Genomic DNA, 113,270 nt, shown 5'->3' with positions numbered 1-113,270 from the left:
GTCGAGATGTCCGTAGATCTCGCCACCCGGAGGAGGCACCATCTTGAAATCGGCACCGATGTTGAGCTGGACCTGCGGCGTGGTGACCGGCGTCGTCTTCTGGATATCCAGCGTCATGCACCATTCCTGTCCGATCTTGTAATAGAGACCGGTCTTGGGGCTGTAGGAGCCGGCGTTCCAGCTGATGCCGCCGCCGATGAACGGACACAGCGGCGGTTCGGTGACCTTGCCGACCGGGAAATCGCGACGGCCGATCAGGGCGCCGGTCTTGGGATCGATGTCCTTGACGAAGTTGATGTTCTCGACCAGCCGCCAGACGTTCTTCACTTTGAGATTGCGGTCGTAGACGAAGACAAAGCCGCCCTTGTTCGGATGGACCACGTATTTCTGGCCATCACGCTCGAGCATCACGAATTCGCCGACCGAGCTGTCGAAGTCCCAGGCATCGTGCGGCAGTTCCTGATGGTAGAATTTCAGCTTGCCGGTATCGATGTCGAGGCCGATCACCGAGCTCGTATAGAGGTTATCGCCGGGACGCGCGCCCTGGGTCTTGTAGTCTGGACCCGACCAATCGTAGAGCGGCGCCGGATTCGCAGTGCCCCACAGGACAGTGTTGGTCTCGGAATCGTAGGTGCCCGGCATCCAGCCGCCACCACCGCCGGTGCGCCAGGACTCGTTGCCCCAGGTCTTCATCGCCTCTTCGGTGCCTGCGACCGTGAGGAACTCCCACTTCTTCTTTCCGGTTGCGGCATCGAGCGCGAAGATCGGGCCGCGGCCCGGCCATTCGCCGCCCTGCGCGCCGATGATCACGCTGCCCTTGGCGTAGAGCGGCGCGCCGGTGAAGCCGACCGTCAGCTTCTGCGAGTCGATCAGCCTGGTCTCCCAGAGAACCTTTCCGGTCTTGGCGTCCAGCCCGAAGACACGGCCATCCATGGTGCCGACGAAGACCTTGCCTTCGCCGAGAGCGACGCCGCGGTTATAGGGCGAGTGGGTCTGGCGGCTGATCAGCGCTTCATCCAGCTCCGGAAAGAACGACCAGATCACCTCGCCGCTGGCGCCGTTCAGCGCGAAGACCCGGCTGTAAGAGCCCGAATAGTACAGCACGCCGTCGGCGACGAGCGGCATCGACTGCAGGCCGCGCGTCGATCGCCCGGGAATGTGCATCCATGCCACGCCCAGATTGCCGACATTGCTCGTATTGATCTGTGTAAGCGGGCTGTAGTGATGGGATTTGTACGAACCGTGATAGGTGAGCCAATCGTTCTGGCCGGCGGCCTCGATCCGGGCCGTATCCACGGACTGAGCCAATGCCGCCGTCGCTGCAAGTGTCGCAACGACAACGACAGCCAAGGCCGAGCTGAGCCACTGTTTCCTCATCTGCACTTCCTCCCGCTCTTGTGTTTGTTGATTGCGTCTCGTGAATGCGGCTTGCGAGGGGTATTTGCAGTTCAGTGTGCGTCGATCGTCCTCCATCGGACCGAATCGTCAACAGACGTCCCCTCTCTCGGCGCATCGCGCCGAGGAGCCACGTTCACCGGAGTGGTTGCTGTTGTACTTCTGCTTGCCGTTACACTGTACGACGGATCACAGGGCGTGCAAATATGGAATGCGCGCCGAAGTCAATTCGATGCAGCGCGACTTGAAACGGCAGCGACGCTGACCGTTTTTGCTTTCGATCCGCCGATCCCGGAACAAGTCGTCTTATCCGTAAAGCACCTTCGGCAGAATCGTGACGATGCCCGGCCACAGCGTCAGCAGCAGCACGAATCCGATCATGATCATGAGGTACGGCATCGTGACGCGGGCGATATAGCCGAGACCGTCGTCGGTCAGCCCCTGGATCACGAACAGGTTGAAGCCGACGGGCGGCGTGATCTGCGCCATCTCCACGGCGAGCACAAGGAAGACGCCGAACCAGACCTCGTCGAAGCCGGCACCCTTCACGATCGGCAGCACGATCGGCAGCGTCATCACGATCATCGAGAAGCCGTCGAGGAAACAGCCGAGCACGAGATAGAAGACGATCAGCGCCACGATCAGCATGAAGGGCGACAGGCCGAGGCTCTTGACGAACGCGGCCACCGCCTGCGGGATGCCGAGGAAGGCCGCGGCATTGCCGAGGATCGAGGCTCCCAGCACGATCAGCGCGATCATCGAACAGGTGACGACCGAGCCGATCAAGACGTCGCGGATCACCTGCTGCGACATTGCGCCTTGCACCCAGGCAACCAGGGCCGCGCCGAGCACGCCGACCGCGGCAGCTTCCGAGGGCGTTGCGAGCCCGCCATACATCGAGCCGAGCACGCATGCGATCAGGAACAGCGCCGGCGCGAGATCCTTCAGTGCTGCAAAGCGCTCGCTCCACGGCACCTGCGAGAGCTTGGCTTCGGTCTCGGGCACCATCGCGGGTTTGAGGGTGGTGTGCAGCATCACCCAGGCCATGAACGTCGCGGCCAGCAGGAAGCCCGGCAGCACGCCGGCGGTGAACAGCTTCAGGATCGAGACGTCGCCGAGCACGCCGTAGATGATCATGATGTTGGAGGGCGGGATCAGGAAGCCCAGCGTGCCGGCGCCGGCGAGCGAGCCGATCGCGATGTCACGGGAATAACCTCGGCGCGTGAGCTCGCTGAGCGACATGCGGCCGATCACCTGCGTCGTCGCGGCCGACGAGCCCGAGATCGCCGCGAAGATGGTGCAGCCGATCACGTTCACATGCAGCAGGCGCCCGGGCAGTAGGCCCGCCCAGGGCGCGAGGCCCTGGAACAGCGAGCGCGACAGGCGGGTGCGAAACAGCAGCTCACCCATCAGGATGAACAGCGGCAGCGCCAGCAGCTCCTGCGTGGTCAGGATGTTCCAGGCGTATTGCGGCAGCAGCTTGTCGAGCGGGACCGAACGGAACATCGCGAGCAGCAGCGTCGCGGTCAGCGCAAGCGTGAGGCCGATCCAGACGCCGCAAGCCAGCAGCACAAACAAGATCGCGAACAGGGCGACGACTTCGATGGTCATGCGATCTTGGATCCGGATGCGGGCAAGGCGGTCATTCGACGGGCGAGGCCTTCATGCGATGGTCCTCCAGCGGCAGGCCGAGCGCGGCCTGGATCGCACGCGCGAGGAACTGCAGCGTCAGCAGCAACATGCCGAAGGTGACGATCGCTTGCGGAAACCACAGCGGCGTGTCGCTCGAGGTCGAGACCTGGCCGCGCACGAAGGCGCTCCAGGCGAATTTCGCCATGGCCATGGTCAGGAACGCCATGAAGGCGAAGCCGGCCGCCGCCGAGAGGATCTCGAGCGCGCGCTGCACCGGCACGGGTGCGTTCTTCAGGAGCAGCACGACGCGGATGTGGCCGCCGACGCGCAGCGTCATGGCGGCACCGAAAGTGAAGGCCGCCGCCATCAGATAGGAGGAATATTCCCACGCGATCGAGATGGTCGGCGGGAAGAACGGTAGGAAGTTCGAGAGGAAGCGGGTTGCGACCTCGCACAGCATCAACAGCGTCAGCATCAGGAGACAGAAGCCGCCGATCCAGCCATCGAGCCGGCCGAGGCGATCGATGCCGTCGAGGACGATGCGCAGCGGCGCAGGCGCCGCCGCGTTGAGGCTTTGCGATGCTTCAGGCGAAAGGCTCACCACGCCTCGCCCTCAGCCGCGCTTAATTTCGGCGAGATAGGCCCGCACCGGCTTGTCGGCCGCCGGCACGCGCTTGAGGAAGGCATCCAACTGCGGCGCGGTCTTGGCCCGGATGTCCTTCATCATGGCGTCCGAGACCGGCACCACCTCCATGCCGCCCTCCTTGAGGCGGTTGAGGCTGTCGACATCGGCCTTGAGCGAATTGGCCCAGAAGCCGGGCTCCATCTTCGCCGCGATGTCAGCGACCAGCTTCTGTTGATCGGCGCCGAGCGCCTTCCAGGCATCGAGATTGACGGTGAGCATCTGCGACGACCAGACATGGTTGGTCGGGTAGACGTATTTCAGGAACTCCCAGAACTTGCCGTCGACGCCGGACACCGACGAGGTGGAGACCCCGGCCACCGCGCCGGAGGCGAGTGCGGGGATCGTTTCGCCCCAGGGGATCATCACCGCCGCCATACCGATGGCATTGAGCATCTCGACCGCATTCTTGTCGGGCACGCGGATCTTGATGTTCTTGAGGCCCTCGACGTCGGCGACCTTCGCCTTCAGATGCAGATATTGCGTCGGCCACGGCACGATGTAGAGTATCTTCTGGTTGTTGCGCGCAGCGATCTTCTCGTATTCAGGCCGCACATATTTGTGCAGCACCTTGAGCTCCTCCACGGAGCCGCAGAGGAAGGGGATGCTCTCGACGCCCATGAAGGGCTCGTCGCCGACCTGCTGGATGTTGAGCACGTCGGCGAGCGGCACCAGGCCGTCGCGCACGGCCCGCAGGTGCTCGGGCCCCTTGAAGCCGAGCTGGCCGCCGGCCTTCACGGTGATGGCGACCGCACCATTGCTTTGCTTCTTCACTTCCTCCGCGAAGGCCATCGCGTTCTGGGTGTGGAAATTGCCGTCGGGCCAGACCGTCGACATATCCCAGCTCGTTGCCGCCCGGGCGCGAGTCGAGATGTGGCCGGCGGCGAGCAGCGTCGCTGCGCCCACAGTGAAGTTCCGTCGCGTAATCATTGCTCCCCTCCGTTTACCGAGCGTGTTGATGCATCAACGCGCGTACCCATAGACCTTGACTGCGTTCTCCGAAGACACGAGACCGCTTGCGACGTCGTCGTTGACGGCCGAGCGATCGCGCTCCCTGGGATCGCCGATGCCGGCACCGCCGGGCGTCAGCACGACCAGCCGGTCGTCCGGCGGCACCTGCTGAAAGCCCTTGCCGCGCAGCTTCTTGCCGGACTTCAAACCGACATAGCCGGCCTCGCCGTTCTGGCCGCCGTCCCGCCCGCGCGGCGGGTGGTCGATGCGGTCGAACGCGGCGAGGATGTCGAACGGCGCATCGACCCCGCTGCCGACTTCGATGATCTGGCCGAGGCCGCCGCGGGTGCGCCCTGCCCCGCCGGAATCCGGACGCAGCTCCTTGCGCCAGAAGATCAGCGGCGTCTGCGTCTCCGCGATCTCGACCGGCGTGCCGCGCACGCCGCTTGGGTAAGCGGTCGCCGACAGCCCGTCCTTGCCGAAGCGCGCACCGGTGCCGCCGTTGGAGGTGACTGCCATCGAGAACCCGTAATTGCCGCCGGCGCCGGAGCGGGTCTGGCCGCGCACGTTGAGATTCCACAGGCAGGAGGTGCCTTCCGCAGGCACGCGCTCGGGAATGATCTGGCGCAGGCAGCCGAACACGACGTCCGGCAGCATCTGGCCGATCACGTGGCGCGACGCCACGGGCGCCGGCTTTGGCGCATTGAGGATGGCACCAGCCGGCGCCGACACCGTCAGCGGCGAGAGCGAGCCGGCATTGTTCGGGATCTGCGAGGCGACGACGCAGCCGAGGCCGAACACGGTGTAGGCGGTGGTGTAGGACAGCGGCACGTTGATGCCGAATTTTGACGCGGCGGACGTGCCGTCGAAATCGACGTGGATGCCGGTATCCGAGATCGTCAGCGTCGCCGCCAGCGTCACCGGCGCATCATAACCATCGACCACCATGGTGTTGCGCCAGCTGCCCTTCGGCAGCTTTGCGATCTCCGCGAGCACGGCCTCGCGCGAGCGGTCGCAGATGTAGTCGCCGAGCTCGTCGAGCGTGTCGATGCCGAACTCACTCATCATCTCGACCAGGCGCTCGCAGCCGACGTCGTTGCAGCCGGCGAGCGAATAGGTGTCGCCCTCGGTGTCGATCGGCAGCCGCGTGTTGGTGCGGATCATCGCCATCAGCGTCCCGTTGACGACGCCCTGGTCGATCAGCTTCAGCATGGGGATGTAGAGCCCCTCCATGAACACGTCGGTGGCGTCGGGCCCGAAGCCGATGCCGCCGATGTCCATGAGATGGCTGGTGCAGGAGAACAGTGCGACGACCTTGCCGTCCTTGAAGCAGGGCGTGGTGACGACGAAATCGTTGAGATGACCGGTCCCCATCCAGGGATCGTTGGTGATGTAGGCATCGCCCTGCTTCATCGTCTCGATCGGGAAGTGAGCGATGAAGTGCTTGACCGATTCCGCCATCGAATTGACGTGGCCGGGTGTGCCGGTCACCGCCTGCGCCAGCATCCGCCCCCTGAGGTCGAACACGCCGGCCGAGAGGTCGCCGCATTCGCGCACGATCGGGCTGAAGGCGGTGCGCAAGAGCACCTGCGCCTGCTCCTCGACCACGGCGATCAGCCGGTGCCACATGATCTGAAGGTCGATCAGGCTCGCGCCATTTGCCTTGCTCATGATCAGGCCGCCTTTCGTTCCATGACGATGCTGCCGGCACCGTCGATATGGGCGTCGAAACTGGTGGAGACGAAGGTCGAGGTTTCGTCTTCCGCGATCACGGCGGGGCCTGCGATGGTCGCCCCTGGCGCCATGTCCTCGCGCCGATAGAGCGGGATCTCGATCACTTCGCCGGCCCGGCCGTCGAAGAATTTTCGGCTGCCGGACGCCTTGGCCGCGGGCTGGCGCGCCACGGAAGCGACGGCGGGCGGATTGCGCGCCTCGGTGGTCGCGAGCACCGACCAGCTCAGCACCTCGATCGCCGCGCCCGGGATCGGTCGCTCGAACATCGCGGAATAGTCGGCCTCGAACTTTTGCCGCAGACCGGCGAGATCGGCCGACGTCAGCGGCCGGTTCGGCAGCTCGACGGTGATCTCGTGGCCCTGGCCGACATAGCGCATGAAGGCCGCGCGGCGCTCGCGCACCGGTGCGCCGGCAGCTCCAGGCTCGACCAGCGCACGCGCTTCGGTCGCCATCTCCTGAAGCAAGTCAGAGACCGCCTCGGTATCGAAATCATCGAGCCGGACGTGACGGCTGCGCACCAATTCATACGCGATGGGAGCCGCCAGAAATCCGACCGCCGAGCCGACGCCGGCGTTCGAGGGCACGATCACGCGGGAGACGCCGATCTTCTCGGCAACGCGCGCCGCATGCAGCGGCGCGGCGCCGCCGAAGGCGATCAGCGTGTGCTGGCCGACCACCGCGCCGCGCTCGACAGCGTGCACGCGCGCGGCGCTCGCCATGTTCTCGCAGACCACCTCGTGCACGGCATAAGCCGCTGTTTCCGCCGACAGGCCGAGCGGCGCACCGACATCGCGCAGCAGCGCCTGTTTCGACAGCTCCGGATCGAGCTTGATCGTGCCGGCCGCAAAGGCGTCAGGATCGATCATTCCGAGCGCAACGTCGGCATCCGTCACCGCGGGGCGCTGACCGCCGCGGCCATAGCAGGCCGGTCCCGGCTCCGACGAGGCGCTCTCCGGGCCGACGGTGACGCGCTTCATCGCGTCGACATGGGCGATCGAGCCGCCGCCGGCGCCGATCTCGACCATTTCGATCACGGGGATGCGCACCGGCAGGCCGGAGCCCTTGAGGAAACGCGCGGCGCGATCGACCTCGAACACGCGCGAGGTCTCGGGCTGGTATTTCTCGATCAGGCAGATTTTTGCGGTGGTGCCGCCCATGTCAAAAGAGAGCACCTTGCTCTCGCCAAGGCGCGCCGCGATCTGCGCCGCGAAGATCGCGCCGCCCGCAGGACCGGATTCGACGAGACGCACTGGAAAGCGCCGCGCCGTCTCGATCGAGGTGACGCCGCCGCCTGAGGTGACGAGGTAGATCGCGCCGCGGAACTGCTCGACCTGCAGGGCGTCAGCCATGCGGGCGAGATAACCGTCGATCAGGGGTTGCACATAGGCGTTCGCGACCGCAGTCGATGTGCGCTCATACTCGCGAATTTCGGGACAGACGGCGGAAGACAATGTGACGGAGATGCCGGGCATCTCCTCGGCCATGATCGCCGCTGCGCGTCGCTCGTGCTCGGGATTGGCGTAGGAGTGCAGGAAGGCGACCGCGACGCTCTCGACGCCGAGTTCACGCAATTTCGGCGCGAGCGCGCGCACGGCCGTCTCGTCGAGCGGGAGGCGGATGGCGCCATGGGCGTCGATGCGCTCGGGAACGGTGAAGCGGAGGTTGCGCGGCGCCAGCGGCTTCGGCTTGTCGATGCTGAGATCGTACTGGTCGTAGCGGCTCTCGGTGCCGATATCGAGCACGTCGCGAAAGCCTTCGGTTGCGATCAGCGCCGTCTTGGCGCCGCGCCGCTCGATGATCGCGTTGGTCGCGAGCGTCGTGCCGTGGATGAAGACGTCGATATCGCTGATATGCGCGCGTGCATCGGCAAGAATGAGCCGCATGCCGTCCAGCACCGCCTGCTCGGGGCGCTGCGGCGTCGTCAGCACCTTGCGGGTTTTGCGGTCTTGTCCCACGTCCAGCACGATATCGGTGAACGTGCCACCGATATCAACGGCAAGCCGCACCTCGGCTCCCTCGAGCATTCCAATTTCTCCGTGCTGATCGTCAAGTTCGGGTCCAAAAGCGCAGCAATTCCCGTGCCATGAGACATGCCTGCAACGCTGTGCCCGGCTATTTTGCGCGGCACCTATGCAATAGGCAAGGCGTGTTCGCGCCTGAGCGATCAGAGCAGGAATGCAAGCGCCGCTTCACAGCGCTCCTCAACCTTCAGCGTCAGGAGATCGTCGGCGCGGGTGCGGCCGAGATTGACCGCGGCGATGGGGATATTGCGCCGCGCGGCGGCTTGGACGAAGCGGAAGCCGGAATAGACCATCAATGATGAGCCGACGATCAGCATGGCATCGGCCTCTGCCAGATGATCCTGCGCCGTGGCGACCACCTCGCGCGGCACGTTCTCACCGAAGAACACCACGTCGGGCTTGAGGATGCCGCCGCAGGCTTCGCAAGGCGGCACCTCGAAGGAAGAAAAATCCTCGTGCTCCAGATCGGCGTCGCCGTCGGGTGCATCGGCGGCATCGAGTGTCAACCATGCCGCATTGGCGCGGCCGAGCGCGTGCTGAAACTCCTCGCGCGGCGTCTTCGCCCCGCAGCCCATGCAGCGGACCAGATCGAGCCGGCCATGCAGGTCGATCACCTGGCGGTGGCCGGCCGACTGATGCAGCCGGTCGACGTTCTGGGTCAGCAGCATCCCGCACCGGCCGTTCGCCTCGAGCCGGGCCAGCGCATGATGCGCATCGTTCGGCCTCGCCCGGCCGAACCGCCGCCAGCCGATCAGGCTGCGCGCCCAATAGCGCCGGCGGGTTGGCTCGTCCGACATGAAGGTCTGGAAATTGACCGGCTGGGTCCGCTTCCAATTGCCTTGGCTATCGCGATAATCGGGAATCCCGGAATTGGTGCTGCAGCCGGCGCCGGTCAGCACGAACAGGCGTTCGTGCCGGCCGATAAAATCCTGGAGCGGAGGTTTTGCCGGAGGGGCATTCGTCATGGCGCATGATGTAGTTCGCGCCGGCCCGTTTTGCCAGATGACGACAATCCCGGCGCATGCATAGCCGCTATCGCGGCGACCGTCGTCCCGTGGGATCGAGCGGACGAGCTTTCTCTTGTCCCGCGATCCGCGCGGCCTGCTGCAGCGTCAGCCTGAACTCGTCCCGCTTCTCGTGCACCGAGGCGATCGCATGCCCGACCGCAACGCCGAGGCCGACCAGTGCGGCTTCGGAGAGCTGCAGGCTCGCCTCGATGGTCTCCGGCACCGCATCGGTTGCGCCGATCGCGTAAAGGTGCCGGGCATGATCGGCGTCCCGCGCACGCGAGACGATCAGCACGTCCGGCCGCACCGCCCGGATCCGCTCGACGACGGCATCGATCGCCGGCCGCGACTGGATGGTGATGATCACGCCGGTCGTCTGCATCAAGCCGCAGGCTTCGAGGAAACCCGGCTCTGTCGCATCGCCAAAATAGACCTTGTGACCGTCGCGGCGGTCGCGCGCCACGTCGACGGCCGCGTGATCGACCGCGATGTAGTTCAGGCCATGGCTGGTCAGCAGGGAGCAGACGACCTTTCCAACACGGCCATAGCCGACCACGATGGCTTGCGCCCGGTCGCCGGGCGGCCGGACCGCGAGCTCGGGATCGGGCGTGCGTTCGCTGCTCAGCTTCGCGGCCAATCGTCGCCCGAGCATGCCCAGAAGCGGCGTCAGGGCCATCGTCACGGCGGTGACGGCGACGGCAAAGCTCGACACGCGGGGCTCGATCATGCCTCCGGCCGCCGCCATTCCGATGCTGACGAAGGCGAATTCGCCGACGGGGCCCAGCAGGAAGCCGATCTCGATCGCCGCGGGCCATGACAGCCTGAAGAGGCGCCCCAGGATGATCAGCACGATCGCCTTGCCGACGAGAATGCCGACGACGGCGGCCAGCAGCCAGCCGGGCTCGCGCAGGAACACACGGACGTCGATCGCCATCCCGACTGTGAAGAAGAAGATGCCCAGCAGCAGGCCCTTGAACGGCTCGACGGTGGCCTCGATGGCCTTGCCATATTCGGTTTCCGCCAGCATCAGTCCTGCAACGAAGGCTCCGAGCGCCATCGACAGGCCAGCCTGGTGGGCGGCAAGGCCTGCGCCGACGATGACGAACAAGGTCGCGGCAACGAACAACTCCGTCGAATGGGTGCCTGCGACCATCTGGAAGAGCGGACGGATCAGCAGCCGTCCGACCAGAGTGAGGAAGGCTACCGCCAGCACAGCCTTCAGGACCGCACTGGAGATGTGCGCCACGACCGAGCCACCGCTTCCCGCGCCGAGCACCGAGACGAAAACCAGAATGGGGACGACTGCGAGGTCTTGAGCCAGCAGCACCGAGAAGCTGGCGCGCCCGGCCGAGGTGGAAAGCCGCCTCTCGGCGGACAGGAGCTCGAGCACGATCGCCGTCGAGGACAGCGCAAGGCTCGCGCCGAGGATCACGGCCGTATCGGAGCTCTGCCCGAAGAGAAGCGCCACGCCGAAAATCATGGCCGACGTCGCGAGGACTTGCAGGCCGCCGAGCCCGAACACCAGACGCCGCATCGTCATGAGCCGTCTGAAAGACAGCTCGAGCCCGATCAGGAATAGCAGGAACACGATGCCGAGATTGGCGATACCCTCGACGTTCTGGGCGTCCGTCACGGTGAACCAGTACAGGACCGGGACGTCCTTGACGAGCGAGCCGAGCCCGAGCGGACCGAGAATGGCGCCGGCCCCGAGATAGCCCAGCACGGGATTGATGCCCCAATGCCGGACCATTGGCACCACCACGCCGGCAGTCCCGAGCACCACCAGCGCGTCACTATAGGCATTGATGTTGATGGTTGTGGTCACGGGCCCTTCACGTGTCGGCGCCCGCCAATAGCGGCAGCGCCATCCACGGTCGATAGCACACGGCGCCGCAGATCCCCAACCGGTCGCGCCCCTCTATCCCACGCGAGGCGCGCGCAACCCCAAGCCGGTTTTCAGCTTGCCCAGTTCTCCCGAAACTCTGGAAACAGCGTCAGGCCCCCGCAGGCATAGATAGTCTGCCCGGTGATGTAGCTGGCGTCGTCCGAGGCGAGGAAGGCGAACACCGCGGCGATCTCTTCCGGCGTGCCGACGCGCCCCATCGGAATGTGGGAGGTGACGACGCCGCGCTTCTCCGGATCGCCGGTCCAGGCCGCATTGATCGGCGTGTCGATCGCGCCGGGACCAACCGCGTTGACGCGGATGCGCTGGCCGGCGAATTCCAGCGCCAGCGTGCGCGTCAGATTGGCCATGCCTCCCTTGCTGATCGAGTAAGCGAGATAGCCGGGTTTGGGGATGATCTGGTGGACGCTGGAGCAGTTGATGATGCTGCCGCCTGCCCCGCGCGCGACGAAATGCGCCAGCGCCTTCTGCGCACACAGCACGGCGCCGTTCAGGTTGACGTCGATGATGCGGCGATAGGTTTCGACGTCGAGCGCCTCGCTCGGCGATTCCCGCTGGAAGCCGGCATTGTTGACGAGACAGTCGAGGCGCTTGAAACGCGCCAGGACCGTCTCGAACATCGCGGCGATGTCCTGCTCATTGCCGATATCGGCCTTGACGACGATATGGTCGAGCCTGCCGTGGCCGCGATCGCTCGATGCGGTTCGTGCGAGCGCGAGCGTCTCGTCCGCCCCCTCGGGACTGCCGAAATAATTGATGGCGACGGTCGCGCCTTCCTGGGCGAGCCGGATGGCGACGGCACGGCCGATGCCTTGTGAGGCGCCGGTCACCAGCGCGTACTGGCCGACGAGGCGCGAGGGAAACGGGGTCGAGCGTTCGGTTTGCGGCATGTGTTTTCTCCGGGATGCATCATCATGGATGGAACCGGCGTTTTGTTCCATCCCTCGCAGATGCCGGGATCTAGTCAGCTCGCTGCGCGCGCGGCGAGGTCAAGATCTGATAGAGGATGATCGCGCCGAAGGTCGCGGTGCCGATGCCGCCGATCGTGAATGCACCGAATTTGAGCGTGAGATCGCCGGCCCCTGCGATCAGCGCCACCGCGACCGTGATGAGGTTCGCAGGATTAGCGAAGTCGACCTTGTTCTCGACCCAGATTCGTCCGGCCATCGCCGCGATCAATCCGAACAGCACGATCGAAAGCCCACCGATGACGGGACCCGGGATGGACAGGATGAGCGCGCCGAATTTCGGCGAGAAGCCGAGTAGGATCGACACCAGGGCTGCGAACGCAAACAGCAGGGTCGAATAGACCTTGGTCGCCGCCATCACGCCGATGTTCTCGGCATAGGTGGTGACGCCGGTACCACCGCCGCACGCCGCCACGATGGTAGCTAAGCTGTCGGCGAACAGGGCGCGGCCAAGATAAGAATCGAGGCTTCGGCCCGTCATGGCGCCCACGGCCTTGATGTGCCCGAGGTTCTCGGCAACGAGAATGACCGCAACCGGCGCGATGAGGAAGATCGCATCGGCATGGAAGCTCGGCGCAGTGAAGTTCGGCAGCCCGAGCCACGGCGCGGCCGACAATTGCGTGAAATCGATCGGCTTGCTGAAACCGAGGCCGTTCGCGAAAAGCAGGTACAAGAGATAGCCGCCGACAGCGCCGAGGATGATCGGCAGGCGGCGCCACAGGCCTGGCGCTGCAACGGCCACCACGCCGATGATCAGCACGGTGGCGAGCCCGATCCAGGTGTCGAAGGCATTGGCGCTCACTGCCTTGACCGCCACCGGCGCGAGATTGAGACCGATCGCGGCGACGACAGCGCCGGTAACGGCCGGCGGCAGCAGCCGCTCGATCCAGCCGACACCGGACCACATCACGACCAGCGAAATCAGGCCATACAGCACTCCGGCGCCGACGATGCCGCCGAGCGCAACCGACAGGTTCGGGTTCGGCCCCTGCCCGGCATAGCCGGTGGCGGCGATGACGACGGCGATGAAGGCGAAGCTCGAGCCGAGATAGCTCGGCACGCGCCCTGCGACGATGACGAAGAAGATCAGCGTGCCGACGCCGGAGAACAGAACTGCAACGTTGGGATCGAACCCCATCAGCAGCGGCGCGATGATCGTCGCACCGGACATCGCGACGCAATGCTGAAGACCCGAGACGATGGTCTGGCCCCAGGACAGCCGCTCCTCCGGCATGATCACGCCCGAGGTCTTGAGCTTCCAACGTGGAAAATAACTCTGCTCGTCCGAGCCTGTTGCGATCGTCATGTTTCCACCCAAGTTCGACGCAACGACCGATGGTCGTGCCAACAGACAAAAATGTGATTGTCGCTTCTGCGGCGCCCATCACATGATGCAAATCATGCACGATCAATCCGTTCCCGAGCCTACATTATGACACAGATTGCGATCCCGTCAGCCATCCAGCGCCGGCACCAGCCCTGGTACAAGATCCTCTACGTCCAGGTGCTGATCGCGATCGCACTCGGCGTGCTCATCGGCTATGTCTATCCCGATCTCGGCAAGGCCTTGAAGCCGCTCGGCGACGGCTTCATCGCGCTGATCAAGATGATGATCGCGCCCGTGATCTTCTGCACCGTGGTGCACGGCATCTCCTCGATGGGCGATCTGAAGCGGGTCGGCCGGGTCGGGCTGAAATCGCTGATCTATTTCGAGACGGTCTCGACCGTGGCCCTCGCGGTCGGCCTTCTGGTCGGCGAGATTCTCCAGCCCGGGCACGGCTTCAACATCGATCCAGCCACGATCGACCCGAATTCGGTGGCGACCTACGTCACCAAGGCCAAGGAAGAGGGCATCGTCGCCCACCTGATGGCGATCATTCCCGACAGCTATCTCGGCGCCATCGCGCGCGGCGACCTCTTGCAGGTCCTGCTGATCTCGATTCTCTCCGGCTTCGCCATCGCCTTTCTCGGCAAGGCTGGCGAGCCCATCGCGGACGCAATCGACAAGGCGGCGAAGATGTTCTTCGGCATCATCCGCATCATCGTGCGCGTCGCGCCGATCGGCGCCTTCGGCGCCATGGCGTTCACCGTCGGCGCCTACGGCCTCGGCTCGCTGCTCAATCTCGCCGCGCTGATCGGCACGTTCTATCTGACCAGTATCCTGTTCGTGCTGATCGTGCTGGGTTCGATCGCCCGGCTCGCCGGCTTCTCGATCCTGCGCTTCATCGCCTATATCAAGGACGAACTCTTGATCGTGCTCGGCACCTCGTCCTCCGAGACCGTGCTGCCGCAGATGATCCAGAAGATGGAGCATCTCGGCGCCTCACGCTCCGTGGTCGGCCTCGTCATCCCGACCGGCTACAGCTTCAACCTCGACGGGACCAACATCTACATGACGCTGGCGACGCTGTTCCTGGCGCAGGCGACCAACACCCATCTGACCATCTGGCAGGAGCTCGGCATTTTGGGCATCGCCATGATCACCTCCAAGGGGGCCTCGGGCGTGACCGGCGCCGGCTTCATCACGCTCGCTGCGACGCTGTCGATCGTGCCTGATATCCCGATCCAGTCGATCGCGATCCTGGTCGGCATCGACAAGTTCATGAGTGAATGCCGCGCGCTCACCAACCTGATCGGCAATGGCGTTGCCTGCGTGGTCATCAGCATCTCCGAAGGCGAGCTCGACCGCGACGCGCTGCACGAGACCATGGCGCATCCGCTGGAGATCGGCGAGGCGCTGGAGCCGGGTGGAGGCGCGGCATCCTAGGCCGCGCAATCGGTGGGCAGACGAAGCCTGGTTCCGATGCGGTAGTTTCCCGGAGTAGAAAATCGATGCGGCCCGCGTCACAACAATGGCGTTGGGATCACGGATTTATACTCATTTTTTTCCGCCCGACGCGCTGGGGGCAGGGCGTCGGGCTTTTGAAAATCACAGCCAGATCCAGAGCGCCAAGCGGGATCAGACGATCCCGCCATCGATGCGCGGCAAATTGGCGGCAAGTTCGATCCGCCGCGTGATCCCGATCGCCTGCAGGAACGCCTCGTCATGGCTGACGACCAGCAGTGCGCCGTCATAGGCCCGCAAGCCGGCCTCGACGGCTTCGATGGACTCGAAGTCGAGATGATTGGTCGGCTCGTCCAGGATCAGCAGCGACGGCGGCGGCTGCCCGCCCAGCACGCAAGCGAGGCCCGCGCGGAAGATTTGCCCGCCGCTCAGGCTCCCGGCGATTTGCAAGGCGGCATCGGCGCGAAACATGAACCGGGCCAGCGCGGCATGGCACTCGTTCGCACCGGCCTTCGGATTGAGACGCCGAAAATTGTCCAGGATGGAGCGCGCCGGGTCGAGCAGGCTGACCTTCTGGTCGAACAACGCGAAATCCGGCCTGAGCCGCACGATGCCCGCAAGCGGACGCAGCTCGCCCACGATGAGCTTCAGCAGCGTCGTCTTGCCGGAGCCATTGGGCCCGACCAGCGCGACGCGCTCCGGCCCGACCACCGCAAATGAGAGGTCGCGCACGACAGGCTGCTCCGGCCAAAAGCCAGCGCTGACACCGTCAAGCCAAAGCACTTCCCTCCCCGCCGGCAGGTCGGTTGCGGGCAATTTGACCGAGAGCGGCTGAAGAACCTCGATGCGCCGGCGCGCCGTGTCGATGGCTTGAAGCGCCTCCGCGCGCTGCCGCTCGGCGATTTGCGCATTCTTGCCGCCGGTGTCCTCGCTGCGATCCTTGCGGGCGCCGGCCAGGATGCGCGGCATGTCGCCCTTGGCGCGCTTCTTTCTGCCGCCGCTGTCCTTGCGCGCTTTCTTCTCCGCGGCCTCCTGCGCCCTCCCGTCGATCTCGGACAGGCGGTTCTCGGCATGCGCGAGATCGTGCCTCACAGCCGCGAGCTCGATGGCCTTCTGCGTTCGAAAGCTGCTCCAATTGCCACCATATCGCGTCGCGCCGAGCGACGTCAGTTCGACGATCGCATCCATGGTGTCGAGCAGTGTCCGGTCGTGGCTGACGATAATCGCGCCGCCGCGCCAGGCAGACAGCAGATCGGTGACGGCCTTGCGTCCGTCCTGGTCGAGATTGTTGGTGGGCTCGTCCAGCAGCAGGAAGTCAGGCGCAGCGAACACCAGCGCGGCGAGACGAACCCGCGTGATCTGGCCACCGGACAGGCACGACAGCGCCGTATCGGGAGACGGATCGAACCCGAGGCGCGCCAACGCGGCCTCAAGCCGCGTCTCGAGCGTCCAGTCGACCGCAGCGACCTCGTCGGCGGAGGCGTCGCCCCGCTCGGCACGGCGCATCAACTCGAGCGCCGGCCGCACGCCGAACAGATCCGCCACGGTCGCGCCGGCAAGAACCTGCACGTCCTGGCGCAACAAGCCGATAGTGCCGTTGATCAGAACGCGTCCCGACTGAGGAACATGTTCGCCGAGCATCGACGCAAGCAGCGTCGTCTTGCCAACGCCGTTACGGCCGACGAGACCAGTTCGCTCGGCGCCGAATGTCAGATCGAGGTTTGAGAAAAGAGAGCGCCCGTCAGGCGTGGACAGCGACAGGTTCGACAGGACGATTGAAGCAGGCATGGAATTCCCCGTGAGCAAGGCGGATGGGCGTTGCGGTCGGGGTGAAATCCATGGCTGCGAAGATCCTGATTGAGGAACTCTCTAACTAGTCCCATCAAAAGGCGAGATCAAGGCGCGGCTCGAGGAGACAACAGCGTGATTGGCGCTGTCGTCCTTCGTCGCCGTGCACCATCAGCCCTTGAGCGCGGTCACCACCACCTCAATTAGCGCACCGCCGCCGAGATCGGCGACGCCGACGGTGGCGCGGGTCGGCAGGTTGTCGCCGAAGAATTCGGTCCAGGCCGCGTCCATCTCTTTCTTCTTGGAGAGATCGGTGACGAAGATCGAGGCGCTGACCACGCGGCTCTTGTCGGTTCCCGCCTCTTTCAGATAGCCGGCGATCTTGCCGAGGATGTTGCGGGTCTGCTCGCCCATCGAGACCGAGGTGTCGTCGGCGATCGTGCCGCCGAGGAAGACGAAGCCATTGGCTTCGACGGCGCGGTGCATGATGGGCGTGCGGATGCTGCGGGTGATGCTCATGATATCCTCTTGTTTAGAGCGTGGAAGGGTGGAAGCGGTCGATGCCGAGTTCGCCGATACGGGTCTGGGTGCCGCCGTTGACGATCAGTTCCGCCATCACGGCGCCGGCGCCAGGGCCGAGCTGGAAACCGTGCAGCGAGAAGCCGAACTGGTGATAGAGGCCCTTGTGACGCGAGCTCGGCCCGAACACGGGAATGTCGTCCTTCATCTTGGCTTCAATGCCGGCCCAGGCACGGACGATGTTGGCGCTGCGCATCACCGGAAACAGCTCGAACACGGTCTGCGCACTGGTCGCAAGGCTCTTCCAGTCCAGCACCGTCTCGTTGCGATCCTGATAGGGCGTCGCCAGATGGCCGCCGCCGATCAGCACGGTGCCGTTCTTGAACTGCTTGAAGGACAGCTTTCGACCACGCAGGATCACGACGGGGTCGATGAAGTGCGGCACGCGCGAGGTGATCATCAGCATCGGCGCCACGGTTTCGACCGGGACGGGCTCGCCGAGATGAGCCGCGATCCTGCCGGCCCAGGCGCCGGCAGCATTCACCAGCACCGGCGCGGCAAAGCTCTCCGACCCGGCATCGACGTGCCAGAGGCCGTCACGGTGCCGGATGCTGCCGGCAGCTACGCCTTCGCGCACAGTTGCGCCCAATTGCTCGGCCTTGCGGCGGAACGCCGTCGTCGTCTGCGCCGGATTGGCCGCACCGTCACGCCGAGAAACCACACCGCCGGGACAGGTCTCGGCCACCGCCGGCACCAGCCGGCGCAGTTCGGCGGCGTCGATCAGCTCCTCGTGGGTGAAGCCCAGCGCATTGAGCTCGGCGACGCGCGCGCGGCAGAGGGCGAGTTCTTCCTCGTTCTCGGCGACCAGCACCTGGCCGTAGCTCTCGAAGCTGCAATCGTCGTCGACGAGATCCGTGATCTTCTCCCAGATGTCCATCGAGCGGATCGACAGCGGAATCTCGGGAATGTGCCGCGCGAGCTGCCGGACGCCGCCGGCATTGACGCCCGAGGCGTGACGGCCGGCATAGTCCTTCTCGATCAGCACCGGCTTCAGGCCGGCGAGACACAGATGCAGCGTGGTCGAGCACCCGTGGATGCCGCCGCCAATGACGATCGCATCCACATTTGTGCTCATCCGCGCACCACAGCCTTGACGTCGGCCTCGCTCTTGGGAACGGCGGCGAGTTCGGCCAGCGTGATCGGCTTCACCGGCGCGCGCAGCCGGTAGTAACCGATCTCCTGCGGGGTCTTGCCGCGCGCCCCCGCCATCAGCTCGGTGACGGTGAGGCCGCAGAGCCGGCCCTGGCACGGGCCCATGCCGGTGCGGCGATAGGCCTTGAGCTGATTCGGCCCGGTCGCGCCGATCGCGACGGAATCGAGAACGTCCTTTGCCGTGACCTCTTCGCAACGACAGACGATGGTATCGCCTGAAGGAATCCGGAACTGCGGCGCGGGGCGGAACAGCGTGTCGAGGAACAGGCGACCACGCTCAGCCTTGGCGAGGTCGGAACGGAGCGTCGCCATTGCGGGAAGTTTTGCGGCAGAAGCGGGCGCCAGTGCTTCGACGGCGGCGCGCGCGGCAATGCGACCGCGCACCACGGCTGCACTCGCGCCGCCGATGCCGGCCCCGTCACCGGCGATCGCGATGCCGGCGACCGACGAATTGCCGCTCGCGTCGAGCACTGGCGACCAGCACAATTGCAGATCATCCCAGCGATGCTCGATGCCGGCTGACATCGCCAGATTGACGTTGGGCACGACGCCCTGATGCAGCAGCAACAGGTCCGCAGCGATGGTCTCGCGCTTGCCGCCGGCGACGTAGCTCACGCTGGCAAGCTGGCCATCACCGGAAGCCGCAAGCTCGGTGACGCCGGAGACGACCTGCACCTTCGCCCTCACCTCGCGCATCATCGACAGGCCCTTGGCGAAATAGGGCGAGGTGAGGAAGGCGAAAGCGTGCGGGAGCGCGGCGAAATAATTGCCGCGCTGGGTGGTGTCGAGGATGCGATCGATGCGGCCGCCAAGCCGCAGTATCTGCGCGGCGAGCAGCCACAGCAGCGGCCCCTGCCCTGCGATCACCGTGCGTCCGTCGGGCACCAGGGCCGAGGACTTCAGCATGGTCTGCGCCGCGCCGGCGGTCATCACGCCCGGCAGCGTCCAGCCGGGAATTGGGAACGGCCGCTCCAGCGCACCGGTCGCGAGAATCACGCGTTTCGCCTTGACGAAGGCCGAGGCGCCGCCGATCGAGACGGCGATATCGAGATTGCGGTCGAGGCTCCAGACGGTGGCGCGGTGAATGACCTCCGCATTGCTCGCGCGCAGCGACTGCACGAGATCGGCCCCGACCCAATAATCGGCGCCGAGCTGATTGCGCTCGGTAACCGGCGTCGAGGCGATGGCGCGAAACACCTGGCCACCGGGGCCGATGTTCTCGTCGAGCAGCAGCGTCGAGAGGCCGGCCTTGGCGGATGTTGCGGCAGCCGCAAGGCCCGCGGGCCCGGCGCCGATCACCACGACGTCATAGTTTTCGCGCTTGGGAGCCACGCTCATTTTCCGATCTCCCGCTTGCCCTTCTGGATTTCGATCTGCATGCCCTCGGCGACGGGCACGAGGCACCCTTGCCGGTTGCCGACGCCGTCGATGGTGACGAGGCAGTCGAAGCAGACGCCCATCATGCAATAAGGCAGACGCGGCGCGCCGCTCACCGCGGTGGAACGCCGTGCGTCAACGCCGGAGGCCAGCAGTGCGGCGGAGACGGTGTCGCCCTGGCGCGCTGCGACCGCGACGCCATCGACGAAGATCTGCACCTGTGGCCGCTTGTCCTGTTCGGATCGCTTGAACATGGGGATGCCTCTTGGCTCCTTCTCAGAATCTCTAGTAGCCGCTGCTGTTCGCAGCACCTGCGCCGCCAAAACGGCTGGCCGAGAACGCGCCGACCAGCTCCGGCTCGAGCGCGCCCTGCGCCACCATGCGCGCGATCTCGAAGGCGTGGTTGGAGGCGAGCGTCACGCCGGAATGGCAGCAGGCGACGAAGGCGCCGGGATGCGTCTCCGACTGGTCGTAGATCGGAAAGCCGTCCTGCGGCATGACGCGAATGCCGGACCAGCTCCTGACCACGTTGAGCCGCGCCAGATGCGGGAACATGCGTTGCGCGCGATCGGCCATGACGCCGCTGATCGACGGCTTCAGCGTGCGATCATCGAGCTCGTCCTCCTTGCTGTCGCCGATCATCACCGTGCCCTCGTCGGTCTGGCGGATCGTGGTCAGCGGATGCGGCAGGAACGGCATGGTGCGCTCGGTCACGACGATCTGGCCGCGAGTCGGGCCCATCGGCGCAAAGAGGCCGACCATCGGCGCCAGCGTCTGGTTGGCGTTGCCGGCGGCGAGCACGATCTTGGCGGCGCGCAGCTCGCCCTGCGGCGTGATCAGCCGAAATTCGCCCCCGCTCTTGCTGATCGCCGAGACCGGACGCTCCGGAAAATAGTCGATGCCGAACGCAATGAAGCCGGTGTGGAAGGCGCGGAAGGTGCGCAGCGAATTGACGTGGCCGTCGAGCGGACAATAGCTGCCGCCGGAGACCTCGGGGCCGATCAGCGGCAGCGCCTCCTTCACCTCGGACGGCCGCAGCATCTCCATCTTGTAGTCGGCCGCGCCGACCTGGTTGTGCATGCGCTTGACGAGCTCGGTGCGCTGGCCGAATTCGTCCTCGCCGAGCGTGAGATGAAAACCGCCGTTCTGCTGCAGGGCGACGTCGAGGCCGGTCTGCTGCTTCAGCTCGGAGGCCAGCCGGCCCCACGCCTGCGAGGCCTGCACGGTCCACCGCGTATAGGCCGGCATGCCGAGCCCTTTGCTCTGCACCCACACCAATGCGAAGTTCGCGCGCGAGGCGCGCTTGGTGATGTCGCCTTCGTCGAGCACGGCGACCTTCTTGCCGAGCCGGCCGAGGCCCCAGGCAATGGCGGAGCCGAGCAGTCCGCCGCCGACGACGGCGACGTCGTAATCTCCTGACATGAGTTCTCCTATCGTCCCGTATCGCCCTTGCCAGCGAGCACACGGTCGAGCCCGTAGAAGCGGTCGAGCAAAATGAGGGCGGCCATGGTGATTGCGATCACGCAGGCCGAGACCGACGTCACGAGCGGATCGATGTTGTCCTGGATGTAAAGGAACATGCGGACCGGCAACGTCTCGGTCCCGGGCGCAGCAAGGAAGACGGTCATGGTGAGATCGTCGAAGGACTGGATGAAGGCGAGCGCCCAACCGCTAATCACGCCGGGCAGGATCAGCGGCAAGGTCACGCGGCGGAACAGCGTCCAGCCGCCGGCGCCGAGCGAGACCGCCGCCATCTCGACCGTGCGGTCCATGCCGGTCGCCGCCGCCAGCGTCAGCCGCAGCGCGAACGGGAACACGATGATGACATGCGCGACGATCAGCGCCGCGAAGCTGCCGCCGAGACCGGCCGAAGTGAAGAAGCGCAGGAAGGCGATGCCGAGCACCACATGTGGGATCATCAGCGGCGACAGGAACATCGCGGCCAGCACATCACGACCACGGAAGCGATAGCGCGCGATCGCCAGCGCCGCCGGCACCGCGAACAGCAGCGCCACGAGGGAGGACAACGCGCCAAGGCCGAGGCTGACCCAGAAGGCGTGAATGAATTCGGGGTAGTTCGCAATGGTCCTGAACCAGCGCAGCGAGAAGCCGTTGGTCGGCAGCGACAGGTATCCCTCAGGCGTGAAGGCGACGAGGCAGACCACCAGGATCGGCGCCACCATGACGATGACGAAGATGGTGTGAAAGATCAGCGCGAGCGGACCGTTCCGGCTCATCGGAACACCTCCGCATAGCGGCGTTCGATCAGTGCGTTGCTGCCGACGACGATCAGCACCAATGAGGCCAGCAGCAGCGTTGCGACCGCAGCGCCCAGCGGCCAGTTCAGCGTGTTGAGGAATTCGTCATAGGCGAGCGTTGCCGCGACCTTGAGCCGGCGGCCGCCGATGATCGCAGGCGTTGCGAAGGCGCTGGCCGAGAGCGAGAACACGATGATGGCGCCCGACAGCACGCCCGGCATGATCTGGGGCATGATGATGCGGCGGATGATGGTCGCAGGGCCCGCGCCGAGCGACATCGCGGCATTCTCGATCTGCGGATCGAGCCGCTGCAGCGCCGCCCACACCGAGAGCACCATGAACGGCATCATCACATGCGCGAGCGCGATCACCACGCCTGTTTCGGTGAACATGAAGGGAATGGGGGAGCCGATCAGCCCGAGCGAGATCAGGAGCTTGTTGACCAGCCCGTTGTTGCCGCCAAACAGCAGGGCCCAGCCCAGCGTGCGCGCCACCACGGAGATGAGAAGCGGCCCGAGAATGACCAGCAGGAAAAAACTCTTCCAGCGGCCGCTCATGCGGTTGAGGATATAGGCTTCGGGTGCCCCGAGTAGCGCGGTGAGCAGTGTGGTCAGGATGGCGATGCGGAACGTCCGCCAGAACATCTCGGCGTAATAGGGATCGGTCGCGATCTCGTGCCAGTTCTTGAGGATGAAGACCGGCTCGATGCCCTTGTACTGGCCCCAATCGTGGAATGACAGCATTACCGTCATCGCCAGCGGAATCAGCAGCACTCCGACGAACAGCATCAAGGCGGGTGCGGTCAGCACCCACGGCGCGCGCAGGCTGCGCTCCTCGGCCGCCATGCTCATGCGCCGGCCCTCACGCGAACGCTCATGTCTTCGGGCCGCCAGGTGAGGCGAACCGCGTCCCCTTCGGCCGGCTGCGCTTTGCCGTCGTTCTGGCGGATCACGATCGCCGGGCCGCATTCACTGTCGCACTGGAACAGCCAGTGATTGCCCTGGAAGATGCGCGTGATGATTTTTGCGCTGAGCCCTGTATCGCCAAAGCCGATTCTTTCGGGGCGAACGCTGACGGTGACGGGACCGCCGAGCCCAGCCGGCGCCGGTGCGCGCCAGGAGCCGGCCACCAACTGCGTCGGCGCGACGGTCCGGTCGATCGTTCCGGCAAAATCGTTGGTCTTGCCGAGGAATTGCGAGACGAAGGCCGAGGCCGGCCTTTCATAGGTCTCTTGTGGCGTGCCGATCTGCTCGATCTTGCCCTGGCTCATGACCACGATGCGATCCGACAGCGACATCGCCTCGTTCTGGTCGTGCGTGACCAGGATCGTGGTGGTGCCAACGGTGCGCTGGATCTGACGCAGCTCGATCTGCATCTCCTCGCGCAGCTTGGCGTCGAGGTTCGACAGCGGCTCGTCGAGCAGCAGCACGCTCGGCTTGATCACCAGCGCACGCGCCAACGCCACGCGCTGCTGCTGGCCGCCGGACATGCGACGGGGGTGACGGTCCTCGTATCCGGCGAGGCCCACCATCGCGAGTGCGGCGCGGACGCGTTCGGACCTTTCAGCGCGCGGCACGCCGCGCATCTCCAGGCCGAAGGCGACGTTCTCCGCCGCGGTCATGTGCGGAAACAGCGCGTAGCTCTGGAACACGATGCCGAGGCCGCGCTTGGCCGGATGGATCGCGGTCAGGTCCTTGCCCTCGAGGCGGATCGCGCCGCGCGTCGGATCGAGGAAGCCCGCGATCATCTGCAGCGTCGTGGTCTTGCCGCAGCCGGACGGGCCGAGGAAGGAGATGAACTCCCCCTTCCCCACCGACAGGCTGAAGTCATCGACCACGGTCTGCGTGCCGAACTGCTTTGCGACCCGATCGAGCTCGAGATAGGCCATGACGCTGTCTCCGAGGCGACCGATCAGCGTTCGACCTCGCGATTCCAGCGCTTGGTCCACTCCTCGCGCTTCTCGTTGATCACGGTCCAGTCCGGATTGTAGAGCTTGGCCGCGCGCTCGCCGATCGGCGCCATCTTGCCGAGCTCGGGCGGGATCACCAGCGATTTCAGCACCGGGCCGTAGCCGTAATCCTTCAGCATCACGAGCTGGGTTTTCGGATCGAGCAGCATCTTGACGAAGCTCGCAGCCAGCGGCGAAGCATTGGGCTTATTGATCGGGCACGCCGTGGTCAGCAGCGTCGCTGCGCCTTCCTTCGGATAGACGAAGTCGACGGGGAAGCCGGTATTGGCGAAGCTCTGCACGCGGCCGGTGCCCCATACCGCGATCACGGCTTGGCCGGACTGGAACAGCTCGGTCATCTTGCCCGGCGACGGCTCATAGGCCAGCACGTTCGGATTGATCTGCTCCTTGAAGATCTTGAAGCCGGACTCGACGTTGGTCTCGCCGCCGCCGTTCATCTTCGACAGCATCACCAGCGCTTCGAGACCGTAGGTGTTGTTGATCGGCGGAATCACGAGCTGTTTTGCGTATTTCGTGTCCTTCAGGTCGTTCCACGAGGTTGGCGGCGCCCAGCCTTTCTCCTTGAACACCTTGGTGTTGTACATCAGCCCGGTGGCGACGATGCCGATCGCAACCGCGCGATCGTCCTTGAAGCGTGCAGTGTCGTAGAGATCGGCGGGCAAGCCGTCGAGCTTGCCGCAGAAGCCGAGCTGGATGGCCTGGTACATCGGACCGTCATCGACGATCGCGACGTCGATCTGCTGGTTGGCCTTCTGCGCCTGGAGCTTGGCGAGCGTGTCGGTGGAATTGCCGGCGACGTATTCGACCTTGACGCCGTTCTCCTTCTCGAAGGCCGGGATCACCTCGTCGCGAATGGTCTTCTCGAACGAGCCGCCATAGCCGGCGACATAGAGCGTTTTCTGCTGGGCCGAGGCGACCGAGGGGGCGGCAATGAGCGCTGCGATGCTGACCGCGGTCAGAAGGCGAAAAGTCTTCATGTGGACCGATCTCCAATACCGGAATGAGGTGACGTGCCGACGAGTCTCGCTGGCTGAAGCGCGTCGCCGCATTTCCGTCCGCGCCAAACCGCTTCCGATCAGGGCTCCGGCCCCCATTCGGCGGGTTTTGGCGCGATCTGGAGGTTTGAACCCCTCCAATCTGCCGAAAAAGCGGGCTGTCTCCAGTCCTGATGAAAAAGATCGCAGACCTATACTTCCATCGTCCAATGAATAATGGCACCCTCTGCATGCCGAAATGTTATGGATGGAGTTGGGATGGCGCGGATCAATTCGCGGCAGGTGGAGGCCTTCCGCGCGATGATGCTGACCGGCAGTGTGACCGAGGCGGCGGCGCTGATGAAGGTGACGCAGCCGGCCGTCAGCCGCTTGCTGCGCGACCTCCAGGCCCTGCTCAAAATGGAGCTGTTCGAACGGCGCGGCACCGGCCTGGTGCCGACCGCCGCGGCGATGGCGCTCTATACCGAAGTCGAGCGCTCCTTCGTCGGGCTGGAACGCATCACTGCGGCGGCGGAAGAAATCCGCGGTCGGCGCACGGGCTCCCTACGCATCGCAGCACTGCCGGCGCTGTCGAACGGCTATCTGCCGCGGCTCACCGGTCACTTCCTGAAGGAGCGGCCAAACCTCAATCTGGCCTTCTTCGGTGTCATCTCGCCGATCGTGGTCGACTGGGTGCTGAACAATCAATGTGACGTCGGCTTTGCCGAGGTGCCGATCGCGCATTCCGGTCTGCCGAGCCAGAGACTGCCGGCGCCGGCGCGCGTCGCAGTGCTGCCGACCGGTCATCGCCTCGCGGAGAAGGAAGTGCTGGAGCCGCGCGACTTCGAGGGCGAGACCTTCATCTCGCTGTCGGCGGGATCGTCGAGCCGGCATCTCGTCGACCAGGTCTTCCACCGCCACGATGTCCGCCGCGTGCTGCGCGTTGAGACCACGCTGTCGGAAATCATGTGCGGCATGGTGTCGTCAGGCCTCGGCGTCGCGATCTGCGATCCCTTCACGGCGCAGGAATTTGCAACGCGCGGCGTCATCGTGCGCCGCTTCCTGCCGCGGATCGACTTCGAATTCTCCGCGGTGTTTCCGGCGCAGCGCAGCCCGTCGCCGGTGGCACTGGACCTGGTCGAGACCATGCGCAAGGCGCTGGTGGAGTTCGAGGACGACGAAGCCGGGGTCAGCCGTTGAACGCGGCCTGCGCCTCCGGCAGATCCCAGATCTTGCCGATCGCGGCGGTGCCGGCCGCCGTAATCGCGGCTTCATCCGCGCCGAGATAGCGCCCCTCATCGACCAGCACGCGGCCATCGACCATGACCTGATCGATATTGGCGCGGTTGGCGAGTGCGATCAGCGCGCGGCGCGGGTCGAACAGCGGCTGCAGATGCGGATGGGTGAGATCGACCACCGTGAGGTCGGCGGTCGCGCCCGGCTCGATGCGGCCGAGATCGGGCCGCTTGATCACGTCGGCGGCCACGGCCGTGTTCGCCTCGATCAGTTCGGGTGAGTTCGCGACGTCAGGGCGCGCCGAAATGATCTTGGAGATCAGCGACGCCGCATTGAGCTCGCCGAGCAGGTCCATGTTGTAGCCGTCGGTGCCGACCACGGTGCGCACGCCGTGCGCGGCGAAGCGGCTGAACGCCGCGGTGATGCCGGCACGCGCGAACACGCGCGGGCAGTTCAAGACGGTCATGCCGCGCGCGGCCATCAGCTTGAGATCGTCGTCGCTCGAGAACATGCAATGCGCCGCCATCAGATCGGGCGCGAGCAGGCCGAGCCAGTCCAGATATTCTGCCGGCGTGCGGCCGCCATAGCGCTTGCCGATGGTCTCGACCTCGGCGCGGCTTTGCGCCATGTGCGTCGTGATGGGAACGCCGAGCTCGCGCGCCCGGCTGGCGCAGGCCTTCAAGAGATCGGGGCCGCAGGTGTCGGTGGCATGCGGGCTCATGGCGAGGCTGATGCGGCCGTCGCCGCGATTATTCCAGCGCTGATAGAGCGCATTCCATGTCGCCATGTCCGCGGCGCCGTCGTCGCCGGTATATTGGACCACACCATCCGGCCCGGCCTTGGCGTCGGAGGTCGAGAACAGATAGGGCGCACCATAGAAGCGGATGCCCATCTCTTCCGCCGCGTCGAACATCTCGGGGATCGAGTTGCGAAACGGCTCCATCACCGTGGTGGCGCCGCCCTTGAGCAGCTGGAGGATGCCGAGCCGCGCCACCGCAAGGCGCTCTTCCGCCGACAGGATGTCGGCGCCGCGCTTGGTCAGCGGCAGCAGCACCGTGTAGACAATGCTCTGGTTGTTCTTGCGGCCGTTGCCGTCCTCGGTGTGGCTGCGCGCCACCGCTTCCGAGAAGCAATGATTGTGCAGGTTGAGCAGGCCCGGCAGGACGAAGCGGCCAGGGCGATCATAGACTTGATCAGCGCGCGGCTTGTCGCGCGTGATCGCTGCAATCTTCTTGCCTTCGACCAGAACCCAGTGGTCGCGCAAGACATCCTGCGCGCCGTCTTTGCGTGACAGCACATAGCTGCCGAAGATTGCTGTGGTGCTCATGCGGGGCGTACGTTCCAGAAAACGGCGGTGCCGTCGAGAATGCCGGTGATGGCCTTGCGGTAGGCCGTCGGCTGCTTGTACAGGCCGATCGGAATATAGGGGATTTCCTCGAACGCCACCCTCTGGACTTCGCGGCAGATGCGCTGCTGTTCGGCGAGTTCGGAGGCCGCCAGCCATTGGCTGCGCAAGGGTCCCATCTTCTCGCTCGCATACCAGCCGGCAACCTTGCCTTCGCCGCGAATGTTGGTGTTGCCGGCCGGGTTGAGCCAGTCGATGCCCTGCCAATTGCCGACCGCGGCGCTCCAGCCGCCCTGCGGCAGCGGATCCTTCTTCAGCTGGCGCTGCAGCACCACGGCGAAATCGAGGCCGGCATATTCGACGTTCATGCCGGCCTTGCGCAACGAATCCACCGCGATCTCGCCGAGCGGCTTCTGCGCCAGCGAGTTGGTCGGAACGAGCAGCACGATCTTCTCGCCGTTATAGCCGGCGGCTTTCAGGTCGGCCTTCACCTTGGCGTAGTCGCGCGGGCCGCGGAACACGTCGAGCCCGACCTCGCTCGCCATCGGCGTGCCGGGCGCGAAATAGCCGATCGGTGAGACCTGGAACGCCGGATCGGTGCCGGCGACAGCGGTCATGAACGCAGACTGGTCGATCGCGCCCAGCAGCGCGCGGCGGATGGCGGGATTGTCGAACGGCGGCTGCAGGTGGTTGAGCCGCAGCATGCAGGCGTAGCCGCGGGGATCGAGGACGCGCGTCTCGATGTCGCCGGCGGTCTTGATCACCGGCAAGAGATCGTGCGGCGTGGTCTCCTGCCAATCCTGCTCGCCGGTCTGCAGCGCGGCGACGCCGGTGCCGGCATCGGGCGTCGTGGTCCAGACCACGCGATCGTAGTGCACGATCTTCGGCCCCGCGGTCCAATCCGGCTTGCCGTCGGTGCGCGGCTGGTAGCGCTCGAATTTGCCATAGGCGTTGCGCGCGCCCTGTACGCGCTCGTCGGCGAGATAGCGGAACGGGCCGCTGCCGATCACCTCGGTGAGCGGCTTGAACGGATCCTGGCTCGCCAGCCGCTCCGGCATCATGAAGCAGGCATTGATCGCGGCCTTGCCGAGCGCCTGCGGCAGCAGCGGAAAAGGACGCTTCAGACGAAAGCGGATGGTGCGGTCGTCGGCAGCCGAGAGCTCGGCGGTCGCCTCCATCAGCTCGCCGCCAAAGCCGTCGCGCGCGGCCCAGCGACGGATGCTGGCGACGCAATCGCGCGCCAGCACGCGTTCGCCATCGTGCCAGAACAGGCCGTCGCGAAGCGTGAGGTCCCACTGCAGCTGGTCGGCGGAGATGGCGTGGCCCGACAGCATCTGCGGCGAGACCTGGAGCGAGGAGCTCATGCCGTACAGCGTGTCGTAGACCATGAAGCCGTGGTTTCGCGACACCTGCGCGGTCGAATAGATGGGATCGACGAAGGCGAGATCGATGACGGGGATGAAGCGCAGCGTGGATTGCGATTCAGCGCGGACGATGCCCGGCAACGACAGCGCCGGCAGCGCCGCGCCAGCCTTGAGGAGCGAACGGCGGGAGATGGACATTATCGGTTACCGGCTTCGTGACGCAGGAAGTTTTTCGCGATGTTCTCGCCGGTGGTGATCCAGACATCCGGGCACGACTTCGCGTAGGTCAGGAACTCGCGCAGCAGCCGCAGCCGCATCGGGCGGCCGCTGCATTGCGGATGCAGCACCGTCGTCACCATCGCGCCCCAGTCGCGGACTTCGTCGAGTTCGTCCTTCCACATCGAGAGCACGTGCTCCTTGGGGAAGACCGAGCGCGGACTGAAGCGCGCCGACAGGCCGTGCATCCAGTCGTCATAGCTCGCGGTGACCGGCAGTTCGATCGTGCCGGACTTGCCGTCGGCGAGGCGATGGCGATAGGGCCTGACGTCGTCGCGGAACGAGGACGTGTAGACGATGCCGTGCCGCACCAGCGCGACGCGCAGCTCCTCCGTGAACTCGCCATAGGGCGCGCGATAGCCGGTCGGCTTGACGCCGAGCCGACGCTTCAAAGCCTCGAAGCCGCGCTCCAGCTCCTCCTCGATCCATGGATCGCCGGGATCGGGCAAGAGATGGTGATAGCCGTGATGGCCGATCTCGTGACCGGCCTTGAGGATGGACTCTGCCATCGCCGGATGCGCGTCGACCGACCACCCCGTGACGAAGAACGTCGCCTTGAGATCGAGCTGGTCGAGCAGCTCCAAAAGCTTCGGCGTGCCGACGCGCACCTCATAGCCGCCATAGCTCATGGTGATGAGCCGCTGCGCATGCACCGCGTCCTTGCTGGTCCAGGCACTCTCGGCGTCCACGTCGAACGACAGGAACATCGCGGATGTGTACGGCTTCGGCCAGGGATAGTCGGGCGCGGGATCCGCGGTGTTGGCCGGAACGAGCGGGATGCTCTGGAGTGCCTTACTGTCCAGCATTGATGGTCGCCTTCTCGATTGCGTTGTCGCTCAATTTCCACTTTGCCAGCAGCGTCTTGTAGGTGCCGTCCGCGATCAGCGCATCGACGGCTTCCAGCATTGCCTGCTGCAATGCCTTCTCCTTCACCGGCAGAGCAATGCCGGTGAATTGCTGTGCGATGGGCTCGCCCACGGTCGCATAGGTGTTGGGCTCGAGGTCCATGATGTAGGGCAGCGTCTCGTTGCCCTGGGCGGCGGCATCGATGCGGCCTTGCCGCAGCTGAGTGCGCGCGTCGGCCGAGCCGTCGGTGCCGACGACCTGGATCGGAGAGCTGCCGCAGTTCTTCTCGCTCCACGCCGCAATCTGGGCCGGGAACATGGTGCGTCGGCTGGCGCCGACCTTCTTGCCGCACAGCGACGTCGCATCCTTGAATTCCGCCTTGCGTGACGCCTGCACGAAGAACTGCGGGCCGCTGCGCAAATAATCGACGAAGGTCGCGACCTCGTGCCGGCTCGCATAGTCGGTGAAACCGGACAGGATCGCATCCACCCGCCCCGTCGAGATCGAGGGCATGAACTCGGCAAAGCTGGTCTCGGTCCATTCGATCTTGACGCCGAGCTTGCGGCCGATCGCCTCGCCAAGATCGACGTCGAAGCCGGAGAGCGCGTTGGTGGCGGGATCGCGGAACTCCATCGGCGGATAGTTCGGCACCACCGCGACCTTGATGCTGCCGCGCTTTGCGATCTCAGGCGGCAGTTCGGCCGCCATTGCCGACACGCTCATGGCGCCCAGGAACGCCGACGCAAGCAAGAATCTCTTCATCGCCATACCCCCAATGTCAGATCACTGCCGAAAGAAATGCCTTGGTGCGCTCCTCGCGCGGCGCGCCCAACACGTCGGAGGCGCGGCCCTGCTCGACGATCGCGCCCTTATCCATGTAGACGACGCGGTCGGCGACCTCGCGGGCGAAGCCGAGCTCGTGCGTCACCACCATCATGGTCATGCCGCTTCGCGCCAGCTCCTTCATGACCGCGAGCACCTCGCCGACCAGCTCGGGATCGAGTGCGCTGGTGGGCTCGTCGAACAACATCAGCATCGGCTTCATGGCGAGCGCCCGCGCGATCGCGACGCGCTGCTGCTGGCCGCCGGAGAGCTGCGCCGGATACCAGTCGGCCTTGGCCGACAATCCGACGCGCCGAAGCAGCTCGGTCGCCTCGGCGCGCACCTCATCCGGCTTGCGCCCCTGCACCTGGGTCGGGCCTTCCGTGATGTTCTCCAGCGCGGTCTTGTGCGGAAACAGGTTGAAGCGCTGGAATACCATGCCGGTCTTGAGCCGCTGCCGCCCGATTTCGCGCTCGCTCAGGCGATGGAGTTTCCCGCCTTGCTCGCGCACTCCGAGCAGTTCGCCGTCGAGCCAGATGCCGCCGGCATCGATCGTGGCGAGCTGATTGATGCAGCGGAGCAGCGTGGTCTTGCCGGAGCCGGAGGCGCCGATCAGGCACATCACCTCGCCGGGCCAGACGTCGAGCGAGACGTTCTTGAGAGCCCGAAACTCTCCAAAGTTCTTGGCTACGGAGCGGATCGCGACGAGCGGCTTTGTCATCGCGCCAGCCGCAATGTGCCGCGTGCAAAGCGGCGTTCGAGCAACATCTGGAGCGGTGTCAGGATCGAGACCGCGAGCAGGTACCAGAGCCCGGCGACGATCAGCAGCTCGATGACGCGGGAGTTGGCGTAGTAAATGTTCTCGGCATTGTGCAGCAGCTCCGGATACTGGATCACGCTGGCGAGCGAGGTCGCCTTCACCATGCCGATGAACTCGTTGCCGAGCGGCGGGATCACCACGCGCATCGCCTGCGGCAGCACGATGCGGCGCAGCGCGCGCAGCCGTCCCATACCGATCGCCTGCGCCGCCTCATATTGCCCGATATCGACCGACAGCATGCCGGCGCGCATCACTTCGGAGGTGTAGGCGCCCTGGTTGATGCCGAGCCCGAGCAGCGCGGCAAGGAACGGCGTCATGACGTCGACGGCGCGCGCGGACCACAGGCCGGGGATGCCGATGGTCGGAAACACCAGCGCGAGATTGAACCACAACAGCAGCTGCAGGATCAGTGGCGTGCCGCGGAACAGCCAGGTGTAGCCGGCGGCGACCGACTTCAGCACCGGATTGGGCGACAGCCGCATGATCGCGACGACGATGCCAAGGAAGATGCCGAGCATCATCGCCAGCACCGCCATCACCATGGTGTTGACGATGCCTTCGAGGATGACCTTTGCGGTCAGGAAGCGGCTGACATAGGACCATTCGATCTGGCCGTTCGCAAAGGCGCGCGCGATCGCCGCCAGCACGAGGACGATCAGGGCCGCGCTGATCCAGCGAAACCAGTGCGGCTCGCGCGCGATCCGCATGCCCGACAGATCGGGAAATCCTTGCGCGAGTGCCGGCGCCTGCTTCATTGCGGCGCCGCGTTCAGCATGGGCTGGGCGACTGCATTGGTCCCCAAGCCCCATTTGTCGAGAATGGCCTTGTACGAGCCGTCAGCGATCATCGCCGCGAGTTTCTCGGTCACGACTTCGCGCAAGGCGGCATCGTCCTTGCGGAACATGATGCCCTGATAGCCCCTGGCAAAGGGCTCGCCGACGATGCGATACTTGCCGGGCTCCTGTTGCTGCGCATAAGGCAACGTCTCGCTACCCTGCACGGCGGCGTCGATGCGGCCCTGCTTGAGCTGGTTGCGGACATCGATGGAATTCTCGCCCGGAACGTACTGGATCGCGAGCTTGCCGGCCGGCTCGCAATTCTGCTTGCTCCACTTCTCGATCTCGACCGGGAAGCTGGTGCTGCGGGTGGTGCCGACCTTCTTGCCGCAGAGATCGGTGGCGTCCTTGACCGCGCTCTCCGCCATCACGAAGAACTGCGGGCCGGTTGCGAGGTAATCGACGAAGTCGGCGGTCTCGCGCCGCGAGGCACGATCGGAGATGCCGGAAATGATGAAGTCGGCCCGCTTGGTCGTGAGCGAAGGGATCAGCTCGGCGAACGGCGTCTCGCTCCAGACGATCTTCAGCCCTCCGAGCCGCTTGGCGAGCTCCTTCGCCAGATCGATGTCGAGCCCGACCAGCTCGTTGGTTGCGGGGTCGCGATATTCCATCGGCGCGTAGGTGGAATTGACCGTGAGCTTCAGCGTACCAGCCTGCTTGATCTCCGCCGGCAGCTCGGCGGCTCGCGCCGACGTCACCGCAGCCAGCGCTGCGCAGGCAAGCAAATACGAGAGGCGTGTCATGTCAGCTCCTTTTGCCAATGCTGCGACCGGCCGTTGATCAATCCGCGTCGAGAACGGCCGGCTCGATGATTCCGGCACGCTCGGTGATCACCCTGTATTGGTCGGGCCGCCGGTGGGCGGCGAAGTTGAACATCTTGTCCTTGCCCTGGCGGCAGAGGTCGAGATCGATGTCGGCGACGATCACCTCGTCGGCCAGCGTCTGCGCCTGCGCGACGATGCGGCCGTTGGGATCAACGATGCAGGAGCCGCCGATCAGGCCGGAGCCGTCCTCCTCGCCCGCCTTCGCCACCGAAATCGCCCAGGTCGCGTTCATGTAGGCGTTGGCCTGGGTCACCAGCGTCGAGTGGAAGGTGCGCAAGGCTCCGTCTTCGGTCGTGCCGCCGTTGGGATCGTAGGCCGCCGAATTGTAGCCGATGCAGACGAGCTCGACTCCTTGCAGACCGAGCACGCGCCAGGATTCCGGCCAGCGACGATCATTGCAGATCATCATGCCCATGATGGCATGGGCCCAGGACGAGCCAGCGCGGAAGGCGGGAAAGCCGAGGTCGCCATATTCGAAGTAGCGCTTCTCGAGTTGCTGGTAGCGCGCGCCCGGACGCGGCTCGACCGAGCCCGGCAGATGCACCTTGCGATAGCGGCCGAGAACCTCGCCGTCGCGATCGACCAGGATGGAGCAATTGTAGCGCCGCCCCTCCGGCGTCAGCTCGGCATAGCCGACATAGAAGCCGACGCGCAGCGCACGTGCGCGATCGAATAGCTTTGCCACCGCGGGGTTCGGCATGCTGCGCTCGAAATACCGGTCGAGGGCCTCGCCTTCGAGCAGCCAGCGCGGGAAGAAGGTGGTGAAGGCGAGCTCCGGAAACACCACAAGACTCGCACCCCGACCGGCCGCCTCCTCCAGCATGTCGAGCATCCGCGACAACGTGTGTTCGCGCGTATCGGCTTTTTGCGTCGGCCCCATCTGAGCGGCTGCGGCGCGAAGGACACGAACCAAGATTGCCTCCAATCTGTGCGCAGTGCTGCCTCAATGGGCGAACGAACCCTTTGATGCGACGTGCAAATCCGCTGCCATTACGGGCGAGCGGTGCTGCAAAATCAATTCGCGTTGCTATGATGTTTTGGCCCTGACTATAATCGGCAGTGATATGAACCTGCGTCAGCTCGAGATCCTTCGCGCCGTGATCCGCCACCGCACCACGGTGGCGGCGGCGGACGAGCTGGCGCTGTCGCAGCCGGCGGTCAGCAACGCGCTGAAGACGATGGAGGCGCAGGCGGGCTTTGCGCTGTTCGAGCGCGTCAACAACCGGCTGTTTCCGACCGCCGAAGCGATGGCGCTCTACAAGGAGAGCGAGGCGATCTTCGCGCTGCACGCCAAGCTCGAGAACCGCATGCGCGATTTGCGCGAGAACCGGTCCGGGCATCTCGCCATCGTGGCGACGCCGCCGCTCGCGTACAGCATCATTCCGTCCGCGCTGTCGGGCTTCCTGCGCCGCCGCCCGGAGACGCGGGTGTTCTTCGATGTACGGCGCTATGAGGGCATCATCGAGGGTGTGCTGAGCCGCGTCGCCGAACTCGGCTTCGCGCTCGGCCTCACGCATCATCCAGGGATCGCGCATGAGGTGGTGCACACCGGCGAGATGGTCTGCGTGCTGCCGCCACAGCATCCACTCGCCGACCGGCCGATGATCTCCGCTTCCGATCTCTCCGGCCTACCCTTCATCGGGCTCGAACGCGGCACGCGGCTCGGCGAAGCCGTGCGCGACAGCTTTGCCCGCGCCGGCGCGCCGTTCCGGCCGACGGTCGAGGTGCGCTACTGCAACACGGCCTGCGTGCTGGCCGCCGCCGGCGTCGGCGCGGCGGTGGTCGATCCTTTCTCGCCGCGGCAGAACGGCGGCAGCGGCCTCGTCGTCCGTCCGTTCACGCCGACGACGCAGGCGGTCGCCTATATGCTATGGTCTGAAGCCGAGCCGCTGTCGCGTCTGGCCAAGGCCTTTCTCAACGAGATCCGCAAGGAGAGCGCTTTGCTCGAGCGCACAGCGCCGCACCAGCAACATGGGGCAGAAAGCGGCTGAGCTTCGCAACCTTTTGACCGGGAGGCCCATGGCACGCATCACCATCATCGAGACCGGAGAGGTGCCGCAAAAATACCGCGAGCGCCACGGTTCGTTTCCGGACATGTTCGCGCGCATGATCCGCGCCGAGGAGCCGGCCGCGACGATCGAGGTCGTCAGCATTCCCAACGGCGATGCGCTGCCCGATCCGAGCAAGCTCGAGGCCATCCTCATTACCGGCGCGGCGGCCGGGGTCTATGACGGGCTCGACTGGATCGCGCCGCTGGAAGATTTCGTGCGGACGGCTTACGCCAACAAGACACCGATGGTCGGTGTCTGCTTCGGCCACCAGCTGATCGCGCAGGCGCTCGGCGGCACCGTGCGCAAATCAGAACAGGGCTGGGGCATCGGCCGGCATGTCTATCAGGTGCTGCCGGAGAACGGCCTCATCGACGGTGAAGCGGTCGCGGTCGCCGCCTCGCATCAGGACCAGGTGATCGAGCCGCCAAGCGAGGCGCTGACGATCCTCTCCTCCGAGTTCACCCCGCATGCCGGCCTGCTCTATGCCAATGGCGCAACGCTGACAGTGCAGCCGCATCCGGAATTCGATGTCGGGTTCGCGCAAGTGTGCTGCGATCTGCGCGATGGCAAGGCACCTGAGGATGTCGTTGCCACGGCGAGGGCGTCGCTGGCGGAGCCGATGGATAATGCGAAGCTCGGCGGGGCGATTACGCGGTTTCTGGCTAAGCGCACCTGACTACGAAGCTCGAGACGCACTCGTCTTCCCTTCTCCCCTTGCGGGAGATGGTGGCGCGAAGCGCCGGATGAGGGGTTCTATCCATTCGCCGGACTGCTCGTGAGGAGAGAGACCCCTCACCCGTCTCGCCGCTATGCGGCGAGCCACCCTCTCCCGCAAGGGGAGAGGGTGAAGCAGCGTTGCTGGCGAAAATATCAGAACGGCTCGCTTCCCAGCCCCGGCACATCGGCCGGCCGCGGGCCCGGCGCCGCCCAGTGAAACCGGCGATCCTTCTCCGCAATGGCGATGTCGTTGATCGAGGCCTCGCGCCGCTTCATCAGGCCGTGCTCGTCGAACTCCCATTGCTCGTTGCCGTAGGAGCGGTACCACTGGCCGCTTGCATCGTGCCATTCGTACTGGAAGCGCACCGCGATGCGGCTGCCGTCGAAGGCCCAGAGGTCCTTGATCAGGCGGTAATCCTGCTCCTTCTCCCATTTGCGGGTGAGGAAGGCGACGATGGCTTCGCGGCCCTGAAAAACTTCCGAACGGTTGCGCCAGCGGCTGTCCTCGGTATAGGCGAGCGAGACCCGCACCGGATCGCGTGAGTTCCAGGCGTCCTCGGCCATGCGGGCCTTTTGCGCGGCGGTCTCGCGGGTGAAGGGTGGAAGCGGCGGGCGCGACATGGTGGCCTCATCGGTTGATCGGGACCGCGAATGTATCGTCGCAATTGGCAGAGTCGATAGGCGATCCGCTATCGAGCGATCACGTAACCAGATCGGCCTTCATCAGCTGGCGGATCGACTTCGGAATCGGCTGGGCCCGGCCGCCGCTGATGAAGGCGACGCGGACCTCGGCTTTCACCAGCACGTCGTCACCGCGCCGCACCTCCTGCGCCAGCATGATTGACGCCCCTTTCACCGCGACCGGCCAGGTCACGACGTCGAGCACGTCGTCCATTCGCGCGGGCTTCAGGAAGTCCAGATGCATCGAGCGCACCACGAAGGCGAAGCCCGCGCCGTCCGTCTCGGTCTGCTCGAACAGCACCTGCTGCTCGGCACCCATCAGCCTGAGATGATTGGTGCGTCCGCGCTCCATGTAGCGCAGGTAATTGGCATGATAGACGATGCCGGAAAAATCCGTGTCCTCGTAATAGACCCGGACCTGCATGTGGTGGCGGCCGTCGCGGATCTCGCCGTCGAGATGAGCTGTCACGTCCGGAGCCTCTTCGCTGGTCGGTAACCGGCACGTTTTGCGCAAAAACAGCCGGACGCGCAAGCGTGTTAGGACACGACCGGTCCTGACCTTCCCAGCGTCACCTCGACGATCTCAGGCGGCACGCCGAAGCGGAGCGGCATGATGCTGCAACCGAGGCCGCCGGACACGATGAGATCGCATTTCAGGCGGAAATGGCCATAGGCGAGACGCAGGCCGTTCCTGGGCGCGACGGCCGGTGACCAGCCGAGCAGGCGGACCTGGCCGCCATGGGTATGGCCGGACAATTGCAGCGCGACGCGCGCGGGCACGAGCGGAGCGACATTGGGCTCGTGCGCGAGCAGAATGACCGGCGCATCGTCGGTGATCTTCGCCAGCGTAGCATTGAGATCGTCGGCACCGAAGTGCGCCATGCTCCGGAAGCGCCGCGCCGGCAGGAAGGCGAGCTGATCGCCGAGGCCGGCAAGCCAGAACGGACGGCCGTCCTTGGTGAGGCGCACAGCATCGTTCTCGTAGACGGGGATGCCGGCCGCCTCCAGCGCCCGATGTGCGATGGTCGGCCCGTGCCCCGCCTGCTGCACTGTTCTGTCATCCCAATAGTCGTGGTTGCCCATGACGGCATGGACGCCGAGGGGCGCCTTCAGGCGCCCCAATACCCTTGCCCATTCGCTCGACGGAATGAAGCGCGTGACATGGTGAAGGCCGGCGACATAGTCGCCGAGCAGCACGATGAGATCGGCGTTGAGCGCGTTGGTCCGGTCGACGATGCCCTCGATGCGCTCCAGCGACATCCAGGGATCGCAGGCATGGATGTCGGCGATGGCGGCAATCTTCAGCGGAAAATCCGCCGGCCACTGCCGCGGCATCGGATGATAGCGCGTGACGCGAAGGCGCAGCACCGGCTCGACACCGACGCCGTAGGCTGCGGTCGAGACGCCGAGGGCGGACAGACCGCCGATGGAACGGATGAGATGACGGCGCGTGATCATGGAAGCCCGATGATGATGCGGCGCCTTGATGATATCCGATTGGAGCGGAATTGGGGTGCGTTCGTGCAGATCGTCTGCACGAGGTTAACGGAAATTCATCAAGCCGGAACAGCGCGAGGTTCGGCAGATCACTCGTCGCTGTCATCCGTGCCGAACAGGCCGAACTGCGCCGCCGCATCGCGCGGGGGCTCGGCGAGACCGAGATGGCGGAAGGCGTGCGAGGTCAGCAGGCGGCCGCGCGGCGTGCGCTGCAGATAGCCGCACTGGATCAGATAGGGCTCGATGATGTCCTCGATGGCGTCGCGCGGCTCCGACAAGGCCGCAGCCATGGTCTCGACGCCGACCGGTCCGCCGCCATAGTTGAGCGCGATGGTCGAGAGATAGCGCCGATCCATCGCGTCCAGCCCTGCGGCATCGACCTCGAGCGCGCTCAGCGCATGGTCGGCAATCTTACGGTCGATCTTGTCGGCATCGGCCGCCGAGGCGAAATCGCGCACGCGGCGGAGCAGGCGGCCGGCGATGCGCGGCGTGCCGCGGGCGCGGCGCGCGATCTCGTTGGCGCCATCGGCGCTCATGCCGACGTTGAGCACGCGCGCGCCGCGGCTGACGATGCTCTCCAACTCCTCGATCGTGTAGAAGTTGAGCCGGACCGGAATGCCAAAGCGGTCGCGCAAGGGATTGGTGAGAAGGCCGGCGCGCGTGGTGGCGCCGACCAGCGTGAATTTCGACAGCTCGATCTTGACCGAGCGCGCCGCCGGGCCCTCGCCGATGATGAGGTCGAGCTGAAAGTCCTCCATCGCGGGATAGAGCACCTCTTCCACCGCCGGGCTGAGGCGATGGATCTCGTCGATGAAGAGCACGTCGCGCTCTTCGAGGTTGGTCAAGAGGGCGGCAAGATCGCCGGCCTTGGCGATCACGGGCCCCGAGGTGGCGCGGAAACCGACTCCGAGCTCCTTCGCCACGATCTGCGCCAGCGTGGTCTTGCCGAGCCCCGGGGGACCTACGAACAGCACGTGGTCCAGCGCCTCGCCGCGCTTGCGCGCCGCTTCGATGAAGATCGAGAGATTCTTGCGCGCCTGCGCCTGGCCGACGAAGTCGGACAGCGATTGCGGCCGCAGCGCGGTGTCGCCGACATCGTCGCTGCGGCGCTCGGGCGAGACCATGCGGGGGGGAGTGGTCATGCGGAAGTCCTGCACAGTCGCTTGTCGATAAGAAGGGCAGCTTGAGCACCTGCAAAGAAGATCAAACTTACCACAAGCAAGACAAATGCCTCAGCCGGTTCACTCAGTGCTCTTCCAACAGAGCCAATCACCAGCGCCGAAAGCAAGCTTGCAACGAGAACGTCCCACCAGACAACGGAGCCTCGGATTTGCAGGAAGATTGCAACCATCAAGGCCACAACGGCCGCAGGCAAGAACAAGCCTTTCACGGCAAACCAGCTGAACCCGATCAGGTCGCGCGAGACCGAAAAGCATCGAATGACACGACTAAGAAAACAACCTGATGCCGAGAACGCCAGCATTGCAAGATACCCGGCAAAAAGTGTTCCGCAGAAGACGACGACGAACATACGGCCGAGGCGCCGCAAATGCTGGCGTGCCGCACCTTGACCCCACTCGGAGAGGCGCTGGCCGTTGTTCACTTGGCCAGTTCCTTCAAACCCAATCGAATCAGCTGCGCCGTCTCGGCGCCCTCACCCGCGCTGCGCGAGGCCGATGCAATCGCCGCGGCGGCCTGCGGCTGGCCGTAGCCGAGATTGACCAGCGCGGAGATCGCATCCGCCACGGGCCGCGGTGCGCGCTGGTCGTCGACGGCGCCGGCAAGATGCACGACAGCGGGATCGACATTGGCGAAGGCCGGCGCCTTGTCCTTCAATTCGGTGACGATGCGCTCGGCGACCTTGGGGCCGACACCGGGCGTTCGCGCCACCGCGGCCTTGTCGCGCAGCGCGATGGCATTGGCGAGATCGGCCGGCGACAGTGTGCCGAGCACGGCCAGCGCGACCTTGGCGCCGACGCCCTGCACGGTCTGGAGCAGGCGAAACCATTCGCGCTCCTGATCGGTGCGGAAGCCGAACAGCTTGATCTGGTCCTCGCGGACATAGGTCTCGATCGACAGCACAGCGGCCTCACCCGGCGAGGGCAGATGCTGCAAGGTGCGCGAGGAGCAATGTACCTGATAGCCGACGCCGCCGACGTCGAGGATGACGAAATCCTCGCCGTAGGAATCGATCAAGCCCTTGAGCTTGCCGATCATATCCCCACCACCTTCAGCCTGAGAGCGGTACTCTGGCGGTGATGGGCGTGGGTGATGGCGATGGCGAGCGCGTCGGCGGCATCCGCCGACGGGGGCTCGGCCTTCGGCAGCAGGATCTTCAGCATCATCGCGATCTGTTGCTTGTCGGCGTGGCCGGCGCCGACCACGGTCTTCTTGACCTGGTTCGGCGCGTATTCGGCGACAGAGATGCCGAACATTGCCGGCGCCAGCATGGCGACGCCGCGGGCCTGGCCGAGCTTCAGCGTCGCAACGCCGTCCTTGTTGACGAAGGTCTGCTCCACCGCCGCTTCCACCGGCCGGTGATCGGACAAGACGGAAGCGAGCCCTTCATGGATCGCGAGCAGCCGGCTCGACAGCGGCAAATCGTCGGGCGGTTCCACCGAGCCGCAGGCGACGTAGATCAGGCGATTGCCCTCGGCCTCGATCACGCCCCAGCCGGTGCGGCGCAGGCCGGGGTCGATGCCGATGATGCGAACGGGGTCACGAATCGGGAGCGCAGTCATGCGCCAGTGATAGCGGCTGGCTGCCCTGGAGGAAACAGAAACAGAACGGAAGTAACAAGGGAAGTAGGGCCGTCGAGCCCTACCCGCCCATCTTCGCAACAAGCGCGTCCGACACCTCGAAATTGGCGTAGACGTTCTGCACGTCGTCGTGCTCGTTGAGCAGGTCCATCAGTTTCAGGAGCTTCTCGCCGGTCTCGTCGTCGACCGCAACCGTGTTCTGCGGCTTCCAGATCAGCGCGGCCTTGCGCGGCTCGCCGAACTTGGCTTCCAGCGCCTTGGCGACGTCGCGATAGCTTTCGGTCGAGGCGTAGATCTCGTGACCGTTCTCGCCCGAGACCACGTCGTCGGCGCCGGCCTCGATCGCGGCGTCCAGCACCGCATCGTCGGAGGCGACGCTGCGGTCATATTCGATGATGCCGGTGCGGTCGAACATGAAGGAGACCGAGCCGGTTTCGCCGAGATTGCCGCCGGACTTGGTGAAGAAGGAGCGGATGTCGGAGGCGGCGCGGTTGCGATTGTCGGTCAGCGCCTCGACGATGACGGCGACCCCGCCGGGGCCGTAGCCCTCGTAGCGGATCTCGTCATAGTTTTCGCCGTCGCTGCCGAGCGCCTTCTTGATGGCGCGCTCGATATTGTCCTTCGGCATGTTCTCCTGGCGCGCAGCGATCACGGCGGCGCGCAGGCGGGGGTTCATGGCGGGGTCGGGGGTGCCCAGCTTGGCGGCGACGGTGATTTCCCGCGCCAGCTTGCCGAACAGTTTCGACTTCTGGGCATCCTGCCGCCCCTTGCGGTGCATGATGTTCTTGAATTGGGAATGTCCGGCCATGCGTGGTCTCTTGAGAAATCGTCAGCCAAAGATGAGCGTGGGAAGCGCGGCCTTATAGGCCGCCAACCCACCGGAATCAAAGGGCTCGGCTGCGCCTGAGGTAGCACTGTAAAGGTAGCCGCCGTAACGGCGCCTGCCTAGATGGGCACCGTTAACCCTGATTTCATTCCGGACTGCGAAAATAGCGCCCGACCGTCCCCCGACAAGAGAGACCCGATGGCGTTCGGATTATTTCGGAAGCGTCTGCCGGACACGGCCGCGCCCGCGGCAGCCCCGGAAGCTGCGCAGCCGGCGGCCCCTGCCGCACCCGCCCCGACCGCCGAAAGTGATTCGGCCCGGGAAATCCTGGAATTGCTGGAACTCGAGCTCGGCGCCATGATCCGCCAGCTCGAGCGCGCCGCCAATTCGGTGGCCGGCGGCGCCGAGGCGACCGCGGCGACCCTCGCTGCCATTCGCGACCGCACCGACGCCCTGACCGGCCGGACCAACGCGGCGCAATCCACCGCCTCCACCTTCGCCCATGCCGCCGACAAGTTCACCCAGTCCGCGCAAGGGATCGGCGCGCAGGTCCGGGAAGCCGGCAAGCTCGCCGACGAGGCCAGCGCCGCCGCGCAGGAAGCCCGCGCCAATGTCGACCGCCTGCGCGAATCCTCCGCCGCCATCGGCAACGTCGTCAATTTGATCGCGCAGATCGCGCGGCAGACCACGCTGCTCGCGCTCAACTCGACGATCGAGGCCGCGCGCGCGGGCGCAGCCGGAAAAGGCTTTGCCGTCGTTGCCACCGAGGTCAAGGCGCTCGCGGTGCAGACCCAGAGTGCGACCGAGGAGATCACGAAGAAGATCGACGCATTGCAGCGCGACGCCGCCGGTTCGGCGGACGCCGTGCACCGCATCTCGCAGGCGATCGAGGCGATCCGTCCGGTGTTCGACACCGTCAACGGCGCGGTCGCCGAGCAGAATGCCACGACCAGCGAAGTCTCCGGCAATGCCGCCAGCGCCTCGGAGTTCATCATCTCGGTCGGCGAGAGCGCGGCCGAGATCGACGCGGCGACCAAGGCGGCCGAGACCCATGGCGAGAGCGTCGCCAGCGCCGGCAAGGCCGTCACCACCTTCGCCCAGAAGCTGAAATCGCGCTGCGCGGTGCTGCTGCGCCAGAGCGAGCACGACGACCGCCGCAAGACCGAGCGGCTGCCCTGCCACCTCGAATTCGAAACCGCGCGCGCCGTGATGCCGGTCTATGAAATCGCGATGGAAGGCGTGCTGATCGGCGGCGCGGACGCAAGCCGGCTGGCAACGCAAGCGACGATCGAAGGCAGCTTAGAGGACATCGGCGCCTGCCGCCTGCGCGTGATCGAGCAATCCAAGGCCGGCGCCCGCGCGCAATTCGTCGGCGCCACCGCCGCTCTCAACGAGAAGATCGAGGACAAGCTCTGGTCGATCCATGAGGAGAACACCGAGTTCGTCACCCGTGCCATGGAAGCCGGCAATGCGCTGACGCAGATATTCGAGAAGGCGGTTGCGCGCGGCGAGGTCAAGCTCGACGACCTCTTCGACACGGACTATTTGGAAATCGCCGGCACCAATCCGCAGCAATACCGCACCAAATATCTCGACTGGGCCGACCGCGCCCTGCCGCCGTTCCAGGAAGCCTTTCTGGCGCGGGAGTCGCGGATGGCGTTCTGCGCCATGGTCGACCGCAACGGCTTTTTGCCGGTGCACAACAAGATCTATTCGCATCCGCAGCGGCCGGGCGACGTCGCCTGGAACACGGCCAACAGCCGCAACCGGCGCATCTTCAACGATCCGGCGGGGTTGGCCGCCGCGCGCAACCTGCGATCCTACCTGGTCCAGAGCTATGCGCGCGACATGGGCAACGGGAACACGGTGATGATGCGGGAGATCGACGTCCCGATCCGCGTGCAGGGCCGGCACTGGGGCGGCTTCCGCACGGCCTACAAGCTGTAGCGCTCCCGCGCGTGCACGCACCTGCACGCACCTGCACTCCTGGGCAAGACGCCGGGCGCGAATCATCCTCTAAGGTCGGACCTGGAATCGGAATGCCGCCAAGGAGCCGATCAACGGCTCCGACTGGAGAGAGCCCGTACATGTCCTCTGCACAACTTGCCGTATTGGACACCGCCTCCAACCGGACGCTCGCCGAACGCCTGATCGACCAGCTCGCCGACCGCATCGGCGGTCTCGGCGTCGAGCTCGCCGACATCGCCGGCAACGTCCAGGACGTCGCCAACCGCGTCGCGAGCCAGTCGGAACGGTTTCACCATTTGCAGAAGACGGCCGAGACGATGGTCTCGGCCAACCACGACATCGCCAATGCCTCGCAGGCGGTGCAAACCACGACGTCGGCCGCGGTCGGCGAGATCGCGCAGTCGCGCGGCGCCGTCGACACCGCGGTCAGCCACATCTCCGAGCTCGTCGCCGCGGTGGAGCGGATCGAGGCGCGCCTGTCCGCGGTCGGCGCGGCGTTGGCGCAGGTGGCGAAGGTCTCCGACTCGATCGAGGCGATCGCCAAGCAGACCAATCTGCTCGCGCTGAACGCCACTATCGAAGCGGCGCGCGCCGGCACTGCCGGCCGCGGCTTCGCGGTGGTCGCAAGCGAGGTGAAGAACCTCGCGGAGGCCACGCGCCAGGCCACACATGAGATCTCCGACACCGTGCGCGATCTCGACGGCCAGATCGAAGGCCTGATCGGCGAGAGCAGCGACGCCTCGCAGCGCGCAAGACCGCCGGCGAAGGCGCGCAAGCGATCTCCGTCATCATCTCGCGGGTCCAGCAGGGCTTCGCCTCGGTCGAAGCCGAGATCGACGGCGTCGCGCGCGCGGCGACCTCCAACCTCGGCCACTGCGACACCGTGATCAGCGAGCTCAACGAGCTCGCCAAGGGCGTCGACCTCTCCTCGCGCGACCTCCGAAGCGCCGACGAGCGGGTAGCAAAGCTGCTCGACGCCTCCGAAGGCCTGATCGCGCTGATCGCCGACAGCGGCGTGGAGACGTCGGACGCGCCGCTGATCCGCATCGTCGTCGACACCGCGAAGCGGATCTCGGCCGAGTTCGAAGCTGCGATCGACCGCGGCGAGATCACGCTCGACCAGCTCATGGACGAGACCTACCGCGAGATATCAGGCACCGATCCGAAGCAGTACCTGACCAACTACGTCGAGTTCACCGACCGCGTGCTGCCCGCGATCCAGGACCCGATCCAGAACTCCGATCCGCGCATCGTGTTCTGCGTCGCCTGGGCCAAAGGCGGCTACCTTCCGACCCACAATCCGAACTACCGCCTGCCGCAGGGCAAGGACCCGGTCTGGAACAACGCCAATTGCCGCAACCGCCGCCTGTTCACCGACCGCGCGGTGAAGAAGGTCGCGGCCAACACAAAACCCTTCCTGCTGCAAACCTATCGCCGCGACATGGGCGGCGGGCAGTTCGTGCTGATGAAGGACCTGTCCTCGCCGATCATGATCCGCGGCAAGCACTGGGGCGCCTTCCGGATGGGATTCCGGCAGGGCTGACGGGCGGCGCTAAGGCCTTTGACTCAAAACCTAAAAAACAACCCCATGCACAGTAGCCGGGGTGTGCGGAATCAATGGCTTACGCCGGCGGGCCCCGGCGCGCGTTGACTCGTCGGGCAAAACAGGGGCAAAATGCTATTATTCCGAAATTGTGAGAGGCGTGCGGTTCTCCCCGCCGTCCGCCGAGCACAAAAGCCGACTGCACTGGTGCGGCGGCCGACGTTGCCGTAGAAATGCCGCCGCGCATCCGCGCGAACCCGAACACAGCAAGCGGGCTTTTCGATGTCCTGTCCACCCGCCCAAATCGGCGCGCCGTTTTCCGAGATCGATACACCGGCGCTGATCATCGACCTCGACGCCTTCGAGCGCAATCTCGACACGATGGCGGCGGCGGTGAGCAAGCTCGGCGTTCGCTTGCGTCCGCATGCGAAGACCCACAAATCACCGATCATTGCGGCCAAGCAGATAGCGCGCGGCGCAATCGGCATCTGCTGCCAGAAGGTCGCCGAGGCCGAGATCCTGGTTGCGGGCGGGGTGAGTGACGTGCTCGTCAGCAATGAGGTGGTGGGCCTGCGGAAGCTGGAACGGCTCGCAGGCCTCGCTCGCCACGCACGCATCAGCGTTTGCGTGGACGATGCGATCATGGTCGAGCAACTGTCGCACGCCGCGGAGCGGGCAGGATCGCAAATCGAAGTCCTGGTCGAAATCGACGTCGGCGCCGGTCGCTGCGGCGTCAGGCCGGGGCCGGCGGCGGCCACCCTGGCGCGGCAGGTGGCGGCTTCACGCTTCCTATCGTTCGGCGGCTTGCAGGCCTATCACGGCTCTGCCCAGCATTTGCGCACGCCGGAAGAGCGGCGCGGTGCCATCGCCGGTGCCGCGAACGCGACCGCGGAGACACTGCGCGTCCTCAAGGACGCGGGCTTTCAGTGCCGGACGATTGGAGGTGCGGGAACCGGCACATTCGAGCTCGAAGGCGCGAGCGGCATCTGGAACGAATTGCAGGCGGGCTCCTATATCTTCATGGACGCCGACTACGCCAAGAACCTCGCCGACGGGGCGCGCAACGCCAATCCGTTCGAGCATGCGCTGTTCGTGATCGCGACGGTGATGAGCACAGGCGCCGGCGAACACGCGGTCATCGATGCCGGCCACAAGGCTCTGTCGAACGACAGCGGATTTCCGGTCGTGCTCGGCCGGCCCGATCTGCGCTATCATCGGCCCTCTGACGAGCATGGCTTGCTCGATTTCGACAGCGCTTCGTCGCGACTGGCGATCGGCGACAAGGTGACGCTGATCCCCGGCCATTGCGACCCGACCGTCAATCTCTACGACTGGTATGTCGGCGTGCGCGGCTTCAACACGCCGGATTCCCGCGTGGAGGCACTTTGGCCAGTCGCGGCGCGGGGCGCGGTCACCTGAGATTGACGCGTGATTGCGCGCGACGCCGTAGCGCCCGGCCACTATCCTGTGCTGCATCTTAGAATGGATGTGGCCGACGCCATCGACGACTTGGAGACGATATCATGAGCGCAGACTCGGAAATCAAATCTGCGGGCGCCAACATTCAGGCAAGCACTATCAGCACCATTGTACTTGGCTTTGCAGCCGATCCGATGGCGCGTTGGGTTTGGCCCGATTCATCCGAATATCTCAGGATTATGCCTCAATTCGTCAAGGCATTTGGCGGACGGGCATTCGAGCATGGCACAGCTTACATCACAGAAGGGGCTCGCGCGGCCGCCCTGTGGCTGCCGCCCGGCGTCGAGCCCGATGAAACGGCCATGGACGCACTCATGGCGCAATCCCTGCGTCCGGAGATCGCCGATGATATTGGACACATGCTCCAGGGAATGGCCGAACATCATCCCCACGAGCCCCATTGGTATCTGCCTCTCATTGCCTCCGATCCGAACTGGATCGGCCAAGGTCTCGGCACATTGTTGATGAAGCACGCTCTTCGGCGATGCGACGAGGAGGGCATCGCCGCCTACCTCGAAAGTTCGAATCCGCGAAACATCTCCCTTTATGAACGCCACGGCTTCAAGATCATCGGCGAGATACAACATGGTTCTTCGCCGACGATGACACCAATGTTGCGGACAGCTTCTTGAACGGAATCCAATCTGTCGAAGAGAAGGGCTCGCAGCCGCCAATGACTGTTGACTTCCGCTTGTGGCCCAAAGCGGAGTTCCCTTGTTGCCCGTCGATGTCCGCTGCTGAGGGCAAAGTTGATATAATCGTCCGGGGACGACACCGGGTGATTTCGCTCGCGCTTCAGCTCAACCAGAATTTCGGCGTCGTCGGCTCCAGCCTTCCACCCACGCGCACCGGCGCGATCTTGAGCGCGAGCCCTGTCGCATCGTCCGTTTCCACGGCGACGCCGCTGAGCGTCGCGGCGCCTGCGGCCGGCTCGAAGCGGCCGGACGGAATTCCTGATGTGAACCTCCGCAGCGGCTCTTCCTTCTGCATGCCGATGATGGAATCGTAATCGCCGGTCATGCCGGCGTCGGTCATGTAGGCGGTCCCGCCCGAGAGGATCTGGTGATCGGCGGTCGGCACATGCGTGTGCGTGCCGACGACGAGGCTGGCGCGGCCGTCGCAGAAGAAGCCGATGCCCTGCTTCTCGCTTGAGGCCTCGCAATGGAAGTCGACGACGATGGCGTCGGCGGCGACGCCGAGCGGACAGGCGCCAAGCTCGCGCTCGAGCGCGGCGAAGGGATCGTCGAACGGGGTCATGAAGACGCGGCCGAGCGCGTTGACGACGAGGGCGTGCTTGCCGTTCTTGGTCTCGACCAAGGCGGCGCCGCGGCCGGGCGTGCCGCGCGGATAGTTGGCGGGGCGCACCAGGCGGTCGGCGCGCTCGATGAACACCAGCGCCTCGCGCTGGTCCCAGGAGTGATTGCCGAGCGTCACCGCGTCGGCGCCGGCCTCGAGAAACTCCTGGTAGATCGCTTCCGTGATGCCGAAGCCACCGGCCGAATTCTCGCCGTTGACGACGACGAGATCGAGCGACCAGTCCTTGACCATGCCGGGCAGATATTCGGAGACGGCCTCGCGTCCGCTACGGCCGACGACGTCACCCACGAAGAGAATGCGCAACTTCAGAACTCCGGAAATCGAACACGTCCGATTCCGTTAGCACATAATCGAGCGCCACGTCGTGGGATAGTGCCGGAACCGCCTCGATCTCCTGCACTGCAAACGCAAGGCCGATGCCGACGATGTGCTTGGATTTGCGCAAATGCGCGAAGGTGAAATCGTAATGCCCGGCGCCATAGCCGATGCGATGGCCGAGGCGGTCGAAGGCGGCGAGCGGCGTCAGCATGATGTCGGGAATGACTTCGGCCGCAGCAGGTGAAGGTTCGGGAATGCCGAGCGGGCCGAGCATCAGGCGGTCGTTCGGATGGAAGAGACGGAAGATCAGCGACTGGCCGCGCGCGGTGACGCAGGGCAGCGCCAGCCTGGCGCCCTCTTCCGCGAGCTTTGCGAGCAGCGGCATCGGATCGATCTCGCTGCGGATCGGCGAATAGCCGGAGACGATGCTGCCGGGCAGCAGCTTGAACGGTAGCCCGCGCTTGGCGAGCTTTGCGGCGGCCGCGATGCGTTTCTTCTCGCTCAGCGCATCGCGCTTGGCGAGGGCTTTGGCACGGAGCTCGGCTTTGGAGTTGGACATGTGCTTTGGTCCCCACGTCATCACCCGCGAATGCGGGTGATCCAGTATTCCAGAGGCGGTGGTGATTCACACAAGGGCCGCGGCGTACTGGATTCCCCGCCTTCGCGGGGAATGACACCTGTTGAATTGGCCGCAGTCGTTTCAACAAGCACAAACGAAGCAAACGAAAGTGCGAAGCCGCGAACGCCGTTGAAGCACTCGATCCCGGAGTTCCCTACGAAAGTAGGTGGGCACCATATGTCCGAGCCCACGGGCCCGGCCAGGGACAGTTCCCTAAAGGATCGATAAGGCCCCGGGGATATATGGCTCCTGACGCACGTCGCAGCCTCGCGCAGGCAATGTAACAACTGTACTGACGAATCGCCAGTGCGACGAGAGTGCGGCTTCCGCTGCGCGCTTTCTTACCCTCCCCTGGAGGGGTCCGGGACGAGCGAAGCTCGCCCGTGGTTCGGCTCACATGGAGCGCAGCGAAATGTGAGACGGGGTGGGGTGATCTCTCCCCACGGGCACTGTTCGTGTGGAGAGATCACCCCACCCCGCTCGCGCTACGCGCGATCGACCCTCCCCCTCCGGGGCCCTCCAGGGGAGGGTAAGGGCACGGCTCCTATCGAGCTTCAGCCGATCGCGATGCCGTTCCCCACCGTCCGGTTCAGGACCTGGGTCGATTTCTCGATGCGCTCGGCGGCGGCGTTCAGCGCGTTGACCACCGCGGTCTGCGTCATCCTGGCGCGCTCGACGGCGGCATTGCGGAAATCCCTGAGCTCGGTCAATTCCTGCTCAAGGGTGCGGACGCGGTTGGTGGTGTCGATCAGCTCATCGCACACGGTGAGCGCAGCCATGACGGTGAGGCGCGCATCGCCGATCTCGCCGAATTTTCCGCGCAGCGACTGGATGCGCGTCTCCAGCGTCTCGGCGAGCTTGAGCAGCCGCACCTCCTGGCCCTCCTCGCAGGCCATGCGATATTGCCGGCCGTTGATGGTGACGTTGATGTGGCTCATCCGTCCTCTCCGGTATCGAGCACCGAGCGTATCGTGACGATCGCGGAATCCAGCCGGTCGGAAATCTCGCGATTGGTGCGCTCGAGCTTGCGTGCCTTCACCAGCGCGCCGTCGAGCTCGTCGGCAAGACGCGAGCGATCCGCGCCGAGCGCCTGGATTCGCGCCGCAAGCTCGTTCTCGTCGCGATCGGCATCGCGACGCCGCTCCACCGCACTTTCGAGCGCATCGAGCGCCGCCATGAGTCTGCGGGTCGCAATCTCGATCTCGACGGCGGACGACTCCGTCATGGCGGAACTGTTGGATACGCGATCGTTCATGCAGTCAGCGGCGGAACCTGGCGGCCTTTGCCCAGTGGCCTTTCCCTGGAGCTTGCCGTCCGGCAAAAGACTCGGTTCGGCAAGCGGTTAGAAGCAGAAATTTACAAAGCAAGCTAGCCAAGCGCAACGCCGCCGCAAAACTATGCACTGTTCAATCGGGACGACGTGTCGCTGCGTCGCTTCCGCCCGGCGCGATCCCGGCGGAAAACCGATGTCCACACAGGCAACTTTTGCGGCCAAACCGGCGTTCGATTGCCTTGGACTCCCGGAACCGAGGTGCTATCCCAGCGCCAACCTTCAGTGGCCGCCAGGCTTCTCCCCGCGCGGGCAACCATCGCCAAGCGCTTCATTTCAGACGGATTTCAGACATGACGCAGGTCGATCACACCCGTATGGCCAACGCGATCCGCGGCCTTTCGATGGACGCTGTCGAGAAGGCGAAATCGGGCCATCCCGGCCTGCCGATGGGCGCCGCCGACATCGCCACCGTGCTGTTCACGCAGTTCCTGAAATTCGATGCCACTGCGCCCGCCTGGCCGGACCGCGACCGCTTCGTGCTCTCGGCCGGCCACGGCTCGATGCTGCTCTATTCGCTGCTGTATTTGACCGGCAATGCCGAGATGACGCTGGACCAGATCAAGCAGTTCCGCCAGGTCGACTCGCTGACCCCCGGCCACCCCGAGAACTTCCGCACCAATGGCATCGAGACCACCACCGGCCCGCTCGGCCAGGGCATTTCGACTGCGGTCGGCATGGCGCTGGCCGAAAAGATGCTCGCCGCCGAATTCGGCAAGAAGATCGTCGACCACCACACCTATGTGCTCGCCTCCGACGGCGACCTGATGGAAGGCGTGTCGCAGGAAGCGATCGCGATGGCCGGCCACTGGAAGCTCAACAAGCTGATCGTGCTCTACGACGACAACGGCATCTCGATCGACGGCCCGACCTCGATCTCCGATTCCGTCGACCAGGTGAAGCGCTTCAAGTCGGCGGGCTGGGCGGCCGAGAAGATCGATGGCCACGACCAGGCCGCGATCGCCGATGCGATCACGCGCGCGAAGAAATCCAGCAAGCCGACGCTGATCGCCTGCCGCACCACGATCGGCTTCGGCGCGCCGCACAAGCAAGGCACCTCGAAGGTGCACGGCGAAGCACTCGGCGCCGACGAGCTCAAGGCTGCCAAGGAAAATCTCGGCATTTCGCTCGAGCCGTTCGCGGTCGCCGACGACGTGCTGAAGGCATGGCGCGCGGCCGGCAGCCGAGGCGCCGCGGCACGCCAGGAATGGGAAGCGCGGCTCGGTGAGCTCGGCAGCCGCAAGCGCGCCGAGTTCGAGCGCCGCCTGCGTCACGAGCGTCCCGCTTCGCTCGCCAAGGCCGTTCGCGCCTACAAGAAGGAGCTGCTGGAAAAGCCGATGACCGCGGCCACCCGCAAGTCGTCGGAAGCGGTGATCGAAGTCATCGCCGGCGCCATGCCGATGGAATTCCTGGCAGGCTCGGCCGACCTCACCGGCTCCAACAACAACAAGGCGAAGTCGGCGACCGCCTTCTCGGCCAAGACGCCGAAGGGCCGCTTCATCCATTACGGCATCCGCGAGCACGGCATGGCGGCCGCGATGAACGGCATTTTCCTGCACGGCGGTTTCGCGCCGAACGGCGCGACCTTCCTCGTCTTCACCGATTATGCGCGTCCGGCGATGCGCCTTGCCGCGCTGATGGGCGCCGGCGTCGTCTACGTCATGACTCATGACTCGATTGGCCTCGGCGAAGACGGCCCGACCCATCAGCCGGTCGAGCATCTCGCAGCGCTCAGAGCCATTCCCAACATGCGCGTGTTCCGTCCCTGCGATGCCATCGAGGTCGCTGAGTGCTGGGAGCTCGCGCTCAACCGCGTCGATGGCCCGACCGTGCTGGCACTGACGCGGCAGAACCTGCCGCAGCTGCGGACCACCGCACCGAACGACAATCCCTGCGCGGCTGGTGCCTACGAGTTGGTCGCCGCCCAGGGCGAAGCCAAGGCGACGCTGTTCGCCTCGGGCTCAGAGGTCGAGATCGCGGTCGCGGCCCAGAAACAATTGGTGGAACGCGGCGTCGCTTCGCGCGTTGTCTCCGTTCCCTCGCTGGAGCTGTTGTTAGCGCAACCAGAGGCCAAGCGCGCCGCCATCATCGGCAACGCGCCGGTGAAGATCGCGATCGAGGCCGCCGTGCGCTGGGGCTGGGACGCCGTGATTGGCCAGGATGGCGAATTCATCGGCATGCATTCGTTCGGCGAAAGCGGCCCTGCCAAGGAGCTTTACAAGCATTTCGGCATTACCGCCGCGGCCGCGGTTAACGCTGTGCTGAAGCGCGTTTCCTGAGAGTTGAGCTTGCCGCAAAAAAGGACTACCTAATCTCCCATATGATCAAGCACCGCCCGGCCGAACCGGGCGTCCGCCCCTAAAAAACCCTCGCAGGCGCGTATAGCGCGTTGTGCGGGATGACAACGGTCATTGAAGGAGACGAAACATGGCAGTCCGCGTCGGAATTAACGGTTTTGGCCGCATCGGCCGCAACATCCTGCGGGCTATCGCCGAGTCCGGCCGCAAGGACATCGAGGTCGTCGGCATCAACGACCTCGGCCCGGTCGAGACCAACGCTCATCTCCTCCGCTTCGACAGCGTCCACGGCCGCTTTCCCGGCACCGTCACCGTCGACGGCGACTGCATCAGCCTCGGCAACGGCAAGATCAAGGTGACCGCCGAGCGCGATCCCTCGAAGCTGCCCTGGAAGGATCTCGGCGTCGACATTGCGATGGAATGCACCGGCATCTTCACCTCGAAGGACAAGGCTAGCGCGCATCTGACCGCTGGCGCCAAGCGCGTGCTGGTCTCCGCGCCCGCCGACGGCGCCGACGCCACCATCGTCTACGGAGTCAACCACGACACGCTGACCAAGGATCACCTCGTCGTCTCCAACGGCAGCTGCACCACCAACTGCCTTGCGCCGGTTGCCAAGGTGCTGAACGATCTCGTCGGCATCGAGACCGGCTTCATGACCACGATCCACGCCTATACCGGCGACCAGCCGACGCTCGACACGATGCACAAGGATCTCTACCGCGGCCGCGCGGCGGCGATGTCGATGATCCCGACCTCGACGGGTGCCGCGAAGGCGATCGGCCTCGTGCTGCCCGAGCTGAAGGGCAAGCTCGACGGCGTCGCGATCCGCGTGCCGACCCCGAACGTCTCGGTCGTCGACCTCAAGATCGTCGCCAAGCGCGCCACCGACGCCAAGGAGATCAACGCGGCGATGAAGCGCGCCAGCGAGCAGCAGCTCAAGGGCATCCTCGGCTACACCAATGCGCCGAACGTCTCGATCGACTTCAACCACGACCCGCACTCCTCGACCTTCCACGAGGACCAGACCAAGGTGCAGAACGGCACGCTGGTGCGCGTGATGTCCTGGTACGACAACGAGTGGGGCTTTTCGAACCGCATGGCGGACACCGCCGCCGCGATGGCGAAGGTGATCTGAGGGAAGCCAAGGTGCTTCCTCACTGGATTGGCATCCCTGGCGTCATACTGTTGATCGCGTTGATCGCGTACGGATTTCGCCGGGGCCTCGCAGTGAAGTCTCCGAAAGACGGTGGAGGGAGCGGCGACCACGGCCATTCGCCTCCCCCCGATTCCGACACTCCGACGCACGGATGATGAACGATGCCCGCTAAATTCCGCACCCTCGACGACGTCGACGTGAAGGGCAAGCGCGTGCTGCTGCGCGTCGACCTCAACGTGCCCATGGAGAGCGGGCGCGTCACCGACGCCACCCGGCTCGAGCGCGTTGCACCGACCATCACCGAGCTCGCCGACAAGGGCGGCAAGGTCATCCTGCTCGCGCATTTCGGCCGGCCGAAGGGACGCGATGCCAAGGACTCGCTCAAGCCCGTCGCGGAGGCGCTGGCGAAGGTGGTGAAGAAGCCCGTCGCGTTTGCCGAGGATTGCATCGGCGAGCCCGCGGCCAAGGCGGTCGCCGGCTTGAAGGATGGCGACATCCTGTGCCTGGAAAACACCCGCTTCCACAAAGAGGAAGAAAAGAACGATCCCGCCTTCGTCGCGGAACTCGCGAAGCTCGGCGACATCTGGGTCAATGACGCGTTCTCGGCCGCGCACCGCGCCCACGCCTCGACCGAAGGTCTCGGCCACAAGCTGCCGGCCTATGCCGGCCGCACCATGCAGGCCGAGCTGGACGCGCTGGAGAAGGCGCTGGGCTCGCCGAGCAAGCCCGTGATCGCCATCATCGGCGGCGCCAAGGTCTCGACCAAGATCGACCTGCTGGAAAACCTCGTCACCAAGGTCGACGCGCTCGTGATCGGCGGCGGCATGGCCAACACGTTCCTGCACGCGCAGGGCGTTGCGGTCGGCAAGTCGCTGGCCGAGAAGGATCTTAGCCCCACCGCGCTGCGCATCATGGAGAAGGCGGAAGCCGCCAATTGCGCCATCATCCTCCCGGTCGATGCCACCGTCGCCTACCATTTCGCCGCCAACGCGCCGTCGCATGCCTATGGGCTCGACGCGATCCCGGCCGACGGCATGATCCTCGACGTCGGCCCGCAATCGATCGCGCGCGTCCATGCCGCGATCGACGATGCGGCGACGCTGGTCTGGAACGGCCCCCTGGGCGCATTCGAGATGCAGCCGTTCGACCGCGGCACGGTCACGGCCGCCAAGCACGCCGCCGAGCGCACCAAGGCCAAGAAGCTGATCTCGATCGCGGGCGGCGGCGACACCGTCGCGGCGCTCAACCAGGCCCATGTGGCCGGAGACTTCACCTATGTGTCGACCGCCGGTGGCGCGTTCCTTGAATGGATGGAAGGCAAGCCCCTGCCCGGCGTTGAAGTTCTGCGTAGCAAGTAATCAAGCGGCCTTTGAGGCCCCAACGGGAGACAAAGACAGATGGCTCGGATCACGTTACGTCAATTGCTCGACCACGCGGCGGAGAACGATTACGGCGTACCGGCCTTCAACATCAACAACATGGAGCAGGCGCTGGCCATCATGGACGCGGCCAACCAGGTCGACGCGCCCGTCATCATCCAGGCCTCGCGCGGCGCGCGCTCCTACGCCAACGACGTCATGCTCAAGCACATGATGGACGCGGTGACCGAGATCTATCCGCACATTCCGGTCTGCGTTCATCTCGACCACGGCAACGAGCCGGCGACCTGCATGACCGCGATCCAGGCCGGCTTCACCTCGGTGATGATGGACGGCTCGCTCAAGGCCGACGGCAAGACCCCCGGCGACTGGGGCTACAATGTCGGCGTCACCAAGACTGTCACCGAGATGGCCCATCTCGGCGGCATCTCGGTCGAGGGCGAGTTAGGGGTGCTCGGCTCGCTCGAAACCGGCATGGGCGACAAGGAAGACGGCCACGGCGCCGAAGGCAAGCTCAGCCACGACCAGCTGCTGACCAATCCGGACGAGGCCGTCAAGTTCGTGCAGGAGACCAAGGTCGACGCGCTCGCGATCGCGATGGGCACCTCGCACGGCGCTTACAAGTTCACCCGCAAGCCCGACGGCGACATCCTCGCCATGAACGTGATCGAGGAGATCCACCGCAAGCTGCCGAACACGCATCTCGTCATGCACGGCTCCTCCTCGGTGCCGCAGGATCTGCAGGACATCATCAACGCCTATGGCGGCAAGATGAAGCCGACCTGGGGCGTGCCGGTGGCCGAGATCCAGCGCGGCATCAAGAACGGCGTGCGCAAGATCAACATCGACACCGACAACCGCATGGCGATGACCGGCCAGATCCGGAAAGTTCTGAAGGACAACCCGGAAGAGTTCGATCCGCGCAAGTACCTGAAGCCGGCGATGGAGGCGATGACCAAGCTGTGCAAGCAGCGCCTGCAGGAGTTCAACACCGCAGGCCAGGCCTCCAAGATCAAGAAGGTGCTGACCACCGCCGAGATGGCCAAGCGCTACGCCAAGGGCGAGCTCGATCCCCGGGTCGCCTAAGGCCTCCGTCACATCCTCCCGTCATTCGGGGACACGCGAAGCGTGGGCCCGGAATCCATAACCACAGCCTGGGGTTATGGATTCCGGGCCTGCGCCTTTCGGCGCATCCCGGAATGACAGAAAGACCCTTTACCCTGCGACGAACGATAACTCGGCAATTGCCCGAGAACGGTCTATTTTCACGGGCAAGGGCAGAATCGTTTTGGGAGGACCTCTCGATGAATCTGACTGAGCTCAACAAGATCGCGACCGCCATGGTGGCGCCCGGCAAGGGCATCCTTGCTGCCGACGAATCCTCCGGCACCATCAAGAAGCGCTTCGACGCCATCGGCGTGGAATCGACCGAGGAGAACCGCCGCGACTATCGCGAGATGCTATTTCGCGCCAAGGACGCCATGAGCCAGTACATCTCCGGCGTGATCCTCTATGACGAGACGATCTGGCAGAATGCCAAGGACGGCACGCCGCTGGTCAAGCTGATCGAGCAGGCCGGCGCCATTCCCGGCATCAAGGTCGACGAAGGCACGCAGGCCTTGCCGTTGTGCCCGGGTGAAACAGTCACGGTCGGGCTCGACAAGCTCGCCGAGCGCCTGAAGAAATATTACGAGTGCGGCGCGCGCTTTGCCAAATGGCGCGCGGTGATCGACATCGGCAGCGGCATTCCCTCGATGACGGCGATCAGCGTCAACGCCCACGCGCTGGCGCGCTATGCCGCGCTGTGCCAGGCCGCGCAGATCGTGCCGATCGTCGAGCCGGAGGTGCTGATGGACGGCGACCACGACATCGAGCGCTGCTATGAGGTGACGCAACGCGTGCTCAACAAGACCTTCCAGGAATTGCGCGTGCAGCGCGTGGCGCTGGAAGGCATGGTGCTGAAGCCGAACATGGCGATATCAGGCAAGAAATGTCCGAAGCAGGCCTCGGTCGAGGAGGTCGCGGAGAAGACGATACGGCTGCTGAAGGCCTGCGTGCCGGCGGCGGTGCCCGGCATCGCCTTTCTGTCCGGCGGCCAGACGGACGAGGAGGCGACCGCGCATCTCAACGCCATGCACAAGCTCGGTCCGCTGCCCTGGGGCCTGACCTTCTCCTACGGCCGCGCGCTGCAGGCCGCGCCGCAGAAGGCCTGGTCGGGCAAGCCTGAGAACGTCGCGGCCGGCCAGCGCGCCTTCAGCCATCGCGCGCGCATGAACGGCCTCGCCTCCAAGGGCGAATGGCAAAGCAGCCTGGAACAGAAGGCAGCCTAGACCTTGTCGAACAAACCGCCTCCGCCGCGCCCCGCGCCGCGCCTCTATCTCGCGACGCCCGTCGTCGACGATACCGCGACGCTGGTCGCCGAGCTGCCGGGGCTGATCGCGTCCGCCGACGTCGCCGCCGTGCTGCTGCGGCTGAAGGAGACCGATCAGCGCACCATGACCTCGCGCGTCAAGGCGTTGGCGCCGCCGGTGCAGAAGGCGGGCGCGGCACTCCTCGTCGACGGCCATCCTGATATCGTCGCGCGCGGCGGCGCCGACGGCGCGCACCTGCCCGGGATCGCCGCGCTGAAGGAGGCCCTGCCGTCGCTCAAGCCGGATCGCATCGCCGGTGTCGGCGGGCTGACGACGCGGCACCATTCCATGGATGCGGGCGAGATGGGCGCGGATTACGTGCTGTTCGGCGAGCCCGATGCGAAAGGCCAGCGGCCGTCGTCGCAGGCGATCGCCGAGCGGCTCGACTGGTGGGCCGAGCTGTTCGAGCCGCCCTGCGTCGGCTTTGCCACCACGCTGGACGAGGCCTACGATTTCGCCGCCAGCGGCGCCGATTTCGTGCTGGTCGGCGACTTCATCTGGGCCGATCCGCGCGGGCCCAAGGCCGCGCTGATCGAGGTCGATGCCGCGATCAAGAAGGCCCATGCGACGGCGCAGGCCGGCCAGGATCCTGCGAGCCAAGATCCTGCGGGCCAGGAGCACGGCTAGCGCCCGACATGAAGCTCCCGTGCATCACCATGCTCGCCACGCTGCTGCTGACAGTGCCCGCGGCCGCGCAGCTGCAGATCACCCCGCCGGCGACGACGCCGAGTGCACCGGCAGAGAAGCAGAAGCCAAAGCCGCCCGCACCTGCCAAGAAGAAGGAGGCGGCGCCGGCGCCGAAGCCTACGGCATCTCCCAAGCCGTCCGCTTCGCCCAAGCCGGCAACCGTGATCCCCGCGCCGCCGTCCGACGATCCCAACGTCGACCTCGTGTTCGGCGCCTATCAGCGCGGCCAGTACAAGACCGCGTTCGAGCTCGCCACCGTGCGCGCACAAGCGGGCGATGCCAAGGCGATGACCATGCTCGGCGAGCTCTATTCCAACGCCATGGGCATCCGGCGCGATTACGCCAAGGCGGCCGAATGGTACAAGCGCGCGGCCGATGCCGGCGATCGCGAGGCGATGTTCGCGCTCGCCATGCTGCGCATCTCCGGCCGCGGCGGCCCGGTCGACAAAAGCGAGGCGGTCAGGCTGATGGCCTCCGCCGCCAAGCTCGGCGAGCCCAAGGCGGCCTATAACCTCGCCCTGCTCTATTTGGACGGCCAGACGCTGCCGCAGGACGTCCGACGTTCGGCGGAACTGCTGCGCCAAGCCGCCGATGCAGGCCTGCCCGAAGCGCAATACGCGCTCGCGACCTTCTACAAGGAAGGCACCGGTGTGCCGAAGGACCCCGAACGCGCGGTGCGGCTGCTGCAGGCCGCCGCGATCGCCGACAATGTCGATGCCGAGGTCGAATATGCCATCGCGATGTTCAACGGCACCGGCACGCCGAAGAACCAGCCGGCCGCCGTCGCCCTGCTGCGCAAGGCCTCCCGCCAGGGCAGCGCGATCGCGCAGAACCGGCTGGCCTGGGTGCTGATCAACGGCGTGGGCACGCCCGTGGACAAGATCGAAGGCTTCAAATGGCACCTGGTGGCCAAGACTGCCGGCAAGGGCGACCCCGAGCTCGACAAGCAGCTCTCCGATCTGCCGGCCGATGACCGCGCCAAGGCCGAGGCCGCTGCCAGGAAGTGGCTCGGGTCCAAATGACTTGACGCGGGGCCCCTCACGGGGCACCCAATCCCTCAAACAGGCGTGTTTCCGCGCCCCTCTCCCCGATCAAGACCAGAAGCATATGCTGTATTCCGCCACTATCAACGTCATGGTCAAGGCGGCGCGCCGCGCCGGCCGCAGCCTCAAGCGCGATCTCGGCGAGATCGAGCATCTCCAGGTCTCGCTGAAGGGACCGGCCAATTTCGTCTCGCTCGCCGACAAGCGCGCCGAGGAGATCCTCTACCAGGACCTCGCCAAGGCCCGGCCCGGCTACGGCTTCATCGGCGAGGAAGGGGGCGCGCGCGAGGGCACCGACAAGAGCCACACCTGGATCGTCGATCCCTTGGACGGCACCACCAACTTCCTGCACGGCATCCCGCAATTTGCGATCTCGATCGGGCTCGCCCGCGAGGGCACCATGATCGCCGGCGTGATCTACAATCCCGCCAATGACGAGCTCTACATCGCCGAGCGCGGCAAGGGCGCCTTCCTCAACGACCAGCGCCTGCGCGTCGCCGGCCGCCGCCAGCTGAGCGAATGCGTGGTGGCCTGCGGCCTGCCCCATATCGGCCGCGGCGACCACGAGGAATTCCGCCGCGAGATGACCGCGATCCAGGACCGCGTCGCCGGCTTGCGCCGTTTCGGCGCTGCCTCGCTCGATCTCGCCTTCGTCGCCGCCGGCCGGCTCGACGGGTATTGGGAGCGCGATTTGCAATCCTGGGACATCGCGGCCGGTATGCTGATGGTGCGCGAAGCCGGCGGCACCATCAGCGATATCGCAACGCCGGGCGACCCGCTGGTCACCGGGCACGTCGTGTGCGGGAATGAGTACGTGCACGGGGAGCTGGTGAAGATCTTGCGGAAGCCGGCTTAAGGCGGCAGCTCGCGCTCCACATTCCCCTGTCATTCCGGGGCGCGCCTCTTGGCGCGAGCCCGGAATCCATTGATCCTCGTCAATGGTGGCCCGCTGGATTCCGGGCTCGTGCTTCGCACGCCCCGGAATGACGGGGGTGCATCAGTGGCCTGTGTGCGCCCGCGCCGGTCGGCCGTGCGCTTCAGCTTCCCGCGCCGCCTTCGGCTCGCGATCACCCGCCAGCACGCGCTGCACCGAGACGAAGAACACCGGCACCATTAACAGCGCCAGGATCACGACCGCGATCATGCCGCCCATCACCACGCTGCCGAGCGCCTGCTGGCTGGCGCCGCCGGCGCCGTGGGCGATGGCCATCGGCAGCACGCCGCAGATGAAGGCAAGGCCGGTCATCAAGATGGGGCGGAAGCGCAGGCGGCAGGCTTCGATGGTGGCTTCGACCAGCGGCTTGCCTTCTTTCCGCAGATCCTTGGCGAACTCGATGATCAGGATCGCGTCCTTTGCGGCGAGGCCAATGATCGTGATCAGGCCGACGGTGAAATAGACGTCGTTGGGCAGGCCGCGCAGCATAGCGGCAGTGACCGCGCCGACGATGCCGAGCGGCACGGTGAGCAGCACCGCGAGCGGAATGGTCCAGCTCTCGTAGAGCGCGGCGAGGCACAAGAACACCACGAACACCGACAGCGCGAGCAGGAACGGCGCCTGCGAGCCCGACAGCTTCTCCTGTAGCGACTGTCCGGTCCATTCATAGCCGAAGCCGCGCGGCAATCGGTCGGCGAGCCGCTCCATCTCGGCGATCGCGTCGCCCGAGGTGAAGCCGGGCCTGGCCTCGCCGGAGATGCGCACCGCCGGATAATAGTTGAAGCCGGCGATCTGCGTCGGGCCGCGCGCCCATTCGATCGTGGTGAAGGACGAGAACGGCACCAGCTGGCCGCGGCTGTTCTTGACGTTGTAATTGAGGATGTCCTCGGCCCGCATGCGGTCGCGCGCGTCCGCCTGCACCACGACGCGCTGCATGCGGCCGCGATTCGGGAAGTCGTTGATGTAGTTCGAGCCGAGATTGGTCGAAATGGTGTTGTTGATGTCCTCGAAGGTGACGCCGAACGCGCCGGCCTTCTCGCGGTCGATCATGAGATTGACCACGCCCGCCTCGGGCAGGCCTTCGATATAGACCTTCTGCAGCACCGGGCTGGCATTGGCCTCCGCGATCAGCTGGTCGGCGGCGCGCATCAATTGCTGATAGCCCTTCTGGCCGCGATCCTGGAGGCGAAACGAGAAGCCGGACGAGTTGCCGAGATTGTCGATCGGCGGCGGCTGCAGCGCCGAGATTTTTGCGTCGCGGATCGACGAGCCCAGGTCGCGGTTGACGTCGTTGACGATCGCGGCAGCGGAGTCCTTCGGCCCGCGCTCCGACCAGTCCTTCAGCGTGATGAAGGCCTGCGCGGTGTTCATGCCCTGGCCGGAGAAGCTGAAGCCGGTGAGGAAGGTGACGTTGTCGACGCCCGGCCGCGCGGCGAGATATTTTTCGACCTTCTCGATCACGGCCTCGGTGCGGGCATAGGACGAATCCGAGGGCGTCTGCACGTCGGTGGTGATGAAGCCCTGGTCGTCGACGGGGAGGAAGCCGCCGGGCAGGTTGACGAAGGCCCAGGACAGGCCGACCAGCAGCGCGGCATAGACCAGCATCAGGCGGCCGGTGCGATTCAGCGAAAAGCCGACGGTGCGTGAATAGCGTTCCTTGACGCCTTCGAGCATGCGGTTGAACCAGCCGAACACGAAGTTGGTCGAATGACCGTGCCCCTTTGCCACAGGCTTCAACAGCGTCGCGCACAGCGCCGGCGTCAACGACAGCGCCAGGAAGGCGGAGAAGCCGATCGCGGCGACCATGGTGACGGAGAACTGGCGGTAGATGATGCCGACCGAGCCCGGGAAGAACGCCATCGGCACGAACACCGCCATCAGCACCAGCGTGATGCCGATGATGGCGCCGGTGATCTGCGACATGGCTTTACGCGTCGCTTCCTTCGGCGGCAGGCCTTCCTCGGCCATGATGCGCTCGACGTTCTCGACCACGACGATGGCGTCGTCGACGAGGATGCCGACCGCCAGCACCATGCCGAACATCGAGAGCATGTTGATGGAATAGCCGGCGAGCAGCAGCGTGGAGCAGGCGCCCAGCAGCGCCACCGGGACCACGATGGTCGGAATGATGGTGTAGCGGATGTTCTGCAGGAACAAGAACATCACCACGAACACCAGCACCACGGCTTCGACCAGCGTCGTCAGCACCTTCTCGATCGAGGCCTCGACCACAGGCGTGATGTTGTAGGGGATCTCGTAGGTGATGTTGGCCGGGAAGAAGCGCGACAGCTCCTTCATCTTCGCTTCGACCGCGCTGGCGGTCGCCAGCGCATTGCCGGTCGGCGACATCAGGACCGACAGGCCCGCCGTCGGCTTGCCGTCGAGGCGCGTGTTGAACTGGTAGCTGAGGCCGCCGACCTCGATGCGCGCGACGTCGCGCAGGCGCACGGTCGAGCCGTCGGCGTTGGCGCGCAGGATGATGGCGCCGAACTCGTCGGGCGAGGAGAGCTGACCTTTGACCAGCACCAGTGCCGAGGTGCGCTGGTTCGAGGTCGACGGCTCGGCGCCGATGCTGCCGGAAGCGACCTGCGCGTTCTGCGCGGTGATGGCCTTGTTGACGTCGTCGGCGGTCAGGCCATAGCCGACCAGCTTGGCCGGATCGACCCAGACACGAAGCGAGCGCTCGGTCGAGTACAGTGTGGCGCGGCCGACGCCGGGAATGCGGCGGATCTCGCCGAGCACGTTGCGGATCATGAAGTCGCCGAGGCCGACTTCATCCAGGCTGCCGTCAGTCGAGTTCAGCGTGATGATCTGCAGCACTGCGCTCGAGGCTTCCTCGATCAGGATGCCCTGCTGCATCACCGCGCGCGGCAGGCGCGCCTCGACGCGCTTGATGCGGTTCTGGACCTCGACCGAGGCGGCACTGGTGTCGGTGCCCGGCTGGAAATTGGCGATGATCTCGACCTGGCCGAGCGAGTCACTGGTCGATTCGAAATTGAGGATGTTGGCGGCGCCGTTGAGCTCCTCCTCGATCAACCGCGTGACGCTATTGTAGAGGTTTTCCGGCGAGGCGCCGGGATAGCTGGTCGAGACCGAGATCGAGGGCGGCGCGATGATCGGATATTGCGCGATCGGCAGCAGCGGCACCGCGATCGCGCCGATCAAGCAGATGAACAGCGCGACCACCCAGGCGAAGATCGGCCTGTCGATGAAGAAACTCGGCATTGGCCGTTTTATCCTCGTTGTTCGGTTAGACCCTCATGGTGAGGAGCGCGGAACGCGCGCTCCGGACGATGCCGCGCATCGCCGCGAGAACCATGAAGGCCCGGCTCTCTCCCGCGGCCATCCTTCGAGACGCCCGCTTGCAGCGGGCTCCTCAGGTTAAGGACGACACTTGCTGCGCGGAGCGTTACCGCGTGAGCTGCTGAGCGTGCCGGTTGTCTGCGGTCGCTTCCGCCTCCGACCAGGATTGCGGCTTGACCTTGTCGCCGGCCGCGAATTTCTGGAAGCCTTCGACCACGACCTTGTCGCCGGACTTCAGGCCTTCGGTGATGAACCAGAGGCCGTCCTGCACCGAGCCGGTGCGCACCGGCTGCACCGCGATGTGATTGTCGTCCTTGACGACGAACACCTCGCTGCCGCCGCCGCCATTGCGCTGGATCGCCTGCTGCGGCACCGCGATCGCATCGGAATCGAGACCCTGGTCGATGCGGACCCGGACATACATGCCCGGGAGCAGCTCGCGCTTGGGATTGGGGAACTCGCCGCGCAACGTCACCTGCCCGGTGTGGGCGTCGACCTTGGCGTCGGAGAACAGCAGCTTGCCGTCGAGCGAATAGATGGTGTTGTCGTCGAGCACGAGGCGCACCTTGGCGGCATCGGCGGCGATGCGATCGAGGTCGCCGGTCTCGAAGGCGCGGCGGAGCTGGTTGAGCTCGGTCACCGACTGGGTAAAGTCGGCATAGATCGGATCGAGCTGCTGGATGGTGGCGAGATTGGTCTCGTTCTGCACGGCGAGCGCGCCCTCGCTGACGAGGGCCGCGCCGACCACGCCGTCGATCGGCGCACGCACGGTGGCGTAGTCGAGATTAAGCCTGGCCCGAGCGAGCTCGGCCTTGCGGCCCTCGACCTCGGCATGGGCCTGGCGTTCGGCCGCAATCGCCTTCTCGTTCTCGGCTTCGGGCGCGGCGCGATCCCTGGTCAGGGTGGCGATACGATGCGCCTGCTGCTTGGCCTGCGCCAATGCCGCTTCGGCCTTCGCCAGCGCGGCCTCGTTGGCCATGACCTCGACCTCGAACGGGCGCGGATCGATGCGGTAGAGCGGATCGCCGGCCCTGACCTCGCTGCCCTGGCGGAACAGGCGCTCTACCACGATGCCGGACACGCGCGGCCGGACTTCGGAGACCCGGGTCGGGGCGATGCGGCCCGGCAGCTCGCGCACCACGGCGCGCGGCTGCGGCTTGACGATAACGATGCTGACGTCAGGGGCAGGCGGCTGGGCGGCGGACACCGCGGAACTGGATTCCTCGCAAGCACCCAGCAGCGGCGCAAGGGCCGCGAGCATCATTGCAACGCATGCCGATCGCGCTCGAATTCCAAACATGAAGTGGGATGCCCCGATTGTTGAAACTGATCATGCTCGCGCGAAGCCCGTTCTGGACCTTTTGCACGCGGCTGATGCCGCCAAAATAGAATGCATCTGCTGCGATGCAACGCATGGCGCGGGCGGCTCATTGTCACACAGCTTATCCCGTTGAAATCAGAAAGCTTTTGCGGTGTAACTTGATTGTGAATCTAAGTTCCACCGGCGCGTGCTGCGGCGGAACACCGCAATTACTCGGCGGCCATCATCCGGTAATGGCTGACGCCCCATTCTGTTCCGTCGGCGTAACCGAACAGGCCCGAGGTCGCGAGCAGGAACCAGCGCCAGCGACGCATCCAGAGAGCGGTCTCCTCGCCGTGGACCCCGTGCAAGGAGGCTTCGATGGCCTCGCGATGGGCATCGAAATTGGCCAGCCAGTCGTTGGCGGTGCGCTGGTAGTGCGTGCCGCTCCAGCACCATTCCTTCTCGATGGCAAAGATATCGTCGAACTGCCTGACGAGGTGATGGCTCGGCATCAGCCCGCCTGTGTAGACGTATTGCGCGATCCAGTCGTCGCGATCGGCCGGGTCAGGCAGATGCGAGCCGGACCGGTGGGTGACGACGTGCATGAAGAACCGTCCCTCCGGCGCGAGCCATGACCGCACGCGCGTCATCAGCTTGCGCCAGTTGCTCATCCGCTCGAACATCTCGACCGAGACGATGCGGTCGAACTGGCCATCGGGCGCGAACACGTTCATGTCGGCCGTGACCACGCGCAGATTCAGCAGCCCGCGCCGCCGCGCCTCCTCCTCGACGGAGGCGCGCTGCGCCTGCGAGGCCGCGACCGCCGTCACCGTCGCGTGCGGAAATTGCCGTGCCATCCACAGCGACAGCGAGCCCCAGCCACAGCCAAGCTCCAGAATGGCCTGGCCGTCGGTCAGGCCGGCATGCTCGACGGTCTGGCGCAGCGCCTCCTCCTCCGCCTCCCGCAAGCTGGTCGCGTCGGTCTTGTAGAAGCAGGAGGAGAATTTGCGGTTGGGGCCGAGCAAGTCGGCGAAGAAGGCCGCGGGCACCTCGTCATGCCCCGCTGCCGCGCCCTCGGCGATCGGCCGCAGCATCATCCGCCCGGCGAAGGCGGCATCGTCGCCGAGGCCCAGCCCGGACAGGCGCGTCGCCATGCGGGAGCACAGGCGCTGGATCGCGGCGCGGATCACCACGTCCGGCAGCGGCACACGCTCGGCAGTCCCGATGATCGCGGAAACGACGCTCATGCGCCCCCCGAATGGCGAACTTCTGCAGAGACCTGCTTATCAAAGCACCGCTTCCGGTCCGGGTTCCCCGAGCTGTCCCCGAAATCGGCGCATCCGGCGCTTTTTTTGGGCCGGCGCTGTGCCATAGTGCGCGCCGCAAGCAAGCTTTACGTAACGGATGATACCGGCATGCGGTCTGGCACTTCCCGATCCACCATGGACATCGAGTACACCAAACTGTCCTCGCCCAGCGTCTTCCTGGTGCGGATGCTGGTCTTCCTGGTGCTGTGCACGCTGGTGAGCGTGGTGCTCTACAAGCAGATCGTCCAGGCCTTCTTCGCCAATCCCGGGCTCAACGCCCTGATCGGAGGGGTGCTGTTCATCGGCATCATCCTGGCCTTCCGCCAGGTCATCCGGCTCTATCCCGAAGTCTCCTGGGTCAACAATTTCCGCGTCGCCGATCCCGGCCTGGCGCCGGCCCGCCACCCCAAGCTGCTGGCGCCGATGGCTGCGATCCTCGGCGGGGAGCGTTCAGGGCGGATGACCATCACCCAGACCACGATGCGGCACCTGCTCGATTCGATCGCGACCCGCCTGGACGAGGCCCGCGACATCTCCCGCTACATGACCGGCCTCTTGGTTTTCCTCGGCCTGCTCGGCACCTTCTGGGGCCTGATCGAGACGGTGGGCTCGGTGGGCAAGGTGATCGACGGGCTCAAGGTCGGGAGCGACTCCGGGGCGCTGTTCGACACGCTGAAGGAAGGTCTCGCCGCCCCGCTCGGCGGCATGGGCATCTCCTTCTCCAGCTCGCTGTTCGGCCTTGCCGGCTCGCTGATCCTCGGCTTCCTCGATCTGCAATCGAGCCAGGCGCAGAACCGCTTCTACACCGATCTCGAAGACTGGCTCGCCACCACAGTGCGCGAGTATGGCAACGGCGAGGCGCCTGTCGCGACCGGCGGCGGCGTCGCCAGCGGCGAGCTTCAGGCCGCGGTCGAACGGCTGCGGTCCGTACTCGAGGAAGGCAGCGCCGGCCGCGGCACCACCGCGGCGATGGCGAGCCTTGCCGAAGCCATCCAGGCGCTGGTCTCGCACATGCGCACCGAGCAGCAGATGATCCGCGAATGGGCCGACGGCCAGGGCGAGCAGAACCGCGAGATCCGCCGCCTGCTGGAGCGGATCGCGCGCCAGCCCGAGAAGAGTTGAGACGGTGTTGTGCCCCGGACGCGACGCAGGATGAAATGATGCATCGCTGAGCCGGGGCCCAGCGTCAGGGACAAGATGGGTCCCGGCTCTGCGCAGCAGCGTTGCACGCTGCACCGCGTCCGGGACACAAGAGTGGAGACGGATGACATGGCCCTTGCCCGCGCCCGCCGCAGCGAAGGCGGTCTCAACTACTGGCCCGGCTTCGTCGACGCGCTGTCGACGCTGGTGCTGTCGATCGTGTTCCTGCTGTCGGTATTCCTCGTGGTGCAGTTCTTCCTGTCGCAGGAGGTCACCGGCAAGGACAAGGCGCTGGAACAGCTCAACGCCAAGATCGCCCAGCTCAACGAGCTGTTGTCGCTGGAGAAGCTCGGCAAGCTCACCCTCGACGACCAGGTCTCGTCGCTGAAAGCCGGGCTCGCCTCGGCCGAGTCCGAGCGCGACCGCATCAAGGGTCTCTATGACGGCTTGGCGGCCGCCGGCAACGATGCGCAAGGCAAGACCGCCGAGCTCGGCAAGGCATTGGACTCGGAGAAGGCGGTTTCGGCGCGGGCGCTGGCGCAGATCGAGGTGCTGAACCAGCAGATCAGCGCGCTGCGCCGGCAATTGGCGGCGCTGGAGGAGGCGCTCGATGCCTCCGAGAAGCGCGACAAGGAATCGCAGAACCGCATCGCCGACCTGGGCTCTCGCCTCAACGTCGCCCTGGCGCAGCGCGTGCAGGAATTGTCGCGCTACCGCTCGGAATTCTTCGGCCGCCTGCGCGCCATCCTCGGCAACCGCCCCGACATCCGCATCGTCGGCGACCGCTTCGTGTTTCAGTCCGAAGTGTTCTTCGACACGGGACAAGCGGTGCTGCTGCCCGAGGGCCGCGCCGAGCTCGACACCTTGGCAGCGGCGCTGATCGAGCTCGACAAGAAGATCCCGAGCGACATCCCCTGGGTGCTGCGCGTCGACGGCCATACCGACGTGCGGCCGGTGAGCGGCGCGAACTTCAGGTCGAACTGGGACCTGTCCGCGGCGCGCTCGATCTCAGTGGTGCAATATCTGGTCTCGCTCGGCGTGCCCGCCCAGCGCCTCGTCGCGGCCGGCTTCGGCGAATTCCAGCCGCTCGATACCGGCAACACCGAGGAGGCCTACAAGCGCAATCGCCGCATCGAGCTGAAGCTGACGGAGCGGTAGTGAGCGCGCTCCACCTCCGCCTTTACCGACCCGAAGACGAAGCCGTCGCGATCGATCTCTGGCATCGCACCTGGCAGCAGGCCTATCCGCAGATCGACTTCGCCGCACGGCTCGAATGGTGGCGCGAGCGCTGGCTGAGGGATCTGGTGCCGAAGGCCCAGATCGTGGTGGCGGAGCAGGGCGGCGCGCTGGTCGGTTTCGTCACCGTCGACGGCGAAGGCTATCTCGACCAGCTCGTCGTCGATCCCGCGCATTGGGGCTCCGACGCGGCAAGGCTGCTGGTCGACGAGGCCAAGCGCCTGTCGCCCTCGGGCGTCACGCTGCTCGTCAACAAGGACAATGCCCGCGCGATCCGCTTCTACGAGCGTAGCGGCTTCGCCCATGCGGGCGACGACGTGAACCCGACCTCGGGGCGGCCGGTGTTGAAGATGGTGTGGAAGGCGTGAGGTCCCCGGTACTTTCCGCCGTGTGAGGCGTCTACGCGCCCTCGAACTGCAGCCGCGCCAGCCGCGCATAGAGCCCGTTCGCCGCGACGAGCTCGGCATGCGTGCCCTGCTCGACGATCCGGCCCTGGTCCATCACCAGGATGCGGTCGCAGGAGAGCACGGTGGCGAGGCGGTGGGCGATGACGAGCGTGGTGCGGTGGCGCATCAGCTCTTCCAGCGCGGTCTGCACCAGCGTCTCGCTTTCGGCGTCGAGCGCGGAGGTGGCTTCGTCCAGCAGCAACAGCGGCGCGTCGCGCAGGATGGCGCGTGCGATCGCAATGCGCTGGCGCTGGCCGCCGGAGAGCGTCACGCCGCGCTCGCCGAGCGCAGTCTCGAAACCTTCAGGCAGGCGGCGGATGAATTCGGCGGCATGGGCGAGCTCGGCGGCGCGCACGACCTCGGCATCGGTCGCATCGGGCCGGCCGAAGCGGATGTTCTCGCGGGCGCTTGCGGCGAACACCACGGATTCCTGCGGCACCAATGCGATGCGCGCGCGGAAATCGCCGGGGTCGGCGGACTTGACCGGCACGCCGTCGAGCAAGATCGTCCCGCTGCGCGGATCGTAGAAGCGCAGCAGCAGATGAAAGATGGTGCTCTTGCCGGCCCCGGAGGGACCGACGATCGCGACCTTCTCGCCGGGGCGCACGGTGAACGACACCGCGTCGAGCACCTTGACGTCGGACCGCGCCGGATAGGCGAAGCTGACCCGATCGAAGCCGACCTCGCCGCGCGCCGGCACCGGCAGCGCAAGCGGCGTCGCAGGCGCGGTGATCTCGGGCTTGACGTGGAGGATCTCGAACAGGCGCTCGGCCGCGCCCGACGCCGCCGAGACCTCGCCCCAGACCTCGCTGAGCTGGCCGAGGCCCGCTGCGGCAAACACCGCATACAGCACGAACTGACCGAGCCGGCCCGGCGTGATCGCACCGGTGAGCACGTCATGCGAGCCGATCCAGAGGATGGCGACCACGCTTGCGAACACGATGAAGATGATGATCGCCGTGAGCACGGCGCGGGCCTGGGTCGAGGTGCGCGCGGCTTCATAGGCCTGCTCGACCTCGCCGCCGAAACGCTTCTCGGCAAATTGCTCGCTGGTATAGGCCTGCACGGTGCGGATCGCGCCGACCAGCTCGCCGGCATAGGCGGAGGCGTCGGCGAGCGTGTCCTGCGCATTGCGCGACAGGCGCCGCACCCAGCGCCCGAACGCCACCAGCGGCAGCACGATCAAAGGGATGGCCAGCAGCACGAAGCCCGACAGCTTCGGGCTCGTGATCACCATCATCGCCGTCGCGCCGAGGAACATCATCAGGTTGCGCAGCGCGATCGAGACGGAGGCACCGACCGCCGATTTCAGCTGGGTGGTGTCGGCAGTGAGGCGCGAGATCAATTCGCCGCTGCGGGCGGAATCGAAGAAGGCGGGAGAGAGCGACAATAGATGGGCGAAGACGTCGCGCCGGAGATCGGCGACGATGCGTTCGCCGATCGTCATCACAAGGTAGTAGCGCGCGGCACTGGCGATCGCGAGCACGGCGACGACCGCGAGCATCACCGAGAAGTAGCTGTTGATCAGCTCGATGCCCTCGGGCGTCAGGCCGAAATCGATCATCCGGCGCACCGCGACCGGCACCAGCAGCGTGGTCAACGCTGCGATCGTCAGCGCAACGAAGGCCAGCGCCGCCCGGCCGCGATAGCGGATCACATAGGGCGCGAGCGCGAGCAGCGGCCGCAGCTTGGCGCGGCCCTTGGCCGGCGCTTCGATCAGCTCGGCCTCGATCGAGGGAGTGTCTGCGGCGTTCATTGCGGGCCGTTCGACATCGTGGTCATCCAGCCGTTCCACTGCGCTCATGAGATCCGACCCGTTGCATTGATCTGCTCCCAATAGGCCGGTGCAGGAGTAGTGGCAAATCCGGGAAGTCCCTTAGGGGCAAACCCGGTCCAGCGCGCGGGCATGGCTTGTTTTGCGGGGTTTCGTGAGGTATAGAGCCGCCCAAATCCGTCATTCGCGAGCCACCCAAGAAGGCGCCGGAGCGCCGAGGAATTGCCATGAAAGCCGAAATTCACCCGAATTATCATACGATTAAGGTCGTCATGACCGACGGAACCGAGTACCTGACCCGCTCGACCTGGGGCAAGGAAGGCGACACGCTGAACCTCGACATCGACCCGAAGTCGCACCCGGCCTGGACCGGCGGCTCCGCCCAGATCATGGACCGCGGCGGCCGCGTCTCGCGCTTCCAGAAGAAGTTTTCGGGCTTTCTCAAGAAGGATTGAGCCGGCCGCAAGGCTGGAGATGAAAACGCCCCCGGGGAGACCGGGGGCGTTTTTGTTTTGGGGCTGTCATTCCGGGGCGCGACGAAGTCGCGAGCTACGATGCGCAATTGCGCATCTGAGAATCCATAACCTCGATCGGGAGTATGGATTCCGGGCCCGCGCCAAGAGGCGCGTCCCGGAATTACGATTGTTGATAGACCCTACCGCTCGAACGCGGCCTTCAGCGCGTTGAGGTGCGGCACCAGCGGGTTGCCGATCGTGGCCTGCTCGGCCGGCGGGGTGTGGATCGTGCTGTCGAGGCGGCGGACGCGGGTCTGCAGGCTCATCGAGCGATGGATCAGGTCCTGAAGCTGCGCGGGCAGCTTCTCGATGGTGTCGGCGGGACCGGGATCGGCGGCGGTGAGCTTGACCTTGGTCTTCTCGCGATTGGCCTGGCTTAGCGTCATCTCGCCTTCCTTGACCGCGCGGTGCAGCAGCAGCCAGGAGGCGAGCTGCATCAGGCGCGTCGTGAGGCGCATGCTCTCGGTCGCATAGGTGAGGCTGACGGCGCGGTCGAGCGCCTTGGCCTCAACGCGGCCGGCGCCGTCGAGATAGGCGGCGGTCTCCTCGACGAGGTCCATGCCCTCACGGAACAAATTGCCGAACGCCGCAGAATTGGTGAATCGCTCACTGAGCTGAACGAGCGCGCCGTCGGCCTGCAAACGTTCCATGGTTAACGCCTCTTACGCAACTGTTTGACTGCCCGGCTTTGCCGCCGGCTTATGATGAACAAATCATTGCGCGGGCGGGACGCGGAGTCCAGTGACAAGCGCGGATATGGTTTCCGCGGGTCAATTCTTTCGAATGCAACCGGGATGAGAGGTGCAAACCGAGCAGTGAACGCAAAAAAAGAGCCGCCGGAGACCGGCGGCTTTGAAAGTTGATAACAGGGAGGCGTCAAACAGAGTGGACAGGAGCCACTCGGTGTCCAAACGAGGACAGTTCCAGTCATAAACCCGAAAGCTTAATCTGAAGTAAACGAGCTAATTTTTTCAGAGTTCATTAGTCATGTGAGCCAGTGGCCGAGTGTGCTGCGGGAACAGACTCTCCGTCGTCATTCCGGGGCGCGACGAAGTCGCGAGCCCGGAATGACGAGGCGGGGAAAGTTCGGCCCACGCGTCCGGGACGACAGTCGCTGTGTGGCGACCACTAAGACTTGAAAATACTGTTCGCCGCATCGCGCGAGGCGCGCTTTTTGGTGGCGGCTTCTTCCAGTCTTGCGATCTCGGTCTTGAGCAGCGCCACGCGCTCGGTCAGTTCCTCCACTGACAAAAGTGAGAGGTCCTGCCCAATTTCATGACTGATCTTCTTGCGTGGGCGATCGTCGTCTTCGATCGGCATCGTCGTTGCTCCTCTCGTCCGCGGACCGGACCACACGGCCTAAGGCGGTTGCCAGCCTGCACCGCGCTGGCTAAGCAAGGGCCTCGTTTCCTCCCGCACTTTTGCTCAAGGACACATCATGGACAAGCTGCCCGCGCAAATGACCGTGGTCGCCATCTCCAAGCCCGGTGGGCCGGAGGTGCTGGTGCCGGAGCAACGCAGTGTTCCGCAGCCCGGTCCCGACGAGATCCTGGTCAAGGTCGAAGCTGCCGGCGTCAACCGGCCCGACGTGGCGCAGCGCTCCGGCGCCTATCCGCCGCCGCCCGGCGCCAGCGACCTGCCCGGCCTCGAGATATCAGGCGAAGTCGTCGCGGTCGGCAGCAACGCCAAGCGGCACAAGGTCGGCGACAAGGTGATGTCGCTGGTCGCCGGCGGCGGCTATGCGCAGTACTGCATCGCCCAGGACGCCCAGGCGATGAAAGTGCCGCCGGCGCTGTCGATGAAGGAAGCCGGCGCGCTGCCGGAAACACTGATGACGGTCTGGCACAATGTGTTCGAACGCGGCGGCCTCAAGGCCGGCGAGACGCTGCTGATCCATGGCGGCTCGTCCGGCATCGGCACTATGGCCATTCAGCTTGCCAAAGCCTTCGGTGCGAAAGTGTTCGTCACCGTGGGATCGCAGGACAAGATCGACGCCTGCCTCAAACTGGGGGCCGACCGCGCCATCAACTACAAGACCGAAGACTTCGTCGCCGTGGTGAAGGCGGAGACCAACAACGTTGGCATCAACCTGATCCTCGACATGGTCGCCGGCGACTATGTCGACCGCAACTATGATGCCGCCGCGGTCGACGGCCGCATCGTCCAGATCGCGACCCTCAACGGCCCCAAGGTCAGCGTCAACATCGCCAAGGTGATGGTCAAGCGCCTGACCCATACCGGCTCGACCTTGCGCCCCCGTAGTAATGCGGACAAGGCGGCGATGGTGGCCGCGATCGAGCAGAAAGTGATGCCGCTTTTGCGCGAAGGCCGCGTCAAGCCGGTGATGGACAGCACTTTCCCGCTGGAAAAGGCGGCAGACGCCCACCGGCGCATGGAAACGAGCGCACATATTGGCAAAATTGTGTTGGAGGCCTAGGCCGCTGGCCGACAGGGCAAGCCGGAAACCCTTTGATTTTCCTCGCTTTCGTGGCATCTATCGCGACGCACCGAACCGCATCGGTCCGGTCAGAAATCGCCTTCTAGATTTGCCTTGCACTGACGAGTTTGCGTCGAACGCGGAGAACTGACCTTGCGTCTGATCAGGTGCCTCGCGCCCATCGCGCTGGGCCTCATGATTCTTGTCGCCGCGTATCCTGCGCGCGCGCTCGACGCCGTCAGCGTCCGTAGCGACGCGCCCGCGATCGACCTCACCGGCGTGCTCGAGCATCAGCGCAGCGATGCCGATCGTATCCAGGTCTCCACCGCACCCGGCACCGACGGCATCGTCCGCCGCATCGAGGTGCGCGCCCGCGAGGGCGGACAGAACTGGGTGGTGTTCGCGCTCGCCAACAACACCGACGACCAGCTCGATCGCCTGATCGTCGCTCCGCACTATCGCATCGTCTCCTCGGGATTGCTGTGGCCCGACCTCGGCCTGTCGCGCATCGCGACCATCACGCCCTCGATCGGCGACCGCCCGGAACGGCAGGAAAGCGCCACCGCGGACGTGTTCCGCATCACGCTCGACCCCGGCGCCGTCGTCACCTTCGTTGCGGAGCTGCGCACCGACAAGCTGCCGCAGCTCTACCTGTGGGAGCCGGAAGCCTACAAGGACAAGGTCAACTCCTTCACGCTGTACCAGGGCATCGTGATCGGCATCTCCGGCTTGCTTGCCTTGGTGCTGACCATCCTGTTCGTGGTGAAGGGCAGCATCATGTTCCCGGCCGCGGCGGCGCTGGCCTGGGCGGTGCTGGTCTATATCGGCGTCGACTTCGGCTTCTGGGGCAAGGTGCTCGACATGTCGAACAACGCCGAGCGCATCTGGCGCGCGGCGGGCGAAGCGATCCTGGCGGCGACACTCCTGGTGTTCCTGTTCGCCTATCTCAATCTCAGCCGCTGGCACGTGCGCTATTCGCACATCACGGTCGGCTGGCTCGCGTTCCTCGGCTCGCTGGTGGCGCTCGCGCTGTTCGACCCGGCGGTGGCCTCCGGCATCGCCCGCATCTCGCTGGTGCTGATCGCCTTCGCCGGCTTCGCGCTGATCGTCTATCTCTCCACCCACGGCTTCGACCGCGCCGTGCTCTTGATCCCGACCTGGTTCCTCCTCGTGGTCTGGGTGGTCGCGGCCGGCATGACGGTGGCGGGCTCGGTCACCAACGACATCGTCGGCCCGGCCCTGCTCGGCGGCCTCGTGCTGATCGTGATGCTGATCGGCTTTACGGTGATGCAGCACGCCTTTGCCGGCGGCGGCGCCAGCACGGGCGTCGTCTCCGACATCGAGCGGCGCGCCTTGGCGCTGGCCGGCTCCGGCGACCTGATCTGGGACTGGGACGTCTCCGCCGACAAGGTGTTCACCAGTCCCGAGACCGAAGCCCTGCTCGGGCTGAAGCGCGGGACGCTGGAAGGCCCGGCCGCCTCCTGGTTAGAAGTACTGCATCCGCTCGACCAGGACCGTTTCCGCGCCGCGCTCGACAGCGTGCTCGACCAGCGCCGCGGCCGCCTGGTGCAGGATTTCCGTCTGCGCACGCCGGACGGCCACTTCATGTGGTTCGCGCTCAAGGCGCGCCCGGTGGTCGGCTCGGACGGCGAGGTCTCGCGCGTGGTCGGCACGCTCACTGACGTCACCGAGCTGCGCAACGCCGAGGAGCGCCTGCTGCACGATTCCGTGCATGACAATCTCACCGGCCTGCCCAACCGAAAACTGTTCATGGACCGGCTGGGCGCGGTCGCGCATTTCGCCAAGACCATGCCGACGCTGCGGCCGACGCTGATGGTGATCGACCTCGACCGCTTCAAGCAGGTCAACGATTCCGTCGGGATCGCGGTCGGCGATTCCATCCTGCTCACGCTGGCGCGCCGCCTCACCCGCATCCTGAAGCCGCAGGACACGCTGGCGCGGATGGCCGGCGACCAATTCGGCCTGATCCTGCTGTCGGAGCAGGACCCGGCCCGCATCACCGCTTTCGCCGAGACCATCCGCAAGACCATCCGCGCGCCGATCGCCTTCAACGACCGCGAGATCTTCCTCACCGCGTCGATCGGCCTCGCGCTGTCCGATCCGCAAACCCAGCTCACGGACGAGATCATCAAGGACGCCGAGCTGGCGATGTATCACTCCAAGCGGATCGGCGGCGACCGCATCGACGTCTACAAGCCGGCGATGCGGGCGCGCAAGACCGACCGCCTGACGCTGGAGAGCGAGTTGCGCCGTGCCATCGAGCGCCAAGAGATCACGATCCTGTACCAGCCGATCGTGCGGCTGGAGGATCGCTCCATCGCCGGTTTCGAGGCCCTGGCGCGCTGGGACCACCCGAAGCTCGGACGCATGGCGCCCTCCGAGTTCATCACCATCGCCGAGGAGACCGGGTTGATCGTCGACCTCGGCATGTTCGTGCTCGACCAGACCGCCAAGCAGCTTTCGGTGTGGCAGCGGGCGATGCGCTCGCGCGAGCCGATCTTCGCTTCCGTCAACGTCTCCTCGCGGCAGCTGCTGCGCCACGATTTGATTCACGATGTCCGTACCGTGCTGTCGCGCTCCTCGGTGGCGCGCGGCACGCTCAAGCTCGAGCTGACGGAATCGCTGGTGATGGAGAATCCGGAGCACGCAGCCCAGATGTTGACCCGGATCCGCGAGCTCGGCACCGGGCTGTCGCTCGACGATTTCGGCACAGGCCACTCCTCGCTGGCCTATCTGCAGCGCTTCCCGTTCGACACTATCAAGATCGACCAATCGTTCGTACGCACCACCAGCCGCGGCACCCGCCCCGTGATCCTGAAGTCGATCATCGCGCTCGCGCATGACCTCGGCATGGACGTCGTCGCCGAAGGCGCCGAGACCGATTCGGACGCCGTCGAGCTCTACCAGATGGGCTGCGAATACGCGCAAGGTTTTGCCTTCGGCGAGCCGATGGACGCGGACGCGGCGATGCGGCTGCTCACGGAAGTGCGGCTGGAAGCTGCGAGCTGATCTTCCCCTCTCCCCTTGCGGGAGAGGGTCCGCTCGCAAGCGAGCGGGGGTGAGGGGTATCTCTCCCCACGTCCAAATCCATCTGAATGCGCGGAGACATACCCCTCATCCGGCGCTTCGCGCCACCTTCTCCCGCAAGGGGAGAAGGGAAGTCACGCACTATCGCCGCCGCTCACCCTTCTGCTTCCTGAACCGTACGCTCTGGCCGTCCGGCATGCGCGTTGCCACGAAGCCGGCGGCGAGGCAGGCTTCGCGTTGCGGCATCTGGATGTCGGGGCTGCGCAGGCTGTCCCACCATGAGGCGCGCTGGGCCGCGCGCGGCAGCGCCGCGCCGATGATCTCCTCGATCTGCTCGAAGCTCAGCACGAACTCCTCCTGCTTCTGCCGCAGCAGATAATCGCGCAACGCGTCGTAGTCGTTCACACTCGTCCTCTCGTCCTGGGCGAAGGTCAGGCTGCTCAAAACCGTCAGCCGCATAAACCGATTCTTAACTCATTGCGGCAGCGCCGTCGCGGCTTAAACACTACGCAAGCTTTCGGGCGCATCCACTATGGACAGGAGCGAACAATGTTCTCTGGATGGCGCGACGTTGCGGCCCGCCGGCCGTGGCGGATTTCGGCGAAGCTGCTGATCATCTCGTCCGTGGTGACGGTGATCGGCTTTTCCGCCATTTGCGTCAACGTCATGCTCGACATGCGCCGCGGCGAGGAGGCACTCGCCCGCCAGACGCTGGAGAACCTCGCGACCACGATCGAGTCCGACGTCAGCCGCAACGTCGAGATCTACGATTTGTCGCTGAAGGCGGTGGCCAGCAACATGCTGCTGCCCGAGTTGGCGACGGTCTCAAAGACGATCCGTCACCTGATCCTGTTCGACCACGCGACCACCGCCAAGCATTTCGGCGCCATCCAGGTGTTCGACGCCGAGGGCCGGCTGACCATCGATGCCTCCACGCTCGATCCCCTGCCCGAGGACCGCAGCGAGGAGGACTACTTCAAGGTCCACCGGGATAATCCCGGCACGGAGCTGTTCATCAGCCGTCCCATGCTGTTTCGCGGCGCCTACTCGATCGTGCTGAGCCGGCGCATCAGTGACGCTGACGGCGGCTTCATGGGCGTCGTCGCCGGCTCGATCCGCTTCAGCTATTTCCACGAGCTGTTCGATCGGCTCAACCTCGACCCTGAGGACACCATCACCGTGCTCAAGCGCGACCGCACCATCATCATGCGGCGACCGTTCGATCTCGACATCATCGGCACGAACCTGAACGACCGTCAGAACTGGAAGGCCGACAATCTCAGGGTCGGCGCCGCCTATTCGGGACAGGGCCCGGTCGATGCGACGCCGCGGCTCTATGTCCGCAGCAAGAACAATGGTCCGCTGTTCGTGGTCGCCGGCAAGCCTTTGGCCGCGGTGTTCGCACTCTGGCAAAGGGAGGCGCTCCGCATCGGCACCGTGGTGCTGGCGCTCATCCTGTTCGTGCTGGGATCGACCCTCGTGCTCGCGCGCGAGATCGGCCGGCGCGCCGAGGCCGAGCGCAAGCTCGAGGAGTTGGCGACGACCGACGCGCTCACGGGCTTGAAAAACCGCCGCAAATTCGATTCCGTAATCGACGTCGAATGGCGGCGCGCCATGCGCCAGAAGGCGCCGATCGCGCTGCTCATGATCGATACCGATCACTTCAAGGCCTACAACGACACGTTCGGCCATCAGGCCGGCGATCAGGTGCTGGTCGGCATCGCCATCTGCATTTCCGATTCGGTGAGCCGCGCCGGCGATTGCGCGGCGCGCTATGGCGGCGAGGAATTCGCCGTGCTGCTGCCGAACACCTCCGCCGCCGAGGCCTTCAAGGTGGCGGAGACGATCCGCCGCAAGGTGCAGGGCTGGTCCCACGAGCAGGCGATGTCGACCGTGTCCTGCGGCATCGCCAGCCTGGTCCCGAATGCCGGCATGGATTGGCCGATGCTGGTTGCCGCCGCCGACAAGGCGCTCTACGCCGCCAAGGCCGGCGGGCGCAACCAGTCGGTGGTGGCGAGCCTGCCGCAGCTGTCGTTGGTGGCGTGAGGCGGTCTCTCGCTCTCGTCATTGCGAGGAGCTCTTGCGACGAAGCAATCCAGACTTCCTCAGCGGAAGGATTCTGGATTGCTTCGCTTCGCTCGCAATGACGAGCGGCTCGCTACTGCCCCAGATACTTCTTCATCTCCGCGACCAGCCCGTCGCGCAATTCCGGGCGCTTCAAGCCATAGGCGATGTTGGCGCGCAGGAAGCCGGGCTTGGAGCCGCAATCATGGCGCTCGCCCTCGAACTCGACGCCGTAGAATTTCTGCGTCTTGGCAAGCCCGATCATGGCGTCGGTGAGCTGGATCTCGCCGCCGGCGCCGCGCTCCTGGGTCTCCAGGATCTTGAAGATCTCCGGCTGCAGGATGTAGCGGCCGGTGATCGAAAGGTTGGAGGGCGCGGTGCCCTTGGCCGGCTTCTCGACCATGCCGTCGACCTCGAACATCTTGCCGTTGCGCTTGCCTACGCCGCAGATGCCGTATTGATGGGTCAGGTGATCGGGCACCGCCTCGACCGCGATCAGATTGGATTTCTCGCCGAGCGAGGACGCCATTTCGATCATCTGCTTCAGGCAGCCGGGCGTGTTGAGCACGAGCTCGTCCGGCAGCACCACGGCGAACGGCTCGTTGCCGACGATGTCGCGCGCGCACCAGACCGCGTGGCCGAGGCCGAGCGGCGCCTGCTGGCGGGTGAAGCTGACCGCGCCGGCCTCGGGCTGGTTCTGCGCCAGGATGTCCTGCTCGGCTTTCTTGCCGCGCGCGGCCAGCGTCGTGTCGAGCTCGAACATCCGGTCGAAATGATCCTCGATGACATTTTTGTTGCGGCCGGTGACGAAGACGAAGTGCTCGATGCCGGCTTCCTTCGCCTCGTCATAGACGTATTGGATCAGCGGCTTGTCGACGATGGTCAGCATTTCCTTCGGCATCGCCTTGGTGGCAGGCAAAACGCGGGTGCCGAGGCCGGCGACGGGGAATACGGCTTTGCGAATCTTCATGGGATCGATCGAATACCTTGGGGCACATGGGACGGGAGCAATGGCATCCTTGCTAGCCTGTTTGCAGCCGCCAACAAAGGCGGATGTGGGGCCTCGCCCCGACGGAGTTAAGAAAAAGGCCGCCACCAAAATTTCACCTTTGTTAAGCTATTGGCAACGCTAACCAGGCCTCCTGTGGCGGGTTTTTCAGGCCGACGGGTGGAACATGATGCAATCAATGGCGGGACTGGCGACACGGGCTGGCGGCGCGGTCGTTGCGGCCGCTTTGCTGCTGCCGGCCGGCGCACACGCCCAGGCGCAGAACGGCCTGTCCAACCTGTTCGGCGGCATCTTCTCGGGATCGAACCCGGCACCGGCGCAACCCACACCTGGCCCGAGCGGCGCGCCGACGGGTCCATTGCCGTGGAGCGGCGAGGACGGCGCCTCCGGCCATCCCTTGATGACGGCCGCCGCGATCCGCGAGGCTGCCGGCAATTTCAACAATTGCGTCGCTGCGATGTGGCCCGATGCCGCACGACGCGGCGTCACGCAGGAGAACTTTCAGCGCTTCACCGCCGGGCTCTCACCCGACCTGCGCATCATGGACCTCATGGATTCGCAGCCGGAATTCACCAAGTCGATCTGGGCCTATCTCGACATCCTGGTGAACGACAACCGCCTCGCCAAGGGCCGCGAGGTCCTCGCCAAATACAAGACGCAGTTCGACGCCACCGAAAAGGCCACCGGTGTCGACCGCTACATCATCGCCTCGATCTGGGGCATCGAGTCCAATTACTCGACGCAGATCGGCGATCGCAGCGTGCTGCAATCGACCGCGACGCTCGCCTGCATCGGCCGCCGCCAAGCCTATTTCAAGGACGAATTCCTCTCCGCGCTGGAGATCCTCAACCGCGGCGATTTGCGTCCGGAGCAGCTGCGCGGCTCCTGGGCCGGCGCCTTCGGCCCGACCCAGTTCATGCCGACCGCGTTCAAGCGCTTCGCGGTGGACGGCGACGGCGACGGCCGGCGCGACGTCGTCGACAATCCGACCGACCTGATCGCGTCGACCGCCAACAATCTGAAGAAGGACGGCTGGCAGCCCGGCCAGACCTGGGGCTACGAGGTCGTGGTGCCGCAAGGCTTCAACTACATGCTGGCCGACCGCGCCAAGGCGATGCCGATCGCGCAATGGGAGAAGCTCGGGCTCAAGCGTCCGAACAACCAGGCCTTCCCGCATCCTGCGGACAAGGCCTACCTGCTGGCACCCGCCGGCGCGCAGGGACCGGGCTTTTTGATGCTGCAGAATTACCGCGTCATCATGAAGTACAACCCGGCGGAAGCCTATGCGCTGGCGATCGGCCATTTCGCCGACCGCCTGCGCGGGGGACAGCCTTTCGTGCAGCCCTGGCCGCGGCAGGAGCGCGAGCTGTCCCGCACCGAACGGCTGGAGCTGCAGCAGCTGCTGGCTCAGCGCGGCTACTACAAGGGCACCCCGGACGGCCAATTCGGCGGCCTGACCAGGGAGGCTCTGCGTAATTTCCAGGCCTCGATCGGGGTCCCCGCCGACGGTTTTGCCTCCTCCGACGTGCTGGACCGGCTGCGCGGGCAGTAAAATCGCGCCTGAAGTAACCTTGAAGGGGGATTTTGGCTGACAGCCTTGACCGGGACTGGTGTTCCCCGGTCTATGGACAAGAATCTGCGATGGAATTTGCCCGTTTGGCGCCTGATTCCGTTATTATATTGAGCTAACTTCGATCCCCCATTGCACGTGCCCGAGATCGCATGTCGAAGAAGTCCCTGTTCAAGGCGCTGACCGAGACCGGCCCGTTGATCGCGCTGGGGACGGCGCTTGCGATCCTGGTGTCGGTGGCGGCACCCGCTTCGGCGCAGTTCTTCAACTTCCCTGGCTTCGGCGGTCCGCCGCAGCGTTCGGCCCCACCACCGCCACCACGGGGCGGCGGAGGTGGCGGATGGTTCGGCGGCGACTTCTTCGCACCCTTCCAGCCGCCGCCGCAGGCGCCGCGCCAGGATTTTTCGCGTGCGCCGGCACCGGCCAAGCGCGACACGATTCCTGAGAAGAACGTGCTGGTGATCGGCGATGCCATGGCCGACTGGCTCGCCTATGGCCTCGAAGACGCCTACGCCGAGCAGCCCGACATGGGCGTGATCCGCAAGCACAAGACCACGTCCGGCCTGATCAGGTACCAGCCCAAGGGCGAGCCCGCGGACTGGGCCGCGGCGGCCAAGGGAATTCTCGAGACCGAAAAGCCCGACGTGATCGTCGTCATGCTCGGCCTCAACGACCGCGTCGCGATCCGCGAGCCGGCCGCCGACAAACCCGACAAGCCGGCCGCGGAGAAGGACAAAGATAAGAAGAACGACAAGGGTGCGCGCGCAAAGCCGCAAGGCAAGCCCAGCGACGCCAAGCCCGGCGACGCCAAGCCCGGCGACAGCGCCGCCAAGCCGGACGATAAGCCTGCCGACGCCGACCTGCCGCAGGACGACGCCGACAATGCCGACACGCCGGCAGCCGCGCCGGAAAAGACCGCGCGCAATCCGAACGGCCTCTACGAATTCCGTGACGAGCGCTGGGTCGAGCTCTACGGCAAGAAGATCGAGGAGCTCGCGGCCGTCCTCAAAACCAAGGGCGTGCCGGTGCTCTGGGTCGGCCTGCCCGCGGTCCGCGGACCGAAGGGCACCGCGGACACGCTGTTCCTGGATTCGCTGTACCGTGAGGGCGCGGCCAAGGCCGGCATCACCTATGTCGACGTATGGGACGGCTTCGTCGACGAAGCCGGCCGCTTCCTGCAGAAGGGCCCGGACTTCGAAGGCCAGATCCGCCAGCTTCGCAGCTCCGACGGCATCTATTTCACCAAGGCCGGCGCGCGCAAGCTCGCGCATTATGTCGAGCGCGAGATCACGCGTCTGCTTGCCGGACGCTCCGGCCCGATCGCGCTGCCGAGCGAGCCCGCGACGCCCGACACCAGCGCCGAGCCGGGCAAGCCCGCGCCGCGGCCGTTGGCCGGACCGATCGTGCCGCTGGTTGCAGCCTCGATCTCGACCGATCAATTGCTGGGCGGACCGGGCACGCGTCCCGCCGCCGTCGATGCGCTCGCCGCCAAGACCATGGTAAAGGGTGAACCGCTGGCAGCCCCGGCCGGCCGCGCCGACGATTATGCCTGGCCGCGCCGGGAAGTCGGCCGCGAGCAGGCCAAGGGCGATACGCCGATGGCGGCAACGACGCCGGACGGCGGGGCGGCTCAGGGCGCACCGGGCGCCGCCGCCGCGATCGCACCGCCAAAGCTCGCGCCGAAGAAGCCGCAGGTCGCCCCGCAACTGCCGGCCCAGGCAACGCCCACATTCCGTGATTTCTTCGGCTTCGGCTCGCCGCAGCCCCCGCCGCCGCGCCAAATGGCGCCGCCGCCCGGGCCGCGCAATCCGAATCCCAATCCTGGGATCCCGCGTCCGCCGGCTAACGTCGGCCGTTCCGCCGAGATGTTCCGGTAAGGTAAGATCTCGTGTCCCGGACGCGACGCTGCACCTTCTGGTGATGCGGCGCAGAGTCGGGACCCAATTCGCGCGGCATTCAGAAAAGATGGCCCCGGCTCAGCGATGCAGCGTCTCACGCTGCATCGCTGAGCCGGGGCACGCGTGACAGGCGTTTCGGCAACTAGCCGTAATAGCGCCAGCGTGACGGCGGGCGGCGGGCGGGACGCGACATCAGCAGCGCCAGCGCGAAGCCGATGCCGCCGGCAACCAGCAGCGCGCCGAGCGGATTGTCCTGCACCTTCTGCGCAATGGCCTTCGAGCCGTCGCGGAAAGTCTCACCACTGTTCTCGTAGGCGTCCTTGGCATAGCCCGCGGCGGTGTCCGTGGCGTCGCGCACGGCATCCTTGGCCTGGCCGTAGAGATTCTGCACCGTGCCCGCGGCTTCCCGCGCCTTGCCCGACGCCTGCGTCTTGGCATCGCCTGCCATGTCTCCGATCGCGCCTTCCGCGCGTCCGGCATATTCCTTCGCCGATCCAACAATCCGATCCGTGTCCATGATGATCCTCCTCGGTGGTCAGCCGAAGTAACCGATCAGACGCAGCGCGGTTCCTTAGGCTCTCCTATAGAATCAGGCCGCCATCGACGACCAGCGTCTGGCCGATGATGTAGGACGACAGCGGCGAGGCCAGGAACAGCGCCGCGCCCGCCATGTCGGCCGGCGTACCCAATCGCCGCAGCGGGATGCGTGCGAGCGCGCCTTCGAGCCGCTTCGGATTGTCGGTCGTCACCTTCGTCATCTTGGTGTCGACGAGACCTGGCGCGATGCCGTTGACGCGGATGCCGTCCTCGGCCCAGGCCTCGCCCAGCGTCCGCGTCAATCCGACCGCACCGGTCTTCGAGGCATTGTAGGCGGGATTGCCCATGGTGGAATGATAGGCCGCGGTCGAGGACACGATGATCAGCGCGCCCTTCGCGTCCCGCAACATGGAATGAAAGCGCGTCGCGCAGGCCATCAGGCTCATCAGATTGATCTCGACGACCTTGCGGAAGCCCGCCATCTCGAATTCGCCGCGGCGGTAGATCACCGCGCCCTGCGCGAGCACCAGGATGTCGAGACGGTCGAACGACGGCTTGAATGCTTCGATCGCACCGGAATTGCCGACATCGAGCTGCGCGTAAGCAAGACCTTCGAGATCGGAGCCTTCGTCGGCTGAATATTCCGTTGCGCGAGCACGCGTGCCGCAGACGGCAACAGCTGCGCCCTTGGCGCGAAAGGCCTGCGCGATGCCGTTGCCGATGCCGCTGGAACCGCCGACCACCAGCACCTGCTTGCCTGAGTAATCGAGCTCATTTGCCATTGTCGGCCTCCCCTTTTGTTCTCTGCTTGTTTGACCTGTCTGCGGATCGATGCCAGCCTTGTCAATCACAACAAGAACCAGCTCGGCGCGAGGGAACAGCATGTCCGACGTCAGGGAGCTCAGCCGGTCCGTGAAGGGGCTCACCGTGCTCGTCACTGGCGCAGCCAGCGGCATGGGGCGCGCCACAGCGCGCGTGTTCGGAAACGAAGGTGCGAACGTCGCCGTCACCGATTTCGACGAGCAAGGCGCGCAGGACGTCGCCAGGGAGATTGCGGCAAGCGGAGGCGCGGCAAGGGCGTGGAAGCTCGACGTCGCCGACGGCGGCGAAATCAAACGTGTGGTCGGCGATGTCGCCGCGCATTTCGGCGCCCTCGACATCGTCGTCAACAATGCCGGCATCTCCGTGCGCGTCGCGATCGACGATGAGGGCTACGAGGACGCCTGGGCGAAGGGCATCGCCGTGATGCTGACGGCGCACCCACGCATCATCCGCGCCGCGCTGCCGCACTTGCGCAAGTCGAAGAGTCCCCGCATCGTCAACATCGCCTCGACCGAGGCGCTCGGCGCCACCGCATTGCACAGCCCGTATTCGGCCGCGAAGGGCGGCGTCGTGAGCCTCACCCGCTCGCTGGCGGTGGAGCTCGGCCGCGAGGGCATCACCGTCAACTGCATCTGCCCCGGACCGATCCGCACAAAAATCACCGACCGCATCCCGGAGGAGCACAAGACCATCTACGCCAAGCGCCGCACCGCACTCGGCCGCTACGGCGACCCTGAAGAGGTCGCGCATATGACGCTGAGCCTGTGCCTTCCGGCGGCGTCCTTCCTCACCGGCGCGGTGATCCCGGTCGATGGCGGGCTGATGGCGCGGAACGCGTGAGAGCCATGCGCGCGGCGCGTTGACATCGCCGGATGCGGGAGTCATTTTTTCCACAAACAGAGCGGGGAAACCGCTCGTAGATGCGGGAGGAACGCAATGACCATCGCCATCCGGCAGCTTCAGAAACATTTCGTCGGCGAGGTGTCCGGCCTCGACTTGCGCAAGCCGCTCACGCCGGATCAGGCGCGCGAGATCGAGGCCGCCATGGACAAGTACGCGGTGCTCGTCTTCCACGACCAGGACATCACCGACGAGCAGCAGATGGCATTCGCGCTGAATTTTGGCCAGCGCGAGGAGGCGCGCGGCGGCAACATCACCAAGGCGGATGAACACCGCCTCACCTCAGGCCTGAACGACGTCTCCAACCTCGGCAAGGACGGCAAGCCGCTGCCCAAGGACAGCCGCGCCAATCTGTTCAACCTCGGCAATTGCCTGTGGCACTCGGACAGCTCGTTCCGTCCGATCCCCGCAAAATTCTCGCTGCTATCGGCGCGCGTGGTGAACCCGAAGGGCGGCAACACCGAGTTCGCCGACATGCGCGCGGCCTATGACGCGCTCGACGACGAGACCAAGGCGGAGATCGAGGATCTCGTCTGCGAGCATTCGCTGATGTATTCGCGGGGATCGCTCGGCTTCACCGAATACACCGACGAAGAGAAGGAGATGTTCAAGCCGGTGCTGCAACGGCTGGTGCGCACGCACCCCGTGCATCGCCGCAAGTCGCTGTATCTGTCATCGCATGCCGGCAAGGTCGTCGGCATGAGCATGCCCGAGGGGCGGCTATTGCTGCGCGATCTGACCGAGCACGCCACGCAACCCGAGTTCGTCTACGTGCACAAATGGAAGCTGCATGACCTCGTGATGTGGGACAACCGCCAGACCATGCACCGCGTCCGCCGCTACGACCAGTCCCAGCCCCGCGACATGCGCCGCGCGACGGTGGCGGGGACGGAGCCGACGGTGCAGCAGCAGGCGGCGGAGTAGGCCGGGTCGGAGTAGCCACAAATTCGGTCGTCGTCCCGGACAAGCGGAGCGCTGGGCAACGCGTAGCGTTGTCCGGCGCGAAGCGCCGATCCGGGACCCATAACCACAGGGAGTGGTTTGGCGAAGACTCGTGGTGACCAGCCTGCCTCGAACTGCTCCCTTGGGTTATGGGTCCCGGACTGCGCGCGCTTGGCGCGCTTGTCCGGGACGACAGCTGAGAGTGTTGCAGCACCAGCTACGCGTGCCCGGCCTCGTTCGAGAGCATGCCGGGGTCGATGCCGATCTTCTGCAAAGCGCGGTTGTACTTGTCGTCGACGTCGTCGCCGAAAATCAGATCCGCGTCCGCGTCGCAATGCAGCCAGCCGTTGCTCTGGATCTCCGTCTCGAGCTGGCCCGGCGCCCAGCCGGCATAGCCGAGCGCGAGGATGGCGTGCTTGGGGCCGGAGCCGTTGGCGATGGCGCGCAGAATGTCGACCGTCGCGGTCAGGCAGACGCCGTCATCGATCCGCAGCGTGGCGTTCTCGATGTAGAAGTCGCTGGAATGCAGCACGAAGCCGCGCCCGGTGTCGACCGGCCCGCCCCGCAGCACCTTCATACTTTCGGCATTCTCCGGCAGCTTGATGTGCTCGCCCTTCTTGATGATGCCGAGCTGCTGCAAGAGCTCGGGGAAATCGATGCTGCCGGCGGGGTGGTTCACGATGATGCCCATCGCCCCCTCCGCCGAATGGGCGCAAAGATAGATCACCGAGCGCTCGAAGCGGGAATCGCCCATCACGGGCATTGCGATCAGGAGCCGGCCGTCGAGATAGCCGCCGGAACTGGGCAGCGCGGCGCCCGAGCTGCGGGTGCTTTCGCCCGTCCTCTTGCCTGTGGGAGCCATCGCTCGAGCACTCCGGTTTCAATTCCTATCCTGATGTCGGGCCGGGCGGCTGTCAAATCAAGGCTTGCGGCGAGTTGATTCGAGTGCATCCATCACAAGCAATTCAATGGTTTGGCCCTGGGTGACCCTGTAAAGACGTGCCATGTCCAGCATTGTTCCCCTGCGTGCGGCGATTGGCGTCGCGACAACCCTGCTCGCGTCGTCGTTGGCTATCGCGGCCCGTGCCGATGACGCATCGCCTTGGCAGCGCGATGGACATTCCGCGGTGCGGCTCCTGGCGGGCTCGCGCAGCGGCGCGGTGCTGCTCGGCGGTATCGCCTTCCAGCTGCAGCCCGGCTGGAAGACCTACTGGCGGTCGCCCGGCGATTCCGGCGTTCCACCCCGGTTCGACTTCTCCAAGTCCGACAATGTCGAGGCGGTGACGGTGATGTGGCCGGCGCCGCTGAAGTTCGACGACGGCGCGGGCGGCCATTCCATCGGCTATCGCGACCAAGTCGTGCTGCCCCTGCGCATCGTCGCCAAGGCTGCAGACAAGCCGGTGACCTTGAGGGCCGAGATCAACTACGCGGTGTGCGAGAAGCTCTGCATTCCCGTAGAGGCCAGCGCCGAGCTCGGCTTCAACAGCGTCGCCTCGACCGAGGACGCGAACTTGCGTGCCGCGCTCGACACCGTGCCGAAGCCCGCCAATATCGGCGACCCCAATCCGCTCACCATTCGCGACGTCAAGCGGGACGGGCCCAAGAACGTAGTGGTCGATGTGGTGGCGCCGGACAGCCGCAAGGTCAATCTGTTCGTGGAAGGCCCGACACCCGATTGGGCGCTGCCGATTCCGGCGCCGGTGCAGCCCAGCCCGCCCGGGGTCGTGCGCTTCTCGTTCGAGCTCGACGGATTGCCGCCGGGCGCCAAGCCCGAGGGCGCCGCGCTGAAGTTCACGCTGGTCGGGCCGGAGAAGGCGTACGAGTTCAACACGAATTTGAACTAGCGTCCGCCCAACCGAATCTTAACGAATGGTTGCTAATCCCTCGCCTGCCGCTGCAGGTCGCTGGGGATTGTTCGAATTGGCCGTGATGGATGCACCACCCGCAACGACCGGACCGGCCGGGCTGATCGCGCGGCTGCGCGCCAGGCTCGCGGGCGGATCGAGCGAGGCGTCGCTGACGCGCCGGCTCGCCGGCACCATCTTCATCATCCGCGTCATCAGCGCCGGCCTCGCTTATGTCTCGCAGGTGCTGCTGGCGCGCTGGATGGGCACGTCCGATTACGGCATCTACGTCTATGTCTGGACCTGGGTGCTGCTGCTCGGCAGCATGATGGATTTCGGCATCTCGGCCTCCGCGCAGAAAATCATTCCGGAGTACCGCGCCAACGGCGCGCACGCGCTGCTGCGCGGCTTCCTGTCCGGCAGCCGCTGGCTGACCTTTGCCGTGTCCACGCTGACGTCGCTCGGCCTTGCTGGCATCGTCAAATTGCTGTCGCCCTGGATCGATCCCGCCGAGGTGCTGCCGCTCTATATCGGCTGCATGACGCTGCCCGCTTTCGTGGTCGCCAACACCCAGGACGGCATCGCGCGCTCGCACGACTGGATGCAGCTCGGCCTGATGCCGCAATTCATCATCCGCCAGGCGCTGATCATCGGCATCACGGCGCTCGCTTTCCTGCTCGGCTATCACCTCGGCGCCGTCGCCGCGATGGTGGCGAGCCTTTGCGCGGTATGGATCGCGATGGCCGGGCAGATGGTGGTGCTGAACCGCAAGCTCGCCGATCACATCACACCGGGACCGAAGGCCTATGACGTCAAGGGCTGGCTCGCCGTCTCGCTACCGATCCTGCTGGTCGAGAGCTTCTACCTGCTCCTGTCCTACACCGACGTGCTGGTGCTGCAGCAATTCCGTCCCTCGGACGAGGTCGGCGTCTATTTCGCCGTGGTGAAGACGCTGGCGCTGGTCTCGTTCATCCACTACGCGATGTCAGCTACGACGGCACACCGCTTCGCCGAATACAATGCCAGCGGCGACAAGGCGCGCCTGTCGGCCTACGTCGCGCATGCCATCACCTGGACGTTCTGGCCGTCGCTGGCCGCGACCATCGTGCTGCTCGCGCTCGGCAAGCCGCTGCTCTGGCTGTTCGGGCCGCAATTCACCGTCGGCTACGACATCATGTTCGTCGCCGCGATCGGGCTCGTGGTCCGCTCTGCGATCGGGCCGGTCGAGCGCCTGCTCAACATGCTCGGCCAGCAGAAGATCTGCGCGCTCGCCTATGCGCTAGCCTTCATGATGAACCTCGTGCTCTGCATCGCGCTGGTGCCGCGCTACGGCGGCCATGGCGCGGCGGCCGCGACCTCGATCTCCCTCACCTTCGAGACGGTGCTGTTGTTCTGGATCGTGCGGCAGCGGCTCGGGCTGCACGTGCTGGCGTTCGGCAAATAGACGACGATCGAAAACGCCGATCCACTCTCGCTGTCATCGCCCGGCTTGACCGGGCGATCCAGTACTCCGAGGCGGCTGTGATTAACCGAGAGGCCGCGGTGTACTGGATGCCCCGCCTTCGCGGGGCATGACCGAGAGTTGTCAGGTCGGCACGAATTACTCCGCGGTCCAGCCGCCGTCGATCGAGAGGTTGGTGCCGGTGATCTGGGCGGCGTCGTCGCTGCACAGGAACAGCGCGAGCGCGGCGACCTGCTCGGAGGTGACGAACTCCTTGGTCGGCTGCGCATCGAGCAGCACATCGTTGATGACCTGCTCGCGCGTCAGATTGCGCGCCCTCATCGTGTCGGGGATCTGCTTCTCGACCAGCGGGGTCCAGACGTAGCCGGGGCTGATGCAGTTGCAGGTGATCTTGTGGGTCGCGACTTCCAGCGCCACGGTCTTGGTGAGGCCGGCGATGCCGTGCTTGGCCGAGACGTAGGCCGACTTGAATGGCGAGGCCACCAGCGAGTGCGCCGACGCCGTGTTGATGATGCGGCCCCAGCCCTTCTTCTTCATGCCGGGCACCGCGGCGCGGATGGCGTGGAAGGCCGAGGACAGATTGATCGCGATGATCTGGTCCCATTTCTCCGGCGGGAATTCCTCGATCGGCGAGACGAACTGGATGCCGGCATTGTTGACGAGGATGTCGACCGAGCCGAACGTCTTCTCGCCAAGCGCGATCATGCCGGCGACCTCGGCGGGCTTGGTCATGTCGGCGGGCGAGTAGACCGCCTTGACGCCGAAATCGGATTCGATCTTGGCGCGCTCCTTCTCGATTTCCTCCGGCGAGCCGAAACCGTTGATGACGACGTTGGCACCGGCGCCGGCGAAGGCGCGCGCGTAAGCGAGCCCGATGCCGCTGGTCGATCCGGTCACGACGGCGTTCTTGCCTGACAGAGTACCCATTCTATTCGCTCCTTTTTGCCGGGGGCGCGGTGACGTCCCCCGTGAGATCGTAGGTCACCATGGTCTCGCCGGACTGCGGCCGCTCCAGCCAGTCCTTGTGGCGCATCGACAGGTGCACGTCACGCACGCCGGCCTCCCAATGCTCGACCATGGCAATGTGCGAGAAATCGTAATCCTTGGACGAGGATTCGTAGTTCTTGCTGCGGTAGATCAGATGCACCACGGTGACGGTGCTTTCGCGCGACACTTTCGCCAGGAATTCGACGGAAGGATCGTTCTTGAGATAGTCCGGCAATTTGCCGATCAGATCGCGCACGGCCCTGCGGGCGTTGTGCAGCTGCTTGTTCTTGTCGGTGTTCATCCGCGTGCGGCTGGAATAGCGGATGTCCTTCTCGCGCTCGGCCGCCTCCAGCAGCGAGTTCGGCAGGTCGCCGCGCGCGGAAAACAAATCGACCTGAAAGATCAGCATGTCGCGTTCGACCTCGGCATCGAGCACGTAGTCGAGCGGAGTGTTGGAGGCGATGCCGCCGTCCCAATAATGCTCGCCGTCGATGACGACGGAGGGAAAGCCCGGCGGCAGCGCGCCGGAGGCCATGATGTGCTCGGGGCCGATCTTCTTGCCGAGCTTCTTGAACGCGTAATTGTCGAAATATCTGAAATTGCCCGAGGTGACGCCGACCGCGCCGACCGACAGGCGTGTCTTCAGATCGTTGATGCGGTCGAAATCGACGAGTCGCTCCAGCGTCCTCTTCAGCGGCGAGGTATCGTAATAGCTTTCGGCCTCGCGATGCCCCGGCGGCCACAGCGGCGCCGGCGGAATGCGTGGCGTGAAGAAGCCGGGCACGCCGAACGTCGCAATCAGCGCGGCACTGGTGGAATTGAACAGCTCGCGGCTGCGGTCGCTCTTGCCGACCGGCTTCCACGGCACCGGGGCCGACACCATTTCCCAGAATTCCTTGAGCCGCTCGACGCGGGTGTGCCCCTCGTTGCCGGCGATGATGGCGGCATTGACCGCGCCGATCGAGATGCCGGCGACCCATTCCGGATCGAAGCCGTAGCCACACAGCGCCTGGAAGGCGCCAGCCTGGTACGAGCCGAGCGCGCCGCCGCCCTGGAGGACCAGGACGCGTTGCGCATTCGTGGGGATTGTTGCGGTTTCCGGACTATGATCGGTCATGCGGGAACAATAGCAAAAGGCTGGCCACCGTGGCGACACTCCGCCGCGACGTCAATGCATCCCCGGGATCAAGTCTGGCTTATCGAGGCTCGGTGGAGGCCAGGATCATGGTCCAGAACACCTTGTATTTGGTGCCTGGAGCATAGCTCGCCGCGATGCCCAATTTTGTGACACCGCTCTTGAGCATGTTCGCGCGGTGCGGAGGCGAGTCGCGCCAGCCGGAAAACGCTTCCGCCAGCGTATGATAGCCGGCCGAAATGTTCTCGACCGCCACGGTGGCAGGATAACCGCCAGAGGCCAGACGCTTGGCGAGCGGCGCGCGGACGTCGTGGTCCATCTTGTTGGCCGCCGCCATCGCGCCCGATTGGGATTCGGCGAGCCGAGTCAAATCCGGGTCGACCACGACCGTACCGAGCCCGTTGTTCTGGCGGTATTGCGAGATCATGATCGCAGCTGCCTGGACGTCGAGCTTGGAGCCCGGGACCGCCATGTCGGCATACATCGACGGCTGCTGGACCGGCGCTTCGTTGCCGGCACAGCCGGCGAGCAGCAACATGATCAGAATTGCGGCCGCAGCGCGCATGAATCGGGGCCCCCAAATGAGGGGCTGTTGTTGCATACCAACAATGGCTGAAAGGTGAATTTTGAAGAGAATTTGAGCCGTCATTCCGCGGCGGAATGACGGCGGGGCTTAGCCCGCAAAAATCCGGTAGCGACGCGGATTGAGGCCGATGGTGTCGCCGGCGCGCAGTTCCTTGTCGCGGGGGGCGTCGATTTCGATGGTCTCGCCGCCGGACAGGGCTACTTCCGCCCGCTGCACCGGACCGAAATTGCGGACGTGCTGGACCGCGCCCTCGAAGGCGCCGCTGCCGGGCGGGCCGACCAGCATGTCATGTCGCCGCACGAACAGCTTCGACGCGCCAGGCGCAAGCCCATCGGCCGCCAGATCGAGCTGCCGGTCGCCGAGCCGGATCGCACCATCGCCGATCTGGATCGGCAGCACGATGGATTCGCCAATGAAGCCGTGCACGAACGCAGTCGCCGGATTGTCGTAGACGTCGTCGGGCGAGCCGATCTGCTCGATCCGTCCCTTGTCCATCACCACGACGCGGTTGGCGACTTCCAGCGCCTCCTCCTGATCGTGCGTGACGAAGATCGAGGTGACGTGGATCTCGTGATGCAGCGAGCGCAGCCATTTGCGCAGCTCCTTGCGCACCTTGGCGTCGAGCGCGCCGAAGGGTTCATCGAGCAGGAGGATGCGCGGCTCGATCGCAAGCGCACGGGCGAGCGCGATGCGCTGACGCTGGCCGCCGGAGAGCTGGCTTGGATAGCGGTCGGCGAGCCAGTCGAGCTGCACCAGATCGAGCAGCTCCTTGACGCGCGAGCGTATCGCAGCCTCATCCTTTCGGACCGCGCGCGGCTGCACGCGGAGGCCAAAGGCAACGTTCTCGAACACCGTCATGTGGCGGAACAACGCATAGTGCTGGAACACGAAGCCGACGTGGCGCTCGCGGGCTCCTTGCGCCAGCGCGTCCTCACCGTTGAAGGAGACTTCGCCCGAGTCCGGCCAGTCGAGGCCGGCGATGATCCGCAGCAAGGTGGTCTTGCCGGAGCCGGACGGGCCGAGCAGCGCCAGCAGCTCACCGTCATTGACCTTGAGATCGACGCCGTCGAGGGCTGCAAAACTGCCGAATTTCTTGACGAGATTCTTGACTTCAATGGTCACTGGCGTCTTGTCCTTCGTCGAGATGACGTTCGAGAACGGTTTTTGCGATCAGCGTGATCAGCGCCAGCATTGCGAGCAGCGAGGCGATCGCGAAAGCGGCGACGAACTGGTATTCGTTGTAGAGGATCTCGACCAAGAGCGGCATGGTGTTGGTCTCGCCGCGGATGTGGCCGGAGACGACGGAGACCGCACCGAACTCGCCCATCGCGCGCGCGTTGCAGAGCAGGACGCCGTAGAGCACGCCCCATTTGATGTTGGGCAGGGTGACGCGGAAGAAGGTCTGCAGGCCGGAGGCGCCGAGCGAGATCGCGGCCTCCTCCTCCTGCGTGCCCTGCTCCTGCATCAGGGGGATCAGCGCGCGCGCCACGAAGGGGAAGGTCACGAAGGTGGTGGCGAGCGCGATGCCGGGGACCGCGAACAGGATCTGGATGTCGTGCTCGCGCAGCCAGCTGCCGAAATAGCCTTGCGCGCCGAACAATAGCACGAAGACGAGGCCCGAGATCACCGGGCTGACCGAGAACGGCAGGTCGATCAGCGTGATCAGGAAGGTCTTGCCCGGAAACTCGAATTTTGCAATCGCCCAGGCGGCGACGAGGCCGAACACCAGATTGAGCCCGACCGAGATCGCCGCGACGATCAACGTCAGCTTGATCGCCGCCATCGCCTCCGGCTCGGCGAGCGCGGCGAAATAGGCGAGGATGCCGCGCGAAAATGCCTGCGCGAACACGACGACCAGCGGCAGCACGACGAAGACGGTGAGAAACAGCAACGCCAGCGTGATGATGACGATGCGGACAGCGCGCGGCTCGGTGCGCAAATTGTTCCGCGCCGCCGCCGCGTGCGCGCGTGCCTGCGAGTCGGAGGCCGAGAGCGACACGGAATCTGCGATCTGCATCGTCATGGTCCGCCCTCAGCGCGCCGGGATCCGGCTCTGCGCCCAGCGCTGGAGCCGATTGACCGCGAAGATGATGACGAAGGAGACGACCAGCATGACCACCGCAATCGCGGTCGCATCGGCGTAACGGAATTCGGACAGGCGTATCACGATCAAGAGCGGCGCGATCTCGGAGACGTTGGGCAGATTGCCGGCGATGAAGATCACCGAGCCGTATTCACCGACCGCGCGGGCGAAGGCGAGCGCGAGGCCCGTGAGCAGCGCCGGCGCGAGCGAAGGCAGGATCACGCGAACGATGGTCTGCAAGCGGCTGGCCCCCAGGCTGCCCGCGGCTTCCTCGATTTCAGGGTCGAGATCCTGCAGCACCGGCTGCACGGTGCGGACAACGAAGGGAATGCCGATGAAGATCATGGCGACGAAGATGCCGACCGGCGTGAACGCCACCTTGAGGCCGAGCGCGGCGAGCGGCGCCCCCAGCCAGCCCTTCTCGGCGAACAGCGCCGTCAGCGCGACGCCGGCCACCGCCGTCGGCAGCGCAAACGGCACGTCGACGATGGCATCGAAGATGCGGCGGCCGGGGAAGCGGTAGCGCACCAGCGCCCAGACGATGATGCTGCCCATCACCAGATTGACGCAAGCCGCCGCAAAGGCGAGGCCGAACGAGACGCGGAGCGCGTTCAGGGTGCGGCGGCTGGAGAGGATGTTCCAGAACTGCTCGGGGCTGAGCTCAAGCGATCTCAGGAACAGGCCGGCGAGTGGAATCAGGATGATCACGGACAGCCAGGAAAGCGTCAGTCCCATGGTGAGACCGAAGCCCGGCAATGTCCGGCGTCGTGCTGCGAGTGCGCTCACCAGGCCCCCTGCTAAAGCCCCCTACGACAGCGCCCGATCAGTTCTTGTAAATCTGATCGAAAACGCCGCCGTCTGCAAAATGTTCCTTCTGTGCCTTGGTCCAGCCGCCGAAGACGTCGTCGATCGTGAACAGCTCGACCTTGGCGAAGGCATTTTCGTACTTTTTGGCGGTCTCGGCATCACGCGGACGGTAGAAATTGCGCGCGGCGATTTCCTGCCCTTCCTTGGTGTACCAGTATTGGAGGTAGGCGTCAGCCGCATTGCGGGTGCCCTTTTTGTCGGCAACCTTGTCCACGATCGCGACCGGCGGCTCGGCGAGGATCGACTGCGGCGGTGCAACGATCTCGAACTTGTTCGCACCGAATTCCTTGAGGGCCAGGAACGCCTCGTTCTCCCAGGCGAGCAGCACGTCACCGACGCCGCGCTCGACAAAGGTCACAGTGGCGCCCCGGGCGCCGGTATCGAGCACCGGCACCTGCTGGAAGAGCTTCCCAACGAAGTCCTTGGCCTTGTCGGTTGAACCGTATTTCATCTGCGCAAAGCCCCAGGCGGCCAGATAATTCCAGCGCGCGCCGCCCGACGTTTTCGGGTTCGGGGTGATGATGGCAACGTCCGGCTTGATCAGATCATCCCAGTCCTTGATGCCCTTGGGATTGCCCTTGCGCACCAAGAACACGATGGTCGACGTGTAGGGCGACGAATTCTGCGGCAGCCGCTTCTGCCAATCCGTCGCGGTGAGGCGCTTGCTCGCGATAGCGTCGATGTCATAGGCCAGCGCAAGCGTCACCACATCGGCCTGCAAGCCGTCGATCACCGCGCGCGCCTGCGAGCCGCTGCCGCCGTGCGACTGCTTGATCTCGACGCTCTTGCCGGTTTCCTTCTGGTAGGCGCTCGCGAACGCCTTGTTGAACTCGACATAGAGCTCGCGCGTCGGATCGTACGACACGTTCAGCAAATTGATGTCGGCGGCCAGAGCCGAGCCTGCCCAGAACCCCGTCGCGAGCAATCCTGCGGCGAGCGGAACGATACGGCGCATCATGTCCATCTCCATTCACCTCGACGACATCGGCGTCATCGACGGCAGGCATAACTCGTGGCGAAACGCTCTTGTGTCAACGGAACCCGATTTTCTTGTTCGCTAGCTCGCAGCGTGACTGTGCTACGAAGTCTTCATCGTATGGATGCCGCATTCTGTCTTGGCCCGGCCGCGCCACCGGCCGGCGCGTGCATCCTCGCCCTCAGTCGTTCTGCTGGTGCAAGGCATACACCCAACCGACAGGAATCCTGACACAACCAGAGGGTGCCGCGGCAATTTAGCGCGGGTGAAGATCGCCTCGATCTCCTCGCGCGAGACGTTGGCGAAGGGATTGAACTTCAGCCGCGCGCCGTCGTCCTCGACGACCGGAATGTCGGCGCGCGCATTGCCCTGAAAGCGCTTGCGGCCGTTGAGCCAGGCGCCGAACGGCTTCAGCGCACGCGCCAGCGGCTCGACCTTGCGGATGCGGCAGCAGGCATCGGGATCGGAGAACCAGAGGTCGCGGTCGGGGTCTTCGCGCAACAGCGTCTCCTCGGCCGGCTTGATCGAGCGAACGTCCTTCAGGCCCAGCGTCGCAATGAGCGTATCGCGATAGGCCAGCGTCTCCTCGAACAACCAGCCGGTGTCGAGAAAGATCACGGGGATTGCGGGATCGACATCCGACATGACCTTCAACAGCGTCGCCGATTCAGTACCGAACGAGGACACCAGCGCAAGCTTCTCGCGCCCGACCGTCTTCAGCGCCGCGGCAATGACCTCCGCAGGCGAGGCATCGCGCAAGGCGCGATCGAGCTCGTCCGCCGAAGGTAGCGCAGACACGGGCGAAACCTGAGGCGCGATCGCGTTCACGTGCCGACCCCTTCGGAGTGGCGCAATTGCATGCGCCGGTGCAGCGCGGTGATGCGGCCATCGCCGGTCGGCTGGTAGAACACCGAATAGCGCTTCGCGGTCTGCATGAAGGCCTCCGCATCGGCCTGCTTCTTGACCTCGAAGGCATCGAAGCCGGCGCGCAGCATGAACACGAACTGGTCGCGCAGCACCTGACCGGTCGCGCGCAATTCGCCGCGGTAGTTGTAACGTTCGCGCAGCAGCCGCGCCTGGCTGTAGGCGCGCCCGTCACGGAAGGTCGGGAACACCAGCGCGACGGCGGCGATCTGGCCGAGATACGGCACGAGCTCGGCGATGTCGCGATTGTTGGGCCAGATCACCCCGACCTTTCCGGCGCGCTTGAGCAAGCCCTCGGCCTCGCCGAGGAAGCGCTCGGCGGGCACCAGGATGTCGCCGCCCTCGGGCAGCGGCGTGTCGACGGCGAGCTTGACGAAGCGGTCGTCCGTGATCTTTCCGCCATTAACGAGTGGCATAGACGCGCTCCTTGAAGGGTTCGACGCCCAGGCGCTTCACCGTGTCCATGAACAGTTCCTCGGGCCGCTCGCGCAGCGCCAGATAGGCTTCCACGATATCCTCGACCACGTCGGCGACCTCGTCGAACTTGACGCCGGGACCGATCAGGGTGCCGAGCGCGGCGTTCTCGTCGGCACGGCCGCCGATGGTGATCTGGTAGACCTCCTCGCCGTTCTTCTCGACGCCGAGAATGCCGATATGGCCGACATGGTGATGGCCGCAGGCATTGATGCAGCCGGAGATGTTGATGTGCAGACGGCCGATCAGGTTAGCGAGCTCGTGATTGGCGAAGCGCCGCGTCAGCTCCTGCGCGATCGGAATCGAGCGGGCATTCGCCAGCGAGCAATAGTCGAGCCCGGGGCAAGCGATGATGTCGGTGATCAGGTTGACGTTGGGCGTCGCCAGCCCGAGCTTGTCGAGCGCCTTCCACAGTGCCGGCAGGTCGCGCTTGGCGACGTGCGGCAGCGCTAGATTCTGCTCGTGGCCGACGCGGATCTCGCCGAAGGAATATTTGTCGGCAAGATCTGCCAGCGCGTCCATCTGCTCGGCGGTGGCATCGCCCGGAGGCCCGCCGGTCGGCTTCAGCGAGATCGTGACGATGGAGTAACCCTGCACCTTGTGCGGGGCCACCGAGTTCTTGCGCCATGCCTCGAAATCAGGGTCGGCCGCGGCCTGGCGCAGCTCGTCCGGCATGTGCGGCAGCTTCTCGTAGACCGGATAAGTGAAGCGCGAGCGGATGTCCTCGATCACCTCCTCGTCGATCTGGAGCGAGGAGTTGCGAATGTGCTGCCACTCGTCCTCGACCTCGCGCGAGAATTTCTCGATGCCGAGCTCGTGCACCAGGATCTTGATGCGCGCCTTGTAGATGTTGTCGCGGCGGCCGTACTGATTGTAGACGCGTAAGATCGCCTCGATGTAGCTGAGGATGTCGCGGCCGTGCACGAAGTGCTTGATGGTCTTGGCGATGAACGGCGTGCGGCCGAGACCGCCGCCGACCAAAACCTCGAAGCCGGTCTCGCCCTTTTCGTTCTTGATCAAGCGGAGGCCGATGTCGTGGATCTTGATCGCGGCGCGGTCGTGGTCCGAGGCGGTGATCGCGATCTTGAACTTGCGCGGCAGGAACGAGAATTCCGGATGCAACGTGGTGTGCTGGCGGATCAGCTCCGACCAGATGCGCGGATCCTCGATCTCGCCCGGCGCGACGCCGGCCCACTGGTCCGAGGTGACGTTGCGCATGTTGTTGCCGGAGGTCTGCATCGCGTGGATGCCGACCTTGGCGAGGTCTTCGAGTGCATCCGGCAGCTCGGCGAGCTTGATCCAGTTGAACTGGATATTCTGCCGCGTGGTGAAGTGGCCGTAGCCGCGATCGTATTTGCGCGCGACATGGGCGAGCGCCCGCATCTGGTTCGTCGCCAGAGTGCCATAGGGAATCGCGACGCGGAACATATAAGCGTGCAGCTGCAGATAGACGCCGTTCTGCAAACGCAGGATCTTGAACTCGTCCTCGGTGAGCTCGCCGGAAAGGCGCCGCTTCACCTGGTCGCGGAACTCCGAGACGCGCTCGTTGACGAGCGTGCGGTCGATTTCGTCGTAAGCATACATAAGTGGGTGCCTTAAACCTGGGCCGGCTGTCCGATGGTGACGCCGGTGCGGCGAATCTGCTCGCGCAGATTGCCGGGCTGGACCTTGCCATCGTCGCCGATCTGCACCGGCGCGATATAGGGGCCGATGGCGCCGACGTCATCGGCCACGGCTTCCGCAAGCAACGCCTTGGCCTCGTCGGAGTTGCGCACGATCGCGGCTTCCGACAGCTCGGCGGACCAGCTGTTGGCGGCGGTGCGGTAAACCACGATGCCGTCCCAGGTGCGGTTGGCGGTCACGACCGAGGGGCCGGCGATACGGATCTTCTTTTGTTCGAGCGGAGAGGTCATTCGGCTGCATCCAATAGGTCAGAGATGATTTGTTTGGGTGTCTGGCGGCGAAGCGAGCCGGCATGCCGGACCACGTCGCCGATGATGAGGATGGCGGGACCGCCATGGATCCGCCGCACCAGTTCCGGCAGATCGCGCAGCGTGCCAATTGCGCCTTGCGCATCGGGCCGCGTGACGCGGGCGAACACGCCGACCGGCGTCTCCGGCGAGCGGCCGGCCGCGAACAAGCCTGCGCGCACGGCGGGCGCTGCGGTCATGCCCATGTAGACCACGACGGTCATCTTGGTGTCGGTCAGTGTCGACCAATCCACGTTCTCTGCATCGCGGCCCTTGTGTGCGGTGAGGAAGGTGATGCGGGTCGCTTCGTGGCGGTAAGTGAGCGGCACCTCGAAATCGGCGGCGGCGCCGAGCCCTGCGGTGATGCCGGGAATGATCGAATAGGCGATGCCGGCGGCGCGCAGCGCTTCCACTTCTTCGCCGCCGCGGCCGAACACGAAGGGATCGCCGCCCTTCAACCGCACGACGCGCTGGCCCGATTGCGCGGCCTCGATCATGCGCTTGTTGATGGCGTCCTGGCCGGTGCCGGGCTTGCCGACGCGGCGGCCGACCGCAACGCGCGTGGTGTCGCGGCGAATGCGGTCGAGAATCTCGGGCGAGACCAGCTCGTCATGGAAGACGATGTCGGCGTCCTGCAAAGCGCGCAGCGCCTTGATGGTGAGCAGATCGGGATCGCCGGGTCCGGCGCCGACCAGCGCGACGGAGCCTTCCGGCTTGTCGGCGCGCGCGAACGCGGTGGGATCGGAGATCGCCTTGAGCGATGCATCGGCTTCGCTGTTGCGGCCGGCGAGCACGGCGGCGCCGATCGGACCGTCGATGACGCGCTCCCAGAAGCGGCGGCGCAACGGAAACTCGGCGATGCGCTCGTTGATCGACTTGCGGAAGGTGCCGATGAACTCGGCGAGCTCGCCAATGCGCGCCGGCAGCAGCGCCTCGATCTTCTCGCGCACGCGCCGCGCCACCACCGGGGAGGTGCCGCCCGTGCCGACCGCGACCACGACATCGCCGCGATCGACGATGGCCGGAAAGATGAAGCTGGAATGCTCGAGGTCGTCCATGACGTTGACGGGCAGGCCAGCCGCTTTGGCGCGAGCCGACATGGCGACACCGACATCGCCTGCGCCGGCGCAAACGACGGCGATGACGCCGGAAAGATCCGCCGTGAGCGGATCGCCCGCCGCGATCTCGATGCGCGCGGAGTCTTCGGAGCCCCGGCCAAGGTCATGATTGCCGTCGATCGCATGCACGCGCAGGCGCGCGCCGGCAGCGGCGAGCACGCGCAGCTTGGCGCGCAAAAGCTCGCCCGTCCCGATGAGGACCACCGGGCCGGCCTTGAGATCGAGAAACACCGGCAAGAACCGCATGTGATACTCGCTTCCCCACAAACGGGGTTGACTGGAATTATTTTCTATATATGTCTCGTTTCGAGCGCGCAAAGAGAAAATTTTTTCTTCTCTTCCGCACCGCAACTATAGAATTTTCGCCTCCAAACGCAAAGTGGCAGAGATGCATCTTCTCAAGGACGATTCCGCTGCTGATCGACTGAGCAATCCGGCGCTGGCTGAGCGCGTGCGCGCGCAAGAATTTGCTGCCGAACTTGCCTCGAGCATGGACCATCTCGACCAGCTCGAAGCGCAGAGCATCTACATCTTCCGTGAGGCCTTTGCCCGGCTGAAGAAGATTGCCCTGTTGTGGTCACTCGGCAAGGACTCCAACGTCATGATCTGGCTGGCGCGGAAAGCCTTCTTCGGCAAGATGCCGTTCCCGGCCCTTCACGTCGATACCGGCAAGAAGTTTCCGGAGATGTATCGCTTCCGCGATCATTACGGCAAGGAATGGGATCTCGATCTGCGCGTCGAGCCCTGCCCGCCGATCGATGCCGTCGACCCAACGCTGCCGCCGGCCGCCCGTTCCGCCGCGCGCAAGACCGAGGGCCTCAAGATGGCGCTCGCAAAGTATGGCTTTGACGGCCTGATCGCCGGCATCCGCCGCGACGAGGAAGCAACGCGCGCCAAGGAGCGGGTGTTCTCGCCGCGCGGCTTGGAGGGCAATTGGGACGTGCGCGACCAGCCGCCGGAATTCTGGGATCATTTCAACGCCTCGCCGCCGCAAGGCGCGCATCTGCGCATCCATCCGATCCTGCATTGGACCGAGGCCGACATCTGGGCCTACACCAAGCGCGAGAACATCCCGATCATTCCGCTGTACCTCGCCAAGAACGGCAAGCGTTATCGCTCGCTGGGTGACCAGGACATCACCAATCCGGTTGCCTCGAATGCCTCGAACATCGACGAGATCCTGATCGAGCTCGAACAGACCAAGGTGCCGGAGCGCTCGGGGCGCGCGCTCGACCACGAGACCGAGGACGCCTTCGAGCGCCTTCGCGTCGCCGGCTATCTCTGATCAAGGACGCGGCCATGAACATGATCGTCACGTCAGCCTCGCCCGGCACGCCGAACGGCACCACGCGTCCCCAGGTCCGCATCGTCATCGTCGGCCATGTTGACCACGGCAAGTCGACCCTGGTCGGCCGCCTCCTGCATGAAACCGGCAGCCTGCCCGAGGGCAAGCTCGAAATGCTCAAGGCCGTCAGCGCGCGGCGCGGCATGCCGTTCGAATGGTCGTTCCTGCTCGACGCGCTGCAGACCGAGCGCGACCAGGGCATCACCATCGACACCACCCAGATCCGCTTCCGCACCAATTCGCGCGACATCGTGCTGATCGATGCGCCCGGCCACGCCGAATTCCTCCGCAACATGATCACCGGCGCCTCGCAGGCCGACGGTGCGGTGCTGATCATCGACGCGCTGGAGGGCGTGCGCGACCAGACCAGGCGGCACGGCTATCTCCTGCATCTGCTCGGGGTGAAGCAGGTCGCCGTCGTCGTCAACAAGATGGACCGCGTCGATTTCTCCGCCGCACGCTTCAAGGACATCAGCGACGAGATCTCCGCGCATCTGAACGGCCTCGGCGTGACGCCCACGGCCGTGATCCCGATTTCCGCGCGTGACGGCGACGGCGTTGCGATGCGCACCGACCGCATCTCTTGGTACAAGGGACCGACCGTGGTCGAGGCGCTTGATCACCTCGAGCCGGCGCGTCCGCTGGAAGCGCTGGCGCTGCGGCTGCCGGTGCAGGCGATCTACAAGTTCGACGACCGCCGCATCGTCGCCGGCCGCATCGAATCCGGCAGCCTGATTGCCGGCGACGAGATCGTGATAATGCCGGCCGGTAAGATCGCCAAGATCAAGACGGTCGAGAGCTGGCCGATGACGCCGGTCGCGGGACGGCAGGGCGCGGGCCGCTCGGTCGGCATCACGCTCGACCGCGAATTGTTCATCGAGCGCGGCGACATCATCGCGCATGCGGGCAGCGCCCCGCGCGAGACGCGGCGGCTGCGCGCGCGGATCTTCTGGCTGCACGACAAGCCGCTTGCCAAGGGCGACCAGCTTTTGGTGCGCTGCGGCCCCAAGGAAAGCCGCGCCACCGTGGTCGCCATCGAGAAGGCGGTCGATCCCGGCGAGCTCTCGAGCAGCGAGAACAAGGCGATCGGTCGCAACCATGTCGGCGAGATCGACATCTCCCTGTCCAATCCGATCGCGACCGATCCCTACACCGAAAATCCGCGCACCGGCCGCCTCGTAATCGAGGTGTCCGGGCGCATCGCCGGCGGTGGCCTGGTGCTGTCGGTCGATGCCGGTCAGCGTGCCGTGCCTGTCGACATCGTGCCGGTGGAATCGGCGCTGCGCAGCGACGAGCGTTCAGCCCGCTACCGCCACAATGGCGCCGTGGTCTGGCTTACCGGCCTGCCGGCTTCCGGCAAGTCGACGCTGGCGCGGGCGCTGGAGCGGCGTCTCTTCACCAATGGCGGCTCGCCGATCCTGCTCGATGGCGACACGCTGCGCGCCGGGCTCAACAGCGATCTCGGCTTCTCCGCCACTGATCGCAGCGAGAACATCCGCCGCCTCGCCGAGGTCGCGACGCATCTCGCCCGCAACGGCCACATCGCCATCGTCGCGGCGGTCTCGCCCGCGCGCGAAGATCGCGCCGCCGCGCGTCGCATCGCCGACACCGCGTTTCGCGAAATCCATGTCGCGACGCCCGCCGAGGTGTGCGAGGAGCGCGATCCCAAGGGCCATTACAAGAAAGCCCGCGCCGGCGCGCTCGCCTCGTTCACTGGCATTGGCAACGACTACGAGAAGCCTGAGGCCGCCGAGCTGGTGATCGATACGTCGAAGCGGACGGTTGCGGAAGCGGCCGACGAGATCGAGCAGATGCTGAAGGCATCAGGCGTGCTGTTCGACGAGCTCGTTGACCTCGCTGCGAATATTTGAGGCCGCCTAGTCCTCGCTGTCGTCGCCCGGCTTCGTCGGGCGACCAAGTATTCCAGAGACGACGTTGGGATACGGAGAAGCCGCGGCGTACTCGATTCCCCGCTTGCCGCCTTCGCTAAAGCTTCGGCGCCCCTAGACCTCAACCTCGGCGAAGCCTTAGCGTAGCCGGGTCGCGGGGAATGACACCGGTGCGTGGGACCGTCTCCCACCTCTCCTTGACATTTTGACAAGCTCCCGGGGGTCTTCTCACGGCCTCTTTTTTGGGGCTAATAGGCCCCCGAAAGCCGCCCCGCGTGGGCGCATTTTGCTGCTGTCGGGTCAAAAGCAGCCAAAAACAGCCATTTCCAACAAGAAAGCCCATCATGAAACGCGTCGACGCCCACGGATTGAAGATCGCACCCGTCCTGTTTGACTTCATCGCCAAGGAAGCGGCCCCGAAAACCGGGATCGCGCCGGATGCGTTCTGGGCCGGGCTTGCCGGCATCATCAAGGAGTTGGGACCGAAGAACCGCGAGCTGCTCGCATTTCGCGACAATCTGCAGGCCAAGATCGACGACTGGCACCGCGCCAATAAAGGCAAGGCGTTCGACCTCAATGCCTACACCGCCTTCCTAAAGGAGATCGGCTATCTCGTCCCGGAGCCGGCGACGCAGAAGGTCGAGACCGCCAATGTCGACGAGGAGATCGGCAAGATCTGCGGCCCGCAGCTTGTCGTGCCGCTCACCAATGCGCGCTACGCGCTGAACGCGGCGAACGCACGCTGGGGCTCGCTCTATGACGCCTTCTACGGTACCGATGCGATTCCGCATGATCCGTCCGAGAGCGGCAAGGGCTACAACAAGGCACGCGGCGACAAGGTGATCGCCAAGGCCAAGGCGTTCCTCGATAACGCCGTGCCGCTCGCGACCGGCAGCCACACCGACGTGACCGGCTATAGCGTCGTCGCGAGCCAGCTCGCGGTGAAGCTGAAGAGCGGCAACGCCACCGCGCTGAAGAATGCCGCGCAGTTCGCGGGTTTCCAGGGCGATCCAGCCGCGCCGAGCGCCGTGCTGCTCGTCAACAACGGCCTGCATATCGAGGTCAAGATCGACCGCAGCAGCGCGATCGGCAAGGACGATCCGGCCGGCGTCGCCGACATGATCATGGAGGCTGCGGTCTCCACCATTCTGGACATGGAGGACTCGGTCGCCGCTGTCGATGCCGAGGACAAGGTGCTGGTCTACCGCAACACGCTCGGCCTGATGAACGGCACGTTGTCGGCCGATTTCGAGAAGGGCGGCAAGACGCTGACGCGTTCGCTCAATTCCGACCGCCTCTACAAGACGCCGGACGGCAAGGGCGAGCTCAAGCTGCACGGCCGCAGCCTGCTGTTGATGCGCAATTGCGGTCACCACATGTTCACGGACGCGGTGCTCGACGAGAAGGGCGAAGAGGTTCCGGAGGGCCTGCTGGACGCCGCCGTCTCGGGCCTGCTCGCGATCCACGACCTCAAGGGCAATTCCAAGGTCAAGAACAGCCGCACCGGTTCTGCCTACATCGTGAAGCCGAAGATGCACGGCCCGGACGAGGTCTCGCTGACCTGCGAGATTTTCGACCGCGTCGAGAAGATGCTCGGCCTGCCCGAGAACACGCTCAAGGTCGGCATCATGGACGAGGAGCGACGCACCACCGTCAACCTCAAGGCCTGCATCCAGCGCGCCTCCAAGCGCATCATGTTCATCAACACCGGCTTCCTCGACCGCACCGGCGACGAGATCCACACCTCGATGGAAGCGGGTCCGATGATCCGCAAGAACGAGATGAAGGCGCAGGCCTGGATCAAGGCCTATGAGGACTGGAACGTCGACATGGGCCTGATCGATGGCCTGCCCGGCCACGCCCAGATCGGCAAGGGCATGTGGGCCGCGCCCGACAAGATGGCGGACATGCTGGCCCAGAAGCTCGGCCATCCGCAGGCCGGCGCCACCACCGCCTGGGTGCCCTCGCCGACCGCGGCGACGCTGCACGCGCTGCACTACCACCAGGTCAACGTCATCGCGCGCCAGGAGGAACTCGCCAAGGGCGGACCGCGCGCAAAGCTGTCCGACATCCTCACCATTCCGGTGTCGAAGTCGAACTGGGCGCCCGATGACGTCAGGCAGGAGATCGACAATAATTGCCAGGGCATCCTGGGCTATGTCGTGCGCTGGATCGACCAGGGCGTCGGCTGCTCCAAGGTGCCCGACATCCACGATGTCGGCCTGATGGAAGACCGCGCCACCTTGCGCATCTCCAGCCAGCACCTTGCCAACTGGCTGCACCAGGGCGTGATCACCGAGGCGCAGGTGATGGAATCGCTCAAGCGCATGGCGGTCGTCGTCGACAAGCAGAACGCGTCCGATCCCATCTACAAGCCGATGGCGCCTGCCTTCGACGGCGTCGCCTTCAAGGCTGCCTGCGACCTCATCTTCAAGGGGCGCGAACAGCCGAACGGCTACACCGAATACATCCTCACCGCGCGCCGCCGCGAGGCCAAGGCTCTTGCATAAAGAGGCTCTTGGATAAAGAGGCGCTTGGATAAGCGCGCTCGGCTGAGCAAAGTCACGGGAACATCGAAAGCCCCGGCCGAACCCGGGGCTTTTTTGTTGGGCGAAACGTCGCGCTGTGTCACGGAACAGGCTGCGTGCGCCTCGCGTTGTCGGGCCATCAACCAACGGGAGATGGTCATGGACTGGAATCGGATCGAAGGAAACTGGAAGCAGTTCAAGGGATCGGCCAAGGAGAAATGGGGCAAGCTCACTGACGACGACCTCCAACTGATCGAGGGCCGCCGCGAGCAGCTCGAGGGCCGGTTGCAGGAGCGTTACGGCAAGGCCAAGGACCAGGTTCGTCAGGACGTCGACGACTGGCTGAAGTCGCTGCACTGAAGCGGCACGAACGAAGCCCCGGCTCACGCCGGGGCTTTTGATTTGAGGTGTAGCCCCGGATGGCGTGAGGTGCGATCGGGGCCTTCGCTGCGGCCCGGATATCGCTTCGCTTGTCCGGGCTGCGATTGCTAGAACACCGCCAGGTATTTCAGCAGCGAAACGATGCCGATGATGATGACGATGACGCGCGCGATCTGCTTGGCGCGGCCATCCATCGGCAGCATGTTGATGAGATAGAGCACGAGAATGACGACGAGAAAGGTGACGAGTACGCCGACCAGCATCGCGAGGCCCCCTTCAGGCAATTGCTACGCTGTTCTAACGCGCTGCACCCAAGCCGGTTCCATCTCGGAAACCCTGCCGCGCAACGTCCCGCGGCGGGCCTAGTCCAGCATTTGGCCGTCCGACAAGGTTCGGACGCTGTCCGATAGGGCGCTCCCTACTCCTTCGCCACCACCGGGACTTGACGGAATCTGGCACGCACCGATTCCGGCAGCGGCGAGAAATTCATCGCGACGCCACGGCGGTCATTGGCGTTGCGGCTGGCGACCACGAGGCCGCCGGCGCCCGCGACGATGTCGCCCTTGCGCAGGGTCGGGTCGTCCTCGACCTTGACTGATGCGAGCCCAACCGGGTCCTTGCCGTTGCAGGTACAGCCCGCGACGATCTCGTTGCGGTAGCGGTATGCATTTGGCAAGTCCGAATAGGATTTTCCCTTCTCAGTCGCGGCATCGTCGATGTTGCCGCCATAGACCAGCGAGGTCTCCGAGGCAGGGCAGAAACTCTTGCAAGATTGCGCCTTGCTCTCGGCATCATTGCCTTGTGCCGGGAAGTAGCGACCGTCGCAGCTGCGCACGCAATAGGCGGTGCCGCCGCCGTAGGACGCGCGCTGGCGTGGCGCCTCATAGCTCCGCATATCGTCGGTGGGGAAAGGCATCCGGATTTCCGGCGGCGGCCGCATCCGAAAGCCGCCGAACAGGCCCGAGAAGAAATCCTGCGCATGCGCCGACGGCGCCATCGCTAGCCCGGTGGAGACGACGACGACAATCGCCGCTCCGCCCGCCAGTTTGTCAATCAGCCGTCTCGCCATAGGACCTCGCAGACTAATTCACGGCCGACGTGGGCATGTTCAGCGCCTGCCGACCCGAAGGCAGCGTCGTCACGGCCGGACGCTTGCGCACGGGATCACCTCCCTTCGCCATTAGCGGCGCGTTCTTCGGCAGCACCACGACCTTGGCGCCGACATTGACGCGGCTATACAGGTCGACGACGTCCTCGTTGGTCATGCGGATGCAGCCGGACGAGACGAACTTGCCGATGGTGGAGGGATCATTGGTGCCGTGGATGCGGTATTGGCTCGAGCCGAGATACATCGCGCGCGCACCGAGCGGGTTGCCGGGCCCGCCGGCGACGAAGCGCGGCAGATAGGGCTGGCGCGCGATCATCTCGGCCGGCGGATGCCAGTCCGGCCACTCGGCCTTGCGGCTGACGCTTTGCACGCCCGACCAGGTAAAGCCCTCGCGGCCGACGCCGACGCCGTAGCGGATCGCGCGGCCGCCTCCGAGCACGTAATAGAGATAGGTGCTGTTGGTATCGATGACGATGGTACCGGCCGGCTCGCTCCGGTCGAAGCCGACGATCTGCCTGCGCAGCCGGTCGGGCAATTGGGCATCCTCATCGGCGACCTGCGGCGCCCCGTTGATGTCATCCTGCGAATAGCCTTGTTCCTGCAAGTGTTGGCCCTGCAAGTATTGGCCCTGCGAGTAAAGGTCCTGCGGGTACACCCGCTGCATCGGCGCATAGCCGAAGGTTTGGGCGCTCGCGGTGCCCACCGGCACTGCGAGAAGAGCGGTTGCGAAGGCGAACGCGCCGACGGCGCGCGGCGAGAAGCTGCGACGGACTGCAAACAACTTTGTCATGAGCTGCCCCGTTGGATGTGCATCAGGTGATGCGCTGCCTCAACAAACTCCGCCGCCTCGATCGAAGTTCCGGCGCAGCGTGCGGCAGCGACGTCACAGTCAAGCGAGCATCCGTTCACGAAGCCGCGATGGAACCAGCACGCCGCCCAAGCATTAGTCACGTCATCAATGGGCGCGCGGATCACGGATTCCGTGCGGGAGAGATATTGTGCGCGTCCTACCCAGTGAACGTTTGATTTCCGGCAACAGCGAAGGCGATCCGCTTCCCGAGAGCCATGTCGAGCTGCCGCCGGTGATCCGCCGCACTGAATTCGTCGCGTTCGCGCTGGCCGGGCTGTTGCTGATCGCCATCGTCGCCGTGCTCTATGTCGGCCGGGCGTTCTTCCTGCCGGTCGTGATGGCGTTCGTCATCGGGACCATGCTGTCTCCGGCGGCCACCTTCCTGGAGCGAAGCAAGGTCCCACGCAGCGTCGGCGCCGTGCTGATCGTGGTCGCAGTGAGCGCGGTGGTCGCTTTCGCCGTCGCGTTGATCGCTTCGCCGGTCATGGCGTGGAGCACGCGCCTGCCAGAGCTCGGCGCGCAATTGAAGGACAAGCTGCACGTGTTCGACCGGCCGCTTGCGCTCTGGCGGGAGCTGCAAGCCATGCTCGGCGGCTCGGAGGGATTGCCGAGCCTGCACATGCCCAAGATCGAGTGGGTGCAGCCGACGCTGGAATTCCTGTCACCGACCTTTACCGAATTCCTGCTGTTCTTCGTCACCCTGATCCTGTTCATCGCAAGCTGGCGCGACCTGCGGCGGGCCATGATCATGACCTTCAGCAATCACGACGCGCGGCTGCGCACGCTCCGGATCCTCAACGAGATCGAGGTCCATCTCGGCAATTATCTGCTGACCGTCACCCTCATCAATGTCGGCGTCGGCGTCGCCACCGGCCTGATCTGTGCGCTGACCGGAATGCCCAATCCGGCCGGCCTCGGCGCACTGGCGGCCACGCTCAACTTCATACCGATCATCGGGCCCGTGGCGATGTTCGTGGTGCTGGTCGTGGTCGGGCTGATCGCCTTCCCGACCCTCGGCGGCGGCCTGATGGCCGCGCTCGCCTTCGGTGGCCTCACCTTTCTTGAGGGTCACTTCATCACGCCGACGATCATCGGGCGGCGGCTCGCCCTGAACGCGCTCGCCGTGCTGCTCGCGCTCGCGTTCTGGACCTGGCTGTGGGGGCCGATGGGCGCGTTCCTGTCCTCGCCGCTCCTGATCGTCGCGCTGATCCTGAAGGACCACCTGCTGCCGGAGAATTCGCCGCAGCTGCCGCAAGCCTGACCGGTTTCAGCGAACGGAACTTACCCGGCGACGAAACGTTCTCCGCCCATCTCAGCCGTCAACAGTTCGGAGCTCCCGATGTCCACGCCCAATGCCGAAGCCGGGATGAGAGACTGGACCGACAAAGCCACCCGAGACCGCCTCGAAAAGGATGTAGCAGCCGTGAAAAGCGATATCGCCGCCCTCACCGACCAGATCACCGACGCGCTCAATACTTTCGCCAACTCCACCAGCAAGCAGGCTCGCCGCGGCTATCGCCAGGCGCGCGAGAACATGGACTCCGCGATGGACGACATGTCCGAGCGCGGCAGCGCGATGATGGAAGCTGCACATGACGCCTACGGCTCGATCGAGGAGACGCTGGAAGAGGCGATCACGCAGCGGCCGCTGGCGACCGTCGGGCTGGCGCTCGGCATCGGCTTCCTGATCGGCGTCGCCTGGCGTCGCTAAGGATGTCGACGCCCATTTGATACGGCGGCGGCACGCCGCCGCTGTTGGCTCGTGACCATTCGGCTGGCGGGGATTGAGGAGCAAGGCCATGTTTCAGCGCATCATCGACGGCATCAGCGCATCAACCGGCACGACGGTTCGGCTGACCTCCCTTGCCGCGGGCGCTGCCTTCGCGCTGCTCGTGACCACAGGCTTCCTCTGTGCCGCCGTCTTCATTTGGGTGCTGCAGAAATATGGCCCGGTGCAGGCTTGTCTTGCCGGCGCCGGCATCTTCTTCCTGTTGACCCTGGCCGCGGCAGGCTCCTATTGGAGCTACAAGCGCGAGGTGCAGAAACGCGCCCAGATCGCGGCCGAGCGCGCCGCGAAATCGGCCGCGCAGAGCATGCTTGCAGATCCGATGCTCCTCGCCACTGGGCTCCAGATCGTTCGTGCCATCGGCGTCAAGCGGCTGCTGCCGATCCTGGCGATCGGGGGCGTCGCCCTGGGCATCCTGGCGAGCCGCGCCGGCGTGTCCGACGAGGTGTCGGCCGAACCTGCCGAGTAGCGATCGGAGCTGGGTAGAAAATTTCGTCGTAAGTCCTTCCGGCGCATCTATCCTACTTCGATAGTAGGCGAGGGCCGCAGTCTGCGCCGTTCGGCGCGATTGCCTTGCCGCTCACGCAAACGCTACTCGGACGAGCAGGCGGTTGCCGTTAAAAGCATCATCCTGATTCCCAAAGCTATTTTGCTCAATGAAACCGTCCGTCAAGGCGAACCTCGCCGCATTCCAGCATGACGCCAGGCTCTATCTGACGCTCGGCATCGCCAATTGGTCCATATTCGTCGACCATATTCCCAACAACGTCGTCAACCTGCTGACGCTGCGCAATTTCGGCTTCAGCGGCGCGGCGGACCTGTTCGTGTTCGTGGTGGGCTACGGGGTCGCCATCATCCATGGCAGGATGGCGCTGGAACGCGGCTACTTGGTCGCGGCGACGCGCATCTTTCGCCGGGTCTGGCGGCTCTATGCCGCCTATGTCGTGCTGTTCGTGATCTATATCGATGCCATCGCCTATGTCGCCAGGCAATCGATGGCGCCGGAGATCATCCACCAATACAACATCTCCGGAATTCTCGAGCATCCACTGCGCATCCTGGTCCGCGGTCTCGTGCTCCAGGAAGAGCCGCTGAACCTCGACCTGCTGCAGCTGATGGTCCCGCTGATGGCGTTCTTTCCGTTCGCGTTGTGGGGCCTGCTGCGGGGCCCGAACCTGACGCTGGCGGCATCGGTCGCGCTGTATCTCGCCGCACGCTGGTTCGACTGGAATTTTCGGATCTATCCGGACGGGGAATGGACCTTCAATCCGCTGTGCTGGCAGATGTTGATGGTGCTGGGCGGCTGGTTCGCCGTGACGGGCGCTCCGGGACGTGCGCTGCACGGCATGTCCTGGCTGCGGATCCTCGCCGGCGCCTACCTGGTCTTCGCGATGGCCGTCACCTTGATGCGCCATTCGCCGGCGCTGTCGGCTTACCTGCCCGATCTGCTCCTCAACAGCATCGCTCCGACCGACAAGGAAAACCTCGCTCCCTATCGGGTGGTCCACTTCCTCGCCCTCGCATTCATTGCCACCCATCTCATTCCGGCAGATCACCCCGGCCTGAGATGGAAACCGCTGCAAGCGGTGATCGCATGTGGTGAGGAATGGCTCGCGGTATTCTGCGTCGCCGTGTTCCTATCCTTCGCTGGCCACCTCATCCTGATCACCGGGCCGAACCTGGCGGTGATGCAGGTGGCGGTGAGCATCACCGGCTTCGCGGCGATGACCGGGCTCGCCTACTACATCGCCTGGTCGAAACGGCAGGATCTGCCGGCAGCCCTGCGGCAGCAGGCCCAGAGCTGATCGCTTCGAAACGAAATCGTGCGATTCTGCTAGGCCGAATGCCGCCCCTGGGCTATGCCGGGACCCTGCGTGAGGAGACCGGGCGTGGCGATGGCGAAAGACGGGCGTGAAGAGGCGGAGCGCGCGCCCCGGCGCGGCCGGCCAAGGTCGATCGAGACCACCAACGCCATCCTCGAAAGCGCCTATGCACTGATGGCGGCCACCGGCCTTGCCGCCACCACCATCGATGCGATCGCACGGCACTCCAGCGTGTCCAAGATGACGATCTACAAATGGTGGCCGTCGCGGGAAGCGCTGCTGATCGACGCCTTCCTCCACCATGCCGCGCAAATGCTGCCGCTG

General features: G+C 65.3%; 103 protein-coding genes, 1 other RNA gene and 1 pseudogene (2 of these 105 running past the window's edge). 38 read left to right on the top strand and 67 right to left on the bottom strand.

From position 1 onward, the window contains the following. From GA0061099_RS12085 to GA0061099_RS12040, 10 genes are all read right to left on the bottom strand, one after another. A protein-coding gene (locus GA0061099_RS12085) for a pyrroloquinoline quinone-dependent dehydrogenase (protein WP_035998486.1) crosses the window boundary here: on the bottom strand, nt 1–1,377 show its 5' portion. Its footprint begins 342 nt before the window's first position; 1,377 of the gene's 1,719 nt are visible here — the first part of the coding sequence; the start codon lies at nt 1,375–1,377; its stop codon lies off the left edge, out of view. Nucleotides 1,378–1,701: 324 nt separating this feature from the next. After that, nucleotides 1,702–3,006, bottom strand: coding sequence for a TRAP transporter large permease (locus tag GA0061099_RS12080; RefSeq protein WP_036021830.1), 1,305 nt, complete (start codon nt 3,004–3,006; stop codon nt 1,702–1,704). Nucleotides 3,007–3,037: 31 nt separating this feature from the next. Then, nucleotides 3,038–3,631 carry a TRAP transporter small permease subunit gene (locus GA0061099_RS12075; protein ID WP_035998480.1) on the bottom strand — a complete coding sequence of 198 codons (594 nt, stop codon included), beginning with the start codon at nt 3,629–3,631 and terminating at the stop codon, nt 3,038–3,040. A 9-nt stretch (nt 3,632–3,640) separates the two neighbouring features. Further along, on the bottom strand, nt 3,641–4,639 hold the full coding sequence (locus tag GA0061099_RS12070) for a TRAP transporter substrate-binding protein (RefSeq protein ID WP_036021827.1): 999 nt from the start codon (nt 4,637–4,639) through the stop codon (nt 3,641–3,643). Between the two features lie 33 nt (nt 4,640–4,672). Then, the gene (locus GA0061099_RS12065) at nt 4,673–6,331 is read right to left on the bottom strand and encodes a hydantoinase B/oxoprolinase family protein (protein ID WP_036021826.1); all 1,659 of its coding nucleotides are present in this window, start codon (nt 6,329–6,331) and stop codon (nt 4,673–4,675) included. Between the two features lie 2 nt (nt 6,332–6,333). Beyond that, nucleotides 6,334–8,418 (bottom strand): hydantoinase/oxoprolinase family protein, encoded by a 2,085-nt coding sequence (locus tag GA0061099_RS12060; protein WP_036021823.1) that lies wholly within the window; start codon nt 8,416–8,418, stop codon nt 6,334–6,336. Nucleotides 8,419–8,558: 140 nt separating this feature from the next. After that, entirely contained in the window at nt 8,559–9,380 is an 822-nt protein-coding gene (locus GA0061099_RS12055; protein ID WP_036021820.1) for an NAD-dependent protein deacetylase, read from the bottom strand. A 67-nt stretch (nt 9,381–9,447) separates the two neighbouring features. Then, a complete protein-coding gene (locus GA0061099_RS12050) occupies nt 9,448–11,247 on the bottom strand; it encodes a cation:proton antiporter domain-containing protein (RefSeq protein WP_036021818.1) in 1,800 nt (599 codons plus the stop codon). Nucleotides 11,248–11,378: 131 nt separating this feature from the next. Further along, entirely contained in the window at nt 11,379–12,215 is an 837-nt protein-coding gene (locus GA0061099_RS12045) for an SDR family oxidoreductase (RefSeq protein WP_035998460.1), read from the bottom strand. A gap of 70 nt (nt 12,216–12,285) precedes the next feature. Further along, nucleotides 12,286–13,599 (bottom strand): solute carrier family 23 protein, encoded by a 1,314-nt coding sequence (locus GA0061099_RS12040; protein WP_035998458.1) that lies wholly within the window; start codon nt 13,597–13,599, stop codon nt 12,286–12,288. A gap of 126 nt (nt 13,600–13,725) precedes the next feature. On the opposite strand from GA0061099_RS12040, the gene GA0061099_RS12035 reads away from it, so the two are divergent. After that, nucleotides 13,726–15,060 carry a dicarboxylate/amino acid:cation symporter gene (locus GA0061099_RS12035; protein WP_036021811.1) on the top strand — a complete coding sequence of 445 codons (1,335 nt, stop codon included), beginning with the start codon at nt 13,726–13,728 and terminating at the stop codon, nt 15,058–15,060. Between the two features lie 192 nt (nt 15,061–15,252). Here GA0061099_RS12035 and GA0061099_RS12030 read toward each other — a convergent pair whose 3' ends face one another. The 10 genes from GA0061099_RS12030 to GA0061099_RS11985 all read right to left on the bottom strand — a co-directional run bounded on the left by GA0061099_RS12030 (nt 15,253) and on the right by GA0061099_RS11985 (nt 25,178). Further along, the gene (locus GA0061099_RS12030; protein ID WP_036021808.1) at nt 15,253–16,866 is read right to left on the bottom strand and encodes an ABC-F family ATP-binding cassette domain-containing protein; all 1,614 of its coding nucleotides are present in this window, start codon (nt 16,864–16,866) and stop codon (nt 15,253–15,255) included. A 171-nt stretch (nt 16,867–17,037) separates the two neighbouring features. Next, the gene (locus GA0061099_RS12025) at nt 17,038–17,385 is read right to left on the bottom strand and encodes a RidA family protein (RefSeq protein ID WP_028138431.1); all 348 of its coding nucleotides are present in this window, start codon (nt 17,383–17,385) and stop codon (nt 17,038–17,040) included. Nucleotides 17,386–17,398: 13 nt separating this feature from the next. Beyond that, nucleotides 17,399–18,520 (bottom strand): NAD(P)/FAD-dependent oxidoreductase, encoded by a 1,122-nt coding sequence (locus GA0061099_RS12020; protein WP_036021805.1) that lies wholly within the window; start codon nt 18,518–18,520, stop codon nt 17,399–17,401. Beyond that, entirely contained in the window at nt 18,517–19,935 is a 1,419-nt protein-coding gene (locus GA0061099_RS12015; RefSeq protein WP_036021802.1) for an FAD/NAD(P)-dependent oxidoreductase, read from the bottom strand. The genes GA0061099_RS12020 and GA0061099_RS12015 overlap by 4 nt, the downstream gene beginning before the upstream one ends. Continuing rightward, the gene (locus GA0061099_RS12010) at nt 19,932–20,228 is read right to left on the bottom strand and encodes a (2Fe-2S)-binding protein (protein ID WP_025034065.1); all 297 of its coding nucleotides are present in this window, start codon (nt 20,226–20,228) and stop codon (nt 19,932–19,934) included. The genes GA0061099_RS12015 and GA0061099_RS12010 overlap by 4 nt, the downstream gene beginning before the upstream one ends. A gap of 31 nt (nt 20,229–20,259) precedes the next feature. Continuing rightward, complete coding sequence (locus GA0061099_RS12005) at nt 20,260–21,396, bottom strand: NAD(P)/FAD-dependent oxidoreductase (protein WP_036021801.1); 1,137 nt, start codon at nt 21,394–21,396, stop codon at nt 20,260–20,262. Between the two features lie 8 nt (nt 21,397–21,404). Next, entirely contained in the window at nt 21,405–22,211 is an 807-nt protein-coding gene (locus GA0061099_RS12000) for an ABC transporter permease (RefSeq protein ID WP_036021799.1), read from the bottom strand. Then, nucleotides 22,208–23,083 (bottom strand): ABC transporter permease, encoded by an 876-nt coding sequence (locus tag GA0061099_RS11995; protein ID WP_036021797.1) that lies wholly within the window; start codon nt 23,081–23,083, stop codon nt 22,208–22,210. The genes GA0061099_RS12000 and GA0061099_RS11995 overlap by 4 nt, the downstream gene beginning before the upstream one ends. Then, nucleotides 23,080–24,120, bottom strand: coding sequence for an ABC transporter ATP-binding protein (locus GA0061099_RS11990; protein WP_035998437.1), 1,041 nt, complete (start codon nt 24,118–24,120; stop codon nt 23,080–23,082). Before GA0061099_RS11990 ends, GA0061099_RS11995 begins: the two co-directional genes overlap by 4 nt. A gap of 23 nt (nt 24,121–24,143) precedes the next feature. Next, on the bottom strand, nt 24,144–25,178 hold the full coding sequence (locus tag GA0061099_RS11985; protein WP_036021795.1) for an ABC transporter substrate-binding protein: 1,035 nt from the start codon (nt 25,176–25,178) through the stop codon (nt 24,144–24,146). 276 nt (nt 25,179–25,454) lie between these two features. On the opposite strand from GA0061099_RS11985, the gene GA0061099_RS11980 reads away from it, so the two are divergent. Then, entirely contained in the window at nt 25,455–26,375 is a 921-nt protein-coding gene (locus GA0061099_RS11980) for a LysR substrate-binding domain-containing protein (protein WP_036021792.1), read from the top strand. Here the strand turns inward: GA0061099_RS11980 and GA0061099_RS11975 are convergent. Genes GA0061099_RS11975 through GA0061099_RS11940 form a run of 8 tightly spaced genes read right to left on the bottom strand, consistent with a single transcriptional unit; the run spans nt 26,365 to nt 34,457 of the window. Next, the gene (locus tag GA0061099_RS11975) at nt 26,365–27,738 is read right to left on the bottom strand and encodes an amidohydrolase family protein (protein WP_036021789.1); all 1,374 of its coding nucleotides are present in this window, start codon (nt 27,736–27,738) and stop codon (nt 26,365–26,367) included. The genes GA0061099_RS11980 and GA0061099_RS11975 overlap by 11 nt on opposite strands. Then, nucleotides 27,735–29,318, bottom strand: coding sequence for an ABC transporter substrate-binding protein (locus GA0061099_RS11970; RefSeq protein ID WP_074447697.1), 1,584 nt, complete (start codon nt 29,316–29,318; stop codon nt 27,735–27,737). The genes GA0061099_RS11975 and GA0061099_RS11970 overlap by 4 nt, the downstream gene beginning before the upstream one ends. Then, entirely contained in the window at nt 29,318–30,202 is an 885-nt protein-coding gene (locus GA0061099_RS11965) for a polysaccharide deacetylase family protein (RefSeq protein ID WP_074447696.1), read from the bottom strand. Before GA0061099_RS11965 ends, GA0061099_RS11970 begins: the two co-directional genes overlap by 1 nt. Next, nucleotides 30,189–31,004, bottom strand: coding sequence for an ABC transporter substrate-binding protein (locus GA0061099_RS11960; RefSeq protein ID WP_036021779.1), 816 nt, complete (start codon nt 31,002–31,004; stop codon nt 30,189–30,191). The genes GA0061099_RS11965 and GA0061099_RS11960 overlap by 14 nt, the downstream gene beginning before the upstream one ends. A 16-nt stretch (nt 31,005–31,020) precedes the next feature. Next, nucleotides 31,021–31,785, bottom strand: coding sequence for an amino acid ABC transporter ATP-binding protein (locus tag GA0061099_RS11955; RefSeq protein ID WP_036021762.1), 765 nt, complete (start codon nt 31,783–31,785; stop codon nt 31,021–31,023). After that, on the bottom strand, nt 31,782–32,639 hold the full coding sequence (locus GA0061099_RS11950) for an amino acid ABC transporter permease (protein WP_036021759.1): 858 nt from the start codon (nt 32,637–32,639) through the stop codon (nt 31,782–31,784). Before GA0061099_RS11950 ends, GA0061099_RS11955 begins: the two co-directional genes overlap by 4 nt. Continuing rightward, a complete protein-coding gene (locus GA0061099_RS11945) occupies nt 32,636–33,463 on the bottom strand; it encodes an ABC transporter substrate-binding protein (protein ID WP_036021757.1) in 828 nt (275 codons plus the stop codon). Before GA0061099_RS11945 ends, GA0061099_RS11950 begins: the two co-directional genes overlap by 4 nt. A gap of 37 nt (nt 33,464–33,500) precedes the next feature. Then, nucleotides 33,501–34,457 carry an N-carbamoyl-D-amino-acid hydrolase gene (locus GA0061099_RS11940; RefSeq protein ID WP_074447730.1) on the bottom strand — a complete coding sequence of 319 codons (957 nt, stop codon included), beginning with the start codon at nt 34,455–34,457 and terminating at the stop codon, nt 33,501–33,503. 151 nt (nt 34,458–34,608) lie between these two features. Between GA0061099_RS11940 and GA0061099_RS11935 the strand changes: the two genes are divergently transcribed. Continuing rightward, a complete protein-coding gene (locus GA0061099_RS11935; protein WP_036021753.1) occupies nt 34,609–35,535 on the top strand; it encodes a LysR family transcriptional regulator in 927 nt (308 codons plus the stop codon). A 28-nt stretch (nt 35,536–35,563) separates the two neighbouring features. Continuing rightward, on the top strand, nt 35,564–36,271 hold the full coding sequence (locus tag GA0061099_RS11930) for a type 1 glutamine amidotransferase (RefSeq protein WP_036021750.1): 708 nt from the start codon (nt 35,564–35,566) through the stop codon (nt 36,269–36,271). Nucleotides 36,272–36,465: 194 nt separating this feature from the next. Here the strand turns inward: GA0061099_RS11930 and GA0061099_RS11925 are convergent, their stop codons facing one another. The 8 genes from GA0061099_RS11925 to GA0061099_RS11890 all read right to left on the bottom strand — a co-directional run bounded on the left by GA0061099_RS11925 (nt 36,466) and on the right by GA0061099_RS11890 (nt 42,057). Continuing rightward, entirely contained in the window at nt 36,466–36,933 is a 468-nt protein-coding gene (locus GA0061099_RS11925; RefSeq protein WP_036021747.1) for a nuclear transport factor 2 family protein, read from the bottom strand. Nucleotides 36,934–37,012: 79 nt separating this feature from the next. Then, on the bottom strand, nt 37,013–37,462 hold the full coding sequence (gene ybgC, locus GA0061099_RS11920; RefSeq protein ID WP_036021745.1) for a tol-pal system-associated acyl-CoA thioesterase: 450 nt from the start codon (nt 37,460–37,462) through the stop codon (nt 37,013–37,015). 68 nt (nt 37,463–37,530) lie between these two features. Continuing rightward, a complete protein-coding gene (locus GA0061099_RS11915) occupies nt 37,531–38,451 on the bottom strand; it encodes a metallophosphoesterase (RefSeq protein ID WP_036021743.1) in 921 nt (306 codons plus the stop codon). 128 nt (nt 38,452–38,579) lie between these two features. Further along, the gene (ruvB, locus tag GA0061099_RS11910) at nt 38,580–39,632 is read right to left on the bottom strand and encodes a Holliday junction branch migration DNA helicase RuvB (RefSeq protein WP_036021740.1); all 1,053 of its coding nucleotides are present in this window, start codon (nt 39,630–39,632) and stop codon (nt 38,580–38,582) included. After that, the gene (locus GA0061099_RS11905) at nt 39,629–40,093 is read right to left on the bottom strand and encodes a hypothetical protein (protein WP_035998380.1); all 465 of its coding nucleotides are present in this window, start codon (nt 40,091–40,093) and stop codon (nt 39,629–39,631) included. The genes ruvB and GA0061099_RS11905 overlap by 4 nt, the downstream gene beginning before the upstream one ends. After that, nucleotides 40,090–40,707 carry a Holliday junction branch migration protein RuvA gene (gene ruvA / locus GA0061099_RS11900; protein ID WP_035998377.1) on the bottom strand — a complete coding sequence of 206 codons (618 nt, stop codon included), beginning with the start codon at nt 40,705–40,707 and terminating at the stop codon, nt 40,090–40,092. Before ruvA ends, GA0061099_RS11905 begins: the two co-directional genes overlap by 4 nt. Further along, nucleotides 40,704–41,231: a crossover junction endodeoxyribonuclease RuvC gene (ruvC, locus tag GA0061099_RS11895; protein WP_036021738.1), complete on the bottom strand. Its 528-nt coding sequence runs from the start codon at nt 41,229–41,231 to the stop codon at nt 40,704–40,706. Before ruvC ends, ruvA begins: the two co-directional genes overlap by 4 nt. Nucleotides 41,232–41,310: 79 nt before the next feature. Further along, entirely contained in the window at nt 41,311–42,057 is a 747-nt protein-coding gene (locus tag GA0061099_RS11890) for a YebC/PmpR family DNA-binding transcriptional regulator (protein WP_035998371.1), read from the bottom strand. Nucleotides 42,058–42,273: 216 nt separating this feature from the next. Between GA0061099_RS11890 and GA0061099_RS11885 the strand changes: the two genes are divergently transcribed. From GA0061099_RS11885 to GA0061099_RS11870, 4 genes and pseudogenes are all read left to right on the top strand, one after another. Next, the gene (locus GA0061099_RS11885) at nt 42,274–44,022 is read left to right on the top strand and encodes a methyl-accepting chemotaxis protein (protein WP_074447695.1); all 1,749 of its coding nucleotides are present in this window, start codon (nt 42,274–42,276) and stop codon (nt 44,020–44,022) included. Nucleotides 44,023–44,162: 140 nt separating this feature from the next. Beyond that, nucleotides 44,163–45,586 (top strand): annotated as a pseudogene (locus tag GA0061099_RS42735) (methyl-accepting chemotaxis protein). Nucleotides 45,587–45,868: 282 nt separating this feature from the next. Next, nucleotides 45,869–47,005, top strand: a complete 1,137-nt coding sequence (locus tag GA0061099_RS11875; protein WP_036021732.1) for a DSD1 family PLP-dependent enzyme — start codon at nt 45,869–45,871, stop codon at nt 47,003–47,005. 104 nt (nt 47,006–47,109) lie between these two features. Then, entirely contained in the window at nt 47,110–47,697 is a 588-nt protein-coding gene (locus tag GA0061099_RS11870) for a GNAT family N-acetyltransferase (RefSeq protein ID WP_085971997.1), read from the top strand. 163 nt (nt 47,698–47,860) lie between these two features. On the opposite strand, the gene GA0061099_RS11865 is transcribed toward GA0061099_RS11870, so the two are convergent. From GA0061099_RS11865 to GA0061099_RS11845, 5 genes are all read right to left on the bottom strand, one after another. Then, nucleotides 47,861–48,685: a TIGR00282 family metallophosphoesterase gene (locus GA0061099_RS11865; protein ID WP_035998346.1), complete on the bottom strand. Its 825-nt coding sequence runs from the start codon at nt 48,683–48,685 to the stop codon at nt 47,861–47,863. Further along, the gene (locus GA0061099_RS11860; RefSeq protein WP_036021727.1) at nt 48,663–49,259 is read right to left on the bottom strand and encodes a 5-formyltetrahydrofolate cyclo-ligase; all 597 of its coding nucleotides are present in this window, start codon (nt 49,257–49,259) and stop codon (nt 48,663–48,665) included. Before GA0061099_RS11860 ends, GA0061099_RS11865 begins: the two co-directional genes overlap by 23 nt. A 170-nt stretch (nt 49,260–49,429) precedes the next feature. Further along, a non-coding RNA gene (gene ssrS / locus GA0061099_RS11855) (6S RNA) lies at nt 49,430–49,590 on the bottom strand. A gap of 283 nt (nt 49,591–49,873) precedes the next feature. Beyond that, nucleotides 49,874–50,257: a cell division protein ZapA gene (locus GA0061099_RS11850; RefSeq protein WP_035998340.1), complete on the bottom strand. Its 384-nt coding sequence runs from the start codon at nt 50,255–50,257 to the stop codon at nt 49,874–49,876. Continuing rightward, nucleotides 50,254–50,574, bottom strand: a complete 321-nt coding sequence (locus GA0061099_RS11845; RefSeq protein ID WP_020608063.1) for a DUF4164 domain-containing protein — start codon at nt 50,572–50,574, stop codon at nt 50,254–50,256. Before GA0061099_RS11845 ends, GA0061099_RS11850 begins: the two co-directional genes overlap by 4 nt. 368 nt (nt 50,575–50,942) lie before the next feature. On the opposite strand from GA0061099_RS11845, the gene tkt reads away from it, so the two are divergent. The 8 genes from tkt (at nt 50,943) to GA0061099_RS11805 (ending at nt 60,481) form a co-directional block, all read left to right on the top strand. Next, nucleotides 50,943–52,928 (top strand): transketolase, encoded by a 1,986-nt coding sequence (gene tkt, locus GA0061099_RS11840; RefSeq protein ID WP_036021725.1) that lies wholly within the window; start codon nt 50,943–50,945, stop codon nt 52,926–52,928. Between the two features lie 148 nt (nt 52,929–53,076). Then, nucleotides 53,077–54,084, top strand: a complete 1,008-nt coding sequence (gap, locus tag GA0061099_RS11835; protein ID WP_036021724.1) for a type I glyceraldehyde-3-phosphate dehydrogenase — start codon at nt 53,077–53,079, stop codon at nt 54,082–54,084. A 182-nt stretch (nt 54,085–54,266) separates the two neighbouring features. Next, nucleotides 54,267–55,463: a phosphoglycerate kinase gene (locus GA0061099_RS11830; RefSeq protein WP_036021722.1), complete on the top strand. Its 1,197-nt coding sequence runs from the start codon at nt 54,267–54,269 to the stop codon at nt 55,461–55,463. 39 nt (nt 55,464–55,502) lie between these two features. Further along, nucleotides 55,503–56,570: a class II fructose-bisphosphate aldolase gene (fba, locus tag GA0061099_RS11825; protein WP_036021720.1), complete on the top strand. Its 1,068-nt coding sequence runs from the start codon at nt 55,503–55,505 to the stop codon at nt 56,568–56,570. A gap of 218 nt (nt 56,571–56,788) precedes the next feature. Beyond that, nucleotides 56,789–57,814: a class I fructose-bisphosphate aldolase gene (locus GA0061099_RS11820; protein WP_036021717.1), complete on the top strand. Its 1,026-nt coding sequence runs from the start codon at nt 56,789–56,791 to the stop codon at nt 57,812–57,814. A gap of 3 nt (nt 57,815–57,817) precedes the next feature. Continuing rightward, a complete protein-coding gene (locus tag GA0061099_RS11815) occupies nt 57,818–58,522 on the top strand; it encodes a thiamine phosphate synthase (RefSeq protein WP_036021715.1) in 705 nt (234 codons plus the stop codon). Between the two features lie 8 nt (nt 58,523–58,530). Next, nucleotides 58,531–59,604, top strand: coding sequence for a tetratricopeptide repeat protein (locus GA0061099_RS11810; RefSeq protein ID WP_035998306.1), 1,074 nt, complete (start codon nt 58,531–58,533; stop codon nt 59,602–59,604). An 85-nt stretch (nt 59,605–59,689) separates the two neighbouring features. Further along, nucleotides 59,690–60,481 carry an inositol monophosphatase family protein gene (locus GA0061099_RS11805; RefSeq protein WP_036021711.1) on the top strand — a complete coding sequence of 264 codons (792 nt, stop codon included), beginning with the start codon at nt 59,690–59,692 and terminating at the stop codon, nt 60,479–60,481. Nucleotides 60,482–60,622: 141 nt separating this feature from the next. Here GA0061099_RS11805 and GA0061099_RS11800 read toward each other — a convergent pair whose 3' ends face one another. The 3 genes from GA0061099_RS11800 to GA0061099_RS11790 form a co-directional block, all read right to left on the bottom strand. Further along, the gene (locus tag GA0061099_RS11800) at nt 60,623–63,784 is read right to left on the bottom strand and encodes a multidrug efflux RND transporter permease subunit (protein WP_035998301.1); all 3,162 of its coding nucleotides are present in this window, start codon (nt 63,782–63,784) and stop codon (nt 60,623–60,625) included. Between the two features lie 184 nt (nt 63,785–63,968). Continuing rightward, a complete protein-coding gene (locus GA0061099_RS11795) occupies nt 63,969–65,162 on the bottom strand; it encodes an efflux RND transporter periplasmic adaptor subunit (RefSeq protein ID WP_085968706.1) in 1,194 nt (397 codons plus the stop codon). A gap of 230 nt (nt 65,163–65,392) precedes the next feature. Continuing rightward, nucleotides 65,393–66,412, bottom strand: a complete 1,020-nt coding sequence (locus GA0061099_RS11790; protein WP_036021707.1) for an SAM-dependent methyltransferase — start codon at nt 66,410–66,412, stop codon at nt 65,393–65,395. A gap of 168 nt (nt 66,413–66,580) precedes the next feature. Between GA0061099_RS11790 and GA0061099_RS11785 the strand changes: the two genes are divergently transcribed. The 3 genes from GA0061099_RS11785 (at nt 66,581) to GA0061099_RS11775 (ending at nt 69,216) form a co-directional block, all read left to right on the top strand. Continuing rightward, the gene (locus tag GA0061099_RS11785; protein ID WP_036021706.1) at nt 66,581–67,594 is read left to right on the top strand and encodes a hypothetical protein; all 1,014 of its coding nucleotides are present in this window, start codon (nt 66,581–66,583) and stop codon (nt 67,592–67,594) included. Between the two features lie 147 nt (nt 67,595–67,741). Then, the gene (locus GA0061099_RS11780) at nt 67,742–68,770 is read left to right on the top strand and encodes a peptidoglycan -binding protein (protein ID WP_036021776.1); all 1,029 of its coding nucleotides are present in this window, start codon (nt 67,742–67,744) and stop codon (nt 68,768–68,770) included. Then, nucleotides 68,770–69,216 carry a GNAT family N-acetyltransferase gene (locus GA0061099_RS11775; protein WP_036021703.1) on the top strand — a complete coding sequence of 149 codons (447 nt, stop codon included), beginning with the start codon at nt 68,770–68,772 and terminating at the stop codon, nt 69,214–69,216. The genes GA0061099_RS11780 and GA0061099_RS11775 overlap by 1 nt, the downstream gene beginning before the upstream one ends. Before the next feature lie 31 nt (nt 69,217–69,247). Here the strand turns inward: GA0061099_RS11775 and GA0061099_RS11770 are convergent, their stop codons facing one another. Beyond that, nucleotides 69,248–71,098 (bottom strand): ABC transporter ATP-binding protein/permease, encoded by a 1,851-nt coding sequence (locus GA0061099_RS11770; protein ID WP_036021701.1) that lies wholly within the window; start codon nt 71,096–71,098, stop codon nt 69,248–69,250. A gap of 197 nt (nt 71,099–71,295) precedes the next feature. On the opposite strand from GA0061099_RS11770, the gene rpmE reads away from it, so the two are divergent. Next, on the top strand, nt 71,296–71,523 hold the full coding sequence (rpmE, locus tag GA0061099_RS11765; RefSeq protein WP_027573780.1) for a 50S ribosomal protein L31: 228 nt from the start codon (nt 71,296–71,298) through the stop codon (nt 71,521–71,523). A gap of 200 nt (nt 71,524–71,723) precedes the next feature. Here the strand turns inward: rpmE and rcdA are convergent, their stop codons facing one another. Beyond that, a complete protein-coding gene (gene rcdA, locus GA0061099_RS11760) occupies nt 71,724–72,233 on the bottom strand; it encodes a protease adaptor protein RcdA (protein ID WP_035998279.1) in 510 nt (169 codons plus the stop codon). 478 nt (nt 72,234–72,711) lie between these two features. After that, entirely contained in the window at nt 72,712–72,903 is a 192-nt protein-coding gene (locus GA0061099_RS11755; RefSeq protein ID WP_036021698.1) for a DUF1192 domain-containing protein, read from the bottom strand. Between the two features lie 118 nt (nt 72,904–73,021). Between GA0061099_RS11755 and GA0061099_RS11750 the strand changes: the two genes are divergently transcribed. Together GA0061099_RS11750 and GA0061099_RS11745 are read left to right on the top strand one after the other, a co-directional pair. After that, nucleotides 73,022–74,020 (top strand): NAD(P)H-quinone oxidoreductase, encoded by a 999-nt coding sequence (locus GA0061099_RS11750; protein ID WP_035998275.1) that lies wholly within the window; start codon nt 73,022–73,024, stop codon nt 74,018–74,020. Nucleotides 74,021–74,173: 153 nt separating this feature from the next. Continuing rightward, nucleotides 74,174–77,050 carry an EAL domain-containing protein gene (locus GA0061099_RS11745; RefSeq protein WP_035998272.1) on the top strand — a complete coding sequence of 959 codons (2,877 nt, stop codon included), beginning with the start codon at nt 74,174–74,176 and terminating at the stop codon, nt 77,048–77,050. A 159-nt stretch (nt 77,051–77,209) separates the two neighbouring features. On the opposite strand, the gene GA0061099_RS11740 is transcribed toward GA0061099_RS11745, so the two are convergent. Next, the gene (locus GA0061099_RS11740) at nt 77,210–77,473 is read right to left on the bottom strand and encodes a DUF7662 domain-containing protein (RefSeq protein WP_036021774.1); all 264 of its coding nucleotides are present in this window, start codon (nt 77,471–77,473) and stop codon (nt 77,210–77,212) included. Between the two features lie 144 nt (nt 77,474–77,617). Here GA0061099_RS11740 and GA0061099_RS11735 point away from each other — a divergent pair, with 144 nt between their 5' ends. Beyond that, nucleotides 77,618–79,114, top strand: coding sequence for a sensor domain-containing diguanylate cyclase (locus GA0061099_RS11735; protein WP_036021694.1), 1,497 nt, complete (start codon nt 77,618–77,620; stop codon nt 79,112–79,114). 112 nt (nt 79,115–79,226) lie between these two features. Here the strand turns inward: GA0061099_RS11735 and galU are convergent, their stop codons facing one another. Next, the gene (gene galU / locus GA0061099_RS11730) at nt 79,227–80,102 is read right to left on the bottom strand and encodes a UTP--glucose-1-phosphate uridylyltransferase GalU (protein ID WP_036021692.1); all 876 of its coding nucleotides are present in this window, start codon (nt 80,100–80,102) and stop codon (nt 79,227–79,229) included. Between the two features lie 205 nt (nt 80,103–80,307). Between galU and GA0061099_RS11725 the strand changes: the two genes are divergently transcribed. After that, the gene (locus GA0061099_RS11725; RefSeq protein WP_193375174.1) at nt 80,308–81,693 is read left to right on the top strand and encodes a lytic murein transglycosylase; all 1,386 of its coding nucleotides are present in this window, start codon (nt 80,308–80,310) and stop codon (nt 81,691–81,693) included. A gap of 170 nt (nt 81,694–81,863) precedes the next feature. Further along, the gene (locus tag GA0061099_RS11720) at nt 81,864–83,588 is read left to right on the top strand and encodes an SGNH/GDSL hydrolase family protein (protein ID WP_074447694.1); all 1,725 of its coding nucleotides are present in this window, start codon (nt 81,864–81,866) and stop codon (nt 83,586–83,588) included. 163 nt (nt 83,589–83,751) lie between these two features. Here GA0061099_RS11720 and GA0061099_RS11715 read toward each other — a convergent pair whose 3' ends face one another. Both GA0061099_RS11715 and GA0061099_RS11710 read right to left on the bottom strand, forming a co-directional pair. Further along, a complete protein-coding gene (locus tag GA0061099_RS11715; protein ID WP_035998251.1) occupies nt 83,752–84,126 on the bottom strand; it encodes a CsbD family protein in 375 nt (124 codons plus the stop codon). A 64-nt stretch (nt 84,127–84,190) separates the two neighbouring features. Further along, entirely contained in the window at nt 84,191–84,928 is a 738-nt protein-coding gene (locus GA0061099_RS11710) for an SDR family NAD(P)-dependent oxidoreductase (protein WP_036021684.1), read from the bottom strand. 100 nt (nt 84,929–85,028) lie between these two features. Here GA0061099_RS11710 and GA0061099_RS11705 point away from each other — a divergent pair, with 100 nt between their 5' ends. Both GA0061099_RS11705 and GA0061099_RS11700 read left to right on the top strand, forming a co-directional pair. Further along, nucleotides 85,029–85,808 carry an SDR family NAD(P)-dependent oxidoreductase gene (locus GA0061099_RS11705; RefSeq protein ID WP_074447693.1) on the top strand — a complete coding sequence of 260 codons (780 nt, stop codon included), beginning with the start codon at nt 85,029–85,031 and terminating at the stop codon, nt 85,806–85,808. Between the two features lie 96 nt (nt 85,809–85,904). Next, complete coding sequence (locus GA0061099_RS11700) at nt 85,905–86,792, top strand: TauD/TfdA dioxygenase family protein (protein ID WP_035998242.1); 888 nt, start codon at nt 85,905–85,907, stop codon at nt 86,790–86,792. A 235-nt stretch (nt 86,793–87,027) separates the two neighbouring features. Here the strand turns inward: GA0061099_RS11700 and GA0061099_RS11695 are convergent, their stop codons facing one another. After that, nucleotides 87,028–87,672, bottom strand: coding sequence for a YqgE/AlgH family protein (locus tag GA0061099_RS11695; protein WP_036021679.1), 645 nt, complete (start codon nt 87,670–87,672; stop codon nt 87,028–87,030). A gap of 142 nt (nt 87,673–87,814) precedes the next feature. Here GA0061099_RS11695 and GA0061099_RS11690 point away from each other — a divergent pair, with 142 nt between their 5' ends. Together GA0061099_RS11690 and GA0061099_RS11685 are read left to right on the top strand one after the other, a co-directional pair. Continuing rightward, a complete protein-coding gene (locus GA0061099_RS11690; protein WP_035998237.1) occupies nt 87,815–88,654 on the top strand; it encodes a protein-disulfide reductase DsbD domain-containing protein in 840 nt (279 codons plus the stop codon). Nucleotides 88,655–88,730: 76 nt separating this feature from the next. After that, entirely contained in the window at nt 88,731–90,098 is a 1,368-nt protein-coding gene (locus GA0061099_RS11685) for a flippase (protein ID WP_036021771.1), read from the top strand. 156 nt (nt 90,099–90,254) lie between these two features. Here GA0061099_RS11685 and GA0061099_RS11680 read toward each other — a convergent pair whose 3' ends face one another. From GA0061099_RS11680 to cysG, 12 genes are all read right to left on the bottom strand, one after another. Then, entirely contained in the window at nt 90,255–91,043 is a 789-nt protein-coding gene (locus GA0061099_RS11680; RefSeq protein ID WP_036021676.1) for a 3-hydroxybutyrate dehydrogenase, read from the bottom strand. Nucleotide 91,044: 1 nt separating this feature from the next. Further along, complete coding sequence (locus GA0061099_RS11675; RefSeq protein WP_036021673.1) at nt 91,045–92,220, bottom strand: DUF3734 domain-containing protein; 1,176 nt, start codon at nt 92,218–92,220, stop codon at nt 91,045–91,047. Nucleotides 92,221–92,299: 79 nt separating this feature from the next. Next, the gene (locus tag GA0061099_RS11670) at nt 92,300–92,803 is read right to left on the bottom strand and encodes a CAP domain-containing protein (protein ID WP_035998228.1); all 504 of its coding nucleotides are present in this window, start codon (nt 92,801–92,803) and stop codon (nt 92,300–92,302) included. A 108-nt stretch (nt 92,804–92,911) separates the two neighbouring features. Continuing rightward, complete coding sequence (locus tag GA0061099_RS11665; RefSeq protein WP_035998225.1) at nt 92,912–93,946, bottom strand: sulfate/molybdate ABC transporter ATP-binding protein; 1,035 nt, start codon at nt 93,944–93,946, stop codon at nt 92,912–92,914. Beyond that, entirely contained in the window at nt 93,936–94,847 is a 912-nt protein-coding gene (cysW, locus tag GA0061099_RS11660) for a sulfate ABC transporter permease subunit CysW (RefSeq protein WP_036021670.1), read from the bottom strand. The genes GA0061099_RS11665 and cysW overlap by 11 nt, the downstream gene beginning before the upstream one ends. A gap of 9 nt (nt 94,848–94,856) precedes the next feature. Beyond that, on the bottom strand, nt 94,857–95,693 hold the full coding sequence (gene cysT, locus GA0061099_RS11655) for a sulfate ABC transporter permease subunit CysT (protein WP_074447692.1): 837 nt from the start codon (nt 95,691–95,693) through the stop codon (nt 94,857–94,859). Nucleotides 95,694–95,730: 37 nt separating this feature from the next. Next, complete coding sequence (locus GA0061099_RS11650) at nt 95,731–96,744, bottom strand: sulfate ABC transporter substrate-binding protein (RefSeq protein WP_085971994.1); 1,014 nt, start codon at nt 96,742–96,744, stop codon at nt 95,731–95,733. 108 nt (nt 96,745–96,852) lie between these two features. After that, the gene (locus GA0061099_RS11645) at nt 96,853–97,578 is read right to left on the bottom strand and encodes a phosphoadenylyl-sulfate reductase (protein WP_036021667.1); all 726 of its coding nucleotides are present in this window, start codon (nt 97,576–97,578) and stop codon (nt 96,853–96,855) included. Then, on the bottom strand, nt 97,575–98,090 hold the full coding sequence (locus tag GA0061099_RS11640; RefSeq protein ID WP_035998199.1) for a DUF934 domain-containing protein: 516 nt from the start codon (nt 98,088–98,090) through the stop codon (nt 97,575–97,577). Before GA0061099_RS11640 ends, GA0061099_RS11645 begins: the two co-directional genes overlap by 4 nt. After that, entirely contained in the window at nt 98,077–99,732 is a 1,656-nt protein-coding gene (locus tag GA0061099_RS11635; protein ID WP_036021665.1) for a nitrite/sulfite reductase, read from the bottom strand. Before GA0061099_RS11635 ends, GA0061099_RS11640 begins: the two co-directional genes overlap by 14 nt. An 11-nt stretch (nt 99,733–99,743) precedes the next feature. Beyond that, nucleotides 99,744–100,061 carry a DUF2849 domain-containing protein gene (locus GA0061099_RS11630; RefSeq protein WP_036021663.1) on the bottom strand — a complete coding sequence of 106 codons (318 nt, stop codon included), beginning with the start codon at nt 100,059–100,061 and terminating at the stop codon, nt 99,744–99,746. Next, on the bottom strand, nt 100,058–101,482 hold the full coding sequence (gene cysG / locus GA0061099_RS11625) for a siroheme synthase CysG (RefSeq protein ID WP_036021661.1): 1,425 nt from the start codon (nt 101,480–101,482) through the stop codon (nt 100,058–100,060). The genes GA0061099_RS11630 and cysG overlap by 4 nt, the downstream gene beginning before the upstream one ends. 244 nt (nt 101,483–101,726) lie before the next feature. On the opposite strand from cysG, the gene cysD reads away from it, so the two are divergent. The 4 genes from cysD to GA0061099_RS11605 all read left to right on the top strand — a co-directional run bounded on the left by cysD (nt 101,727) and on the right by GA0061099_RS11605 (nt 107,358). Further along, nucleotides 101,727–102,521: a sulfate adenylyltransferase subunit CysD gene (gene cysD, locus GA0061099_RS11620; RefSeq protein WP_035998209.1), complete on the top strand. Its 795-nt coding sequence runs from the start codon at nt 101,727–101,729 to the stop codon at nt 102,519–102,521. 14 nt (nt 102,522–102,535) lie between these two features. Next, nucleotides 102,536–104,452 (top strand): adenylyl-sulfate kinase, encoded by a 1,917-nt coding sequence (gene cysC / locus GA0061099_RS11615; protein ID WP_036021660.1) that lies wholly within the window; start codon nt 102,536–102,538, stop codon nt 104,450–104,452. A gap of 362 nt (nt 104,453–104,814) precedes the next feature. Then, nucleotides 104,815–106,980, top strand: coding sequence for a malate synthase G (locus GA0061099_RS11610; RefSeq protein ID WP_036021658.1), 2,166 nt, complete (start codon nt 104,815–104,817; stop codon nt 106,978–106,980). Nucleotides 106,981–107,157: 177 nt separating this feature from the next. After that, nucleotides 107,158–107,358, top strand: coding sequence for a CsbD family protein (locus GA0061099_RS11605; RefSeq protein WP_008546815.1), 201 nt, complete (start codon nt 107,158–107,160; stop codon nt 107,356–107,358). A 128-nt stretch (nt 107,359–107,486) separates the two neighbouring features. Here the strand turns inward: GA0061099_RS11605 and GA0061099_RS39920 are convergent, their stop codons facing one another. The 3 genes from GA0061099_RS39920 to GA0061099_RS11595 all read right to left on the bottom strand — a co-directional run bounded on the left by GA0061099_RS39920 (nt 107,487) and on the right by GA0061099_RS11595 (nt 109,277). Then, nucleotides 107,487–107,642, bottom strand: a complete 156-nt coding sequence (locus GA0061099_RS39920) for a Thivi_2564 family membrane protein (protein WP_008546817.1) — start codon at nt 107,640–107,642, stop codon at nt 107,487–107,489. A 155-nt stretch (nt 107,643–107,797) separates the two neighbouring features. Next, nucleotides 107,798–108,448, bottom strand: coding sequence for a DUF2865 domain-containing protein (locus GA0061099_RS11600; protein WP_036021655.1), 651 nt, complete (start codon nt 108,446–108,448; stop codon nt 107,798–107,800). 13 nt (nt 108,449–108,461) lie between these two features. Next, nucleotides 108,462–109,277 carry a L,D-transpeptidase gene (locus GA0061099_RS11595; RefSeq protein WP_036021652.1) on the bottom strand — a complete coding sequence of 272 codons (816 nt, stop codon included), beginning with the start codon at nt 109,275–109,277 and terminating at the stop codon, nt 108,462–108,464. Between the two features lie 208 nt (nt 109,278–109,485). On the opposite strand from GA0061099_RS11595, the gene GA0061099_RS11590 reads away from it, so the two are divergent. From GA0061099_RS11590 to GA0061099_RS11570, 5 genes are all read left to right on the top strand, one after another. Further along, entirely contained in the window at nt 109,486–110,598 is a 1,113-nt protein-coding gene (locus tag GA0061099_RS11590; protein WP_035998174.1) for an AI-2E family transporter, read from the top strand. 78 nt (nt 110,599–110,676) lie between these two features. Further along, the gene (locus GA0061099_RS11585) at nt 110,677–111,048 is read left to right on the top strand and encodes an ElaB/YgaM/YqjD family protein (protein ID WP_035998171.1); all 372 of its coding nucleotides are present in this window, start codon (nt 110,677–110,679) and stop codon (nt 111,046–111,048) included. Nucleotides 111,049–111,136: 88 nt separating this feature from the next. Continuing rightward, nucleotides 111,137–111,592 carry a hypothetical protein gene (locus GA0061099_RS11580; RefSeq protein WP_057028148.1) on the top strand — a complete coding sequence of 152 codons (456 nt, stop codon included), beginning with the start codon at nt 111,137–111,139 and terminating at the stop codon, nt 111,590–111,592. A gap of 187 nt (nt 111,593–111,779) precedes the next feature. Further along, nucleotides 111,780–112,928 carry an OpgC domain-containing protein gene (locus tag GA0061099_RS11575; RefSeq protein ID WP_035998141.1) on the top strand — a complete coding sequence of 383 codons (1,149 nt, stop codon included), beginning with the start codon at nt 111,780–111,782 and terminating at the stop codon, nt 112,926–112,928. 90 nt (nt 112,929–113,018) lie between these two features. Beyond that, nucleotides 113,019–113,270, top strand: partial view of a TetR/AcrR family transcriptional regulator gene (locus GA0061099_RS11570; RefSeq protein WP_036021630.1) — the beginning only. The gene runs 357 nt beyond the window's last position; 252 of the gene's 609 nt are visible here — the first part of the coding sequence; it begins with the start codon at nt 113,019–113,021; the stop codon falls past the right edge of the window.

The sequence above is a fragment of the Bradyrhizobium yuanmingense genome, from assembly GCF_900094575.1.
GTDB classification, from domain to species: Bacteria; Pseudomonadota; Alphaproteobacteria; order Rhizobiales; family Xanthobacteraceae; genus Bradyrhizobium; species Bradyrhizobium yuanmingense.
The sequence above is the reverse complement of the archived record's forward strand: the minus strand, read 5'-3'. Positions and strand labels throughout refer to the sequence as shown.

What these genes read in the sequence shown, in the direction of transcription:
- GA0061099_RS11945 (WP_036021757.1), bottom strand. Translation starts at nt 33,463, where the DNA reads ATGACACGCCTCTCGTATTTGCTTGCCTGCGCAGCGCTGGCTGCGGTG.
- GA0061099_RS11990 (WP_035998437.1), bottom strand. Translation starts at nt 24,120, where the DNA reads ATGGCCTATCTCGAGCTCGATCGGGTCGCAAAGCAGTTCGGCACGCAG.
- GA0061099_RS11735 (WP_036021694.1), top strand. Translation starts at nt 77,618, where the DNA reads ATGTTCTCTGGATGGCGCGACGTTGCGGCCCGCCGGCCGTGGCGGATT.
- GA0061099_RS11580 (WP_057028148.1), top strand. Translation starts at nt 111,137, where the DNA reads ATGTTTCAGCGCATCATCGACGGCATCAGCGCATCAACCGGCACGACG.
- GA0061099_RS12010 (WP_025034065.1), bottom strand. Translation starts at nt 20,228, where the DNA reads ATGTTCAAGCGATCCGAACAGGACAAGCGGCCACAGGTGCAGATCTTC.
- GA0061099_RS11675 (WP_036021673.1), bottom strand. Translation starts at nt 92,220, where the DNA reads ATGACCGATCATAGTCCGGAAACCGCAACAATCCCCACGAATGCGCAA.
- GA0061099_RS12045 (WP_035998460.1), bottom strand. Translation starts at nt 12,215, where the DNA reads ATGCCGCAAACCGAACGCTCGACCCCGTTTCCCTCGCGCCTCGTCGGC.
- tkt (WP_036021725.1), top strand. Translation starts at nt 50,943, where the DNA reads ATGACGCAGGTCGATCACACCCGTATGGCCAACGCGATCCGCGGCCTT.
- GA0061099_RS11700 (WP_035998242.1), top strand. Translation starts at nt 85,905, where the DNA reads ATGACCATCGCCATCCGGCAGCTTCAGAAACATTTCGTCGGCGAGGTG.
- GA0061099_RS11755 (WP_036021698.1), bottom strand. Translation starts at nt 72,903, where the DNA reads ATGCCGATCGAAGACGACGATCGCCCACGCAAGAAGATCAGTCATGAA.
- GA0061099_RS11605 (WP_008546815.1), top strand. Translation starts at nt 107,158, where the DNA reads ATGGACTGGAATCGGATCGAAGGAAACTGGAAGCAGTTCAAGGGATCG.
- GA0061099_RS11915 (WP_036021743.1), bottom strand. Translation starts at nt 38,451, where the DNA reads ATGATCACGCGCCGTCATCTCATCCGTTCCATCGGCGGTCTGTCCGCC.
- GA0061099_RS11870 (WP_085971997.1), top strand. Translation starts at nt 47,110, where the DNA reads ATGAGCGCAGACTCGGAAATCAAATCTGCGGGCGCCAACATTCAGGCA.
- GA0061099_RS11805 (WP_036021711.1), top strand. Translation starts at nt 59,690, where the DNA reads ATGCTGTATTCCGCCACTATCAACGTCATGGTCAAGGCGGCGCGCCGC.
- GA0061099_RS11640 (WP_035998199.1), bottom strand. Translation starts at nt 98,090, where the DNA reads ATGCCACTCGTTAATGGCGGAAAGATCACGGACGACCGCTTCGTCAAG.
- GA0061099_RS11820 (WP_036021717.1), top strand. Translation starts at nt 56,789, where the DNA reads ATGAATCTGACTGAGCTCAACAAGATCGCGACCGCCATGGTGGCGCCC.
- GA0061099_RS11715 (WP_035998251.1), bottom strand. Translation starts at nt 84,126, where the DNA reads ATGGACACGGATCGGATTGTTGGATCGGCGAAGGAATATGCCGGACGC.
- GA0061099_RS11770 (WP_036021701.1), bottom strand. Translation starts at nt 71,098, where the DNA reads ATGAGCGCAGTGGAACGGCTGGATGACCACGATGTCGAACGGCCCGCA.
- GA0061099_RS11970 (WP_074447697.1), bottom strand. Translation starts at nt 29,318, where the DNA reads ATGTCCATCTCCCGCCGTTCGCTCCTCAAGGCTGGCGCGGCGCTGCCG.
- GA0061099_RS39920 (WP_008546817.1), bottom strand. Translation starts at nt 107,642, where the DNA reads ATGCTGGTCGGCGTACTCGTCACCTTTCTCGTCGTCATTCTCGTGCTC.
- GA0061099_RS11800 (WP_035998301.1), bottom strand. Translation starts at nt 63,784, where the DNA reads ATGCCGAGTTTCTTCATCGACAGGCCGATCTTCGCCTGGGTGGTCGCG.
- GA0061099_RS11875 (WP_036021732.1), top strand. Translation starts at nt 45,869, where the DNA reads ATGTCCTGTCCACCCGCCCAAATCGGCGCGCCGTTTTCCGAGATCGAT.
- GA0061099_RS12060 (WP_036021823.1), bottom strand. Translation starts at nt 8,418, where the DNA reads ATGCTCGAGGGAGCCGAGGTGCGGCTTGCCGTTGATATCGGTGGCACG.
- GA0061099_RS11695 (WP_036021679.1), bottom strand. Translation starts at nt 87,672, where the DNA reads ATGGCTCCCACAGGCAAGAGGACGGGCGAAAGCACCCGCAGCTCGGGC.
- GA0061099_RS12065 (WP_036021826.1), bottom strand. Translation starts at nt 6,331, where the DNA reads ATGAGCAAGGCAAATGGCGCGAGCCTGATCGACCTTCAGATCATGTGG.
- GA0061099_RS11860 (WP_036021727.1), bottom strand. Translation starts at nt 49,259, where the DNA reads ATGTCCAACTCCAAAGCCGAGCTCCGTGCCAAAGCCCTCGCCAAGCGC.
- rcdA (WP_035998279.1), bottom strand. Translation starts at nt 72,233, where the DNA reads ATGGAACGTTTGCAGGCCGACGGCGCGCTCGTTCAGCTCAGTGAGCGA.
- GA0061099_RS12040 (WP_035998458.1), bottom strand. Translation starts at nt 13,599, where the DNA reads ATGACGATCGCAACAGGCTCGGACGAGCAGAGTTATTTTCCACGTTGG.
- GA0061099_RS11965 (WP_074447696.1), bottom strand. Translation starts at nt 30,202, where the DNA reads ATGCTGGACAGTAAGGCACTCCAGAGCATCCCGCTCGTTCCGGCCAAC.
- cysG (WP_036021661.1), bottom strand. Translation starts at nt 101,482, where the DNA reads ATGCGGTTCTTGCCGGTGTTTCTCGATCTCAAGGCCGGCCCGGTGGTC.
- GA0061099_RS11845 (WP_020608063.1), bottom strand. Translation starts at nt 50,574, where the DNA reads ATGAACGATCGCGTATCCAACAGTTCCGCCATGACGGAGTCGTCCGCC.
- GA0061099_RS11955 (WP_036021762.1), bottom strand. Translation starts at nt 31,785, where the DNA reads ATGACAAAGCCGCTCGTCGCGATCCGCTCCGTAGCCAAGAACTTTGGA.
- GA0061099_RS11600 (WP_036021655.1), bottom strand. Translation starts at nt 108,448, where the DNA reads ATGGCGAGACGGCTGATTGACAAACTGGCGGGCGGAGCGGCGATTGTC.
- GA0061099_RS11725 (WP_193375174.1), top strand. Translation starts at nt 80,308, where the DNA reads ATGATGCAATCAATGGCGGGACTGGCGACACGGGCTGGCGGCGCGGTC.
- GA0061099_RS11595 (WP_036021652.1), bottom strand. Translation starts at nt 109,277, where the DNA reads ATGACAAAGTTGTTTGCAGTCCGTCGCAGCTTCTCGCCGCGCGCCGTC.
- galU (WP_036021692.1), bottom strand. Translation starts at nt 80,102, where the DNA reads ATGAAGATTCGCAAAGCCGTATTCCCCGTCGCCGGCCTCGGCACCCGC.
- GA0061099_RS11680 (WP_036021676.1), bottom strand. Translation starts at nt 91,043, where the DNA reads ATGGGTACTCTGTCAGGCAAGAACGCCGTCGTGACCGGATCGACCAGC.
- cysW (WP_036021670.1), bottom strand. Translation starts at nt 94,847, where the DNA reads ATGACGATGCAGATCGCAGATTCCGTGTCGCTCTCGGCCTCCGACTCG.
- ruvC (WP_036021738.1), bottom strand. Translation starts at nt 41,231, where the DNA reads ATGACTGCGCTCCCGATTCGTGACCCCGTTCGCATCATCGGCATCGAC.
- GA0061099_RS11750 (WP_035998275.1), top strand. Translation starts at nt 73,022, where the DNA reads ATGGACAAGCTGCCCGCGCAAATGACCGTGGTCGCCATCTCCAAGCCC.
- GA0061099_RS11810 (WP_035998306.1), top strand. Translation starts at nt 58,531, where the DNA reads ATGAAGCTCCCGTGCATCACCATGCTCGCCACGCTGCTGCTGACAGTG.
- GA0061099_RS11610 (WP_036021658.1), top strand. Translation starts at nt 104,815, where the DNA reads ATGAAACGCGTCGACGCCCACGGATTGAAGATCGCACCCGTCCTGTTT.
- GA0061099_RS12000 (WP_036021799.1), bottom strand. Translation starts at nt 22,211, where the DNA reads ATGAGCCGGAACGGTCCGCTCGCGCTGATCTTTCACACCATCTTCGTC.
- GA0061099_RS11995 (WP_036021797.1), bottom strand. Translation starts at nt 23,083, where the DNA reads ATGAGCATGGCGGCCGAGGAGCGCAGCCTGCGCGCGCCGTGGGTGCTG.
- GA0061099_RS11585 (WP_035998171.1), top strand. Translation starts at nt 110,677, where the DNA reads ATGTCCACGCCCAATGCCGAAGCCGGGATGAGAGACTGGACCGACAAA.
- GA0061099_RS11720 (WP_074447694.1), top strand. Translation starts at nt 81,864, where the DNA reads ATGTCGAAGAAGTCCCTGTTCAAGGCGCTGACCGAGACCGGCCCGTTG.
- GA0061099_RS11985 (WP_036021795.1), bottom strand. Translation starts at nt 25,178, where the DNA reads ATGAAGACTTTTCGCCTTCTGACCGCGGTCAGCATCGCAGCGCTCATT.
- GA0061099_RS11975 (WP_036021789.1), bottom strand. Translation starts at nt 27,738, where the DNA reads ATGAGCACCACAGCAATCTTCGGCAGCTATGTGCTGTCACGCAAAGAC.
- GA0061099_RS11950 (WP_036021759.1), bottom strand. Translation starts at nt 32,639, where the DNA reads ATGAAGCAGGCGCCGGCACTCGCGCAAGGATTTCCCGATCTGTCGGGC.
- GA0061099_RS12055 (WP_036021820.1), bottom strand. Translation starts at nt 9,380, where the DNA reads ATGACGAATGCCCCTCCGGCAAAACCTCCGCTCCAGGATTTTATCGGC.
- GA0061099_RS11890 (WP_035998371.1), bottom strand. Translation starts at nt 42,057, where the DNA reads ATGGCCGGACATTCCCAATTCAAGAACATCATGCACCGCAAGGGGCGG.
- GA0061099_RS11830 (WP_036021722.1), top strand. Translation starts at nt 54,267, where the DNA reads ATGCCCGCTAAATTCCGCACCCTCGACGACGTCGACGTGAAGGGCAAG.
- ruvB (WP_036021740.1), bottom strand. Translation starts at nt 39,632, where the DNA reads ATGACCACTCCCCCCCGCATGGTCTCGCCCGAGCGCCGCAGCGACGAT.
- GA0061099_RS12005 (WP_036021801.1), bottom strand. Translation starts at nt 21,396, where the DNA reads ATGTCAGGAGATTACGACGTCGCCGTCGTCGGCGGCGGACTGCTCGGC.
- GA0061099_RS12030 (WP_036021808.1), bottom strand. Translation starts at nt 16,866, where the DNA reads ATGCCTGCTTCAATCGTCCTGTCGAACCTGTCGCTGTCCACGCCTGAC.
- rpmE (WP_027573780.1), top strand. Translation starts at nt 71,296, where the DNA reads ATGAAAGCCGAAATTCACCCGAATTATCATACGATTAAGGTCGTCATG.
- GA0061099_RS11980 (WP_036021792.1), top strand. Translation starts at nt 25,455, where the DNA reads ATGGCGCGGATCAATTCGCGGCAGGTGGAGGCCTTCCGCGCGATGATG.
- GA0061099_RS11635 (WP_036021665.1), bottom strand. Translation starts at nt 99,732, where the DNA reads ATGTATGCTTACGACGAAATCGACCGCACGCTCGTCAACGAGCGCGTC.
- ruvA (WP_035998377.1), bottom strand. Translation starts at nt 40,707, where the DNA reads ATGATCGGCAAGCTCAAGGGCTTGATCGATTCCTACGGCGAGGATTTC.
- gap (WP_036021724.1), top strand. Translation starts at nt 53,077, where the DNA reads ATGGCAGTCCGCGTCGGAATTAACGGTTTTGGCCGCATCGGCCGCAAC.
- GA0061099_RS11670 (WP_035998228.1), bottom strand. Translation starts at nt 92,803, where the DNA reads ATGCGCGCTGCGGCCGCAATTCTGATCATGTTGCTGCTCGCCGGCTGT.
- GA0061099_RS11780 (WP_036021776.1), top strand. Translation starts at nt 67,742, where the DNA reads ATGGCCCTTGCCCGCGCCCGCCGCAGCGAAGGCGGTCTCAACTACTGG.
- GA0061099_RS12080 (WP_036021830.1), bottom strand. Translation starts at nt 3,006, where the DNA reads ATGACCATCGAAGTCGTCGCCCTGTTCGCGATCTTGTTTGTGCTGCTG.
- GA0061099_RS11630 (WP_036021663.1), bottom strand. Translation starts at nt 100,061, where the DNA reads ATGACCTCTCCGCTCGAACAAAAGAAGATCCGTATCGCCGGCCCCTCG.
- GA0061099_RS12035 (WP_036021811.1), top strand. Translation starts at nt 13,726, where the DNA reads ATGACACAGATTGCGATCCCGTCAGCCATCCAGCGCCGGCACCAGCCC.
- GA0061099_RS11710 (WP_036021684.1), bottom strand. Translation starts at nt 84,928, where the DNA reads ATGGCAAATGAGCTCGATTACTCAGGCAAGCAGGTGCTGGTGGTCGGC.
- GA0061099_RS11575 (WP_035998141.1), top strand. Translation starts at nt 111,780, where the DNA reads ATGAAACCGTCCGTCAAGGCGAACCTCGCCGCATTCCAGCATGACGCC.
- fba (WP_036021720.1), top strand. Translation starts at nt 55,503, where the DNA reads ATGGCTCGGATCACGTTACGTCAATTGCTCGACCACGCGGCGGAGAAC.
- GA0061099_RS12025 (WP_028138431.1), bottom strand. Translation starts at nt 17,385, where the DNA reads ATGAGCATCACCCGCAGCATCCGCACGCCCATCATGCACCGCGCCGTC.
- cysD (WP_035998209.1), top strand. Translation starts at nt 101,727, where the DNA reads ATGGACCATCTCGACCAGCTCGAAGCGCAGAGCATCTACATCTTCCGT.
- GA0061099_RS11960 (WP_036021779.1), bottom strand. Translation starts at nt 31,004, where the DNA reads ATGAAGAGATTCTTGCTTGCGTCGGCGTTCCTGGGCGCCATGAGCGTG.
- GA0061099_RS11705 (WP_074447693.1), top strand. Translation starts at nt 85,029, where the DNA reads ATGTCCGACGTCAGGGAGCTCAGCCGGTCCGTGAAGGGGCTCACCGTG.
- GA0061099_RS11930 (WP_036021750.1), top strand. Translation starts at nt 35,564, where the DNA reads ATGGCACGCATCACCATCATCGAGACCGGAGAGGTGCCGCAAAAATAC.
- GA0061099_RS11885 (WP_074447695.1), top strand. Translation starts at nt 42,274, where the DNA reads ATGGCGTTCGGATTATTTCGGAAGCGTCTGCCGGACACGGCCGCGCCC.
- GA0061099_RS11785 (WP_036021706.1), top strand. Translation starts at nt 66,581, where the DNA reads ATGCGGTCTGGCACTTCCCGATCCACCATGGACATCGAGTACACCAAA.
- GA0061099_RS12070 (WP_036021827.1), bottom strand. Translation starts at nt 4,639, where the DNA reads ATGATTACGCGACGGAACTTCACTGTGGGCGCAGCGACGCTGCTCGCC.
- GA0061099_RS11795 (WP_085968706.1), bottom strand. Translation starts at nt 65,162, where the DNA reads ATGTTTGGAATTCGAGCGCGATCGGCATGCGTTGCAATGATGCTCGCG.
- GA0061099_RS11790 (WP_036021707.1), bottom strand. Translation starts at nt 66,412, where the DNA reads ATGAGCGTCGTTTCCGCGATCATCGGGACTGCCGAGCGTGTGCCGCTG.
- GA0061099_RS11650 (WP_085971994.1), bottom strand. Translation starts at nt 96,744, where the DNA reads ATGGAGATGGACATGATGCGCCGTATCGTTCCGCTCGCCGCAGGATTG.
- GA0061099_RS11690 (WP_035998237.1), top strand. Translation starts at nt 87,815, where the DNA reads ATGTCCAGCATTGTTCCCCTGCGTGCGGCGATTGGCGTCGCGACAACC.
- GA0061099_RS11850 (WP_035998340.1), bottom strand. Translation starts at nt 50,257, where the DNA reads ATGAGCCACATCAACGTCACCATCAACGGCCGGCAATATCGCATGGCC.
- GA0061099_RS12015 (WP_036021802.1), bottom strand. Translation starts at nt 19,935, where the DNA reads ATGAGCGTGGCTCCCAAGCGCGAAAACTATGACGTCGTGGTGATCGGC.
- GA0061099_RS12020 (WP_036021805.1), bottom strand. Translation starts at nt 18,520, where the DNA reads ATGAGCACAAATGTGGATGCGATCGTCATTGGCGGCGGCATCCACGGG.
- GA0061099_RS11935 (WP_036021753.1), top strand. Translation starts at nt 34,609, where the DNA reads ATGAACCTGCGTCAGCTCGAGATCCTTCGCGCCGTGATCCGCCACCGC.
- cysC (WP_036021660.1), top strand. Translation starts at nt 102,536, where the DNA reads ATGAACATGATCGTCACGTCAGCCTCGCCCGGCACGCCGAACGGCACC.
- GA0061099_RS11925 (WP_036021747.1), bottom strand. Translation starts at nt 36,933, where the DNA reads ATGTCGCGCCCGCCGCTTCCACCCTTCACCCGCGAGACCGCCGCGCAA.